The organism is Pseudomonas sp. Z1-14, assembly GCF_051132005.1.
In the GTDB taxonomy this organism is placed as follows: Bacteria; Pseudomonadota; Gammaproteobacteria; order Pseudomonadales; family Pseudomonadaceae; genus Aquipseudomonas.
In genome coordinates this window covers 2,210,430-2,325,772 of record NZ_CP071646.1, presented here as the reverse complement: position 1 = coordinate 2,325,772, position 115,343 = coordinate 2,210,430, and the positions used below count along the sequence as shown (strand labels likewise).

Genomic DNA, 115,343 nt, shown 5'->3' with positions numbered 1-115,343 from the left:
TATGAACAGCAAAGCCACCAGGCTCAGGAAAAACACCAATGACCCGCTTCACCGCCTATCTCCTCGTCTTGCTGCTCTGGGCTGCCGGGTCCCAGGCCGCGCAGCTGACTGCCAGCGTGGACCGCAGTCGCCTGAACTCCGGGGAGACCGTCGAGCTGACGCTGGAGTCCAACGATGCCACGCTGTTCGGCAAACCAGACCTGAGCCCGCTCCAGGCACTGTTTGATGTGCGCGGTACCCGCCAGGTCAACCAGTTGACCACCCTTGACGGCGAGAATCGCGCCACTACCCGCTGGATCGTCACGCTGCTGCCGCGTCAGAGCGGCACGGTGGTGATCCCGCCGCTGCAACTGGGCGAAGTCAGCAGCCAGCCGATCACTTTGCAGGTGATCGAAAGCGAAACCCGCAACGCCTCTGGCACCCTCGCGCCGGTGTTCATCGAAGCCAGCCTCGACCAGCGCGAGGTGTACGTGCAGGCCCAGGCCATCCTGACGCTGCGCATCTACCATTCGGTGTCGCTGTACGACGACAGCAGCCTGACACCGCTGCACATTCCCGATGCGCGCACCGAGCAACTGGGCGAATCGCGCACCTACGAAAAAGTCATCAACGATGTGCGCCACGGCGTCATCGAGTTGCGTTACGGCATCTACCCGCAGCGCAGCGGCGAACTGGCGATCCCGGCCCAGACCTTCAGCGCCACGCTGGTTGAACCCACGGCCCAGGGCACCGCAGCACCGGGCGCCAAACCCGGCCAGTTGATGCGCGTCAGTTCCACGCAACTGCAACTGACCGTCAAGCCCAAGCCCGCCAGTTACCCGGCCGACCTCCCCTGGCTGCCGGCGCGCAGCTTGTCCTTGAGCGAAAGCTGGAGCCCGGAACCGACTCACAGCCAGGTCGGCGATTCGCTCACCCGCAGCCTGACCCTGGAGGCGGAAGGCTTGACCAGCGCCCAGTTGCCGCCGCTTCCGCCTACCGAAATCAATGGCCTGCGGCGCTACCCCGACCAGCCGGTGCTGAGCAGCCGCAGCAGCGAGCGCGGCCTGGTTGGCAGCCGCGAGGACCGCGAAGCCCTGGTGCCCAATCGTAGCGGCACCATCGAGCTGCCGCCGGTGGAAGTGGTCTGGTGGAACACCCTGGAAGACCACCTGGACCGCACCAGCCTGCCGGCCCGGACCCTGCAAGTGGCGAACAACCCGAGCCTGATGGTCGACACACCGGCAGGCACCACTCAGATCGTCACCACTGTCGACAGCGAAACCCTCTGGTACTGGCAACTCAGTACGTTGATCCTGGCCTGCACGACGTTGCTCGGCTTCGGCCTGTGGTGGCGCGCGCGCTGGCAACCGGCGATCCTGCGCTCGGCCCAGGCCGGGCCGAGCCCACGCACACTGCTGGATGACCTCAAGCGCGCCTGCCTGGCCAACGACTCGCACGCCACCCGCCAGGCGCTGGATGCCTGGGCTCGACAGCAACCGGAAACCCTGGCCGACATGGCGGCGCGTTTCGTGCCACTGTCCGACGCCCTCGACGGCTTGAACGGCGCCCTCTACAGCGAAACCGGCCAGTATTGGCAAGGGGAAGACCTGTGGCGGGCGATCCGGACCATTCCGCCTCTGGAAGGAGCGCCGGACGCTGCCAGTGATTCGAGCCTGCCGCCGCTCTATCCCAAATAACCCCGTTTTTGTCGCAGGACTTTTGTGGCGAGGGAGCTTGCTCCCGCTCGGTTGCGCAGCGACCGCAAAAAGCTGAGGGCTGCTGCGCACTGGAGCGCAAGCCCGGCCCAGCGGGAGCAAGCTCCCTCGCCACAACAGCCGCGCCGGTGCATCCGACAAAGTTGGGCAGCCCCTCCCCCGCGTTTCCCAGTAAACTCTGCATTTTTGCGCCGCCTCTCCTCCCGCGGCCATCGTCTGTATTCTGGAGTCTGCCTTGCGTCTGTTTCACACCTCCGACTGGCACCTGGGGCAAAACCTCCACGGCCAGGATCGCGACTTCGAACACGCCTGTTTCCTCGACTGGCTGCTGCGTCAACTGGGCAGCGAAAAGCCCGATGTGCTGCTGATCGCTGGCGATATCTTCGACACCGTCAACCCGCCGGTCAAAGCCCAGGAGCGGCTGTACGACTTCATCGTCAGCGCCCACGAACAAAACGCCAACCTGACCATCGTCATGATCGCCGGCAACCACGACTCCGGCTCACGCATCGAACTGCCGGCGCCGTTGATGCGGCGCTTGCGCACCCATGCCCTGGGCCGGGTGCTGTGGCTGGATGATGGACAACTGGACGTCGAGCGCCTGTTGCTGCCATTGCCCGACGCCAAGGGTAAGGTCCGCGCCTGGTGCCTGGCGCTGCCGTTCCTGCGGCCGGCGGAAGTCACCGGCGCGCAGTTGGGGGATGATTACCTGCGCGGCATCGGCCAGGTCCATGAATGGCTGATCGCCGCTGCCAATGACAAACGCAAGAAAGGCCAGGCACTGATCGCCGTCAGCCATGCGCACATGGCCGGCGGCTCGGTATCGGAGGACTCCGAGCGCAGCCTGATCATCGGCAATGCCGAAGCGCTGCCCGCCAGCCTCTTCGGCCCGAGCATCAGCTACGTCGCCCTCGGCCACCTGCACAAGCCGCAGAAGGTCAACGGTGAAGAGCGCATCCGCTACAGCGGCTCGCCGATCCCGCTGTCGTTCTCCGAGATCGGCTATCAGCACCAGATCCTCGACGTCACCCTGGACGGCGAAACCCTGGTAAACGTCGAGCCCCGGCTGATTCCCCGCGCCGTCAACCTGCAGCGCCTGGGCCCGGCGCCGCTGGCCGATATCCTCCGGCAACTGAAGGACCTGCCGGACATCGACCTGCTGGCGGACGTGCAGCGCCAGCCCTGGCTGGAGGTTCGAGTGCGCCTCGACGAGCCGCAGCCCGACTTGCGCCATCAAGTGGAGACGGCGCTGCAAGGCAAAGCCGTGCGCCTGGTGCGCATCGCCGCCGAGTACGCCGGCACTGGCGGCTCCAGCGGTGTCGAGGATGGCACCGCGCTGGTCGAACTGGACCAGCTGAGCCCGCAGGAACTGTTCAGCCGTGCCTGGCAGGACACCTACGGCAACGAAGTGGACGAACAGACCCTCAAGGATTTTGCCGTGCTGTTGCAAGACGTGCAGATGGAGAGCGAGCAGCCATGAAGATCCTCGCGATCCGCCTGAAGAACCTCGCCTCCCTCGCCGGGCCGTTTGAAATCGATTTCACTGCCGAGCCGTTGGCCAGCGCCGGCCTGTTCGCCATCACCGGCCCCACCGGCGCCGGCAAGAGCACGCTGCTGGATGCCTTGTGCCTGGCGCTTTTTGGTGCGGTGCCGCGCCTGAACAACACCGGTCGTGACGCCAAGGTACCGGACGCCGACGGCGAGATCGCCACGGGCGATCCGCGCACGCTGCTGCGCCGTGGCACCGGTGACGGTTATGCCGAAGTGGATTTTCGCGGTATCGACGGGCGCCGCTACCGGGCTCGCTGGGAGGCCAATCGCGCCCGGGAAAAAGCCGGCGGCAAATTGCAGGCCAGCCGCCAGAGCCTGCGCGACCTGGACAATGACCAACTGCTGGCCAGCCAGAAAGGCGAATACAAGACCCAGCTCGAAGCCGCCTTGGGCCTGAATTTCGAGCAGTTCACCCGCGCCGTGCTGCTGGCCCAGAGCGAGTTCAGCGCCTTTCTCAAGGCCGACGACAACGACCGCAGCGAGTTGTTGGAAAAGCTCACCGACACGGCCCTGTATACGCGTCTGGGCCGCCGCGCCTTCGACAAGGCCAAGCAGGCCAGGGAAACCCACAAGCAGTTGCAAGACCAGGCCACCGGCGTCACGCCGCTGGCCGCCGAAGCCCGCGCCGAGCTGGACCAACGCTTCAACGACGCCCAGCAACTGCTCAAGACCCAGCAGGCACAGCTCAAGCAATTGGAACAGCAGCACACCTGGCTCAGGGACCTGCGCCAGTTGCAGGACGAACAGGCCAGCGCCGCTGAACAACTGCAACAGTCACAGGCCGATTGGGCTGCGCTGGCCGACGAACGCCTGAAACAGACACGCCTGGAACAACTGGCGCCTCAGCGGCATCAGTTCATCCGCCAGGCGGAATTGAACCGCCAGCTGGAGCCGCTGGCAGTCAGGATCCAGCAACTGACCCAGCAGCAAGTCGAATTGCATGAGCAACAGGCCGAACTGGAGAAAGGCCTGGGCGTGGCGCAATTGGCCTTGGCCGCCGCCCGCCAGCAGAGCGCCGACAACGCACCGCTGCTACGCCAGGCATTCGATGAACAGAGCAGCCTCGCCCGCCTGGCCAGGGAAACCGGCCAAGGTGCCGAACAGTTGCAACAGGTCCAACAGGCTTGCACCGACGGCCAGCGCAGCATCGACACCCTGCTCGAACAGCAACGGCAGGTTGATGAGCGCCTGCAAAGGATCGCCGGCGAACTGGAACAAAGTACCGATCTCGCACCGCTGGGCGATGCCTGGTCCGCCTACCGCGATCGCCTGCAACAGTTGATGCTGATCGGCAACCGGCTGAACAAGGGCCAGGACGAACTCGCGCTGCTGGAACAAAGCGCCACTCGCGCCGCCGATGACCTGGCAACCCGCCGGCAAAACCTCGAAGTGCTCTACAAGGAAGCCGGGGCCGAACCGCAAGCGGTGGCGGAACAGATCCAGTTGCTCGGCAACCTGCTGCAAGACAATCGCAAGCAACTGCGCGCATTCGAAGAACTGACCCGGCTTTGGGCCAGCCAGCAGGAGCTGGACAAACGCAGCGCAGAGCTGGAGCAACGCCAGCAGCAAGCCTTGCAGGAACGCGACCGGCTGGTGCGCGAAGGCGGCGAAGCCAAGGCCGAGCTGGCCATTGCCGAACAGACCCTGACTGTCACCCGTGAACTGCTGGAACGCCAGCGCCTGGCTCGCAGCGAAAGCGTCGAGCAACTGCGCGAACAGTTGCAGGACAACCAGCCGTGCCCGGTCTGCGGCAGCGTCGAACACCCGTACCATCAGCCCGAAGCGCTGCTGCAAAGCCTCGGCCGATTCGATGAAAGCGAAGAGGCCAATGCGCGCAGAGTCGTCGACCTGCTCAATGAAAAAGTCATTGATCTGCGAGCGCAATACAGTGGGGTCATTGCCCAGCTCAAGGAATTCAAACAGCAACAGGAACAACTCGCCGCCCAGCAACAAGGCCTCGCGCCAAGCCTCGAAGCCCATCCGTTGTCGGAACAGTTGCTGGCTCAGGATCCAGACCAGCGCGACGCCTGGCTGGCCCAGCAAAACAGCCAGTTGAACCTGCGCATCAGCCAGGACGAACAACGCCAGGCCGCCCTGCTCACCCTGCAACAGGACGCCACGCGCCTGGCGCAGCAACTGCGCGAAGCGGAAACCGCCAGCCAGCAGGCGTCACTGCACCTGGGCAACCAGCAACAGGAAATGGCCCGCGACCGCCAGCGCCTGGACGAAGAGCTCGGTCATTTCAGTGCGCTGCTGCCGGCCGATACCTTGCAGGCCCTGCGCAGCGATCCCGCCGCGACGTTCATGCGACTCGACCAGCGGATCACCCAGCGCCTGGCGCAACTGGAACAGCAACGCGAAGAACTCGGCGAACAACTTCAACGCCAGCAAGCCCTGGAGAAAGAGCAGGACCGCCAGCAGACCCGCGTGCAGCAACTCGAAGCGGCGCAGCAGCAATTCAACGCGCTGAATGAGCAACAGCAGACCTGCCAGCAAAAACTCACGCAACTGCTGGGCGAACATTCCAGTGCCGAACAATGGCAGCAACAACTCGACCAGGCCCTGGAACAGGCCCGCCATGCCGAGGCAGCGGCCGGTCAGCAGTTACAGGAGTTGCGCAATACCCTCGTGCAACTGGCTGCCGAGCTCCAGGCCCGGCATGAGCAGGCCCAGTCGCTTGAGGCCGAACAGCAGACGCTCGCCGCCGGCATCGCCCAATGGCGCGCTTCTCATCCGGAACTCGACGACGCCGCGCTCGATGCCTTGCTCGGCCTCGACGAGCAACAGGTCAGTCAACTGCGGCAACGCCTGCTCACCAGCGAAAAAGCCATCGAGCAGGCCCGCGTCCTGCTCACCGAACGCGAGCAGCGCCTGCACAACCACCAGGCCCAACACAACGGCAATTTGCCGCCTGAAGAACTGACCCAAGCCTTGGCGGTGCTGCAGGAGCAGTTTGCCGCCAGCGAACAGCGCTGCGCCGAGTTGCGTGCCGAACAGACTGAAGACCAGCGTCGGCAGCATGCCAACCAGGCCCTGGCCCGACAGATTGAGCAGGCCTATGCCGAATACCAGCGCTGGGCGCGCCTCGACGCCTTGATTGGCTCGGCCACCGGCGACCGCTTCCGCAAACTGGCCCAGGCGTACAACCTCGACTTGCTGGTCCACCATGCCAACGCCCAGTTGCGCCAACTGGTTCGCCGTTACCGGCTCAAGCGCGGCGGCAGCATGCTTGGCCTGCTGGTAATGGACACGGAAATGGGCGATGAACTGCGCTCGGTGCATTCGTTGTCCGGCGGCGAGACCTTCCTGGTCTCCCTTGCCCTGGCGCTGGGCCTGGCTTCGATGGCGTCCAGCACGCTGAGAATCGAATCGTTGTTCATCGACGAAGGCTTCGGCAGCCTCGACCCCGAATCGCTGCAACTGGCGATGGACGCCCTCGACGGCTTGCAGGCCCAGGGGCGCAAGGTCGCGGTCATCTCCCATGTGCAGGAAATGCACGAGCGGATCCCGGTGCAGATCCAGGTCCGCCGCCAGGGCAATGGGCTTAGCACGCTGGAGGTGAAATGAGCCGTGCCACGCTGTACTCCTTCCGTCGCTGCCCCTATGCCATGCGCGCACGCATGGCGTTGCGTTACAGCGCGGTCGAACTGACGATCGTCGAAGTCAGCCTGAAGGCCAAGCCCGCCGAGATGCTTGCACTCTCGAGCAAAGGCACGGTGCCGGTGTTGCAGGTCGATGGCCGGGTGATCGATGAAAGCCTGGAGATCATCAACTGGGCCTTGGCCCAACACGATCCGCAGGACTGGCAGCTACGGGACGATGCCAAGGCCCAGGCGTTGACGGCAGCGTTGATCGAGGAAAACGACCAGGTATTCAAGCTTCACCTGAACCGCTACAAATACCCGGAGCGACATCCCGAATACACGCAGGAACACTACCGCAGCGAAGGCGAAGTTTTTCTGCGCAAACTGGAAGGACTGCTTGAAACCCGGCCGTTCCTGACGGCGGAACATCAGAGCCTGGCCGACGTGGCGGTGATGCCCTTCATACGCCAGTTCGCCCATGTCGATCGCGACTGGTTTGCCCAGGCGCCCTATCCGCGGCTGCAAGGTTGGTTGCAGAAATTCCTGGACTCCGAGCTGTTCGTAGCGATCATGGCCAAGTAGAAAATATTCTTGCGACCGCGCTTCTTGTGGCGAGGGAGCTTGCTCCCGCTGGCCTGCGCAGCAGGCCCATTCGGTCTACACCCAAGGCGTCTGCTGCGCAGCCGAGCGGGAGCAAGCTCCCTCGCCACAAAAGCCCGTAGATCCCTTCAAGCGGCGACGCTGCACATGCGCACCACCGCGCAATCAACCTGAAACGGCCCAAACTCAGCCACCCTCGGCGCCGACGGCGGATTACCCACCAACACTCCCAATGCCCTGGCGGTGAGGATGTTATGGGCGATGTTGTGGTTGCACTCGATCGTCCGCGCCAAAGACCCCGCCGACGCCTGCCCCAACCCAAGCAACGAAAACCCGTTGGTGATAAACGCCAGGAAGGCGATCACCCAGAACCTGCATCTGCTCATGCGCCGACCGCCCCTTTGCCTGCGCCGCGTTCGGCGGCGACAGTGGCAACCGACGCATGCAGCGACGAATCAACGAAGCCTTGGTATTGGGCGCCGACGCTGACCACCAGCACCAATGCGACGTAAAGGCCGATGGCGATGTAGGCGCCGTGTCTGGCGGAAGAAAGGATTGCGCGGGCCATGGGGTTCTCCGTGGGCATGTTTCGATGCCCACAGAATCAATCAAATAAACCGTTATGAATAGCGACGACTATGCATAGTCACCATCAGGTTTATTGATTGATGAAACCCTGAAATCAGTCGTTGACCAAGCTCAACAATCGCTCGCGAGCCACTTCCAGCTCTCCAGGAATTGGCTGGGCCGCCGAGACAATCGGAGTGGAGTAGAGAAACAGCAGCATCACTGCCAGACGCATCGCCATGGTGTCGATCCTTATTGGTAAGGAGTCAATTAACTAGCGTCAAATTTAAACACATGGCTATGTGATATCACAACGGGATTTTCTGCCCACGCACGAAGCCTGCGATCTTTTCTCTCCGCTGGCATCCAGCAGGAAATGAAAGATCGCAGGCTTCAGGGGTCAGCGTGATTCAGTGTTGGGTCTTGTGATCCAGTGCGGCGTAGAAGTTGGCGCTCTGTTGCAGGTATTTCTCGGTGTAGCTCTGGGTGCGGTTTTTCTTGTCGCTGATTTCGATGCTGGCACTGGCTGGCAATGCCACGGTGGCAGAGATAGCGGAAGCGGCAATAACGGAGAAGAGATTCAGATTCATGGCGGTAGTCCTCGGATTCAGTTTGCTGATTTGCCCGGTGGGGCCGTGAAGCAAACTTACGCGCCGAGGCGTCTCGTCTTGAAATGCTTTGTAATACTAGCGACTATCAGTCTCGTTGATACAACGGCGAAGGCCCCGTGAATCGGGGCCTTCAGCTTATTGACGAACCATGAATTTCAAGTCGCTCGGCGCATCCATCGCCAGCTTCTGGACGGTTTTACCCAGCAGGCCGGTCTTCGGATCACGCTCGATGACGACGATCTGGTTGCTCTTCTGGTTGGCCACCAGGACAAATTTTTCACTCGGGTCGAGGCTGAATTCCCGAGGGTGGTCGCCCTCGACAGAGCGCCGCTGAAGCTCTTTCAGCGTGCCAGCCGCCGGGTCGATGGCAAATACCACCAGTTCGTTGGTGGTGCCCCGATTGCTGACGTACAGGAACTTGCCGTCCCTGGACGCATGCAGCGCTGCCGCCGCTTTACCCGGCTGGGGCTTGCCGACGGCGAGGTCGACCAGTTGACGCTGGGTAAGGCGACCATCCTGGTAATCGAACACCGCAACCTGGGCGGTCATCTCCATGGTCAGCCAGGCGTGCTTGCCATCGTTGCTGAACAGCAGGTGACGCGGCCCGCTGCCCGGCGGCAACTGCACGAATGCCGGATCGGCAGGCGTCAGCGGCAGCTCGGGGTTGGCTTTCGGGTCGTAGCGGTAGACGAATACCTTGTCCGCCCCCAGGTCGTTGGCAAACACATACTTGCCGTCCGGCGAAGGCACCGCCGAATGCACATGCCCCGACTTCTGCCGCTCAGGGTTGACCCGACTCGGCTGATGACTGCCCGACTGCACCACCGGCGCGAGCTTGCCGTCCGCCCCCACTGGCAGCACGACCAAGGTACCGCCCGGGTTCTCCAGAACGGAATAATTACTCACCAGCAGATGCTGGCCGTCATGGCTCAGGCTGGAATGAGTCGGCTCGTTGCCCAGGGACTGGACCTGATTGATCAGGCTCAGTTCATGGGTTTTGGGGTTAACGGCGTAACTGCTGACCTTGCCCACCGGGTCTTTCTGGCCCGGGCCGTTTTCGTTGACCACGAACAGCCGGCTCAGGTCCTTGGAAAGGGTCAACCAAGAGGGGTTGTCCGTCTTGATCACCTGCAGTGGCTTGGCGTCGAGCTGGCCGGTCCGGCTGTCGAACTGCATGCGGTAGATGCCCTGGCTCTGGTCCGCCGTGTAGGAGCCCACCAGCAATTGATAGTGCTCGGTGGTTTCTGCCTGGACGCCCATGGCGCCCACGCTGCCGGCCATCAGCAATGGCCAGAAACTACGCATCTTCATGCTCGGAGTCCTCGTCGTCGTGGCCGCTGGTCGCCTCCACGCATTCCAGATGGTGATCGCCCGAATCACTGGTGATGACCCAATGTTTCGAGGCTGTGTCGAAAGTCGCGGCCTGCATCTGTGCCGGCGTGAAACGCCAATGCTCGAGGGTGCGGCCGTTCATGCATTCGACGTGCAGTTGGTCCTGCTCGTCGAGGGAAAAATCGAAAGCGTGCAGCCCGTCGATGATCAGCATGTCGCAGTGTTCGAGGGCGTGCAGCAGAGTGTCGGTCGGGGCAGTCATAGCGATCAGTCAGTCATTGGGAAAAGCGGCATGATAACCCAATGTCAGAGTGGAGCTTGGGCCATAAGGTTCGAAAGCGGTGCTGGCCGACCTATCGCTTTCGCGAGCAGGCTCGCTCCCACAACGGATTCATACCCACCAGAAATCCCCTGTGGGAGCGAGCCTGCTCGCGAAAAGGCCGGCGCATTCAACATGAATGCAACGGCCTGTTCAGCTCCTCAGAGCGCCTCGCGCCCCGGCACGCCATCTACCAGCCGCAGGATCCCCAGCGGGTTGGCGTTCTTCAACGGCTCTGGCAACAGGTTGTCGGGGTAGTTCTGGAAGCACACCGGACGCAGGAACCGATCGATCGCCAGCGTGCCGACCGAAGTGCCACGCGCATCGGACGTCGCCGGGTAGGGCCCGCCATGGACCATCGAATCGCAGACCTCCACACCAGTTGGATAACCGTTGAGCAAGATGCGGCCGACCTTCTGCTCCAGCAGCGGCGTCAGTTCGCCGAACCGTTCGAAGTCTGCCGGTTCGCCAATGATCGTGGCGGTGAGCTGGCCGTGCAGGCCATGCAGCGCAGCGCTCAATTGCGCCTGGTCCGCCACTTCGACAAATACCGTGGTCGGGCCGAAGACCTCTTCCTGCAACGCCTCGTCACCGTTGATCAACAGGCTGGCGTCAGCCTTGAACAATTGCGGTTGCGCCTGGTTGCCTTGCTGCTCGCGACCGGCCAGGTGTTCGATGCCTGGGTGGGCCAGCAATTTTTGCAGGCCTTTGCCGTAGCTTTGCAGCGTGCCGGCATTGAGCATGGTTTGCGGCGCCTGGTCGCCGATCAGCGCAGCCACCTGCTGGGTGAAGGCAGTGAACTCAGGTGAGCGGATACCGATCACCAGGCCAGGGTTGGTGCAGAACTGACCGCAGCCTTGCACCACCGAGGCGGTCAGGTCGCGAGCGACACTTTCGGCGCGCGCTTGCAACGCTTGCGGGAGGACGATCACCGGGTTGATGCTCGACATCTCGGCGAAGACCGGAATCGGCTGGGGTCGCGCGGCCGCCATGTCGCACAGGGCACGCCCGCCTTTCAGGGAACCGGTGAAGCCGACGGCCTGGATCGCCGGATGCTTGACCAGCCATTCGCCGACGCCACCGCCGTAGATCATGTTGAACACACCGGCCGGCATCGAAGTCTTTTCAGCCGCGCGAATGATCGCATCGGCCACATGCTCGGCGGTGGCCATGTGGCCACTGTGGGCCTTGAATACCACCGGGCAACCGGCGGCCAGCGCGGCAGCGGTGTCACCGCCAGCGGTGGAGAATGCCAATGGGAAGTTGCTGGCGCCAAACACGGCCACCGGACCGAGACCAATGCGGTACTGGCGCAGGTCCGGGCGCGGCAGCGGCGTACGCTCCGGCAAGGCCCGGTCGATGCGCGCGCCGTAGAAATCGCCACGGCGCAAGACCTTGGCGAACAGGCGCATCTGCCCGCTGGTGCGGCCGCGCTCGCCCTGGATCCGTGCGGCTGGCAACGCGGTTTCGCGGCAGACCACGGCGACGAACTCATCACCCAAGGCGTCCAGCTCATCGGCGATGGCATCGAGAAATTCGGCCCGGCGCGCCGCGCTCAGGCTGCGGTAGGCTGGATAAGCCGCCGCGGCGGCCTTGGCGGCGGCGTCGACTTCTTCCGCCGTGGCCTGGACGAAATCATGCGGCAAGGCCTCGCCGGTGCTGGCGTCGAAACTTTGCAGGCGAGTCTGGCCGGCCGCGCTGCGTGCGCCGCCGATGTAGTTGTGGCCAAGGATCTGGTTCATCGCAAGTCTCCTTTTAAAGTGTGCCGATAGTACCTGGGTTGAACACCGCGTCTACCGGAGCAATGCCGTTGATCAGCGGTGCGCCGAATTCGGCCTGGCTGATTTCGAACACGTCCCCCGGCTGGGTGCGGATGCCGTCGGCGAACGACAGCGTCGCGGTGCCGAAGAAGTGAACGTGCACGTCCCCGGGGCGCAGGAACTGACTGTACTTGAAATGGTGGAACTCGAGGTTCTCGAGGCTGTGGCACATGTTCGCCTCGCCGCTGAGGAATTCGTTCTGCCACAGCACTTCGCCGTTGCGCAGGATACGACTGGTCCCGGACAGATGTTGAGGCAGTTCGCCCACGCGAAGTTCCGGGCCGAAGCTGCAACTGCGCAGTTTCGAATGGGCCAGGTACAGATAATTCTTGCGTTCCATGACGTGATCGGAGAATTCGTTGCCTACCGCAAAGCCCAGCCGATATGGCTTGCCGTCATGACCGATGACATACAGGCCGCTGATTTCCGGCTCCTCGCCAGCGTCTTCGGCAAAGGGCGGCAGCGGGAACGGATGGCCGGGACGGACGACGATGCTGCCGTCGCCCTTGTAGAACCATTCCGGCTGAACGCCAGCCTGCCCGGCGGCGGGTTTGCCGCCCTCCACGCCCCATTTGAAGATGCGCATGGTGTCGGTCATGGCGCTCTCGTCGCCAGCCTGTTGGTGCATCTTGTCCCGGGCCGAGGCGCTGCCCAGGTGAGTCAGGCCGGTACCGCTGACCAGCAGGTGAGCCGGGTCCGGGTGATCCAGCGGCGGCAGGATGCGCAATTCGCTCAGCAGTTGCGCATAGTCATGGCTCGCTCCCAGGCCCAGGCCGTCGACCTGTTGCTCAAGCTTGACGCCCGCCTCGATGGCGGCCAGCGCCAGGTCGCGCACCGTCGTGGCGCCCTGCACTTCGCGCACCTGCTCGCCGTCAACTACACCGACGCGGCGTTCGCCGTTACTCAATTCGAACTGAACTAAACGCATGGGTTTCTCCCTGTAAACAAAACTTGAATATGAACGCCGAATCGCTTTGCAGGCTTTTTGTGGCGAGGGAGCTTGCTCCCGCTGGGGGGCGAAGCCCCCCTACTTTCAGGCGCCGAGTTCATTCAGGCAAAACACATCGCCCATATTGCGACTGCTGCGCAGTCGAGCGGGAGCAAGCTCCCTCGCCACAAAAGCTGCAACAACTCAGCTACGCGTCGCCCCGCGGGCACTTGCCGCGAACTGGTCAGCCGGCAATACGTGCTTGCGTTCGAGCAAGCGATAGACCACCCCGGTCAACACCAGGCCGAACACCATCACGCACGACAGGAAGTACAGCCCGGACGCCAGGTTACCGGTGTATTCCTTCAAGGCGCCGATCACGAACGGGCCGATATAGCCGCCCAGGTTGCCTACCGAGTTGATCAAGGCAATGCCCGCCGCCGCGCTGGCACCGGCGAAGAACCGTCCCGGCAAGGTCCAGAACACCGCCGTGCAGGAAAACAGTGCAAACGCCACCAGGCACAACGCCGCCAGTTGCAGCACCGGCACGGTCAACCAGGCACTGAGGAACAGACCGATGGCGCCCAACACATACAGCACGGCCAGGTGACCGTAGCGGTCGTTCAGGCGGTCGGAGCTGCGAGGAATGATCAGCAGGCCAATGATGCCGAAGATATACGGCACGGAAGAGACAAAGCCGGTCACCAGGTCACTGCCGCCGAACTGCTTGATCAGCGTCGGCAGCCACAGCCCCAGGCCGTAGATGCTCAGGGTCACCGGCAGGTAGAACAGCGCCAGCAGCAGGACGCGCTTGTCCTTGAGCGCATGCAGCGGGTTGCCATGACGGGTCTGGCCGTATTCTTCCAGGTCCTTTTTCAGCTCACCGGTCAGCCAGTCCTTCTCGGACTGGTCCATCCATTTGACCTGTTGCGGGCCGTCCGGCAGATAACGCAGCACCGGCCAGGTCAACAGCACCGCCGGCAGGCCGATGACGATGAACAACCACTGCCAGCCGTGCAGGCCGAGGATGCCGTCCATGCCCAGCAAGCCACCGGAAACGGGACCGGTGATCATCATCGCAATGGGTTGGGAAAGAATGAACAGCCCGAGGATCTTGCCGCGATGGCGCACCGGGAACCACTGGGTGATGTAATACAGCACCCCCGGAAAGAACCCGGCTTCGGCCGCGCCCAGCAGAAAGCGCATCACGTAGAAACTATAGGGCCCCTGCACAAAAGCCATGCCGATGGTGATTGCGCCCCAGGTGATCATGATCCGGGCAAACCAGCGCCGCGCACCGAAGCGCTCCAGCATCAGGTTGCTGGGAATCTCCAGGAGGAAATAACCAATGAAGAACAGGCCCGCGCCGAGGCCGTAGGCGGCGTCGCCGATGCCGATGTCCGCGCCCATGTGCAGCTTGGCAAAGCCCACGGCGGAGCGATCCACGTACGCGATCAGGTAAAGCAGGATCAGGAAGGGAATCAGTTTGAGTGTAATGCGACGTATAAGCCGCAATTCCTGGCTCATGGGACCGGTCTCCGATTGTTGTTGTTATAGAACCTCGGGGGATTTCTCTCGCGAATGACCGCCAGGACAACCCCTCCGTTAAATCGGACTATATAGTAATACTATTTACCCAACAACACTTCCAAACGGCGTAAATTGCGCTTATGTTACGCTTCAGCTCGAACAATATAGTCATACAATAAGAGAATCGATCATGTCTGATAAGAAACCCTCCCTGCGCTCGGCCCAATGGTTTGGCACCGCCGACAAAAACGGCTTCATGTACCGCAGCTGGATGAAAAATCAGGGCATCGCCGACCACCAGTTCCATGGCAAGCCGATCATCGGTATCTGCAACACCTGGTCGGAGCTGACACCGTGCAACGCGCATTTCCGGCAGATCGCCGAGCACGTCAAGCGCGGCGTGATCGAGGCCGGGGGCTTTCCGGTGGAATTCCCGGTGTTCTCCAACGGCGAATCGAACCTGCGCCCCACCGCCATGCTGACCCGCAACCTGGCGAGCATGGACGTGGAAGAGGCGATTCGCGGCAACCCGATTGATGGCGTGGTATTGCTCACCGGTTGCGACAAGACCACTCCGGCCCTGCTGATGGGCGCCGCCAGTTGCGACGTGCCGGCCATCGTCGTCACCGGCGGGCCGATGCTCAACGGCAAGCACAAGGGCCAGGACATCGGCTCGGGCACCGTGGTCTGGCAGCTGAGCGAACAGGTCAAGGCCGGCACCATCACCATCGATGACTTCCTCGCGGCCGAGGGCGGCATGTCCCGCTCGGCCGGTACCTGCAACACCATGGGCACGGCGTCGACCATGGCCTGCATGGCCGAGGCGCTTGGCACTTCGCTGCCCCATAACGCGGCGATCCCGGCGGTGGATGCGCGCCGTTATGTGCTGGCCCACATGTCCGGCATGCGCGCCGTGGAAATGGTCCGCGAAGACCTGAAGCTGTCGAAGATCCTGACCAAGGAAGCTTTCGAAAACGCCATCCGCGTCAACGCCGCCATCGGCGGTTCGACCAACGCGGTGATTCACCTCAAGGCCATCGCCGGGCGCATCGGCGTGCAACTGGACCTGGACGACTGGACCCGCATCGGTCGCGGCATGCCGACCATCGTCGACCTGCAACCGTCCGGACGCTTCCTGATGGAGGAGTTCTACTACGCCGGCGGCCTGCCTGCCGTGCTCCGTCGTCTCGGCGAAGCCAACCTGATCCCCCACCCGAACGCACTGACGGTGAACGGCAAGAGCCTCGGCGAAAACACCAAGGACGCGCCGATCTATGGCCAGGACGAAGTCATTCGCACCCTGGACAACCCGATCCGCGCCGACGGCGGCATCTGCGTACTGCGCGGCAACCTGGCGCCATTGGGCGCAGTGCTCAAGCCGTCCGCGGCCACCGCCGAACTGATGCAGCATCGCGGTCGCGCGGTGGTGTTCGAGAACTTCGACGAGTACAAGGCGCGGATCAACGATCCGGAGCTCGACGTGGATGCCGACTCGATCCTGGTCATGAAGAACTGCGGGCCGAAGGGTTATCCGGGCATGGCCGAAGTCGGCAACATGGGCTTGCCAGCCAAACTGCTGGCCCAGGGCGTGACGGACATGGTGCGTATTTCCGACGCACGCATGAGCGGCACCGCCTACGGCACCGTGGTGCTGCATGTGGCACCGGAAGCGGCGGCCGGTGGGCCTTTGGCCGCGGTGAAAGAAGGTGACTGGATCGAACTCGATTGCGCCAGCGGCCGCCTGCACCTGGACATCCCCGACGCCGAACTTGCCGCGCGCCTGGCCGACCTGGCGCCACCGCAGCAATTGCTGGTCGGTGGCTACCGCCAGCTGTACATCGACCATGTGCTGCAAGCCGACCAGGGTTGCGACTTCGACTTCCTGGTGGGCTGCCGCGGCGCCGAGGTGCCGCGTCACTCCCATTGACGCCCCATCCCCCTGTGGGAGCGAGCCTGCTCGCGAAAGCGTTGGACCAGCGGCATTCATGTCGCCTGACCCACCGCCTGTGGCGAGGGAGCTTGCTCCCGCTCGGCCGGGCTCGCGCTCCAGTGCGCAGCGACCGCCCAGGGGCCTGCTTCGCAGTCCAGCGGGAGCAAGCTCCCTCGCCACAAGGTCGCTCAGGCCCAAGGGTTTGGCCTGATGAATATCCGCCGCGCCTGCTATCATGCGCAGCACCCCTCGCACACAGGATCGCGCCGCTCCCCATGGATTACCGCAAACCCTCCGATCGCAAGAGCATGCACGCGCGCATCGTCCAGGAACTGGGCATGCAGATCGTCTCTGGCCGCTTCAAGCCCGACGACAAACTGCCCGCCGAAGCCTTGCTGTGCGAAGAATATGCCGTCAGCCGCCCGGTGCTGCGCGAAGCCACGCGCGTGTTGGTCGCCAAGGGCCTGGTGTATTCGCGGCCGCGAGTGGGCACGGTGGTCAAGCCGCGTCGGGAATGGCATATGCTCGACCCCGATGTGCTGCACTGGCTGATGCAGAGCAGCCCGCAGAACGAGTTCTTCGGACTGCTCACCAGCGTGCGCAGCATCATCGAGCCGGCCGCCGCCGCCCTCGCCGCGCAATTCGCCACCGACGCCGACATCGCCGCCATTAGCGAAGCCTACCAGCGCATGGAAGCCGCCCCGACCCCGGAAGCCCTCCTGCAACCGGACCTGGACTTTCACAGCCGCATCGCCGACGCCACCCACAACGACCTGCTCGCCAACCTGTGCAACATGCTGTCGGTGGCCATCGCCGAAGCCCTCAAGCACTCCAACCAACGGCCCAACCTGCACGAGCTGGCGATGCCACGGCACAAGGCGATCCTCACCGCCATCGAGAACCGCGATGCCCTCGGCGCCCGCCATGCCACGCTGGTGCAACTGGATGACGCCCGCAGTGCGCTGAATGTCGTGCTGGGCAGCGATCCCGCCTGATTCACCGCCGATTTTACTGAAGCCCTTCACAAACCTGCACGCCTGGCGTTCAAGCGTGCGGTACCTATGTACCGCACACCTGGAACAGTCATGACGATACTGCGCGGGTCGTCATCCTGACGACCTTGGGTTTATGAAAAGGAACTTCACATGGCATCGCCTTCCCCGGCTGACAACGCCAACACACAGGCACAGAACGTCAGCCTGCAATTTGCCGGTCGCCCCACCTTCGAACAGGTTGTGCTAAGCGTGTTCGAGCATGCCATTAAAAGCGAATACGGCTGGCGAATGTTAAACCTCAACCTCTCCAAGGTTGTGTTGGCAACTCCAGACAAGACCTCTAACGGCTGGACGACCGCCCCCTTCATGACGCTCGTCCTCGATTACCTGGCTACCGGCACGCCCATCGACTTCAAGGAGTGGAGCGAGCGTGGCTGTTTCCTTTCCGAAACGATGCCGCACCGTCTCAAGCTGGACGCGCAGGACATGCTCACGCTGGAAAAGCTGCTACTTGAACTGCCTTGGACAGTACCGATCGGATTCGAGGATGCGCTGGTCCGCTACTGGAATGCCGACATTGATCCCCATCAAGGCACCAGCCGCTGGAACTGGCTCAGCGGTGCACTGCGAAACCTGTTGCAGACCCGTGGCTTGCAGCAACCAGGGCTCAGCGACCCGGCACGTGAGATGCTCGACCAGATCACCCGCCGGCCTGTCAGCAAGCAACACTTGCGCGCCGACGGTCAGGCCAGCGTCTACGCCTACAGCCTGGAAAGCACCCTCGTTAAAGGCGCTTCCCGTTCGGTCCTATACGGTAGCGAGATTCTACTGACCCGCACCACCGAAGGTGGGACCCTCCTGCTGCTGTGCAGCCCTGGCAGCGCCGTCAAACCCTTTGAATCGCTGGAAGACTTTCACCGTCACTGGAGTGAGCTCATCGCCAGCCGTTACCTTGTCGACACCGTCACTTGCACACGCACCGAGGTCGCTGGCAACGTGTTCGAGACCCAGGCAGCACTGATCCTGGAGCAAGAGCTGGCCGACCTCCGGGCGGTGGAATTGCCTTCCCGCGTCGGCTCACAGCACCTGCGTGCGCTGTATCACGAATTGAGCGACCCGGCCCGCTACCTGCTTGACACCCCATTCCCCTCTCCTCAGATGTCGAAGCTCATTGCACCGCTGGTGCCCGAATGGTTGAAGGAAGCGTCCGTTGTCGATCAGACCAGACACCAGCATTACTGCCTGACGTTGGCCAGCGCCAAAAAACGCAGCCCAGGCCAAACCTTCCTCAACGATATCAAGGATATCAAGACATTCACGTCCCAAGCCCTGCTTGAGCGCATGGGTCGAACAAACGATAGCTCGTCGACCAAGGCCCAACCCTCCCGCTACAATCCCGACGACGTGCTACTGACTTTCACCGTGGCGGCGGGCCTCCCCGGTACGATCGGGATTGTCGAGAAAAAATCGATGAAACTGAGCGAACTGGCCATCCGCAATCTCGTCGCCCGCCCCAGTGGAGACCCGATCCTCAGCCATCGCCTGGGCCTGACCCTGCCCGAATGGTTGACCCCGGACTACATTACCCGCCAGGGCGGGCTGATTGAACAGGTCGACATCGGCACCGCCTACCCCCGATATCTGCAGCAAAAGCTGTTTGACGATTTGCCTACCCTGCGTCAACAGAGATTCGCCGACCAGGTCCCGACAGAGCTGCTTCTCGAAGCGCTCAAGCAAAAGCTCGACCACCAGAACAGCATGACCCGTCAAGGCCTGGACCTTCTCGAAGCCGTCCTTCAAGCCGATGTCGAGGAACAACAGGTCGACGGTCGTCCGGTGATGATTCGTCCCCTGGCCTTTCTGCGTAAGCCGAAGGCGCGACCTGATGTTGTGACGAATATGTTCATCATCGAACCGCAAGCCGTCGAAACGGGACCACACCTGCTGTATCGCCCGCTTCACTCGCCCTCGTTGATTGAGTTCCCGACACGCCAGGCGCTTTTGACTGCCATTGGCCTGGACGGCGAACTGCAGACCAGCGTCTTGACCTGGTTATCGGATACCGCGCGTCCGGTGTACGCCAATGGGGGGTTCCTGGAGCCACACATCGTGCGCTTTCTTCCAGGCGATGAATTCGCCCCTTTCGAAAAGCCGACCCCGGCGACACTCGCAATCGGGGGTGACAACGACGAGTTGTTGCAATTCCTGCACAACGGCAAGCTGATGGAGTATCTGTACGGCAGTAACGCCCGAGCCCTGGTCGCGCAGGCCGACAGGGATTCGGTGTCCAACGCCGAGAGCCGCTGGGCTATCCTTCTCGAGGGAGGCGGGCTGCTGTTCAACACACTGTTGGTGCCTATCCTGCGCGGCCCATTGATAAGCGTCGCCTGGTTATGGAACGTGATCGCCGTCGCCGGGCAAGACATCCCGGCCATGCAGAGCGAAGATCCGACAACGCGGGAGCTCGCTACCGTCGACTTTCTCTTGAACTTCGCCATGCTCGGACATCAGGCGTTGTCCCTCGACGAGCCTGTTCGCAAGCCACTGCCCCACGAACTGGAAGACCAGGCGATGCGTGCGCCTGCGCCGCGCATCGTTCCCGAGCAATGGCCCAAGCCGGCCCTGCCAGACGTCATCGAAGGCCCCGTCTACCTGCCCGGGGAACACGCCCAAGCTGCTTTCGACCACCTCGACTTCAGTTTCGCCAGTGCCCGTCGGCGCCTGACGCCGGAGCAACGCACCCGCCTGCAGCGCCTGACAGTGCAGCGTCCCGCACTGATGCCCGCTGCCCTCCCCTCTGGCCCTTATACCGGCCTTTATCTGATCAATAAAAAATGGCATGCCGTGGTTGAGGGCGAGTTGTATCAAGTCGACACATGGGACAGCACCGTACAGATCGTCGACCCGCACGACCCGGCACGCAGGGGGCCGGCGCTAATATCGGACGGCCACGGCAGCTGGTCCTTGGACCTGGGCCTGGGCCTGCGTGGCGGGATGCCGCCCAAGCGCGTGGAGGAACAACGTCGCTTCAACGAAAAAAGAAAAGCGGAAATCGCGGCGGAAACCAGGGAGTTCTTCGAAAAAAGTGCCGAGCGGAAAAAGAAGCTGGATATCACCCACGACCTGCTGAGCTTATTGGAGATCGGTACGCCCCCTGATGAGAAGCGGATGGCCCCCATACGTAAAAGCTTTCATGAACAGTTAAAGGAGCAGGCCGAAGCCGATCTGAAGATACTGGGGAACGAGCTCGAATCCATCAAGCTGAATAGCCCAATTTCCCCCGGGAATATTTCCCAGATCACTGAATCGTTGATCGAATGTTGTCGTACAGCCATTGCCGTTGTCGTAAAGGATATACAAGCTCTGAATGCTGCCCATTCCTCATTCGTGGGACCGTCTGCGTCTGACATTCTGGAGGCAGTTGAACATGATCCGCAGGGCTATTTGAGGTTCGCCGCGCAGTTATTTGAGCTCAATGAGCGCTCGATCCATTGGCTGGAGCTTGAACACCGCACGCTTGATACGTTATTGAACCGGGGCAGCAAGGGCCGGGAAATGTTCGATCGCCTGACCCATGACCGACCGGTGGCGAAAACCGCTTCGTTGGCTGGCCAAGAGCTCCAGACGACGTTGGCCACAGTGCTCGCTTCGCGCGGCGAGAGCGAGTCGAGGGAGCACCTGCGAACCATCAGCAAGCCGCTAAAGGAACAAATACAGTCTCACGCTACGTTGTGGACGTACGACTTCTCGGAACGGCTCGAGGTATTGGAGAGCTTGTCCGAACACTATGGCAAGGCGCTGGATGCCCTACAGATCGTCAAAGTACTTCACGCCGATGAGATGGACCTGCCTTATTTCGACAAGCTGGTCACCTTGGTCGAAGAATTGTATGAGGAGGTCTCCCAGGAACTGGCCACGGAAATAAAACCCGAACCGAAACCGCGCGCGCGCGCTTCCAAACGCACCGGAACATCCGCCGGACGCCCTCAGAAAAAAGTGATCCGAACCCGCCACAATGGTGTATTGGTTGGCGACCTGAGACCTGCGGGTACAACCTTGGAGATTGATGTCGTCGAGCTGCGCTCCGAAAACGATAACCAGTTGCTAGGCACCTATTCCCGTCATGAAGACGCCTGGGACCTCGTCAAGGAAGAGCGACCGGCCGCGCCGCTGAAAACGAGACCTGTCAGTGAAATCAAAGGCGCCGCACGAAAACTGCTCGGGCAACTGGAAAGACTTCTGAAAAGGGCAAAAAGCTATAAAGCCCAGTGCCGTTACCCGCAGGAAATCGAGGAGGTCATGAACAACGAGGCGGATCGTTTTCGCAAAATTGCCGAGGAGCTTGAACAAGCCGTCAAGGCTTCCCCAACAGAGCCCGGCCCGCGAGACCAGACCTTAATCGAGGAACTGAAAAAGGCCGCCACCCGCCTTGCAGCACAGGGCGGCTACCTGCGCACCGAGCTGAGCCTGAAACTGCCACCCACCGACGGCAATCTCCGCTATCTGTTTGCAAAAGAATTAATCCAGGTCAGCAAGTACGGCGACCGCACAGCCATGAGCGGAGTCCGCAAGGACTTCATTCAGGAATATGCAATCAACGACCGTAACGGCTTCCCCCTCTGGTATGCCCATTTTCACTATGAAAAGGCCGACACCCCGAAAGCCGACTACAGCGTTGCACACGTGAAAACCAAGGAACAACGGAAGGAAAGCTACTATTCAATGCTGTCCAAAGCTGAAGGCCCCTACGCCGTCGTGAACGTGCATCGCGGCCAGATCGGCAAACCTCTGGCGCAACGCTGGTTCTTGCCCCTGGACCAATAATCGCTGAGCTATCGGCACGTTTGTCCGAAGCTGGATGCAAAAAGCCGCAACCTCAGGTTGCGGCTTTGTTGATCCAGCGTCCGGTCAGTGGGCAAACAACGAATTGCCCTTCTGCCCCGCCAGCTTTTCCGGCTTGATCAGGAAACGCGCCAGCGCGGGCAGCAGCCACAGCGCGCCGAACATGTTCCACAACAGCATGAACGTCAGCATCAGGCCCATGTCCGCCTGGAACTTGATCGCCGAGAAGATCCAGGTGCAGACGCCGATGGCCAGGCACAAGCCGGTAAACAGCACCGCCTTGCCAGTGGATTTCAGCGTCTGGTAATACGCCTCCTGCAACGGCAGGCCGGCGCGCAGGAAACTTTCCAGGCGGCTGTAGATGTAGATGCCGTAGTCCACGCCGATGCCCACGCCAAGGGCAACCACCGGCAGGGTCGCGACCTTCACGCCGATGCCCATGAACGCCATCAGCGCGTTGCCCAGCACCGAGGTCAGCACCAGTGGCAGCACGATGCACAGCGTCGCTGCCCAGGAACGGAAGGTGATCATGCACATCGTCGCCACGCAGATATACACGAGGATCAGGATGGTCAGTTCCGATTCCTTGATCACTTCGTTAGTGGCCGCCTCGATCCCGGCGTTACCGGCGGCGAGGATGAACTCCAGGCCATCGCGGTTGTGCTCCTTGGCGAAGTCCTGCACCGCCGTCACGGCGCGGTCGAGCGTCTCGGCCTTGTGGTCGTTGAGGAACACCAGCACCGGCGCCAGGGAACAGCTGTTGTTGTACAGGCCGTCGGCGCGGGCAATGGAGCTGTTCAGTACATCAGGGTTGCGCGACAGGGTTTCCCATTTCAGGTTGCCCTCGTTCATGCCCTTGATCATCTGCTTGGACACAGTCACCAGGGAAATCGCCGACTGCACGCCCTCGGTGTTCTGCATCTTCCACATCAGCTCGTCGATGGGCGCCATGGCTTCGTAGCGCGAACAGCCTTCGGCCTTGGTCTTGACCATCACCACCAGCACATCGGAACTGGTGGAGTAGTTGCTGATGATGAAATTGTTGTCCTGGTTGTAGCGCGAGTCCGGACGCAATTCCGGGGCACCCTGGTCAAGGTCGCCGATCTTCAGGTTCTGGCTATACCAGAGGCCGCCGCCAAAGGCGAGCACCGCCAGGGCAATCGATACCGGCGCGACCTTGGCGCTGGCAAAGTTCGACAACAGGCGCCAGAACGGATGTTCGCGGGTCGCGTCTTTCTTGCTGCGCTCGACCGCGCGCTTGCTGATACCGACGTAGGAAATCGCCACCGGCAGCAGGATCAGGTTGGTGAACACAATCACCGCCACGCCGATGGACGCGCCGATGGCCAGTTCGCGAATCACGCCGATGTCGATGATCAGCAAGGTGATGAAGCCGACGGCATCGGCCAGGATCGCGATCATCCCCGGCAGGAACAACTGGCGGAAGGTGCGCCGCGCCGCCGTCAAGGCGTTGTCCGCCTCGCTGGACTGCAAGGCGATGCCGTTGATTTTCTGTACGCCGTGGGAAATGCCGATGGCGAAGATCAGGAACGGCACCAGCATCGAATACGGATCCAGGCCGAAACCGGCCGCGTGCATCAACCCCAGCTGCCAGACCACCGCCACCAGGGTGGTGCTCAATACCGCAACGGTGCTGCGCATGCAGTTGGTGAACCAGTACAGCAGGATCAGGGTGATGACGAAGGCGACGCCGAAGAACAGCACCACCATGACCAGGCCATCGATCAGGTCGCCGACCTTCTTGGCGAAGCCGACGATGTGAATCTGCACATTCGGGTTCTGCGTTTCGAACTTGTTGCGGATCTTGTCTTCAAGTTCGTGGGAAAACTTTCGATAATCGAGGGCGAGCAATTTGCCTTGGTCTTGCGGGTCGGGATAGGACTCCAGCAGCGGGATATCGATGATGCTCGATTTGAAATCGTTCGCCACCAGGCGCCCGACCTGGCCGGACTTGAGCACGTTGTTGCGCAACAGGTCGAGGCTGTCGGCCGAACCGTTGTAACTCTGCGGGATCACCTCGCCACCGGCGAAGCCCTCCTCCGTCACTTCGGTCCAGCGCACGCTCGGGCTCCACAGCGACTTCAGGCCGGAGCGGTCGACGCCGGAGATGTAGAAGACCTCGTCGTGGATCTGGCGCAGGGTCTCCATGTACTCCTTGGAGAAAATATCGCCGTTGGTAGCTTCCACGGAAATCCGTACCGTGTTGCCCAGGTTCGCCAGGTCATTGCGGTGTTCGAGCATCTTCTCGATGAACGGGTGCTCGAGGGGAATCATTTTTTCGAAACTGGTGGACGGCCGGATCAGCGTGGCCTGCCAGAACAGGAAAATGCTGACCAGCAGGCAAATGATGATCACTGCCGGGCGGTTGTTGAAAATCAGGCGCTCGAGGAACGTCGCCTTGTCTTGGTGATGACTGCTCATGGGGTCCGCCTTCTTGTTATTGTGCCCGTCTGACAGGCCCGGCTCATTTGCTCAGTTCGGCGCCAGTGGGCGTGGTAGCGCGAACGCCGCCCTGTCCCGCCAGGATCAGGTTGCCGTTGCCCGCCGCCGTGACGGCCGCCACGGAAATGCGATCCGGACGGTTGAACACGCTGAAAGTCACGCCATCGTCGGTGCTGCGAATCACGCTGCCGCCGTTGCCGACGATCACGATCGAGCCATCCGGCAACAGCGTCGCCCCCGACAAGCCGAACTCCAGCGCGCCACGGGCCGCCTTCAGCTCGACCTGCTCCCAGCTGTCGCCGAAATCCGTGGAGCGATAGAGATTGCCGCGCAGGCCATAGGCCAACAGGGTCGAAGGCTGGGCGGTGCCGATGGCGCCGAACAGCGAGCCTTCGTACGGACCTTCGAGTTTTTCCCAGGTCTGCCCCCAGTCGGCGGAGCGGAACATGCTGCCGGCCTCGCCGACGATGAACAGCCCGGCGTCTTTTACCGCGGCGATAGCGTTGAGGTGATATTGGTCTTCATTCTCGAGGCGGTCGGCGGCCTGCTCCCAGTGCTTGCCGCCATCGGTGGTCGCGTACAGCGCACCGTAGGCGCCCACGGCCAGGCCATTGCTGGCGTCCTTGAACCAGACGTCGAGCAGCGGTGCTTCACGGGTGAGGTCTTCGAACTGCTTGGTCCAGGTGGTGCCGCCGTCCTCGCTGGCGAGGATCTGCGCGTCGTGCCCCACGGCCCAACCGTGCTTGTCATCGACAAAGAAGACCGCTGTGAGCAGTTGACGGGTCGGCACCTTGGCCTGGGTCCAGGATTTGCCCTGGTCATCGGAAAAGACGATATGCCCACGGTCGCCGACCGCCACCAGGCGCTGGCCGGCATGGACCACATCGAGCATGAGGGTTTTGCTGGCCTTGGCCGATTCGACGGAATAGATGACATCGGCCGTCGACGCTGCAACCGCCAGCACCGGCGCCGACAAAACGGCAGAGCCCAGCAGCGAGAGCGCCGAGACCAGCAGCGCAACTCTGCGCAGCACTGGCGGGCGGCAGCGGCCCACAGCCATCACAGGCTCACTCATAGACCTTTCCCCTATTTATTATTGTTATGGCTTGGTACGTTGCAGTCCTGAAGCATAGTCCTGAAACCTGCAATCTAGAGCCACTTCGCAAGCTGGACCTATCCTATCGGGCTTTCGAAAGGTCTGACAATCGACGCCACGTTATCTTTTGTTAACCGGGGGGATATCGGCCAAGGGTGAATCAGAAGACATTCGCGAGGGTGATGGATGTGGCGAGGGAGCTTGCTCCCGCTGGCCTGCGAAGCAGGCCTGATCTTGATTCGTTTCGCCAGTGAAGGCAGGTAAACCAAGAAAAGGGAGTCCTTCGGCCTCCAGCGGGAGCAAGCTCCCTCGCCACAAAAGGCAATGCGAAGCCTGGTCAAGCCAGGCTCTTGCTCACCACTTCAAACACATCGGCCGACAGCCCACCGGACGCCAGGATGCGCTCCAGCTCACCCTTCATCATAGCCTGGCGGGCGCTGTCGTATTTGCGCCAGCGGGTCAGTGGCGCCAGTTGCCGCGAGGCGATCTGCGGGTTGAAGGCGTTGAGCTGGATCACCAGGTCCGCCAGGAAGCGATAACCGGAACCGTCGGCGGCGTGGAAGTTGATCAGGTTCTGCCCGGCGAACGCGCCGACCAGTGCCCGCACCTTGTTCGGGTTCTTGATGTTGAACGCCGGGTGCTCCATCAACGCCTTGACCCGCGCCAGCCCGCCCGGCAGCGGGCTACCGGCCTGGACGCTGAACCATTGGTCCATGACCAGCGGGTTGCCCTTGAAGTTCTCCGCGAACACTTCCAGGGCCTTGGCCTTTTCGGTCTCGAACGGCGAGTTGACCAGCACCGCCAGCGCCGTGAGGCGCTCGGTCATGTTGTCGGCGGTGTCGAACTGCTCAAGGGTGGCGCTCAGCACTTCGGGTTTGTCGGTCAACATCAGGTAGGACAGCGCGATGTTCTGCAACGCACGCCGCGCGAAGTGCTCGGCCTCGGCCACGTACGGCGTGCGCCGGGACAGGTCGCGGTTGGCCTCGTAGCGCAGCCACAGGGCTTCGAACAGGTTTTCGGCCAACTGCCGGCGAGCGAATTCGCGGGCGGCGTGGATCGCCTCGACGTCCGCCACTTCGCTGATTTCGGTCAGGTAGGCTTCGCTTGGCAGCGAGAGCATTTCCGCGACCATCGCCTGATCCAGGGACTCATCCGACAGCACGCTGCGCAAGGCGCTGACCAGCCGAGGGTCGAGCACCAGGCTTTCGTCTTTCTGGTGCTGGCCGATCAATTCCTGCAAGACCTGCACCGACAATTGTTGGCCGGCGTCCCAACGGTTGAAGCCGTCGCTGTCGTGTTGCATGAGGAACATCAGTTGATCACGGTCGTACGGGAAGCTCAGCTTCACCGGCGCCGAGAAGCCGCGCAGCAACGAAGGCAGGGGCTTTTCAGCGATATCGACGAAGGTGAAGGTCTGCTCGGCCTCGGTCACCGAGATCACCCGGGTCGTGCCGCTCGCCGCCGCTTCGCCGCTCAGGCGCAGTGCAATTTCGGCGCCATTGCTGTCCAGCAGGCCCAACTCGACCGGAATCACGAAGGGCAGTTTCTCGGCCTTGTCCGGCGTCGGCGGGCAGCTCTGGCGGAACGTCAGGCTGTAAGTCTTCGCCGCGGCGTCGTAGGACTCGCTCACCGCCAGCCGTGGCGTACCGGCCTGGCTGTACCAGCGTTTGAACTGGCTCAGGTCGACGCCATTGGCATCCTCCATGGCCTTGATGAAATCGTCGCAGGTCACGGCCTGGCCATCGTGGCGCTCGAAGTACAGGTCGCTGCCCTTGCGGAAGCCTTCGGCGCCCAACAGGGTATGGATCATGCCGACCACTTCCGAGCCCTTTTCGTACACGGTCAGGGTGTAGAAGTTGGAAATCTCGATGAAGCTGTCCGGGCGCACCGGGTGAGCCATCGGGCCGGCGTCTTCAGCGAACTGGTGGGTACGCAGGTACGCCACGTCCTGGATGCGTTTGACCGTGGCCGAGTTCATGTCCGCCGAGAACCCGGCGTCGCGGAACACCGTGAAACCTTCCTTGAGCGACAGCTGGAACCAGTCGCGGCAGGTCACGCGGTTGCCCGACCAGTTATGGAAGTACTCGTGGGCGACGATCGCCTCGACCCGCTGGTGCGCGGCGTCGGTGGCGGTTTCGGCGCGGGCCAGTACGGCGCTGGAGTTGAAGATGTTGAGGCCCTTGTTCTCCATCGCGCCCATGTTGAAATCGTTGACCGCGACAATCATGAAGATGTCCAGGTCGTATTCGCGCCCGTACACCTCTTCATCCCAGCGCATCGACTTCTTCAGGCTGGTCATGGCGTGCTGGCACTTGTCGATGTTTTCCGGCTCGACGTAGATGCGCAGCGCCACGGTGCGCTCGGTCATGGTGGTGAAGGTGTCTTCGACGCACCAAAGGTCACCGGCCACCAGGGCGAACAGGTAGGCCGGCTTCTTGAACGGGTCTTCCCAGGTCGCCCAGTGCCGGCCGTCTTCCCCAGGGCCGCTGGCAATCGGGTTGCCGTTGGAGAGCAGCACCGGGTAGCTGTGCTGTTCGGCGACCACGGTGGTGGTGAACTTGCTCATCACGTCCGGGCGGTCGAGGTAATAGGTGATCTTGCGAAAGCCTTCGGCCTCGCACTGGGTGCAGAACATGCTGCCGGATTTGTACAGGCCTTCCAGGGCCGTGTTGGTTTCCGGATGGATGCGCACGGTGGTATCGACGGTGAACGCCTGGGCCTTGGGCTGCAAGGTCAGGTGGCTGTCATCCAGTTGGTAGTCGCCCTGCCCCAGGTCGGCGTCGTCGAGCTTGATCGAGAGCAATTCCAGCTGCTGGCCATCGAGCACCAGCGGCGGCAATCCGGCGCCGCGCTCGGGGTTGCGGCGCAGCACCAGTTGCGCATGGACCAGGCTGTGGTCCTCGAACAACTCGAAGGTCAGGTGCGTCTCGTCGATCAGGTATTCGGGCGCCTGATAGTCCTTCAGGTAGATCATCTTCGGTTGTTCGGTGCGCATGGGTCGAATCCTTCTACTGATGCACGGCGAGCTGGTAGGCCGTGTATTTACGAATATTGATCACGCCGGTGTCGAAAATCAGGTATTGGCCCTTGATTCCCAGCAGCGTACCTTCGGCGATCGGGTCCTTGTCCAGATTGAAGCTGACGATCTTCGCCGGGTACTGCTGCACCGGGTAACGGATCTCGATCGGTTCGACGTCCGCTATGGTCTGGATCGCCTGCAAGCCGAATCGTTCCTGCAAACCCTGCAGGCCCTGGGCGCAGCTTTCAAACAGTGAATCACGGATCTGCCGCAAGTCCACCGCCGCTGCGTCGCCCTTGAGCAAGGCGCGCCAGTTGGTCTTGTCCGCCACCTGGCTGCGGAACAGGTCTTCGACGAAACCCGACTGCTGTCGGGTGGCGACCCGCAGGATCGGCAGCGCCTGGCTTGCACCCTGGTCGAGCCAGCGGGTCGGCAGTTGCGTGGCGCGGGTGATGCCGACTTTCACGCCCGATGAGTTGGCCAGGTAGACCACATGATCGGTCATGCAGAACTGCTCGCCCCAGGCCGGGTCGCGACAGGTACCCGCCTCGAAATGGCAACGCTCGGGGCTCATGATGCAGAGGTCGCATTGGGCCAGTCTGGTCATGCAGGGGTAGCAATAACCCTGGCTGAAACTGGTCTTGGTTCGCCGTCCGCAATGGGTACAGTGGATCGCACCGAGGTATTCCAGGCGGATCCTGCTGCCGATCAACGGATTGACCGGCACCTCGACATCGCCCAGGCGAAAGGCGTATTGAACGGTCGGCCCGTCAAGGCGTGCCGACATCTTGCTGATTGCACCGCGGCCAATCTCGATCAATGGATGGCGTCCGACTTGAACAGGATATTCGGCACGACGGTGGCTTTCGACTGGCATTCCTGCGGGCCCATATAGCCGGTGCGCTCTTCTTCGGGCAGGTTCTGGATTTCCCAGGCGATCATCGCTTGCAGCGACAACTCGCGCTGCTCGGCGGTGAGCTTGTTGCCGTCGGCCCATTTACCGATTTCCACCGCCAGTTTCAGGCTGCGGTAGATGTCGGGGGTGATGTTGTTGATCATTTCGTTGAAGGAAGACATGGGTTCTCCGCGCAATTGCGCATTCTCAAAAGGCACAGGCGCCGATCAAAGGGCCATTTTACGGCGGCCGAACAGCCCGCCCAACAAGCCCGTGAAGCAGCCGACGAGCAGCCCGCCGACGTGGGCTGCGTTGGCGATCTCGCCGAAACCGATCAGCGAAACCAGCCCGGACAGGCACAGCAGCAACCACACCAGCATCATCACCAGCACCCCACGGGGCAAGTGATAGGCCGGGTTCGGCGCGAGCAGCTGGTAGATCCAGCAATGCCCCAGCAGGCCGTACAGCACTCCGGATAGCCCGCCGAACAGGGTCGCGCCGCTGAACAGGTACTGGGCGAAATTGGACACGAGGCTGAACAGCAGCGTCAGCCCCAGCAGGTTGATCCCGCCCTGGCGCGCTTCGATCCGGCGTCCCAGTTCCCAGTACCACATGCCATTCATGGCGATGTGCAGGAAGCCGAAATGAACCAGCATCGGCGTCACCAGCCGCCACCACTGTCCCGCCGCGAGGCTGTCGGCCAACGGCGTGAACTGGATGTAGTCGCCGACGACGCGAAACTCGAGGAAGGTCAACCAGCGCAGGGTTTGAAGATTTTCCCCCAGCAGGGTCACGGCACTGACGATCAGGCTCAGCAGCAATATCAGGGCCGTCACCGGACTGCGGGTCAGTTGCTGGACGAACCCTGCCCGCCGGGACGTGCTGCCGGTGTCAGGCAGTTCCAGCTGTTGCTCGGGATCGCCGGTGGGAAAACGCTCGTATAACGAACGCACGTTTTCGCTGATTTCATCCGGCACCCAGAGCACCTGCTCGCCCGCCTCTTCGCTGACGCGATGAGGCACCTGCATGCGCTGCAGCAGCTTGACGAAACCGCTCAGGTCCACTGCCAGGGGCAGGCGCAGGACGGCGACGACGCTCATCGCCCCATCTCCGGCCGCTCGACATCGACCCAGACGAACTTGTGCGGGTCCAGACGGGTTTCCTGGTCGAGTCGATAGGCGACCAGCTTGCCGTAGAGCACCGCGCTGTAGTCCAGGCAGGCCAGGTTCGGGCGGATCGGCGCCGGTTTGCCGCTGCGCCAATAGTGGCCGACGAACAACATCGGCTCATCGACGCCATACCGCAGCAGGTTGTTTTTTTCGTCCGGTGACAACGGTGTGCGGGCCACCGGCTCCGGCAATGCGTCGGGCTGGAAGACGATGTCGCCGTAGGTCTGCGGGTTGTCTTCCCAGAATTTGGTGCGGAAGAACGCGCGGGTCAGGCCGTCGCCGCCCGTCAGGGTCATGCCATGGGGCAGGCGCATGTCGGTGCCGCGCAACAGGCGATCGAACACTGTGCAGGCAAAACTGCCCGATTCGGCCGAAGCCTGGAGAAAATGCTCGTCGATGCAGCCTTCCGGGAACAAGCCGCGCAATGGCTCGATCAGGCCGGCGTCCCAGCAGGCGTGGACGACCCGGAAGCGCCCGGCGTCGACAAACAGCGGCAGCTCGTAGAACCACTTGAGAAAATCACGCCATTCACCCGGGTGCTGATCGAACTGGGTCAGGGTTTCGTTGAGCAAGCGGGCATGGCGCGGCGTGTGTTCGCGCACGTAGCGCTGGCCGCTGCCCGGCAATGCCGGGGTGCTCCAACCCAAGGCATTGAATTCGTGGTTGCCCATGATGCACAGCGCCTGGCCGGCCGCGACCATGTCGTGGACGATGTGCAGCGCCTCGCGAATCCGCGGGCCCCGGTCGATGATGTCGCCGAGGAACACCGCCATGCGCGAAGGATGTCGCCAGACCCCGGCCTGCTTGCGGTAACCGAGTCGGTCGAGCAGGTGTTCCAGGGTCAAGGCGCATCCGTGCACATCGCCGATCAGATCGTAACTGCGCGCGGGATCGAGCATCAGTCGCCTCCACCCCCCAAACGACTGCCCCAGCCGAGCTTGGTCCGGCAGACTTCGTAGTAGTTGTGATCCAGCGGATGGATCAGGCGCAGCTTTTGCGCCTTCTTGCTGACGGTGATGGTGTCACCCGGCGCGCAGGTGAAATGGTTCTGGCCGTCACAGGACACTTGCGGGTAGATCTGCATATCCTTGGACACGACGATTTTCAGCTCACTGTTGCCATCGACCACGATGGGTCGCCCAGACAAGGTATGGGGGTACATGGGCACAATCACAATAGCGTCGAGCTTGGGATGCATGATCGGGCCACCCGCCGACAGCGCGTAGGCCGTGGAACCGGTCGGGGTGGCGACGATCAGGCCGTCGGCCTTCTGGCTGCAGACGAACTGGCCGTCGATGTACAGCTCGAATTCGATCATGCGCGTGGATTTGCCAGGGTGCAGCACCACGTCGTTGAGCGCATCGCCCTGGCCGATGGCCTCGGCGTGACGGCGCACCTCGGCTTGCAGCAGGAAGCGGTTTTCCACCAGGTAATGGCCGTCCAGCACCTCGGCGACCTTGATCTCCAGCTCGTCAGGGCGGATATCGGTGAGGAAGCCCAGGCTGCCACGGTTGATCCCCAGCACCGGGATGTTGTGCCGCGCCAGGGCCCGGGCGGCGCCCAGCAGGCTGCCGTCGCCACCGACCACGATGACCATGTCGCAGACTTCGCCGAGCATCTTGCGTGACGACGTCTGCAGGCCGTGGCCCGGCAGCACTTCGGCGATGGTATCTTCGAGGATCACGTGCAGGTGCCGCTCCAGGAGGAAGCGCTTGAGACGGCGAACGGTGTCCAACACCTGGGAACTGCCCAGGCGACCGATGATGCCGATATTGCGAAATTGCTCCATGAGGCTCCTGCGAGGTCTGCGACGGGCGAAAAACCCGATTATGGGCGAAACCGCGCCGTAGACAAAATCCTTTAAGCCTTCAACGCAACGGCTATGCTCGCAACATGATCCTGTTTCCTGAATTGCTCGACCTGCCCCGCCGCCTGCGCCATCCCGAAGTACGGGACCTGGCGTGGGTGATCGTCGCCCCGCCGATGCTCATCGACACGCCCTGGCCCCAGCGCCATCCGCTGGCGGGCAGCGGCTGGGTGCAGCAGCCCCATCGCCTGGAACACTGGTTGCGCGAACTGGACCGCGACAGCTATCCGTTGTTGCAGTGCCTGTCCCAGGGGCGCACGCGGCGCCTGGGGCTGTATTACGAAAGGCTCTGGCAGTTTGCCGTGCAGCATGCGCCGGGCATCGAACTGATCGCGGCGAACCTGCCGATCCGGCGCGAGGGCCATACGCTGGGCGAATTGGACCTGCTGCTGCGCGATGATGAAGGTGTGCATCACCTGGAGCTGGCGATCAAGTTGTACCTGGGCCCGCAACAAGGCAACGGGCGAGATTCCGCGCAATGGCTTGGGCCCGGCTGCCATGACCGACTCGACCGCAAGCTGACGCATCTGCATGAGCACCAACTGCCGATCTCGGCACGCCCGGAAAGTCGCGAGGCCTTGGCGGCGCTGGGCATCGAGTCGTTTCGCTCGCACCTTTGGCTCGGCGGCTATCTGCTCTATCCCTGGCCGGACGAGGCCGAACCGCCGAGCGGTGCGCACCCCCGGCATTTGCGCGGCCGCTGGTTGCACCAGCGGGACTGGCCCGGATTCGTCACCCAGCGCCCGCCGGGGCGCTGGCAGCCCCTGCCCCGCGCGGCCTGGCTGGCCCCGGCCCATTACCCGGTTGACCAGGTCTGGACTGCGGGACAACTGGAGGCCTGGCGAACCGCCCTTGATCCCATGGCACCGGCGCAACTGATGGTGCGCCTGACCGAAAATGCCGAGGGTGAATGGGAAGAAGCCGAGCGGGCGTTCCTGGTGGCGGATCTTTGGCCGGATGTGCCGGGTAATGGTTGAGGTTTGGGGGGCTGTCAGGGCCCCTTCGCGAGCAGGCTCGCTCCCACATCTGGAATGCAGTGCCCTTGGAGGAATCAATTCCCCTGTGGGAGCGAGCCTGCTCGCGAAGGCGTCGCCACGGCCTAGAGCGACAACCGCACCGCCAGCGCCGCCAACGTCACCAGCAACACCGGCACCGTCAGCACAATCCCGACCTTGAAGTAATAACCCCAACCGATGCGGATATCCTTGCGCGCCAGCACATGCAGCCAAAGCAAGGTTGCCAGGCTGCCGATCGGCGTGATTTTCGGCCCGAGGTCACTGCCGATGACGTTGGCGTAGATCATCGCCTCCTTGACCACGCCAGTGGCCTGGCTGGCATCGATGGACAAAGCGCCGATCAGCACCGTCGGCAGAATGTTCATCACCGATGAAAGCAGCGCGGTCAACAGCCCGGTCCCCATGGCCGCGCCCCACACCCCATAACCGGCGAAGCCATCGAGCCAGGCGGCGAGGTAGCCGGTGAGGCCGGCGTTGCGCAGGCCATAGACCACCAGGTACATGCCGAGGGAAAAGATCACGATCTGCCAGGGCGCTTCTTTCATCGCCTTGCGCGTGGAGATCTTGTGCCCTCGAGCCGCCACCGCCAACAGCAGTGCAGCGCAGACCGCCGAAATCGCGCTGATGGGAATGCCCAGCGGCTCCAGGGCAAAGCAGCCCAGCAAAAGGATCGCCAACACCACCCAACCGGCATAAAAAGTTGCCGTATCGTGGATGGCGCTTGCCGGGTCGTCCAGCTGCTGCGGGTCATAGTCGCGCGGGATATCGCGACGAAACATCCACAGCAGTATCGCCAGGCTGGCCGCAACGCTGACCAGGTTCACCGGCACCATGACCGAAGCGTAGCGGTTGAAGCCGATGCCGAAGAAATCCGCGGAAACGATGTTCACCAGGTTCGATACCACCAGAGGCAGGCTGGCGGTATCGGCGATGAAACCGGCGCCCATCACGAACGCCAGGGTCGCCGCCGGCGAGAACCGCAGGGCCAGCAACATGGAAATCACGATAGGCGTCAGGATCAGCGCCGCTCCGTCGTTGGCGAACAATGCCGAGACCAGCGCCCCGAGCAACACCATGAACGCAAACAGCTTGCGGCCGCTGCCTCGCCCCCAACGGGCCACATGCAACGCGGCCCAGGCAAAGAACCCGGCCTCGTCCAGCAACAGGCTGATGATGATCAACGCGACGAACGTACCGGTGGCATTCCAGATGATCTGCCACACCAGGGCAATGTCCCCGACCTGTACCACGCCGCTCAGCAAGGCCAACAGTGCACCAAGGGTGGCACTCCAGCCGACGCCCAACCCCTTGGGCTGCCAGATCACCAGCGTTATGGTCAGCAGGAAAATCAATGACGCGATGAGCATGCGTTACAGCCTTGAAAGGAAAAGAAAAAACCAGCAGCAGGACGCCACGGCGCCAGCGAACGGCGAAGATAGGGAGTTTCGGATATTCGGTAAAGCAGGAATTGAACGGCTTATGCGGTCATGGATGCACTTGTGGCGAGGGAGCAAGCTCCCTGGCCACGGGTTTCACGGAGATATCAAACCTTCTTGTGCTGCTCCACCCACTTGCCATAGGCATCGATGAACTTCTGCAAAAACGGCCGCACCGATTCCGACAGGTTGCCCGCCTCGTCGAACGCCGTTCCCGCACCGCTCAGGTAGGCTTCCGGTTGTTGCATGCAAGGCACGTCGAGAAAAACCAGGGATTGGCGCAAATGGTGGTTGGCGCCAAAACCGCCGATGGCACCGGGTGAGGCGCTGATCACTGCGCCCGGCTTGCCGCTCAGGCAACTCTGACCGTAGGGGCGCGAGCCGACATCAATGGCATTCTTCAGCGGGGCCGGCACCGAGCGGTTGTATTCCGGTGTCACGAACAACAACGCATCCGCCGCGCCGACCTTCTGGCGAAACGCGGTATAGGCCGCCGGCGGCGAGACGTCGATGTCTTCGTTATAGAGTGGCAGCTCGCCGATCTCGACGATTTCCAGTTTCAGGTTGGACGGCGCCAGGTCCGCCAGGGCCAACGCGACCTTTCGGTTGATCGAGGCTTTGCGCAGGCTGCCCACTAAAACCGCCACTGTGTAGACATTACTCATGAGAGGCTTCTCGACTATCGGCTCAAAGGGAGCCTGTAGTTATAGATGATCGGCACCACAATTGGACCAGTGGATCACCTAAAACCTGCCAACCGGACTATTTTTTTACTGTAGGAAAACTTACCGCGCTTGACCAAGGTCTACAGAACCGCAAATCGAGTGATCTATTTTCAGAGGTTCCAAGCAATGGCAGCAGTACTTGTCGGACAATTTCATGCACGGGACGCCGAAGGTCGCGTCTATTCGGTGCATGAATTCCAAGAATCAGACCCGTCGCAGGACGGCATTGGCAAGGATGTCATCACTTATAAGCTGGCCATTGGAGATCGGGTCAACAAAGTCGACGAGGACACGTTCCTCCTGGTGCAATCCGGCATCCACCTGACCCGCGAACCTGAAACGCCACGGCAGCCTCAGGCGCAAGTCGAAACGCAGATCGCTCTATAACTGTTTGCATGAGCAGAAGTCGCACACGTAATTGGGTTAGGATTCAGCCACTCAATGGCTTACCTGCCTAATACGGACCTCTTGCATGCGTTTACGCCACATCGAAGTGATCCAGGCGCTGCTGCAGACTGGCCACCTGGGTACCGCGGCCGAATGGCTGCAATTGCCGGTGGCCGAAGTCGAGTCGATCCTGCGCGATGCGGAGGCCCAGCTCGGTTTCATGCTGTTCGCCAGCGTGCGCGGACGCTTGCAGGCGACGCGGGAAACCCTGGAATTACGCGAAGGCATCACGCGGCTGTACGACACCCTCGAACCGATACAGCGAATGGCCGCCAGCCTGAAGCATTATCAGGCGCCGCCCCTGCGCATTATCTGCACCCCACCACTGGCCCAACAGCTGTTACCCCTGAGCATTGCCGCCCTGCGTCGGCGCCATCCGGATGCGCCGTGCACCCTGCTCAGCCAGCCGACCCGGGAAATCGTCAAGAGCCTGCTGCTGCGTGAAAGCGATTTGGGCCTGAGCCTGCACGATCCCGAACACCCCGACATCGATTGCCAGATGATCGCCCAAGGCAAACTGCAGCTGCTGGCGCCCCATGGCTGGCTGCAACCACGACAGAAATACGTGTCGGTTCAGGATCTTGCGGGCCAGTCGCTGGTCGGGCTGGAGGGGCATGATCCGCTGAGCCCGGCGTTCGACCATAAGCTTGGAGCACTGCGCCCGGCGCCGGTGGTGCAGATACGCGTGCAGACTCATCAGATGATGCGGGCAATGGTCGAGGCCGGTGAAGGCCTGGCGATTGTCGACCCGTTTACCGCCGCGGGGGCCAGGGGCGGCGACCTGGACATCTGTCCGGTATCGCCGGCCGTGCCCATCTGCCTCTATGCATTGAGCCTGAACGGTGCCACGCCTTCACCGGCGGTCCAGTCGTTGCTGGAACGGATCACGGAACAAGCCGAGGCGTTGCTGAACCACTGACCGTCATGCCCAGCGGATCGTCAAACAACCGGTACCAGAACAGCGCCACCTCGGCGGTGTGCCGGTCAATGCCGCGATAGCGCAGGTGATCGATGCCGCCGAGCACATAGCCGCAGCGCTCGTAAAGCCGGCAGGCGCCCAGGTTGTTGTTCTGGGTTTCCAGCATGATGCCCGGCAGTTTTTTCTTGCGGCTCCAGAACTGGGCCACATCGAGCAAGGCCTTGGCCACCCCATGCCGGCGAGCCGGGGCATGCACCGCCAGCTCGTCGATATGGGCATACCCGTTCCAATTGGTGCTGACGACCAGATGGCCGACCGGTTGGTCGTCCAGGTAGGCCATGAAGATTTCGCTGTCCGGGGCATCGCGAAAACTGCCGAACTCTTCAGGGTCGATGCCGTAGCACTTGCGGTAGGGAACGATCGGCGTCACCGGCCACTGGCTCACCGGCCGGCCGATCTGCGCCGTGCCATAGACGCTGACTTCGAAACTGAAATCGCTGCCCCAGATATAAGCGGCGAAGCCGTCATCGGCGACGCGCACCGACAGGCCGGGGTGCTTGGGATTCATGACCGGTTGCATACTGGGGAAGGTCCTCATTCCTTGAGACAACCAACGGCGCGAAGCCATCCATTGCCCTTGCTTGTCGAATCTTCACACGTCACGCGGATAACCATGGCCTGCCTTTACTTCAAATTGGAAGGTATTGGCGATTGCGCCGAAAACTACATGAGGAAAGCTCTTGTGGGAGCGAGCCTGCTCGCGAAGGCGTAGGCACATTCGACAGTTGCCAATTGACCCAGCGCTTTCGCGAGCAGGCTCGCTCCCACAGATATCTCATCAACTCGCGGCAGCCTGCGCCTCGACCAATTGCGTCCACAATGCCGGGGCACCGGCGGACTTGGCGATGGCTTCCAGACGCGCGGCATGTTCGGCCAGGTCGCTTTCGCTGGCGCGGATGACCCGGGCCGGCTTGCGGTCTGCCGGCAAACGCCGGATCTCGCTCGCCTGGTTACCCGAACCTTCGCCGGTGCCATTGCCGTCAGACGCATTGCCGGCCAGGGACAGACTGGTCTGACCGCCAGTCATGGTCAGGTAGACGTCGGCGAGGATCTCGGAGTCGAGCAAGGCGCCGTGCAGCTCACGACCGGAGTTGTCGACCCCGTAGCGCTTGCACAAGGCATCAAGGCTGTTGCGCTGGCCCGGATGCCGCTCCCGCGCCATCATCAAGGTATCGAGGATAGTGCAATGCCGGGTGATGTCGGCCCGGTCGTGCTGGCCCATCAGGGCGAATTCGTTGTTGATGAACCCGACGTCGAACGCCGCGTTATGGATGATCAACTGCGCGCCCTGGATGAATTCGAAGAACTCATCGGCTACCTCGGCGAAACGCGGCTTGCCCACCAGGAATTCGTTGGTGATGCCGTGCACGCCAATGGCACCCTCGTCGCTTTCGCGGTCCGGTTGCAGGTAAACGTGGAAATGACGACCGGTCAGGCGTCGACCAATCAGCTCGACACAGCCGATTTCGATAATCCGGTGACCGTCGGTCACCGGCATGCCGGTGGTTTCGGTATCCAGTACTACAGATCTGTTGGCCATCAGTGTTCAGCTCTCAAACGGGCAGTCTTGCAAAAGCGCGGATGTTAGCACGCTATTCGGTGGGATAAGCCCGGGACCGCTTTTGGATCAAGCCTGCTTGTACCCCCTCACCTCATCCACCCCACGATTGGCCAACTGGTCGGCCCGCTCGTTGCCGTGGTGGCCGATGTGCCCGCGCACCCATTTCCAGGTGACGTTGTGGCGGTTGACCTGCTCGTCCAGCAGCTTCCAGAGATCAGCGTTCTTGACCGGCTCCTTCGCCGCCGTTTTCCAGCCGCGCTTCTTCCAGTTGGCCATCCACTCGTTGATGCCTTTCATTACATACTGCGAGTCGGTTACCAGCAGCACATCACATGGCCGCTTGAGTTCTTCCAGGCCGCGAATGGCGCCCATCAGTTCCATGCGATTGTTGGTGGTATTGGCTTCGCCGCCCCAGAGCTCCTTTTCCACGCCCTTGCACACCAGCAACGCACCCCAGCCACCCGGGCCCGGATTGCCCTTGCAGGCGCCATCAGTGAAAAGTTCTACGCTATCGCTCATGCCAATCTATCCAGAAAAAATGCAAGGCCCACCGGCCGGGAACGCTCGACGCCCGAAGCCGAATGCCGGCCAGAACCATTGGAAATAAAAGTTACGGCTCGATGTGACGCCGATTGACCTTGGCCATCGGCAAGGGAATCAGCTTGCCCACCGGCTCACGCCGCGCCTGGCGTACCGGGCGCAAGCCGACCACGATCTTGCGCGCCACCAACAGATAGAAGCCGCCGCCGGACAATTGCCAGTCACCGGCCTTGCGCTCCCAGCCGGCCAGACGGGCCTGCCACTTGGGCGACGCAAGCGGCGGACGATAGCACCCGAAGCGGCGTTTCTCCAGCGCGAAGCCCAGCAGGTTGAGCCAGTCGCCCACTCGCGAAGCCGAGATGCAACGGGCCTGGCGCAGCGCGTCGCCGGCGAATACATGACGCAGCCCCCAACTGCTCCAGGGGTTGATGCCGACAATCAACAAATGGCCACCGGGACGCACGCTGCTGGCGGCCTCGCGCAACAGGCCATGGGGCGACAGGCAGAAATCCAGGCCGTGCTGCATGACCACCACGTCGGCGGCATGCTCGCTCAACGGCCAGGCCTGCTCCTCGCAGACGATCTCTACGCCAGGCAACGGCGCGCCCAGGCGTACGTTGCGCTGCACCTGCGGCGCCGACGGTGGGGTCTGCGCCGAGGGGCCGTAATGCACCAGGTAGCCGCCGAAGAACCGGCCCAACTCGTCTTCGAGCATGCGCCGTTCTTCTTCCAGCAGGAATTGCCCGACAGGGCCGGACAGCCATTCACGGGCGGAACTGATCAATGCCAGCCATTCAGGATCAGCCTGAGCGAACGCTTCATCGGTCATTGCATTCTCCAACGCGCCAGGAAGTTCTAAGATGCGCCTTTGTTTTGAGCTTGGCGAATTCAGCGATGATACAGATCAGTGCCCTGCCCGCGTTTACCGATAACTACATCTGGTTGTTACAGGATCACTCGACCCAGCGCTGCGCCGTGGTCGACCCGGGCGACGCCGCCCCCGTACGGGCCTGGCTCGACGCCCATCCGGGCTGGGTCCTGAGCGACATCCTGGTCACTCATCACCACCATGACCATGTCGGCGGTGTCGCGGCGCTGAAAAGCGCGACGAACGCCACCGTCTACGGGCCGGCCAGCGAAAACATCCCGGCGCGGGACATCGCGCTGGAGGACAACGCCAAGGTCAACGTGCTGGGCCTGGACTTCGATATTCACGCCGTGCCCGGACACACCCTTGGGCATATCGCCTACTACCATCGCGGCCTGCTGTTCTGCGGCGACACGCTGTTCGCCGCCGGTTGCGGCCGGCTCTTCGAGGGCACGCCCGAACAGATGCACCACTCCTTGAGCCGCCTCGCCGCACTGCCCGACGATACGCTCGTCTACTGCACCCATGAATATACTCTGAGCAACCTGAAGTTTGCCGTCGCGGTCGAGCCGACCAACCCGGACATTGCCGCGCGCCTGGAGAAAGTCACCGAGCAGCGCAGCCAGGGTGTCATCACCCTGCCGTCGACCCTGGCCCTGGAAAAGCTCACCAACCCGTTTTTGCGCACCTCTGAAACATCCGTTAAAGAAAAAGCAGACGAACGGAACGGCCAGCGTAACCAGACGGCGAGTGAGGTTTTTGCGGCCTTGAGGGCCTGGAAAGATAAGTTCTAAGCCAGCTACCAATTGATACAAAAATTCTGAATGGTTGACCTGTTGGGGTGCGCTTCCTAGAATCGGCCGACATTTTTGCCCGGAACTTACTTCCAGCCAATGTCGTCATCTATTCGCAGGTCCGTCCAGTCAGACACATTGACCCGCTTGGCTCAAGCCATCGCGGTGGCTGTGTCCACCACGCTGGCCGGCTGCCAGAGCACCAGCCAGGTGCCGCAGGCCGATGTCGCGCATACGCCGAATATCGCCGCGCGAGCCAAGCAAAAACCCGTCTGGCTGACGGAAAAACCCAGCCCGCAAGTGCCCCAGGACGTCTGGGAACGCATGCGCCAGGGCTTCCAGCTGCAGGAAACCGCCGGGGTCAACCCGCGCATCGAGCAGCAGCGCCTGTGGTTCGCCAGCAATCCGTCCTTCCTGGAAAACGCCGGCGAGCGCGGCAGCCTGTACATCCACTACATCGTCGAGCGCCTGGAAGAGCGCAACATGCCGCTGGAGCTGGCGCTGTTGCCGGTGATCGAAAGCGCCTACAACCCGATGGCCTATTCCCGCGCCAACGCGGTGGGCCTGTGGCAGTTCATCCCCTCCACCGGGCGTTATTTCAACCTGCGCCAGACGCGTTTCTACGACGGACGTCGCGACATCACTGCGTCGACCACGGCCGCCATGGATTACCTGACGCGCCTGCATGACATGTTCAATGGCGACTGGCTGCTGGCGCTGGCGGCCTACAACGCCGGTGAAGGCACGGTCAGCCGGGCCATCGAGCGCAACGAAAAGCTCGGCCTGCCCACCGACTACTGGAACCTGCCTCTGCCCAGCGAAACCCAGGCCTACGTGCCGAAGCTGCTGGCGCTGTCCCAAGTGGTACTGGCCCCCGATGCCTACGGCGTGAACCTCAACCCGATCGCCAACGAACCCTATTTCCAGGTCGTCGAGATCAACCAGCGCATGGACCTCTCCAAGGTCGCAGCGGTGGCGAACATCGACGAAGACGAGCTGTTCCAGCTCAACCCGGCGTTCAAGCAGCGCACCACCATCGACGGCCCGCAACACTTGCTGGTCCCGACCTCCAAGGCACAGTTGCTGACCGCCAGCCTGTCGACCATGCGCCCGGAAGAACTGATCAGCCCGCGCTCACTCAAGCCGGTCTTCGAAAACGCCGATGACAGCGAAGTGGAAGGCGTACGGCGCAGCTACCGGGTCAAGCGCGGCGACAACCTGGCCCAGATCGCCAAGGCCAACAACGTCCAGACCAAGGACCTGCAACGCTGGAACAAGCTCAGCGGCAACAAGCTCAAGGTCGGCCAAACCCTGGTCATGCAAGACGTCAAGGCCACCAAGGCAACCAAGGCCAGCGGCAAACGCATCAACACTGTCGTAGCCGCCAAGAGCAACGAACAGAAGAAGCAGACCCAATACAAGGTCAAGCAAGGCGACTCGCTTTACGTCGTTGCCAAGCGCTTCAACGTCGAAATGCAGCACCTCAAGCGCTGGAACCCGCGCATGGGCAAGGCGCTCAAGCCTGGACAGATGCTGACGGTCTATTCCCCACACTGACACCGGGGCTCCCTGTAGCAAGGGAGCTTGTTGTGGCGAGGGGATTTATCCCCGCTGGGCTGCGAAGCAGCCCCCCTGGATCTATCTGATACACCGAGTTGTCAGGTTCCAGGGCCGCTTCGCGCCCCAGCGGGGATAAATCCCCTCGCCACAAGCCCCCGCCTTTTTCCTGCCGATACAAGCTGTTACTGTACAGGCCATAAAAGCCCAAGCCGCCTGGATCGGATCTCAGACTTGATACGTCCCCTCCTCCTGTTCCTGATCAGCCTGGCCTTGAGCTCTCCCGCCGGCGCCACCATCAGCGAAAGCCATGGCTATGCGCAGTTCGGCACGCTCAAGTACCCGGCCAGATTCACCCACTTCGACTGGGTCAACCCGCAAGCGCCCAAGGGCGGCACCTTGCGGGTCATGGCATTTGGCACCTTCGACACACTCAATCCGTATACCTTCAAGGGCAGCAGCCCGGTCTCCACGGCAAATTTCCTGCAATACGGCATCAATGAATTGAACGAGCCGTTGATGGTTGGCACCGGCCAGTATGCACCGTCCGGCGACGAACCGACGTCGAGCTACGGCTTGATCGCCCGATCCGTGGAATACAGCGAGGATCGTAGCTGGGTGGTGTTCAACCTGCGGCCGGAGGCGCGGTTCCATGACGGCGTGCCGATCACGGCTTATGACGTGGCGTTTTCCTACAGGACGCTGCTCAAGGAAGGTCATCCGCAATACCGCACCAACCTGCAGGAAGTGCTGCGGGTCGATATCCTCAATCCGCTGAAAATCCGCTTTGTCTTCAAGCGTGCGGGCAATCCCTTGCTGATCCTGCGCCTGGGGGAACTGCCGGTGCTGCCCCAGCACTACTGGAAAGACCGCGACTTCAAGGCGACCACCTTCGAGCCTCCCCTGGGCAGTGGCCCTTACCGCATCACCAAGGTGCAGCCCGGTCGCCAGCTGGTCTTCGAACGGGTCAAGGACTACTGGGGCAAGGACCTGCCGGTCAATCGCGGCAAATACAACTACGACCGCATGGTCGTCGAGTTCTACCGCGACAGCGAGGTGGCCTTCGAAGCGTTCAAGGCCGGTGAATTCGATATCTACATCGAACACCAGGCCAAGAACTGGGCCAACGGCTACAACTTCCCGGCGATCAACCGTGGCGATGTGATCAAGGCGCAGATTCCCCATCAGATTCCGACCCAGACCCAGGGCCTGTTCATGAACACCCGGCGCAGCACCTTCGCCGAGGTCAAGGTGCGCGAAGCCCTGGGATTGATGTTCGATTTCGAATGGACCAACCGCACGCTGTTCAGCAGTGCCTACAAACGCACACTCAGCTATTACCCCAACAGTGAATTTTCCGCCACGGGCCTGCCCGTGGGCCACGAATGGCTGCTGCTCAAGCCCTATCGCGAACAATTGCCGCCCCGGTTGCTGACCGAACCCTTCAGCCTGCCTCGCACCGACGGTCGCGGCGTTCCGCGCGAGACACTGCGCAAGGCCCTGGGCCTGTTGAAAGAAGCCGGATGGACCCTCCACGGCCAGCACTTGCTGAACGCCGACAAGCAGCCCTTGCGCTTCGAAATCCTGTTGGTGAACCCGAACCTGGAGCGCATCCTCCAGCCCTACGTCGAGAACCTCGCCAGCATCGGCGTCCAGGCCCGTCTGCGCACGGTGGACCGCGCCCAGTACAAGCAGCGCCTGGACCAGTTCGATTTCGACATGATCCTGCTGACCCTGAGCCAGACCCTCAGCCCAGGCCTTGAGCAATGGCAGTATTTCCACTCCAGCCAGGTCGGGATCAAGGGCAGTAAAAACTATGCGGGCATCGCCAACCCCGTGGTCGATCACCTGCTGGAGAAGCTGCTCGCCGCCCAGACTCGCGACGAACAGGTCGCCGCCGGCAAGGCCCTGGACCGCGTGCTGCTATGGCAGCATTACTGCATTCCCAACTGGTATCTCAATTATCATCGCCTGGCGTACCGCAACCGGTTCGCCTTTGTCACTACGCCGCCCTACACCCTGGGCCTGAGCGCATGGTGGCTGAAATCTTCGGAGAAAGATCAATGAAGCCTTTACGCGCCCTGCTCCTGCAGGCCAGCGGCCTGTTATTCGCCGGGCTGGCCTGTGCCGCGCCGCAACACGCCTTGACATTGTATAACGAGCCGCCGAAGTACCCGGCCGACTTCAAGCATTTCGACTACGTGAACCCGGATGCCCCCAAGGGCGGGATATTCCGTCAGGGCGGGTTTGGCGGCTTCGACAGCCTCAACCCGTTTATCAGCAAGGGCGTACCGGCCGAGGATATCGGCCTGATCTACGACACCCTGGCCAAGCAAGGCCTCGACGAGCCCTTTACCGAGTACGGCCTGATCGCAGAAAAGATCGAGAAGGCCCCGGACAATGGCTGGGTGCGCTTCTACCTGCGCCCCGAAGCCCGCTTCAACGACGGCCATCCGGTGCGCGCCGAAGACGTCGTGTTCAGCTTCGAGACCCTGACCAGGGACGGCGCACCGATGTTTCGCGGTTATTACAACGACGTCGCCGAAGTCGTCGCCGAGACGCCACTCAAGGTCCTGTTCAAGTTCAAGCACACCAATAACCGCGAACTGCCGTTGATCCTCGGCCAATTGCCGGTATTGCCCAAGCACTGGTGGGCCAACCGCGACTTCAACAAGGGCAACCTGGAGATTCCCCTCGGCAGCGGCCCCTACCGGGTCACCGAAGTGAAGGCGGGGCGTTCGATCCGCTACGAGCGCGTCAAGGACTACTGGGGCAAGGACCTGGCGGTCAACCGCGGCTTCTACAATTTCGACGTACTGACCACCGATTACTACCGCGACAACACCGTGGCCGTAGAGGCGTTGAAAGCCGGGCAATTCGATTTCTGGCTGGAGATGGCTGCCAAGAACTGGGCCAACGCCTACAACATTCCCGCCGTCAGCGAAGGCCGCCTGATCAAGGAACAGATCCCCAACGGCAACCCCACCGGCATGCAGGGTTTTGTCTACAACCTGCGCCGCCCGGTCTTCCAGGACGTGCGGGTGCGCCAGGCGTTGAGCCTGTTGCTGGACTTCGAATGGACCAACAAGCAGTTGTTCCACGGTGCCTACGCCCGCACCCGCAGCTATTTCGAGAACTCGGAAATGGCCGCGACCGGCCTGCCCGGCGAAGACGAATTGAAGATTCTCGAACCGCTGCGCGGCAAGATTCCGGAACAGGTTTTCAGCGAAACCTTCCAGCCGACGGTCTGCGACGGCAGCGGCATGATCCGCGACCAGCAGCGCAAGGCCTATCAATTGCTGCAAGAGGCCGGCTGGCGCATCGTCGACGACAAGATGGTCGACGCCCAAGGCAAACCGGTGGTGCTGGAATTCCTCCTGGCCCAGACCGAATTCGAGCGGGTGCTGCTGCCCTTCAAGCGCAACCTGAGCGACCTCGGCATCGAGCTGGTGATTCGCCGCGTCGACGTGTCCCAGTACATCAACCGCGTGCGCTCCCGGGACTTCGATCTGGTGGTGGGCAGCTTCCCGCAGTCCAGCTCGCCGGGTAACGAGCAGCGCGAGTTCTGGATGTCGGCTGCCGCGGACAAGCCTGGCAGCCGCAATACCATGGGCCTGAAGGACCCGGCCGTCGACCGGTTGGTGGAACAGTTGATCAACGCCGATTCGCGCAAAAGCCTGGTAGCCCATGCCCGGGCGCTGGACCGGGTGCTGCAGTGGGGCTACTACGTGATCCCCAACTGGCACATCAAGACCTGGCGCGTGGCCTACTGGAACCACATCGGTCACCCTGAAATCACGCCGACCTACGACATCGGCACTACCACGTGGTGGGTCAAACCGGACATCAAGCCGGCCGAAGAAGTGGAAAAACAAGTGATCGAGCAGCAAGTCGCCGCCCCTGTGAGCGTGGAGTAACCCGATGCTGGCTTATATTTTTCGGCGCCTGCTGCTCATCATCCCGACCCTGTTCGGCATCCTGCTGATCAACTTCGTGATCATCCAGGCCGCGCCCGGTGGGCCGGTGGAACAGATGATCGCCAAACTCGAAGGTTTCGAAGGCGCTACCAGCCGCATCGCCGGCGGCGGTGCCGAAGTGTCGGTGGCCGGCTCCTCCTACCGGGGCGCCCAAGGCCTGGATCCGGCACTGGTCAAGGAAATCGAGCGCATGTACGGGTTCGACAAGTCGGCCCCCGAACGCCTGTGGATCATGATCAAGAACTACGCCCGCCTGGACTTTGGCGACAGCTTTTTCCGCGACGCCAAGGTCATCGACCTGATCAAGGAAAAAATGCCGGTGTCGATCTCCCTCGGGCTGTGGAGCACGCTGATCATGTACCTGGTGTCGATCCCGCTGGGGATTGCCAAGGCCACGCGGCACGGCAGCCATTTCGACGTGTGGACCAGCTCGGCGATCATCGTCGGTTATGCGATCCCGTCGTTCCTGTTCGCCATCCTGCTGATCGTGGTGTTTGCTGGCGGCAGCTATTTCGACTGGTTTCCGTTAAGGGGCCTGACGTCGAACAATTTCGAGGAGCTGAGCCTGGGCGGCAAGATCCTCGATTACTTCTGGCACCTGGCCTTGCCTGTCACCGCCCTGGTGATCGGTAACTTCGCCACCATGACGCTGCTGACCAAGAACAGTTTCCTCGATGAAATCAACAAGCAGTACGTGGTCACCGCCAAGGCCAAGGGGCTGACGCGCAACCGGGTGCTCTACGGGCATGTATTTCGCAACGCCATGCTGCTGGTGATTGCCGGTTTCCCTTCGGCGTTCATCGGGATCTTCTTTACCGGCTCGCTGCTGGTGGAAGTGATCTTCTCCCTCGACGGCCTTGGCTTGATGAGCTTCGAAGCCGCCATCAACCGTGATTACCCGGTGGTCTTCGGCACACTGTTCATCTTTACCCTGCTGGGGCTGGTAGTGAAACTGATCGGCGACCTGACCTATACCTTCGTCGATCCGCGTATCGACTTCGAAAGCCGGGAGCATTGAGATGAACCTCTCCCCTCTCAATCGGCGCCGTTTCGAACTGTTCAAGGCCAACAAGCGTGGCTGGTGGTCGTTGTGGCTGTTTCTGTTCTTGTTCGTGCTCAGCCTGGGCGCCGAGCTTATTGCCAACGACAAGCCGCTGGTGGTGCACTACGACGGCGGCTGGTACTTCCCGGCCCTGAAGCGTTACCCGGAAACGACGTTCGGCGGCGAATTCCCGTTGGAGGCCAACTACAAGAGCCCGTATATCCGCGAGTTGCTCGCCGCCAAGGACGCCTGGGTCGTGTGGGCACCGATTCCATTCAGCTACCAGAGCATCAATTACGACTTGAAGGTCCCGGCCCCGGCACCGCCCTCGTCGGTGAACTGGCTGGGCACCGATGACCAGGGCCGCGACGTGCTGGCGCGGGTCATCTATGGCTTTCGCATCTCGGTGCTGTTCGCGCTCACGCTGACGGTGCTCAGCTCGATCATCGGGGTGATCGCCGGTGCGTTGCAGGGCTTCTATGGCGGCTGGGTAGACCTGGCCGGCCAGCGCTTCCTGGAAATCTGGTCCGGGCTGCCGGTACTCTACCTGCTGATCATCCTCGCCAGCTTCGTCCAGCCGAACTTCTGGTGGCTGCTGGGCATCATGCTGCTGTTTTCCTGGATGAGCCTGGTGGATGTGGTGCGCGCCGAGTTCCTGCGCGGGCGCAACCTCGAATACGTGCGCGCCGCGCGAGCGCTGGGCATGCAAAATGGCGCGATCATGTTCCGCCACATCCTGCCCAACGCCATGGTCTCGACCATGACCTTCATGCCGTTCATCCTCACCGGCGCCATCGGCACCCTCACCGCCCTGGATTTTCTCGGTTTCGGCCTGCCGGCCGGAGCACCATCCCTCGGCGAGCTGGTGGCCCAGGGCAAGTCCAATCTGCAGGCGCCCTGGCTGGGCATCAGCGCATTCGCCGTGCTGGCGATCATGCTGAGCCTGTTGGTGTTCATCGGCGAGTCCGCTCGCGATGCCTTCGATCCGAGGAAGTGAAATGAACCAGGACAATCTGATCGAAGTACGCGACCTGGCGGTGGAATTCATCGTTGGCGAACGCCGCCAGCGCGTGGTCGAGGGCGTCAGCTTCGACATCAAGCGCGGCGAAACCCTCGCGCTGGTGGGTGAAAGCGGCTCGGGCAAGTCGGTGACGGCCCATTCGATCCTGCGCTTGCTGCCCTACCCGCTGGCCCACCACCCGACCGGGACCATCCAGTACGCCGGCCAGAATCTGCTGGGCCTCAAGGAAAAGACCATCCGCCATATCCGTGGCAACCGGATCGCGATGATTTTCCAGGAGCCGATGACTTCCCTGAACCCGCTGCACTGCATTGAAAAACAGCTCAATGAAGTGCTCGGCATCCACAAGGGCCTGACCGGCAAGGTCGCCACCCGTCGCTCCCTTGAGCTGCTGGAACTGGTCGGCATCCCCGAACCGCACAAACGGCTCAAGGCGTTGCCCCACGAACTGTCCGGTGGCCAGCGTCAGCGGGTGATGATCGCGATGGCCCTGGCCAACGAGCCGGAACTGCTGATAGCCGACGAACCGACCACCGCGCTGGACGTCACCGTGCAGCTGAAAATCCTCGATCTGCTCAAGGATTTGCAGGCGCGCCTGGGCATGTCGCTGCTGCTGATCAGCCACGATTTGAACCTGGTGCGAAGAATTGCGCATCGCGTATGTGTCATGCAGCGCGGTTGCATCGTCGAACAGGCATCGTGCGCAGAGTTGTTCCGCGCGCCGCAACATCCGTACACTCGGGAATTGCTGGCCGCCGAGCCCAGCGGCAACCCGGCGACCAACGTGGTCGGCCCGCCGCTGCTGGAGGTCGAGGACCTGAAAGTCTGGTTCCCGATCAAGAAAGGCCTGTTCAAGCGCACGACGGATTACATCAAGGCGGTGGACGGAATCCGCTTCAGCCTGCCCCAGGGCCAGACCCTGGGCATCGTCGGCGAGAGCGGTTCCGGCAAGTCCACGCTGGGGCTGGCGATCTTGCGGTTGATCGGCAGCCAGGGCGGGATCCGCTTCGAGGGCAAGCAGCTCGATAGCCTGTCGCAACAGCAAGTCCGGCCGTTGCGCCGGGAGATGCAAGTGGTGTTTCAGGACCCGTTTGGCAGCCTGAGCCCGCGGATGTGTGTGAGCCAGATCGTCGGCGAAGGACTGCGGATTCACAAGATCGGCACCGAAGCCGAACAGGAACAAGCGATAATCGCGGCATTGAAGGAGGTAGGCCTGGACCCGGAAACCCGGAACCGCTACCCCCACGAATTTTCCGGAGGGCAACGGCAGCGCATCGCCATTGCCCGGGCCCTGGTGCTCAAGCCGGCGTTGATTCTGCTGGACGAACCAACGTCGGCCCTGGACCGTACCGTGCAACGCCAGGTGGTGGAGCTGTTGCGGTCATTGCAAACCAAGTACAACCTGACGTACCTGTTTATCAGCCATGACCTGGCTGTCGTCAAAGCGCTGAGCCACCAGTTGATGGTGGTCAAGCATGGCCAAGTGGTCGAACAAGGTGATGCCCGCAGCATATTCGCCGCGCCGCAACACCCCTATACACAGCAGTTGCTGGAGGCCGCTTTCCTGGCCCCGACAACTGCCGAATAACCTGAAAGAGGAGCAACACATGGGTTTTCTCGCCGGTAAGCGCGTACTGATCGTCGGTGTCGCCAGCAAGCTGTCCATCGCATCCGGCATCGCTGCCGCCATGCATCGCGAGGGCGCTGAGCTTGCCTTCACTTATCAGAACGACAAACTCAAGGGTCGTGTCGAAGAGTTCGCGCAAGGCTGGGGTTCGAGCCCTGAGCTGTGCTTCCCGTGCGACGTGGCCAGCGATGAAGAAATCGCCAAGGTCTTCGAAGAACTGAGCAAGAAGTGGGATGGCCTGGACTGCATCGTGCACTCCGTGGGCTTCGCCCCGGGCGACCAACTGGATGGCGATTTCACCGAAGCCACCACCCGTGAAGGTTTCCGCATTGCCCACGACATCAGCGCCTACAGCTTCGTGGCCCTGGCCAAGGCCGGTCGCGAGATGATGAAAGGCCGCAACGGCAGCCTGCTGACCCTGTCGTACCTGGGCGCCGAGCGCACCATGCCGAACTACAACGTCATGGGCATGGCCAAGGCCTCCCTGGAAGCTGGCGTTCGCTACCTGGCCGGCTCCCTGGGCCCGGACGGCACCCGCGTGAACTGCGTATCGGCCGGCCCGATCCGCACCCTCGCCGCTTCCGGCATCAAGAACTTCCGCAAGATGCTGGCCGCCAACGAAGCGCAAACCCCGCTGCGTCGCAACGTCACCATCGAAGAAGTCGGCAACGCCGGCGCCTTCCTGTGCTCGGACCTCGCGTCGGGCATCAGCGGTGAAATCATGTACGTGGATGGCGGCTTCAACACCACCGCCATGGGCAACATCGAAGAGTAAATCTTCACGTTGCAATAAAACGCCGCTTGCCCTGGAAAGGCCAAGCGGCGTTTTTTATTGCGGCTTTGGGGGGATGGCCAACAACACGAAGGCAAAGGCGAGCAGGAACAACAACGCCGCTATTAATCCGGACACGGCGTCATACAGGTAGGCCAAGGAGACCAACACCCCCAGGAGCGACGTTAAAACAAGGGGAATATTGGCAAGCGCATACACGCTGATACGCAGTCTGAAAGACCGGCGCCTGAGAAACCGCTGGGCGATACTGCCTATTCCGGTCAGGGCCAATGATGCCGAAGCCAATATGATCAGCAAGACCAGGTAGATCGAAACAGCGGGCACACCCCGTGTGTCGTTGAGATCTGCGGGATTCTCCACCACGCTGTCTGCGGGAAAGAAAAACAGCAGTGCACAGGCCGCCAATAGGCAAAGGATAGCGGCGCCCAGTCTTTTCTCGCTGCGTATCATGGTGGGTCACCTTGAAAAATTGATCGGAAGCTCGCCGGTAATTGCCTTGGCAGTCCCGGTAAACGCCAGGCTACCTGAAGTGTTACGGATTACCTGACCGGTTATTTGAAGCGTGATGTTTCTGCTCGTGATGCCGGTGTTTCAGTCGACAGAGATGCTGAATGGGCTGGCCTCTTCGCGAGCAAGCTCGCTCCCACAGTGGTTCTGCGCCATCCGGAGTGTCAGGCACAACTCGAGACCGTGTGGGAGCGAGCCTGCTCGCGATGGCGGTGTTTCCAGTCGACAGGGATGCTGAATGTACTGGCCTCTTCGCGAGCAGGCTCGCTCCCACAGTGGTTCTGCGCCATCCGGAGTGTCAGGCAAAACACAAAATCCTGTGGGAGCGAGCTTGCTCGCGAAGGCGGTGTTTCAGTCGACAGGGATGCTGAATGGGCTGGCCTCTTCGCGAGCAGGCTCGCTCCCACAGTGGGTCTGCGCCATCCTGAGTGTCAGGCACAACTCGAAACCGTGTGGGAGCGAGCTTGCTCGCGATAGCGGTGCATCAGTCGACGGGGATGCTGAATGGGCTGGCCTCTTCGCGAGCAAGCTCGCTCCCACAATGGAGCTGCGCCACTAGGAGCATCCAGGCACAACACAAAATCCTGTGGGAGTGGGCTTGCTCACGAAAGCGGTGGATCAGTCGACGGGGATGCTGGATGGGCTGGCCTCTTCGCGGGCAAGCCCGCTCCCACAGTGGTTCTGCGCCATCCGGAGTGTCAGGCACAACTCGAGACCGTGTGGGAGCGAGCTTGCTCGCGAAGACGGTGGGTCAGTTGAGGGTGATGTCGGGGGGCAGCTCAATCAGTTTGGGCTATTGCGCCGCCCCTGCTTCTGCGCATACATCGCCGCATCCGCCTCTGCCAGCAGGCTGTCGATCGACTCATGCCGCTCGGGGTCGTATTCGATCTGGCCCACGCTGAAATCGATGTCATAGCCGCGCTGCAACGTTATGTTGCGCTCGTCGAGCATTTCCCTGAGCCGTGCCATGATCGCCGTCGTCTCGACATGGGAGGCGCCGGTGAGCAAGGCGACGAACTCGTCTCCGCCCATGCGACCGATCACGTCGCTTTCACGAAAGGCAATGCGCAATACGTCGGCGAACGTCTTGAGCGCGCCGTCACCCTCGGCATGCCCGAAGCGATCGTTGATCGGCTTGAAGTCGTTGAGATCGAAAAACAGCAGTGTCGCCGGCCGCGAAAGACGGCTGCAGACACTCAGCGCGTGCTGGGCCAGCGTCATGAAGCCGCGCCGATTGGACAGCAGCGTCAGTTCATCCATGCTGGCCATCTGCACGGCGACCAGCTCCTGCTCGGCCATGCTCGCCAGATCGCGCAGCAGCTCGCGTTCTTCGTCGTTGAGGGTGCGCGGCCGGGTGTCCAACAAGCACAGGGTGCCCATCTTGCTGCCATCATCCAGCCCCAGCGGATGCCCGGCATAGAAGCGGATGCCAGGTTGGCCCTTGACCAACGGATTATCGTGGAACCGCACGTCCTGTTCCGCGTCGCAAATCTCCAGGATCTCGTCCTGCAAGATCGCATGCCCGCAGAAGGATACCTCGCGCGGGGTCTCACTGGCTTCCAGGCCGGCGCTTGACTTGAACCATTGCCGATTGGCGTCCACCAGCGACACCAGGGCGATCGGCACGTTGAACAGACGCCGGGCAAGACGGGTCAGGCGGTCAAACCGCTCCTCGGGTGGGGTATCGAGCAGCTTGAGCGACTGCAATTGTTTGAGGCGAACGGCTTCGTTGTCAGGTTTGCCTGGCGCAAGCATCGGTAACTCCGTTGGCGGAACTCATCAGAGTCTAGCCCAGACCGGAGCAAACTCGAACGGGCATTTTCCGGCACGGACGCATACACTCAGGCACAGCCAATAAAACAGGACATTGCCTGATGAAGCCCGCCAACCACGACGCCGCCCCACGCTTCTGGCGCGACGCGGCGCTGCCTTTCATCGAGGCCCGGGCCATCGCCGATGGCCGCAAGGTCTGTTATTCGCGGCATTCCCATGATCACTTTTCCATCGGCGCGATCACCGCCGGACGCAGCACCTACCTGCACGAACAATCGCGGTTCCAGGTCCAGAGCGGCACGGTAGTGCTGATGAATCCCGGCGACGTCCATGCTTGCAATCCGATCGACGATCAGCCCTGGTCTTATGTGATGCTGTATGTCGAGACCCAATGGCTGCGGGATCTGCAACGCCGTATCGGCTTTGACCCCTCGCTGGACTTCCAGGCATTCGGCACAACCCATAGCCGTGATGTCGCGCTTTTCTCCGGCCTGTGCGGGCTCTACGAAACGCTGGTGGCTGAACATATCGATACCAGTGGCAAGCAAGTCGCCGCCGAAGTGTTTTTCACCGATCTCCAGCATCGACTCAACCCGGCCGGACGCCCGGAGCGTGGCAGCCACCCGGCGCTGATGCGGGCGGCGCAGTTCATTCACGACCATTGCACCGAAGCCCTCAAGCTCGAGGATATCTGCGCCTTCGCGCAGCTTTCGCCATCCTATTTGAGCCGGGCTTTCAAGCGCCACTACGGCATGACACCGCATGCCTTCCTGATCAACCGGCGCATCCAGTTCGCCCGCCGTCAACTGCGCGAGGGCAAGCTGATTGCCGATGTGGCGCTGGACAGCGGGTTTGCCGATCAGGCGCACTTCCAACGGGCGTTCAAGCAACACCTGGCGGCTACCCCCGGGCAGTATCGCGGCTGATATAGCCACTTGACTCCGTGGCGAGGGAGCTTGCTCCCGCTGGGCTACGCAGTAGCCCCAAAACCTGGCGACTGCTGCGCAGTCGAGCGGGAGCAAGCTCCCTCGCCACAAAAGCTCTGCCAGTTGGACACCTCATCAGACTCAAGGCAACAACAGATACACCGCGCTCGCCACCAACAACGCCGCCATCAATCGATTGAACAGGCGCATGGTCGCCGGGTTACCCAGCCACGTGCGCAGAAAGCTGCCCGCATAGGCCCAGCAACCCACCGAGACGTAGCAGATGACCAGGTAGATCGCCGCAAACTGCCACACCAGCCGCGCCTCGCCGTCGGCCACGAAGGCGCCCATCCCCGCCACGCAAGCCAGCCACGCCTTGGGGTTGAGCCACTGCATCAACGCACCATGGAACATCGAAGGCGCGCGCCCCTCGTCCCGGTCACCCAGCTCGCCGTTGTCCACCGCCAGTTTCCAGGCCATGTACAACAGGAACGCCACGCCAGCCAGTTGCACCACACGCGTGAGCCCAGGCCAGCGCTGCAATACTTCATGCAACCCCAATCCCATCAAGACCAGCAGCAGGACGAACCCGAGGGTGGCGCCGGCGACATGGCGCAAGGTTGCGCGAAATCCATATCGGGCACCGGAGCTGAGGGCGACGATATTGACCGGGCCCGGAGTAATGGAAGCCACCAGGGCAAAGGTGGCCATGGAAAATATCAAGCTCATCACATATCTTCTTCAGTTCAGGAAAGAGGCCCCAAGGTAAAGGGGCCGCCTGCTCGGGTATTGAAGAAAACTGCCTTTGTCGTCGAGCACTTCCGCTTCATTTTTTTACGCAAATTTTACGCGGCAAGCGATTCACCAAATCGATACTGGGCAGCTCTTTGAATCAGGCGTCATCCATGTCTATAGCGGTTCTGCGTCTCATCGGTTTCATCCTCGGGATTTTCCTGATCACCCTTGCGATCAGCATGGCGATTCCGCTGTTTACGCTGATGTTCTACGAGCGCAACGATGACTTGTCGGCATTTCTATGGTCGAGCCTGATCACCTTCGTGTGCGGTGTGGCACTGGTGGCCCGTGGAAGGCCGGACCACGTCCAGATGCGCCCCAGGGAAATGTACCTGCTCACCACCGCCAGTTGGGTAATTGTCTGCGCATTCGCCGCCCTGCCGATGGTGTTCATCCAGCACATCAGCTACACCGATGCATTTTTCGAGACCATGTCAGGCATCACCACCACCGGCTCGACCATCCTGACCGGGTTGGATAGCGCATCGCCCGGCCTGTTGATCTGGCGGTCGATGCTGCACTGGCTCGGCGGAATCGGCTTTATCGGCATGGCCGTGGCGGTCCTGCCGCTGCTGCGGGTCGGCGGCATGCGGCTGTTCCAGACCGAATCTTCGGACTGGTCGGAGAAAGTCACGCCGCGCTCTCACGTCGCGGCCAATTACATCCTGTGGATCTACATCGGCTTGACCGCTCTCTCGACGTTGGGGCTGTGGCTTGCGGGGATGACGCCTTTCGAAGCGATCAACCATGCGATGTCGCTGATTTCCACCGGAGGCTTTTCCACCTCCGATGCGTCCCTGGCGCACTGGCCCCAACCGGCGGTTCATTGGGTGTCAGTGGTCGTCATGATGGCCGGATCGCTGCCCTTCACGCTGTATGTCGCGACATTGCGGGGCCATCGGCGCGCCCTGCTCAAGGACCAGCAAGTCAGGGGCTTCATCGGCTTCCTGGTCGTTACATGGCTGCTGGTGGGTACCTGGCTGAGCCTTAACAGCGATCACGCGTGGTGGGACGCGGTCCGCATCGTGGCGGTCAACGTTACCTCTGTCGTCACGACCACTGGCGTGGCGCTGGGTGACTACACGCTGTGGGGCAGCTTTGCCCTGTTGCTGTTCTTTTACCTGACGTTCGTCGGCGGCTGTTCGGGATCAACGGCCGGGGGCTTGAAGATTTTTCGCTTTCAAGTCGCCAGGGTGCTGCTGATGGGCAGTTTGAAGCAGCTGATCCATCCCCGGGCGGTGATCCAGAAGAAATACAACAACCATCCCATCGACGAGGAAATCGTTCGTTCGCTGCTGACGTTCTCGTTCTTCTTCACCATCACGATCGGCGCCATCGCCCTGGGTCTGGCCCTGATCGGCCTGGACTGGACGACCGCCTTGACCGGTGCCGCCACTGCCGTCTGCAACGTGGGTCCGGGCTTGGGCAACATCATCGGCCCGGCCGGCAACTTCTCGACCTTGCCGGATGCGGCAAAATGGCTGCTGACCATCGGCATGCTGCTGGGACGGCTGGAAATCCTGACGGTGCTGGTGCTGTTCACGCCGGTGTTCTGGAAGTACTGACTCGTCGAACAGGACTGAACGGCAGACGAAAAAAATCGCGAGGCCTGGAAACAGGCCTCGCGATTTCATTCAAGCAATCAGCGGTCGTTCTTCATCGATGAACGGGTCGCGTTGCTCAAGCCCTTGGTGTTATGGGTGCCCGGCGTAGCGGCGGAAATCGCCGAGGCCTTGGTCAAGCCGCGAGTATCACGGTCCTTGGCAATGGCGGACGTCGCCGACGCCTTGCTGGCGCGATCGGTGCGGGTGGTGCCGGTGTGCTTACCGCTCAGGCCATGATCGCGAGTCCGAGTACCGGCGTGATCACTGGCCAGTCCTTTGCCGTGGCCGCTGGAGTCGCTGGACTTGCCACCGTTGCCATTGCCTTGCCCGCCGCCCACGCCGCCACCGTGCCCGCCGCCATTTCCTCCGCCATTGCCGCCACCGCCCCCATTACCGCCGCCACCGCCGTTGCCACCGCCCGCGGCATAGCTCGAACCGATAGGTGACAGGTCGGCAGGCAACAAAGCCGAGGCGCCGAACGCCAAGGCACAGACAGCTACGGCGATGAGGGATTTCTTGTGTTTGGACATGATGTCTCCGAAAGACAAAAACAGCGGGTGAACCTCTAAGACTTGAAGGTTCAATTTTTGTTCGCGGGCATCCGACCAAATGATCATGAATTCATTGTCGATTTTTCGGTGGAGTCGTCCCGGCCACGGTTCTATGCTCTGCCCATGAACCTACATCACTTGCTGCTTCCGCCTCACGCCGAGATGGTCCGCGCCATGCTTGAACGAGACACCACCTACGAAGGGGTGTTCTTCACCGCGGTCAAGACCACCGGTATTTTCTGTCGCCCCAGCTGCACGGCACGCAAGCCAAAGCCGGAGAACGTCGAGTTCTTTGCCCACGCCGACGAGGCGATGTCCGCCGGTTATCGGGCCTGCCTGCGTTGCAAGCCGCTGGATGCCGCCGCCATTGCCCCGGACTGGATCCAGGCATTGCTCAAAGCCGTCGACGCCGAACCAGACCTGCGCTGGACCGACGCCCTGCTGCTGGAACAAGGCATCGAACCGCTGAAACTGCGCCGCTGGTTCAAACAGCATTTCGGCATGACCTTCCACGCCTACCTGCGCACGCGGCGCCTGGGCATCGCCCTGGGCGGAATCAAGGAAGGCGCCTCGATCGATAACGCCGCGTTCGACTCCGGCTATGAATCGCTGAGCGGGTTTCGTGATGCCTTCGTCAAATCCTTCCACATCACGCCGGGCCGCGCCGGCCTCAGCGAACCCTTGCTGTTTACTCGCCTGACCACGCCATTGGGGCCGATGCTGGCCATGGCCGAACGTCGCGGCCTGGTATTGCTGGAGTTTCTCGATCGCCCGGCCTTGACCAGGGAGCTGGAGGAACTGCAGCAACGCTACGGCTACACGGTTGCGCCGGGCCACAATGCGCATCTGCAACAGATCGAAAGCGAGCTGGCCGACTATTTCGCCGGCAAGCTCACGGTTTTCAACGTCCCGTTGCACATGCCTGGCAGCGCCTTCGCGGCCAGGGTCTGGGCCGAGCTGCAGAAAATCCCCTACGGCGAAACCCGCAGCTACGGCGCCGTCGCCAACATACTGGGCAGCCCTGGCGCCAGCCGCGCCGTGGGCCTGGCCAATGGACAGAACCGCCTGGCCATCGTCATCCCTTGTCACCGGGTGATTGGGGCGGATGGCTCCTTGACCGGCTATGGCGGCGGTCAGCCGCGCAAGGCGTTTCTATTACGGTTGGAGCGAGCCGCGGTGCAGGTTTCGTTGCCTTTGGCGTTTTGACTGATGGCGGCGCCTTATCAGCAAGCGAGCACTTTCCTGGCAGGCCTGGACGAAGACTGGCGGCGCCATATCGAGTCGATCGGTCCTTGCCTTCTGCAACCCAAACCGGCCCGGGATCCGTATGAGGCGCTGATGCGGGCGATTGCCTATCAGCAACTGCACGCCAAGGCCGGGGATGCGATCATTGGCCGGCTGCTCGGGCTGTACCCATCGAGGACGTTTCCCGGGCCTGAGCAGATACTGGCAACTGATGCAGCGCAATTGCGCGGTTGTGGATTTTCAGCCAGCAAGATCGCCACTCTCCAGGGTATCGCCCAGGCCACGCTGGACGGCATCGTGCCGGATTACGCCACGGCGCAGGCCATGGACGATGAAGCACTGATCAAGCGCCTGGTCACCCTGCGCGGCGTCGGACGCTGGACCGTGGAGATGCTGTTGATCTATAGCCTGGAACGGCTGGATATCCTGCCTGCGGATGATTTTGGGGTTCGCGAGGGTTATCGGCGGCTCAAAGTGCTGGAAACCCAACCGAGCTCCAGACAGATGAGCGAAATCGGCCGGGCCTGGAGCCCTTATCGGACGGTGGCGGCGTGGTACCTGTGGCGGGTGCCCAAGTAGTGCTGGCTGTACCAACGCCTTCGCGAGCAGGCTCGCTCCCACAGGGGATTTGTGGACTTCCCGATTCCAATGTGGGAGCGAGCCTGCTCACGAAGGCGTCCGCACATTCAACATAAATTCAACCGGCAAAAAACGCCGACCGTCTAGGCTGTACTGAACCATTTCCAATCCACCGGAGGTTCCCATGCACCTCGAAGGATCCTGCCACTGCGGCGCCGTATCGTTCAGCCTGGACAGCAGTCACCCCTACCCTTACCAACGTTGCTACTGCTCGATCTGCCGCAAGACCCAGGGCGGCGGCGGTTTTGCGATCAACCTGGGGGGAGACGCCACGAGCCTGAAGGTGCAGGGTCGCAAGCACATCTCGATCTACCATGCGCGGCTCAAGGACGAGGGCGACAAACGCGCCCATCGCAGCAGCGCCGAGCGGCATTTCTGCTCGCTGTGCGGCTCGGGATTATGGTTGTTCAGCCCTGAATGGCCGGAATTGATCCACCCTTTCGCCTCAGCCATCGACACGCCGCTGCCGGTGCCGCCAGAACGCACCCATCTGATGCTGGGCTCCAAGGCGCCATGGGTCGAGGTCGAGGCGCGCTCGGGCGACCAGCAGTTCGACGTGTATCCCGAAGAATCGATTGCCCGATGGCATGAACGCCTGGGTTTGACCCTTTGAGATGCAGCGCGGCTTTGGGCCCTATCGCGAGCAAGCTCGCTCCCACAGGGGATTCGGGATGGACTCAGGATTTGTGTTCAAAGAGAGTCCAATGTGGGAGCGAGCTTGCTCGCGATGGCGCCGTCATGAACACCACGGTTCCTAAAGCGCAGGCACACCACTATGAAACCGAAACTCCACGTCCACTGATTCGATCAACTCGCGCTCCGCCTCGCGGACCCTCTCAATGACCTGGGCAATATCCTTGGCGTCGCCATACTGGTAGGCCAGTTTCAGGTAACCCTGAAAATGTCGGGCCTCGCTTTTCAGCAGGCCGAAATAGAACTTGCCCAGCTCCTCGTCCAGATGCGGCACGAGGGCCTCGAAACGCTCACAACTGCGGGCTTCGATAAAAGCGCCGACCACCAGGGTGTCCACCAGTTTCACCGGTTCGTGGCTGCGCACCACTTTACGCAGGCCCGAAGCGTAGCGCCCGGCGGAGAGCTGGCGCAGGGCGACCTTGCGTTTTTTCATCAGGCGCATGACCTGCTCGTGATGCACCAGTTCTTCCCGGGCCAGGCGCGACATCATATTGATCAGGTCGACATGGGAGTGATATTTGGCGATCAGACTCAAGGCCGTGCTGGCGGCCTTGAATTCACAGTTCTTGTGGTCGATCAGCAACGTTTCCTGGTCGGCCAGCGCCGCCTGGACCCAGGCATCGGGGGTGCGGCAGCCGAGGAATTCGTGGATTTCGGGAAGGATCATGAGACTCACGGGCAAAGGTAGTCGAGCGAAGGGCGCCGATTATACCGGCCTGCCCCCAGACCACCAGCCACCGGCGTTGATATGCATCAAGTCGACGAGCCATCCAGAACAACTATAGTTGAGCAACGCCGTGCCTTTTCATTGCTGGAGACGCCGATCATGCAAGCCATTCGCAGCATCCTCGTGGTCATCGAACCCGAACATTCGGAAAGCCTGGCACTCAAGCGCGCCAAACTGATCGCCGGCGTGACCCAGGCCCATTTGCACTTGCTGGTCTGCGACAAACACCATGACCATGCCGGGATGCTCAGCGTCCTGAAGGCCGCACTGGCGGCCGACGGCTACAGCGTGACCACCGAGCAGGCGTGGAACGAAAGTCTCTACGAAACCATCATCGATGTGCAGCAGGCCGAAGGCTGTGGCTTGGTCATCAAGCAGCACTTCCCCGACAGCCCCTTGAAAAAAGCCCTGCTGACCCCGGCCGACTGGAAACTGCTGCGCCATTGCCCGACCCCGGTGCTGCTGGTCAAGACGTCGGGGTCCTGGAAAGACCGGGTGATCCTGGCCGCGGTCGACGTGGGCAATGCCGATGGCGAGCACCGCCACTTGCACTCGACGATTATCGACCATGGCTACGACATCGCCCTCCTCGCCAAGGCGCACCTGCATGTCATCAGCGCCCACCCGTCGCCGATGCTCTCGTCCGCCGACCCGACCTACCAGCTCAAGGAAACCATCGAGGCGCGCTACCGTGAGCAATGCCGGGCGTTCCAGGCCGAATTCGACATTGATGACGAGCACCTGCATATCCAGGAAGGCCCGGCGGATGTCTTGATTCCATACATGGCCCACAAGCTCCAGGCCGCTGTCACCGTGATCGGCACCGTGGCCCGCTCGGGTTTGTCAGGGGTGCTGATCGGCAACACCGCCGAAGCCGTGCTCGATACGCTGGAAAGCGATGTGCTGGTGCTCAAGCCGCAGGAGGTGGAGGACCATCTGGTGGAGATGGCGGCAAAAGAATAAACAAAGTCGTGGCGAGGGGATTTATCCCCGCTGGACTGCGAAGCAGGCCCAATAGCAGCGAAGGCATTCCACGTGATGGGCAGCGGAGCCTGTTTCAGGGCCGCTTCGCGCCCCAGCGGGGATAAATCCCCTCGCCACAAAAGCACCCGCCATTAGCCGCCGATCGCGTCCTTGAGAAACCCCGGCGCGATGTAGCGCTGGTAATGCGCTTCGGACAGGAGGAAAAATTCCCGATCAATGGCATCGCGCAGGTCGGGCAGTTCCCAGTCGCGAAATTCCGGCAGCAGCACCATGCCGTACGCTTCCAGGTTATTGATCACCCGTGCGCCCCGGGCGATCAACTGATAGGCCCAGCAATATTCCGACTGGTGCGGCACGAAGCGGATCTTGCGCGATTCCAGTTGCTGGCGCAGCAGCTGCGGGTCGAACACCTCCAGCTTGGCCACCATCACCTGCACCAGCAGCTGCTCGAGCCGCAACCACACCGCGCGCTTCTCCTCTTCGTTGTAGCCGTTCCAGTGAATCACTTCATGGTGGAACCGCTTGCAGCCACGGCACACCAGGTCACCGTAGACAGTGGAACAGAGGCCGACGCAGGGGGTCTTGATGAGCTGGTTGGGCATAAGGCAACGCACACGCAAAAACAGGACAGGCCGGCATGTTAGCCCTTTGTCTAAGATTGATCACCCCTCAAACTTCCAGGCTCAACTTACCTTTAATTTTTTTTTCCCGTAGAATCAGCCAGCCTTTTAAGGCGCCAATGTCCGTTAGAAGCTGTTTTCAAAGCGTCACGAGCACAGTCGTTCCTTCAGAGCGGTGTTGGCGAAGGGTCTTTCCAGCGGGGAAAGCCCAACGCCAACCCTCATCAGCTCCCGTTCTGCAGGCGTAAAACTTTGAAAGCAGCTTCTGTGAGGAACTCCGGCAATTCTGGCGTGGAGGCCCAAAAAGCCCCTGACGCGCATGAGTGCCGTGAGTTTCTGGATGAGCGTCCCGGACACCCATTTGGGACCACTGATGAGGGTAATAACTGTGCTTGAAGCCTACCGCAAACATATCGAAGAGCGCGCAGCACTGGGTATCGTTCCCCAGCCGCTTAACGCCGAACAAACCGCAGGCCTGATCGAGCTGCTGAAGAATCCCCCGGCTGGCGAAGAAGCTTTCCTCGTTGACCTGATCACCAATCGCGTTCCGCCTGGAGTCGACGAAGCCGCCTACGTCAAGGCCGGTTTCCTGTCCGCCCTGGCCAAGGGCGAAGCCCAATCCCCTCTGATCGACAAGAAGCGCGCTGTAGAACTGCTCGGCACCATGCAGGGCGGCTACAACATCGTGACCCTGGTAGACCTGCTGGACGACGCCGAACTGGCCCCGGTCGCCGCCGAAGAACTCAAGCACACGCTGCTGATGTTCGATGCCTTCCACGATGTGGCGGAAAAAGCCAAGAACGGCAACGTCCACGCCAAGGCCGTCCTGCAATCCTGGGCCGATGGCGAGTGGTTCAAGAACCGCCCGGTGCTGGCCGACAAGATCAGCCTGCGGGTCTTCAAGGTCACCGGCGAAACCAACACCGACGACCTGTCCCCTGCCCCTGACGCCTGGTCCCGCCCGGACATCCCGCTGCACGCCCTGGCCATGCTGAAAATGGCTCGCGACGGCATCGTGCCCGATGAGCAAGGCAAGACCGGCCCGATGAAGCAGATCGAAGAGATGCGTGGCCAAGGTTTCCCGATCGCCTACGTCGGTGACGTGGTCGGTACCGGCTCCTCGCGTAAATCCGCCACCAACTCGGTGCTGTGGTTCTTCGGCGACGACGTCCCGTATGTGCCGAACAAGCGCGCCGGTGGTTTCTGCTTCGGCAGCAAGATCGCGCCGATTTTCTACAACACCATGGAAGACGCCGGCGCCCTGCCGATCGAATTCGATGTGTCGAACATGCACATGGGCGACGTGATCGACCTGTACCCGCATGCCGGCAAAGTCTGCAAGCACGGCACCGATGAAGTCCTGACCACCTTCGAAATGAAGACGCCGGTCCTGCTTGACGAAGTCCGTGCCGGCGGTCGTATTCCGCTGATCATCGGCCGTGGCCTGACCGAAAAAGCCCGCGCCGAGCTGGGCCTGCCGCCTTCGGACCTGTTCAAGAAGCCTGAAGCGCCGGCCGAAAGCACCAAGGGCTTCACCCTGGCGCAGAAAATGGTTGGCAAGGCTTGCGGCGTGACCGGCGTTCGCCCGGGCACTTACTGCGAGCCGAAGATGACCACCGTAGGCTCCCAGGACACCACCGGTCCGATGACCCGTGACGAACTGAAAGACCTGGCGTGCCTGGGCTTCTCGACCGACCTGGTGATGCAGTCCTTCTGCCACACCGCGGCGTATCCGAAGCCGATCGACGTCACCACCCACCACACCCTGCCAGACTTCATCATGACCCGTGGCGGCGTGTCCCTGCGTCCGGGCGACGGCATCATCCACAGCTGGCTGAACCGCATGCTGCTGCCGGACACCGTCGGCACCGGTGGTGACTCCCACACCCGTTTCCCGATCGGCATCTCGTTCCCGGCCGGTTCCGGCCTGGTCGCCTTCGCCGCCGCCACCGGCGTGATGCCGCTGGACATGCCCGAGTCGATCCTGGTGCGTTTCAAGGGCAAGCTGCAACCGGGCGTCACCCTGCGTGACCTGGTCCATGCGATCCCTTACTACGCGATCCAGAAAGGCTTGTTGACTGTCGAGAAGAAAGGCAAGAAAAACGCCTTCTCCGGCCGCATCCTGGAAATCGAAGGCCTGGAAACCCTGACCGTCGAGCAGGCTTTCGAACTGTCCGATGCCTCGGCAGAACGTTCGGCCGCAGGTTGCACCATCAAGCTGTCCAAGGAATCGATTGCCGAGTACCTGAAGTCCAACATCACCCTGCTGCGCTGGATGATCGGCGAAGGCTACGGCGATGCCCGCACCCTGGAGCGTCGTGCCCAGGCGATGGAAGCCTGGCTGGCCAACCCGGAACTGCTGGAAGCCGACAAGGACGCCGAGTACGCGGAAATCATCGAAATCGACCTGGCCGACGTCAAGGAGCCTGTGCTCTGCGCGCCGAACGACCCGGACGATGCCCGCCTGCTCTCCAGCGTTGCTGGCGAGAAGATCGACGAAGTGTTCATCGGTTCCTGCATGACCAACATCGGTCACTTCCGCGCTGCCGGCAAGTTGCTCGACCAGGTCAAGGGTCAGCTGCCAACCCGTCTGTGGCTGTCGCCGCCGACCAAGATGGACGCTCACCAGCTCACCGAAGAAGGCTACTACGGCATCTACGGCAAGGCCGGTGCACGGATGGAAATGCCGGGCTGCTCGCTGTGCATGGGTAACCAGGCACGCGTGGAACCGAACTCCACCGTGGTCTCCACTTCGACCCGTAACTTCCCGAACCGTCTGGGTGACGGCGCGAATGTCTACCTGGCTTCGGCTGAGCTGGCATCCGTGGCGTCGATCCTGGGTCGCCTGCCGACCGTCGAGGAGTACATGGAATACGCCGGCAAGATCGACAGCATGGCAGCGGACGTATACCGCTACCTGAGCTTCGACCAGATCGCCGAGTTCCGTGAAGCGGCTGCCAACGCCAACATCCCGGTCGTTCAAGCGTAAAGCTTAAAACGCCCGACAAAAAACGCCGCCCTTCTTGCGAGGGGCGGCGTTTTTTTTATGCCTTGGGATTTGATGCAAGCTGACAGACCGCTTTCGCGAGCAGGCTCGCTCTCACATAAACGCAGGTCAGGCCATGAGGGAATAGACCAACGCAGTGATCGCCACCAAGCCCACCGACACCACAAAGACATTCGACGCCTGACCACGATAGCGGGCCATGGCCGGGACTTTGCGGATGGCGTACATCGGCATCAGGAACAGGATGGCCGCGATGACCGGACCGCCCAGGGTTTCGATCATGCCGAGGATGCTCGGGTTGAGGGTGGCGACGATCCAGCACACCACCAGCATGAACGCTGCGGTCAGCCGATCGAGGGTCTTGGGTGCCGGGCGGCGGCCGCTCTTGACGACCAGGCCCTTGAGGCCCTCGCTGGCGCCGATGTAGTGCCCCAGGAACGACTTGGAGATCGCCACGAAGGCAATCAGCGGTGCCGCGAAGGCGATGGTCGGGTTGCTGAAATGGTTCGCCAGGTACGACAGGATCGACAGGTTCTGCGCCTTGGCCTCGGCCAGTTGCGCCGGGGACAGGGTCAGCACGCAACTGAACACGAAGAACAGCACCATCACCACCATCAGCACATGGGCACGCGACAGGATCTGGGCACTGCGTTCCTCGGCGTTGGCACCGTAGCGACGCTTCTGGTCCACCGCGAATGCCGAGATGATCGGCGAATGGTTGAACGAGAAGACCATCACCGGAATCGCCAGCCACAAGGTGTGCAGCAGGGCCGAAGGTTCAGGCACCGTGGACGCCGTGGTGAGGATGCCGCCGTTCCAGTGCGGGATCAGGAACACCGCCAGGAACAGCAGCGCCACGATGAACGGGTAGACCATCAGGCTCATGGCCTTGACGATCGCTTGTTCGCCGCAGCGCACCACTGCCAGCAGACCGAGGATCAGCACCAGTGACAACACGGCCCGGGGCGGCGGCTGGATCTGCAACTGATGCTCCAGGAAACTGCCCACCGTATTGGTCAACGCCACGCTGTAGATCAGCAGGATCGGAAAAATGGCGAAGAAGTACAACAGCGTGATCAACGCGCCGGCCTTGATACCGAAATGCTCTTCCACGACCTCGGTAATGTCCGCGCCGTCACGGCCGGACAACACGAAGCGGGTCAGCCCACGATGGGCGTAGAAGGTCATGGGAAACGCCAGCACAGCCAGGATCAGCAGCGGCCAGAAACCACCGAGGCCGGCATTGATCGGCAGGAACAACGTGCCGGCACCGATGGCGGTGCCAAACAGGCCCAGCATCCAGGTCGTGTCATGGCGACTCCATTCGCCGAGGGTGGCGGGGGCTGTCGTTTCAAAGCGCTCTTCAACGCTGTTGGCCTGATCATTCATCCGGTCGGATCTCCGCATTCCGGTCATATGCACCCGGCCGGGACGAGTCGGAAAAATCCGACAGGCAGCGCCCCTGGCCGAAACAGGGGCGCGATTGTCCGGGATTCATGAACAGAAGCAAAGACTTAGCTGAGGAATGGTTATCCGGAGCAGATCATGGACAGAGAAATTGTCCCCCACGTTCCTTGTGGAAGCGAGCCTGCTCGCGAAGAGGCCCTTCCTGTAACTCCTCACTGCCTGAACCAGCGTCTTCGCGAGCAGGCTCGCTCCCACAGGGAAATGTGCCGGCCAAAAATGAAATACAAAAAGCCCAAGCTACACCTCCCTGCGGCCCCTACAATCAGGTTGAATATCAAAATCGCCCGCGCCCACAGGAGCACAGCATGACCGCAACCGTTCTGGTACTGGTTGAAACCGTCAACGAATACTTGCCGATTCTCGAACGCCAGGGCTATCACCTGGAACTCGCGCCCACGCCCGCCGAACGCAAGGCAGCGGTTTTCGAACACGGTGAACGGTTCAGCGCGGTGCTGACGCGCGGCCCCCTGGGTCTGACCGCCGAGGAAATCGACGCCCTGCCCAACCTGAGGATCATCTGCGTGATCGGCGCTGGTTACGAGCAAGTGGATCTGCAAGCCGCCCGCAACCGAGGCATCGTGGTCACCAACGGCGCCGGGGTGAATGCCTCCTCGGTGGCCGACCATGCCATGGCCCTGCTGCTGGCGCTGGTGCGGGACGTGCCTCGGTCCGACGCCGCCCTGCGCCGTGGCGAGTGGCCGCGCCAGATGCGTCCCTCCCTGGCGGGCAAGCACCTGGGCGTGCTGGGACTCGGCGCCGTGGGCATGGCGATCGCCAAGCGTGCCGCCCTGGGTTTCGACATGAGCATCAGCTACCACAATCGGCGGGTTCGCAGCGATGTCCCGTATACCTTTTGCGCCACGCCAACGGAATTGGCCCGGGTCTCGGACTTCCTCATCGTGGCCACGCCTGGCGGCCTGGACACCCGGCAATTGATCACCCGACAAGTCCTGGATGCCCTCGGTCCCAATGGCTATCTGGTCAACATCGCCCGGGCCAGCGTAGTCGCCACCGCCGATCTCGTCAGCGCCCTTGAACAGCGGCGAATTGCCGGGGCGGCACTCGATGTGTTCGACCACGAACCGGAGGTGCCCGATGCCTTGAAAAGCCTGCCAAACGTGGTCCTGACGCCGCATGTGGCCGGGTTGTCGCCGGAAGCGAACCGGGCGATGGTGGAGCTGGTGGGCCAGAACCTGACCGCGTTTTTTGCCGGCGAACCGGTATTGACCCCGGTGCCACTGCCTGACAGGCAACGTTGACTCGACCGATACGAACCCCGCATCCACGGTGGCAGCTCATCAGGTCCGCTGATTACCCAGCAACACGCTAACCTATAAGACCCCGGCGTGCTTGTGACGCCTCCCACGCGCCATTAGATTAGCCAATGATCAATGGCCTCCAAAATAAGCAGAAGGGATAAGCATGGCAGTGACTGATCAGTCCACCCGCGTGCGCGACGGTGAAGAACTCGATGCCAACCTGATCGACCCGTACCTCAAGGCCCACATTCCTGGCTTGACCGGCACGCCGGTGATCAGCCAGTTTCCCGGTGGCGCGTCGAACCTGACGTACCTGCTGGAATATCCCGAGCAGGAGTTCGTCCTGCGGCGTCCGCCGTTCGGCCACAAGGCCAAGTCGGCCCACGACATGGGCCGTGAGTTCCGCATCCTCAATCAGTTGCGCGAAGGTTTCCCGTACTGCCCCAAAGCCTACGTCCACTGCACTGACGAATCGGTGATGGGCGCCGAGTTCTACGTGATGGAACGAGTCGAGGGCATCATCCTGCGCTCCGAATTGCCGCCGGAACTGGGTTTCGATGCAGCCCGCACCGAAGCCCTGTGCAAGAGTTTCATCGACCGGCTCGTCGAACTGCACCGTGTTGACTACACCGCCTGCGGCCTGGCCGACCTGGGCAAGCCCGAAGGCTACGTGGCCCGGCAGATCCGTGGCTGGAGCGAGCGCTACGAAAAAGCCCTGACTCCGGATGCGCCCAAGTGGGAGACGGTCAAGGCATGGCTCAACGACAAGATGCCTGCCGACCATCCAACGTCGAGCATCGTCCACAACGACTACCGCTTCGACAACGTGATCCTCGACCCAGACAACCCGATGCAGATCATCGGGGTGCTGGACTGGGAGCTGACCACCCTTGGCGACCCGTTGATGGACTTGGGCAACAGCCTCGCCTACTGGATCGAGGCCGGCGATCCGGCACCGGTGCAATTGATGCGCCGTCAGCCAAGCCACGCGCCGGGCATGCTGACTCGCCGCGAATTCGTCGATTACTACGCCGAGCGCGCCGGGATCCGCATCGACAACTTCGACTTCTACTACACCTACGGGCTGTTCCGCCTGGCCGGCATTGTCCAGCAGATCTACTACCGCTTCTTCCATGGCCAGACCCAGGACAAACGCTTCGCGCAGTTCGTTCAGATGAACAAACTGCTGGAGCAGATGAGCCTGCAGGTCATCAGCAAATCCACGCTCTGAGCGCACCTATAACAAGGAAACAGCATGTCCAAGACCCAGTTGTTCGACCTCGACGGCAAGATCGCTTTCGTTTCCGGCGCCAGCCGCGGCATCGGCGAAGCCATCGCTAAACTGCTGGCCCAGCAAGGCGCCCACGTGATCGTTTCGAGCCGCAAGCTCGACGGCTGCCAGCATGTCGCCGATGCGATCATCGCCGCTGGCGGCAAGGCCACCGCGATCGCTTGCCACATCGGCGAAATGGAGCAGATCAGCCAGGTGTTCGCCGGGATTCGCGAGCAATTCGGGCGCCTGGACATCCTGGTGAACAACGCCGCCACCAACCCGCAATTCTGCAACGTGCTGGACACCGACCTGGGCGCGTTCCAGAAAACCGTCGATGTGAACATCCGCGGCTATTTCTTCATGTCGGTGGAAGCCGGCAAGCTGATGCGCGAGAACGGCGGCGGCAGCATCATCAATGTCGCGTCGATCAATGGCATCTCGCCGGGCATTTTCCAGGGCATCTATTCGGTGACCAAGGCTGCGGTGATCAACATGACCAAGGTCTTCGCCAAGGAGTGCGCGCAGTTCGGCATCCGTTGCAATGCCCTGCTGCCGGGCCTGACCGATACCAAGTTCGCCTCGGCGCTGGTCAAGAACGACGCCATCCTGAAGACCGCCCTGGCGCAGATCCCCCTCAAGCGCGTGGCCGACCCGAGCGAAATGGCCGGTGCGGTGTTGTACTTGGCCAGCGATGCGTCGAGCTACACCACGGGCGTGGCGTTGAATGTGGATGGTGGGTTCTTGTCCTGAGGATATTTCCCTTGTGGGAGCGAGCCTGCTCGCGAAGGCGTCAGGTCAGTCGACCTCAATGTTGACTGAACTATCGTCTTCGCGAGCAGGCTCGCTCCCACAGGGAATTCTCAAGGGCAGGGTAATGAATATTTATTCCACTATTTGCAATTAGAGAATATTTATTCCATAAAGAGCCTTCTGAAAATAACAATTCAAAGGGCTCTTTCTCATGCGCGAACTCGGCATCGGTCTGATTGGCACCGGCTTCATGGGCCGTGCCCATGCTTTGGCATTCCATAACGCCAAGGCGGTGTTCGACCTTCCCCTGAACTTGAAACTGGCGGCCCTGGCCGACGCCGATCCGCTACGTGCGCGCCAATGTGCACAGAGTTGGGGCTTCGAGACGGCTCACAGCGACTGGCAACAACTGATCGGCGACCCGAACGTCCAGTTGATCGCCATTACCACGCCCAACCATCTGCACTTTCCGATGGCCATGGCCGCGTTGGCGGCGGGCAAACCGGTCTATTGCGAAAAACCGCTGGCGGTCTCCCTGGAACAGGCCGAGCGGATGCGCCAGGCCGCCAAAGCGGCCGGGGTGGTGACACGCGTCGGCTACAACTATCAACACAACCCGATCATCCGGTTGGCGCGGGAAATGATCCAGCGCGGCGAGCTGGGGCAGATCGTCAGCTTCCAGGGGGAATTCAGCGAGGACTTCATGGCCGACCCGACCTCGCCATGGTCCTGGCGCTGCGAAGCCGAGCACGCCGGCGGCGCCCTGGCCGACCTGGGCAGTCATTTGCTAGCCATGGCTCGTTACCTGCTGGGCGCTGTCGATTCGGTGTGTGCCGACAGCCAGACCGTCCACAACCGGCGTCCGGCCAGCGCCGGCGCGATCGAACAACGGGTCATTGCGGTTGACGATCAGGTCCAGGCGCTGCTGCGCTTTACCAGCGGCGCCCGGGGCACGGTGAGCAGCAGTTGGCTCAAGCACGGCTACAAGAACCACTTGAGCTTCGAGATCAGCGGCACCCTCGGGACGCTGGCCTTCGATCAGGAACGACTGAACGAATTGCACCTGTGCCGCGCCGGCCAGGCAGGTTTCCAGCGACTATTGGCCGGCCCCGACCTGCCGGGCTACGCCGCCTTCAGCCCGGCGGCCGGGCACCAGCTGGGGTACAACGAATTGAAGACACTGGAAGTCCAGGAGCTGGTCATGGCCCTCGCGGGCGATGGCGGCAACGGGACGGATTTCGAAGAAGCCTGGGAAGTCGAGCGCCTGGCGGCAGCGATCCGCGTGGCGGCGCGGGAGGAGCGTTGGGTACAAGTGCAGTCGCAATGAAACTCGCTTCTGTGGCGAGGGAGCTTGCTCCCGCTGGGTTGCGCAGCAACCCCAGAGAATTGGGAGGTAGTTGACCTGACACACCGAGGTGAACGGTTTTAGGGCTACTTCGTAGCCCAGCGGGAGCAAGCTCCCTCGCCACGGTGCTCAGTTTTGAGCTTTTAGTTCAACCAACCGCCCCGCCAGCGCCTTGGCCTGGCTCGCGACATCCGTCACGGCGGTGCTTTCCCACCACACCCCGCGCAATGGCGGGCCCATGGCGAACAGGCGACCGGCCGGCTCGCCATGGGCGTCCAGCACCGCGCCATCGGCACGCGCGGCGATGCCCAGCGCCAAGGGGCCGGGCTGGACCAGACCTCGGGCCAGCAACTGTTGCGGCAGGGCGAGCGCGACACGGCGCCAGTCATATTCGATGCCGCTGGAGTTGATCAATGCGGCGCCTTGCACCACCGTAAGCCCGGCTTCGCCGCGTCGGCGGATGCTGATGCCTACCGATCCTCCGGAAGCCGGAACAAGCCCCTTGAACGACGCAGCCTGGATTCGCAACCGCCCTTCCCCATGCAGACGCGCCACCAGTTCCGCGCTCAACGGTGGCGAACGATGGTGGTGGCTTTCCCACCACGGCCGCACATGCCGGACGAACTGTCGACGTTGCACGTCGCTGGCCTGGTTCCACAAACGCCCGATGTGCGCGCGCACGGTATCCAGCGGCGCCTGCCAATCGATCCCCTCGGCCTCGGCTTTACGGCACTGCTCGCGCAGCGCACGCATCAACTGCAATGGCGAACGCAAGTTGTGATCTTCGGCGAGGAAATCCACCCAGGCCGGTGGCTGGCGACGCACGTGAGGCAACAGGCCATGGCGGGAAAACACTTCGATCGGCCCACGGTGCCCAGCCTGCTCCAAAGACACCACGGCATCGACCATGGTCAGTCCCGAGCCAATGATCAGTACCGTGGACTGCGGATCAAGATGGCGCATCGCGGCCACATCCCAAGGATCGAGGGCTGCGGCGTTCAAGCCGCTGGATTCGGTCTGCGGGGTGCGCGCCGCCGGGAACATGCCGGTGGCCAGCACCGCAAAACGGCCATGCAAGACCCGACCGTCGCCCAGCGTCACCATCACGCCACCGTCGGCAAGCCGCAGGTCCACGGCTTCCCCGCGCACATGCTCGGCGGTCGAACCGTTCTGTGCGCCCGACTCGCGAGCTTCGGCCAGACGTTGCTGTACGTAGAGGCCAAACATTCCTCGGGGCGGAAACAGCTCGCTGATCGGCACGTGTTGCTGATCCGACTCGGGCCAGCCGCCGGCTTCGATGAACGTGGTGAGCCATTGAGTCAAATCGTCGGCGTTGTCCGGGTCGACACTCATGCGCGCCGCGTTACCGTTCAAGGTGTGGCCCAGCTCCACCGCGCTGTAGGCCTCGCCCCGGCCCAACTCGCTGCGCGGCTCGACAATCAACACCTCGCGTTGGCCTGGCAGGCGCAGCAGTTGCGCCGCCAACATGGCACCGCTCAGGCCACCGCCGATGATCAGGACATCGGCGGAACGGGGAATCGAGGTTGGCACGTCAGTCATCGAACGCTTCCGTCATGAAAACAGCGGTTATCGTTCGCAGCTAAAGGCCCTGACGGGGCGCCGAAGCAACGGAACGACGAGATGCTACCTTACTGCCATCGCCTGATGCTCCGGAAGCGTTCTTTGGTAGCACTCGCGGTGCAATGGAAGTTCAGATCACCACATTGCGCACGAACCGCGCCGCCACCAAATCGTCGTTGCGATAGGCATGGGGCTGGTTGCTGGCAAACATGAAAAATTCACCGGCCTCGATTCGACGCTCCTCGCTGCCCAGCAGTAGCGTCAAACACCCTTCGAATACATAAAGCTGCTCGCTCCAGCCGTCCGCGTCAGGCTCCGAGACATAATGCTCGCCGGGCTCCAGGCGCCATTCCCAAAGTTCCACTTCGCGGTTGGCGGTGGCCTTGGCCAACAATACGGCTTTGCTGCCTGGAATCACGCCGGCCCAGGCCAGCTCATTGATACGGCTCGGGTCGCGGGCATCCGGAGCCTGGATCAAATCGCTGAAGGCCACATCCAACGCTTCGGCGACACGGTCCAGGGTGGTCAGGCTGACATTTTTTTCGCCAGCTTCGATGGCGACCAGCATCCGTCGACTGACCCCGGACAGCTCGGCCAGCGCCGTCTGGCTGAGCTGCGCCGCATGCCTCAGACGGCGGACGTTCTGGCTGACATGTTGCAGGACGGAGGCCCGCTGGCTGTTTTCTTTGTGCACTATATTGCTCATCTGCCGGGGTTGCGCATTATACTGCCCAACTTCGGGCGCATTGTGCGTCCGCCTCAAGTAGCGCGCAAGGTCATGGCATCGTTGAACTCCCCGCAAGCGTCCACCCGTATCCCAAAATTCAGCAAGGCCGAGTGCGTGCTGGTGCTGATCACCATGATCTGGGGCGGAACGTTCCTTTTGGTGCAGCACGCCATGACCGTCAGCGGACCGATGTTCTTCGTAGGCTTGCGCTTCGCCGCGGCGGCCGCGTTTGTCGCATTGTTCTCCTGGCGGCACCTGCGGGACCTGACGCTGTTTGAGCTCAAGGCCGGCTGCTTCATCGGCGTGGCAATCATGCTCGGCTATGGCCTGCAAACCGTCGGCCTCCAAACCATTCCCAGCAGCCAGTCGGCCTTCATCACCGCCCTCTACGTACCCTTCGTGCCGTTATTGCAATGGCTGGTGCTGGGCCGCCGGCCAGGGTTGATGCCGAGCATCGGGATCATGCTCGCGTTCACCGGGCTGATGCTGGTGTCCGGCCCGGCCGGCGCGTCACTGAATTTCAGTCCGGGAGAAATCGCCACCCTGATCAGCGCCATCGCGATCGCCGCCGAGATCATCCTGATCAGCGCTTATGCCGGCCAGGTGGATGTGCGCCGGGTAACGGTCGTGCAACTGGCCAGTACTGCCGTGCTGGCGTTCCTGATGGTGGTGCCGACCCGGGAAGTGGTCCCCGGTTTTTCCTGGCTGCTGCTGATCAGTGCAGTAGGCCTGGGCGCCGCCAGCGCGGCGATCCAGGTGGCGATGAACTGGGCCCAGAAAAGCGTCTCGCCGACCCGCGCCACGCTGATCTATGCCGGCGAACCGGTGTGGGCCGGTATTGCCGGGCGCCTGGCCGGGGAGCGGTTGCCGGCGATTGCCCTGGTGGGCGCCGGGTTGATTGTGGCGGCGGTGATCGTCAGTGAGCTGAAGACTCGAAGCAAAGCCGTTGTCGAAGTGGACAAGGTGTTTGAGCGCGAGCAATAGGCGTTCCTCACAACCGACTGATGCAGATCGACCAAAATCCCGTGGCGAGGGAGCTTGCTCCCGCTGGGCTGCGCAGCAGCCCCAAAGATTCAGCTGAAACAACGCAAAACAGGATACTTCCACCTACCTTGTAGGATTCTGCGACACCCTGGCGGTTGGTGATCCGGAATACGCCACGTATGATCCCGGACAACCTTTGCCGAATAGAAGCCTATGTCACTGATAGTTCTATTGCTTTTGCCCTTCATCGGCAGCTGCGTGGCAGCCCTGTTGCCGCACAACGCGCGCAACGCCGAGTCTCTGCTGGCGGGCCTTTTGGCGCTGGTCGGCACCGTTCAGGTCGCCTTGCTCTATCCACAGATCGCCGACGGCGGCGTGATCCACGAGCAATACGCGTGGTTGCCCAGCCTCGGCCTGAATTTCGTGCTGCGCCTGGATGGCTTCGCCTGGCTGTTTTCGTTATTGGTGCTGGGCATCGGCACGCTGGTGTCGTTGTATGCCCGCTATTACATGTCGCCGGACGATCCGGTGCCGCGTTTCTTCGCGTTTTTCCTGGCGTTCATGGGCGCGATGCTCGGGCTGGTGATCTCCGGCAACCTGATCCAGATGGTGTTCTTCTGGGAACTGACCAGCCTGTTCTCGTTCTTGCTGATCGGCTATTGGCATCATCGCGCCGACGCCCGACGCGGCGCCTACATGGCGTTGATGGTGACCGGTGCCGGCGGGCTGTGCCTGTTGGCCGGGGTGATGCTGCTCGGCCATGTGGTGGGCAGCTATGACCTGGACAGGGTCCTGGCCGCCGGCAACCTGATTCGTGACCACGCCCTCTACCCCGTCCTGCTGCCGCTGATCCTGATCGGCGCCTTGAGCAAAAGTGCTCAGTTCCCCTTCCACTTCTGGCTTCCCCACGCCATGGCCGCACCCACACCGGTGTCGGCGTACCTGCACTCGGCAACCATGGTCAAGGCCGGTGTCTTCCTGTTGGCGCGGCTGTGGCCGTCATTGTCGGGCAGCGAGCAATGGTTCTATATCGTCGGCGGCGCGGGGGCCTGCACCCTGGTGCTGGGCGCCTACTGCGCGATGTTCCAGAACGACCTCAAGGGCCTGCTCGCCTATTCGACCATCAGCCACCTCGGGCTGATCACCCTGCTGCTGGGTCTCAACAGTCCGCTGGCGGCGGTGGCGGCGGTGTTTCATATCCTCAACCACGCCACGTTCAAGGCCTCGCTGTTCATGGCCGCCGGAATCATCGACCACGAAAGTGGCACGCGGGATATCCGCAGGCTCAGCGGCCTGGTGCGACTGATTCCGTTCACCGCCACCCTGGCGATGGTCGCCAGCGCGGCGATGGCCGGGGTGCCGTTGCTCAATGGTTTCCTGTCCAAGGAGATGTTCTTCGCCGAGACGGTGTTTATCTCGGCCACCGCCTGGGTCGAACTGGCGTTGCCGATCATCGCCACCATTGCCGGCACCTTCAGCGTCGCCTACTCCCTGCGCTTCACCGTGGACGTGTTCTTCGGCCCCACCGCCACCGACCTGCCTCACACGCCCCATGAACCGCCACGCTGGATGCGCGCGCCGGTCGAGCTGCTGGTATTCACCTGCCTGCTGGTGGGGATTTTCCCGGCCCAGGTGGTCGGCTCGTTGCTGGCCGCCGCCGCACTCCCCGTGGTGGGCGGCCCGCTGCCCGAATACAGCCTGGCAATCTGGCACGGGCTGAACGCGCCCATGCTCATGAGCCTGGTGGCGATGGCCGCGGGCATCGTCCTGTACTTGCTGCTGCGCAAGCAATTCAAGCAAGGCCAAATCAAGCATCCGCCGCTGATCGGCCGCCTCAGCGGCAAGCGCCTGTTCGAACGCTGCCTGGTGCTGATGATGCGCCACGGCCGCCGGCTGGAGCGCAAGATCAGCACTCGGCGCCTGCAGGCGCAACTGTTCCTGCTGGTGCTGGCGGCGCTCCTGGCCGGGTTGATCCCGATGCTGCACAGCACGCTGGTCTGGGGCGACCGGCCGAAGATTCCCGGCTCCGTGGTGTTCGTCACCCTGTGGGTACTGGCAATCGCCTGCGCCCTGGGCGCGGCCTGGCAAGCCAAGTATCACCGTCTCGCGGCGCTGACGATGGTCAGCGTCTGCGGCCTGATGACCTGCGTGACCTTCGTCTGGTTCTCGGCACCGGACCTGGCCTTGACGCAACTGGTGGTGGAGGTGGTCACCACGGTGCTGATCCTGCTGGGGCTGCGCTGGTTGCCCCGACGGATCGAGGACGTATCGCCCCGGCCCAACAGCGAACGGCGCGCGCGCATCCGGCGCCTGCGGGACCTGCTGCTGTCCGGCGCGGTGGGCGGCGGCATGGCGCTGCTGTCCTATGCCATGCTGACGCGCCAGACCCCCAACGACATTTCCTCGTTCTACCTCAGCCGCGCGCTGCCTGAGGGCGGCGGCAGCAACGTGGTGAACGTCATGCTGGTGGACTTCCGCGGCTTCGACACCCTGGGGGAAATCACCGTGCTGGCGGCGGTGGCGCTGGCGGTGTTCGCCCTGCTGCGGCGCTTCCGTCCACCGAAGGAAAGCATGCAACTGCCGGCGCAACAACGCCTGCTGGCGCCGGACGTGGTTACCGACCTGGTCAACCCGCGCCACGCCAGCGATACCGCGCTGGGCTTCATGATGGTGCCGTCGGTGCTGGTTCGCCTGTTGCTGCCGATTGCCCTGGTGGTGTCGTTCTATCTGTTCATGCGCGGCCACAATCAACCCGGCGGCGGCTTCGTGGCCGGGCTGGTGATGTCGGTGGCGTTCATCCTGCAATACATGGTCGCTGGCACCCAGTGGGTCGAGGCGCAGATGAGCCTGCGACCGCTGCGCTGGATGGGCGCCGGGCTGCTGTTCGCCAGCGCCACGGGGTTGGGCGCGCTGGCGGTGGGTTATCCGTTCCTGACCACGCACACCTGGCATTTCGAATTGCCGCTGCTGGGGGATATTCACCTGGCCAGCGCGCTGTTCTTCGACATCGGCGTCTATGCCGTGGTGGTCGGTTCGACCCTGCTGATTCTCACTGCCCTGGCCCACCAGTCAGTGCGCGCCCACAAGCCGGGCCTGCACGGCAAACCCGTCGCCCCTCTCAAAGGAGCCAACGCCTGATGGAAGAAGTCATCGCAATCGCAATCGGCGTATTGGCCGCCTCCGGGGTCTGGCTGGTGCTACGGCCGCGGACCTTTCAGGTGGTCATGGGCCTGTGCCTGCTGTCGTATGGCGTCAACCTGTTCATCTTCAGCATGGGCAGCCTGTTCATCGGCAAGGAGCCGATCATCAAGGATGGCGTGCCCCAGGACCTGCTGCACTACACCGATCCGTTGCCCCAGGCCCTGGTGCTGACCGCCATCGTGATCAGCTTCGCCATGACTGCCTTGTTCCTGGTAGTCCTGCTCGCGTCCCGGGGCCTGACCGGCACCGACCATGTGGACGGCCGGGAGCCGAAGGAATGACGTTGACGCCACACTTGATCGCCGCGCCCATCCTGCTTCCGTTGCTGACCGCCGCGGTGATGCTGATGCTCGGCGAGAAGCACCGCCCGCTCAAGGCGCGGATCAATCTGTTCTCCAGCCTGCTGGGCCTGGGCATCGCCGTGCTGTTGTTGCGCTGGACCCAGGAGCAGGCGCTGCCCGCGTCCATTGGCGTCTATCTGCCCGGTAACTGGCAGGCGCCGTTCGGCATCGTGCTGGTGGTCGATCGCCTGTCGGCGCTGATGCTGGTGCTGACCGGGATCATCGGCGTCTGCGCGCTGCTGTTCGCCATGGCCCGTTGGGACCGGGCCGGGGCGAGTTTCCATGCGTTGTTCCAGATCCAGTTGATGGGGCTTTATGGGGCCTTCCTCACGGCGGACCTGTTCAACCTGTTCGTATTCTTCGAGGTGCTGCTGGCGGCGTCCTACGGCTTGATGCTGCATGGATCGGGCCGGGCGCGGGTGTCGTCGGGGCTGCACTACATTTCCATCAACCTGCTGGCCTCGTCGCTGTTCCTGATTGGCGCAGCCCTCATCTATGGCGTCACCGGGACCTTGAACATGGCCGACCTGGCCCTGAAGGTGCCCCTGGTGCCGGAAGCCGACCGCGGCCTGCTGCACGCCGGCGCGGCGATCCTGGCGGTGGCGTTCCTGGCCAAGGCCGGCATGTGGCCGCTGAATTTCTGGCTGGTGCCGGCCTACAGTGCAGCCAGTGCGCCGGTGGCGGCACTGTTTGCGATCATGACCAAGGTCGGCGTCTACACCATCCTGCGGCTGTGGACCTTGCTGTTTTCCGGTCAGGCCGGCGCCTCGGCCTATTTTGGCGCTGACTGGCTGGTCTACGGCGGCCTGGCGACTATCGCCTGCGCGGCCATCGCCATCCTCGCCGCCCAACGCCTGGAGCGCATGGCCAGCCTGAGTATCCTGGTCTCGGCCGGCATCCTGCTGTCTGCCATCGGTTTTGCCCAGCCAAACCTGGTGGGGGCTGCGCTGTTCTATCTGGTGAGCTCGACCCTGGCGCTGTGCGCGCTGTTCTTGCTGGCCGAGTTGATCGAGCGTTCACGCTCGGCCAATGATCTGCCGCTGGAAGACGATCTCGACAGCCTGCCGCGCCCACTGGAATCGCTGCAACCGCCCAAAGGCATCAACCTCGACGACGAACAGAAAGCCGTAGTCGGCCAAGTGATCCCCTGGACCATGGCCTTCCTCGGCCTGAGCTTCATCGCCTGTGCGCTGCTGATTATCGGCATGCCACCGCTTTCGGGCTTCATCGCAAAACTCGGGCTGCTCAACGCGTTGCTCAACCCCCAAGGACTCGGAGCAAGTACCGACACGCCCCTCTCTGCCGCCGCCTGGGGCCTGTTGGCGCTCTTGATTCTGTCCGGGCTCGCCGCGCTGATCGCCTTCTCGCGCCTGGGCATCCAGCGCTTCTGGACGCCACAAGAGCGGCCGTCGCCACTGTTGCGGCCGTTCGAATGCGTGCCGATCATAGCGCTGCTCGGCCTCGGAATCGCCCTGACCTTCAAGGCCGAGCCGGTGCTGCGCTACACCCAGTCCGCCGCCGATGCGCTGAACACACCTGAACATTATGTGATGGCGGTGCTTGCCACCCGCGCCGTCCCCAACCCACAAGCCGACACCGAAGTGCAGGCGGTGCAACCATGAAGCGCCTGTTTCCCGCACCCTGGTTGTCGCTGGCGTTGTGGCTGCTCTGGCTGCTGTTGAACCTGTCCGTCAGCGCCGGCCATCTGCTGCTGGGCGCGGCGCTGGGCTTCCTGGCGCCATTGATGATGCGTCCACTGCGGCCGCGGCCCATTCGCATCCGCCGGCCCTGGGTCATGCTGCGGCTGTTCCTGCTGGTGGGGCGCGATGTGCTGGTATCCAACCTGGCCGTCGCCTGGGGCGTACTGAATGCCGGACGCCGCCCGCCTCGCTCGCTTTTCGTCAAGGTGCCGCTGGACCTGCACGATGCCAATGGCCTGGCGGTGCTGTCTATGATCACCACGGTGATTCCCGGGACGGTCTGGTCGGAGCTGGCGCTGGACCGCAGCATCCTGTTGATGCACGTATTCGATCTGGAGGACGAAGGCGCATTCATAGCGCACTTCAAGGCCACCTACGAGCGCCCGTTGATGGAGATTTTCGAATGAGCCCGTTGCTGTCCAATGCCATCCTGCTGAGCCTGTTCCTGTTCTCCCTGACCATGGTCCTGACGCTGGTGCGCCTGTTCAAAGGCCCCTCGGCACAGGACCGGGTCCTGGCCCTCGACTACCTGTACATCGTCGCGATGCTGATGATGCTGGTGCTGGGCATCCGTTATGCCAGCGACACCTACTTCGAGGCCGCGCTGCTGATCGCCCTGTTCGGTTTTGTCGGCTCGTTTGCCCTGGCCAAGTTCCTCTTGCGTGGCGAGGTGATCGAATGAACGTCGAGCTGTCGATGTGGGTGGAAATCTCAGTGGCGATCTTGCTGGTGGCCAGCAGCCTGTTCGCCCTGCTCGGGGCAATCGGGCTCGTACGGTTGAAGGATTATTTCCAGCGCATGCACCCCCCTGCCCTGGCGTCGACGCTGGGCGCCTGGTGCGTTGCCCTTGCCTCGATCATCTACTTTTCCGCGATCAAGTCCGGGCCGGTGTTGCATGCGTGGTTGATACCGATCCTGCTGTCCATCACGGTGCCGGTGACCACCCTGCTGCTGGCCCGGGCGGCATTGTTCCGCAAGCGTATGGCCGGCGATGACGTGCCGGCGGAGGTAAGTAGCCGCAAGAACGACTGACAAACCGGCCTTTTTGTGGCGAGGGAGCTTGCTCCCGCTGGGGTGCGCAGCAGCCCCTGGATCTGTCACTTCGGTGAGTCAGGCTGACTGGTGTTCAGTCTTTTTTGGGGCTGCTGCGCAGCCCAGCGGGAGCAAGCTCCCTCGCCACATGGGTTGTGGTTGTATTCAAGCCCACGCCACCGTCAGCAACCCCGCCCCCAGCACGACACACAACGGCGAATAGACCCAGGTGTCGAGCCGGGCAAACGTCGAGCCCTTGACCTCCTTGAAGAAGCCCACCAGGTTCGACTCGCCAATGGCCCGGGCGAACATCAGCAAGGCAATCGCACTGATCAGCCATTGCAAGGCGCGATGAGTGACGGGCGGCGAAATCAGCCCGACCCGCAGGCACACCAGCAGCGCAATCATCAACAGCGCCAGGGCCACCAGCAGCGTCAGCCATCCCGACGGGTTGAACGCCGGTCGCAGCGTGTCGCCCTGCTTCACCGGAACCTGCGGTACCACCGCCAGGGCTGCCCAGCGCCCACCCAGGGCCCAATACAAATGAAACAAGCTGATAGTCGCAAACACTGCGACCAGCGACCGAGCCAATAAAAGCGTCATTCGCCAGCCTCCTGAAAAAGGTTGAACAATCATCCTAGCTTGAATCTGACATTTCGCTGGACGGGCACAGGTTGCCAGGTTCCAGCGAATGGCGATTTGCCCGGGATCAACTGTTCAACAGGCTGGCATCACCAAGTTTTACAGCCCCGCCGCGACTTTGTCGGCGACGTCCTTGGGCAACCAGGCCTGCCAGACCTGTGGGTGGGCCTTGAGGAACGCCTCGGCGGCTTCGCGGGGCGGCGTGCGTTTCTCGCTCATGTCGGCCAGGGCCTTGTTCAGCGGCTCGATGGGCAGGTCGACCTTGCTGAAGAACTCGGCGATGTCCGGATGCTGCTTCTGGAACGGCACGGACACACCGATCGACAGCTTCGAGGCCAGGGAGCGAGTCGGTTTCGGATTCGGATTGTCGGCGTCGGTCAAGGTCTTCCAGGCCTCGGCATCGAATGGCGGTTCTTGCAGTTGCACCAGTTTGAAACGCCCCAGCAACGGCGTGGGCGACCAGTAGTAAAACAGGATCGGCTTGCCACGGCGGATCGAAGAAGTAATTTCCGCATCAAGCGCGGCCCCGGAACCGCTGCGGAAATTCACGTAGCTGTCGGAAAGACCATAAGCCTTGAGTTTCTGCTTGTTGACGACTTCGGATGTCCAGCCGATGGGGCTGTTGAGGAAGCGCCCCTTGTCGGGGCTTTCAGGATCCTTGAACACATGTTTGTAGCGCGCCAGGTCCTCGACGCTGCGCAGGTCCGGCGCGAGCGGCTTGATCCCCTTGGCCGGGTCGCCCTTGATGACGTATTCCGGCACCCACCAACCTTCGGTCGCGCCCTTGACCGTATCGCCCAGGGCAACCACCTTGCCCTCGGCCTCGGCCTTGACCCACACCGGGCTGCGCCCCGCCCACTCTTCACCGATCACCTGGATATCGTTGTTGGCCAGGGCGGTTTCCAGGGTAATGGTGGTGCCCGGTAACGTGTCGGTCGATAACCCGTAGCCTTTTTCGACGATGATCCGCAGGATGTCGGTGATCAGGCTGCCACTTTCCCAGTTCAGGTCGGCAAAGTGGATCGGCGCCGAAGCAGCAGCGGATGCCGGAAGTGGCGAAACCAACACAGCGAGGGTAGTGGCGCAGGCCGCCAGCCACTGTCGAACTCGTTTCATGCTTGATACCTCATGCCGGACACAGCAATAACCGAACGGCGTTGCGAAGCGAACGCAAGCCTGTGAATAGTTCAGTCATTTGACTGTAGCCAAGGTTCCAGCAACAGCCTTTTAAAAAACTGTTAAAGGTATGAGGAGGCCGAAAAAGATTCAGAGCCATGCGCCATTTCCCAATGGGCGCGGACTGACTATTCGCTGGCCTTGAACGTCACGAGTTCGCCCTTGCGCCATTTAGCGGCCTTGGCGGTGACCGCTTTCAGCGTCTTGGTCAAACCTTCCTGCAACTGTTCGTGGGCCGCGAAGACGGTCAACACGCTGTGGCCTTCCTTGAACAGAATTGCATGGCCATCGGCAGTCGTGACGAAGGCATAGTCACCGAGGCCATAGACCGTCAACTTGATTTCACGAAAACGGATTTCAAACTTGCCACCCTCGCGACTTGGCAATACCGCCGCGCGAAAATGATCACCGACCTTGAGTTCAAGCCGAGGTTTGTCATCAACCACCAGCGCCGATTCCGTATCGAGTTCGGCAACATAGATGCCTTCGGCGGTTTGTTCGGTGATATAGACAAAACGTGACTGGAATTGCTTGACCAGCTTTGCCCGAAGGTCACCCAGTACAAATAACGCGTGCATGTCGAGATTACTTACTGCCAAGGAAACATCCCCATCTTTGAATGACCCGCCCTGAAAGACGGACCACGAGAACCCGCAAGGTCGCAATGACCTGTAGTTGAATTCGAATTGAACGACGCGCCCAGACCCGAGCGAGAGAAGACTAATGGATTGCCACTCTCGCTGCCTTTCCCCGCGATCGTCAGAGGCTGAAGGAAAACGCCACTCTGCGCATCGGAAAAGGTGGGACTACTAACTTTAGGGAAATTTCTCAGTTAAAAAAGCATTTTTCTGACATCGAGGGCAAAAAAAATTGCTTTAGATAGGCACAGCCGTCCACACGGCGCCGTCGATTCTAGAGCAGCCGATGGCGCGCAGACTACTCGAAACAACCGGCAATTCGTCGGTAAACCATGAAAAGGAATTCCCATGGGTACTTCCCCAACGTTGCTCCGCCCCCTTGATTCGCGTATTGCCCAAGCATATGAGCGCCCTGGTGCCGAGAACCACCTCGCAACGGCCCTGATCCTGCCGCGATACCGAGTCGTCCTGGCCGGGACGTGTTTTTTCCATATCGAAGAAACGGCGACTGGACGTGTAAGAGGTTTCCGCGCCGATCATAACGAAGCCTGTTACCTGGCCAGGCGCCTCGAACAGAGCGCTTGCGTTTTATCCGCACCCCGTCCATGACTTAACTCAGCCGCCGACCGGCAACTGCTGCCATACTGGCCGCCCAGCGCAGGCCGCCATCGATTGGCGGCCTGCGCACAATAAAATGACTTTGAAGGGAAGGCGCGACGTGACGGAATTGGATATCGGCGAATTTTTCATCCGGGGCGAAGCCAGAGAGGTCGAAGGCGAGTTCCAGGCCGTCATTGTGATGCGCGCCAAATCACCTTCCAACGCTGTCACTTACCACCAGGTGGAGAAGGATCGCTGGTTCAAGACTACGGAGATTGCTGCCGAAGCCGCCAGGGATGCGGCAAAGGCATTGAAGCTCGCCGTGGATGAAGGTGCGTTGAAAGCTTGAAATCGATCGAACTCCTGACGACTGCCTGGCCTCAGATAAGGGAAGCAACCGAGGCGCCATGACGGCGGCAGTCCAGAGGAGTCCTGCAACATGGAACAACCATCACACGAGCTCAAAACCCTGTTTGATCAATTGGGCCTGCCTTCGGAAGGCAGTGCCATCGACGACTTCATCATGGCACACCCGCTGGATCCGAACACCAAATTGGTCGATGCGCCTTTCTGGTCGGACCAGCAAAGAGACCTGCTGCGCGAATGGCTACTCGCCGACGGTGAGGAAGCAGTGCTGGTGGATCAACTGAATGTGCGCTTGCACGACGGCAAGTAACCTCAAGACCACCGCTAACTGCTCTCGTGGCGAGGGAGCTTGCTCCCGCTGGCCTGCGCAGCAGGCCCATGATTTGCGACTGCTGCGCAGCCGAGCGGGAGCAAGCTCCCTCGCCACAAGAGCTCTTCGCACCGTTGCGCTGAGATTCAGCGCGGCTTCTCGGGTTTGTAACCCAACCGCAATCCTCCCCAGTGACGCCCCTTGAGCATGATCGGCACCGACAGGTCATGCATCAGTTCCCCGGTGTCACGCGTATAGGTTTGCAGCAACACCTGCTGTTGGTGGCTGCCGCAGCGAATCCCGGTTCGATCGGAAAACTTGCGCTTGGTGCGGTTGCTCAGCGTGTCCACCTGAGGATTGCCGGTCAGCGGCTGGCAGAAGGCGTTGTTGTGGGTCGGCACATAGCCTTGCTGGGTACAGGCAATCGCAAACACCAGGCCTTCATGCCGGGCGAGTAGCGGTTCCTGGATGGCCGGCAGTACCTGATCGGTGTAGCGGTCAAAACGGGTCTGGAACTTGGCCGGGTGGGTATTGGGGATGGGCTGGTAGTTGCGGTCGAACAGGTCTTCGAGGCTGATACGGCCCTGATCAACATCCGCTTCGAACTGCGCGGCAATCCGGCTAGCGCCTTCGCGGGCCAGGTCATAGACCCGCTGGTGGTAATCATCGAGGCCCACCTCGGCCAAACGCTCGCTGATGGTTTCGGCCTGGCCTTCCATCTGTACGGCCGCCTCGGCCAGGCGCTGGGTCTGTTGATCGCTGATTGCCAGGTCGCTGCGCATCTGCTCGATGGCATGGAACAGACTGTCGAGCTGCTCGCGGTTGGTATCGGTGCCTTGGGCGATGGCGCTGACCTGGGTTTCGACACCCGCGGCGAGCCGGGCAATGTTCTCCAGGTGTTGGCCGGTGTGCTCGACTTGCTGCACGCCGCTGTCCAGGTCGCCAGCCAGTTGCCGGATCTGTTCAACCACCTGCGCAGTGCGCTGCTGGATGTCCGCCACCATCACCCCGACCTCGCCGGTTGCCGCGGCGGTGCGCCCGGCCAGGCCGCGAACCTCGTCGGCCACCACCGCGAACCCGCGGCCATGCTCACCGGCCCGGGCCGCTTCGATGGCGGCATTGAGCGCCAACAGGTTGGTCTGGCTGGCGATCGATTGAATCACCAGGCTCACGCGCTGGATTTCGTCGCTGCGCACGCTCAGCGCTTCGATCAACTCACGGCTGTCATTGGCGCGTTGGCTGAGCTGATGCATGCGGCTGATGGATTCCACCAGTTCGCTGCGCCCGGCGACACTGCTGCGATGGGCCTCGCTGGCCGCGCCCAGCGCCTGCTGGCTGAGCTGCGAGGTGGCCTGCTCGGTCGCGATCATCGCCTCGGCATTGCTGACGATCTGCGCCGCGGCGCCCAGCTGCGACTGGACCTTGCCGGCCAATTGCTTGACCGAATAGGCCACCCCCGCCGCCGACAGAGCGTTATGGCTGGTGGTGTAGGAGAGATCGCGGGTCAGCTCGGCCAGGCTGTCGCTCGCCGCTGGCGCGGGAGTACTGGCCAGGCGTGAGCGCAGACGTGGCAACCAGACGATGAGCAGCGCCAGCGGCAGGCCCAGATACAACGACCAACCGCCCAATGTCATGCCGCAAAGCAGCAAAACCAGCGCGACGCTTTGCAAAGTCGGCGCAACCCAGCGCGCCGTGCCACCCGCCGCGGGCACCGAGGCCGACGCTGCCGCCGCCAGAGATCCGTCTGTCGCCATGTTTGTCACCCACATTTCTCATTGTTATGCACGCATTAAACGCCACTACAAGGCCATTATCCATGGTCCATTAGTCGTGTTTTTTGCATCAGCTCAATGAGCATAGGCGAACAGGCGAAAGCAAAAAGATCGCAGCCTCCGAAAGAAGGCTGCGATCTTTTTCTGGAACGGAATCAGGCCTGACGCTGGTGCTTGTCGATCTGTTCGTGACGTTCCTGGGCTTCGATGCAGTACTTGGTGGTCGGGCTGATCAGCAGGCGCTTGAGGCCGATCGGCTCGCCGCTGTCGTCGCACCAGCCGAAGCTTTGGTCGTTGATGCGGTCCAGGGCCTGCTCCAGTTGCGGCAGCATGCGTTGGTCGCGATCGATGGCGTTGACCAGCCAGGTGCGCTCTTCTTCCACGGAAGCGGCGTCCGCCGGGTCGGCCGGGGTGTCCAGGCTCTCAATGGCGATTCGGTTCTGTTCGATGCGCTCGTGGGTTTCGACCTTCATGTTCTGCAACAGCTTGGTGAAGTAAGCCAGTTGCTCGGCATTCATGTAGTCATCCGCCGGCATGGCCAGCAACTTTTCCTTTGTCATTGATATCTCTATAAAAAAACGTGCATTAAGGCGAATTATGGAGCGTCCCGCACCGGACTTGGTACGAAAGGCGCCTGCGTGACTTCTCGTACCCGTCCTGAGCCGCCACGCTCATCGGGAAGGCGCCGTTTATTCCAAGCGCCACCCGGCACTCAATTTACGAGGGGCGGCAGTCTAAGGCCGAGTTGGGGTGTCAGCAACCGAAAACATGGGGAAAATGTCCGACAACCGCTTCAAATGCTGCCTCGACAGGCTTCTACCGGCCATCGGAGTGCGTTTATAACAAGAAATTCGCTGCAATGGCTGTATTTAGAAGACAAATGGCAACGCCACGCGGGTCAGGCGTGGCGCTTTGTCGCATCGGCAGTGACCTAGCGCTTGAGTTTGCGCTTGTTGCGGTATTGGTCGATGACCACCGCGACCACGATGATCAGCCCCTTGATGATGTCCTGGATATAGGCGTCGACACCGACAAAGGTAAAGCCGCTAGCCATCACCCCGAGGATCAGCGCGCCGATCACCGTCCCGGTGATGCGCCCCACCCCGCCGGCCAGGCTGGTGCCGCCGATCACCGCCGCGGCAATCGCGTCCAGCTCATAGGACATGCCCATGCCCGCCTGCCCGGTCGCCGCACGCGCCGAAGCCACCACGCCGGCGAGTCCCGCCAGCAGTCCGGCGATGCTGTAGACGATCACCAGATGACGCTTGACGTTGATGCCCGAGGTCCGCGCCGCCTGCATGTTGCCGCCGATGGCGTAGGTGTATTTGCCGTACTTGGTGTAGCGCAAGGCAATGTGAAAGATCACCGCCACCACCAGGAAGATGATCACCGGCATCGCGCCATGACCGATGGCCGTATAGGAATCAGACAGCATGCTCACCGGCTGGCCTTCGGTGTAGTACCGCGCCAGGCCTCGCGCCGAGACCATCATGCCGAGGGTGGCGATGAACGGCGGGATGCCGGTAAGGGCGATGATGCTGCCGTTGATTGCGCCGGCCAGCAAACCGACCCCCAGCCCCGCCACCACCGGGATCCACACCGGCAAGTCGGTCAGCGAGGGAAATACCGCCCGGGCGAAATCCGAGGTCTGGGCCAGGCTGGCGGCAATCATCGCCGACAGCGCCAGAACCGAGCCGGATGACAGGTCGATGCCGGTGGTGATGATCACCTGGGTCACGCCGATGGCCAGCAGGCCGATGATCGACACCTGCAGGATCATCAGCACCAGGCGCTGCGAATTCATCAGGAAACTCTGGTCGCGCATGATCCAGCCGAACATCTCGAACACCAGCCCGATGCCGATCAGCACCAGGAAAATGCTCAGTTCCGTCGGCAACCGTCGACGCGTCCTGGCCGGTGCGGCCGCGGGTTTGTTTTCCAATATCGCGTTCATAGCCATTTACCTTTGTTATCTGGGCAGACGGGCAATCAGGACAGGCCCGACGCCAGTTGCATGACTCGTTCCTGGGTCGCTTCGCTACGGTCGAGGGTGCCCATCAGGTCACCTTCGTGCATCACCATGACCCGGTCGCTCATGCCCAGCACTTCGGGCAGTTCCGAGGAAATCATGATGACCGCCATGCCTTCGCTGGCGAGGTAGGAAATGAGTCGGTAGATTTCCGCCTTGGCGCCAACATCGATACCGCGGGTCGGCTCGTCGAGGATCAGGATGCGCGGGTTGGTCATCAGCCAGCGGGCCAGCAACGCTTTCTGCTGGTTGCCGCCGGACAAGGTGTCGATGCACTGCTCGAGGGACGGCGTCTTGACCCGCAGTTTCTTGCACATTTCTTCGCACAGCGCGCGCAGGGCTTTTTGCTGGATGAAGCCGTTGCCGACGTAATGGGGCAACACCGCCATCTCCATGTTTTCCAGCACCGACAGGCAGGGAAACAGGCCGCTGAGCTTGCGGTCTTCGGTCAACAGGGCGAAGCCCTTCTCGATCGCCATGTGCGGATCGGTGATGCGCACCGGCTCGCCGTCCAGCAGGATCTCGCCGCCGGTGGCCGGGGTCACGCCAAAGATCGCCTCGGCGACATTGGTCCGGCCCGAGCCCATCAACCCGGCGATGCCGAGGATCTCGCCAGCATGCAGGTCGAACGACACGCCTTTGAAGATACCGTCCAGGCTCAGGTCGCGTACCGACAGCACCTGATCGCCGATGGGCTTGTCCCGCTCGGGAAACAACTGGCTCAACTCGCGCCCGACCATCATCGAGATCAGGCTGTCGCCGTCCATGCTGTCGGCCCGTTGCAGACCGATGTAGGCACCGTCACGGAACACCGCCACCTCATCGGCGATGGCGAACACTTCATTCATCTTGTGGGTGATATAGATGATGCCCTTACCCTGGGCCTTGAGGTCGGCGATGATGGAAAACAGATGCGCGACTTCCGTCTCGGTGATGGCCGAGGTCGGTTCGTCCATGATCAGGATGTCCGAGTCATACGAAACGGCCTTGGCGATCTCCACCATCTGCCGCTCGGCGATGCTCAGGTTGCCCACCTGCTCCTCGGGGTCGAGCTTGATTCGCAGGCGCTCCAGCAAGCGCGCGGTGCAGCGGTGCATCTCACCGTGGTCGATCATGTGCAGGCCGTTGAGCTGCTCACGGCCGATCCAGATGTTCTCGGCGATGCTCATGTGCGGCATCAGGTTCAGTTCCTGGTGGATCATCGCGATCCCGGCCTGCAAGGCCGCCAGCGGGGTGTCGAACGTGATCGGCTTGCCGCGCAGGCGCAGCTCACCGGCATCCGGCTGGTAGATGCCAGCGATGATTTTCATCAGCGTGGATTTGCCTGCGCCGTTTTCACCCATCAAGGCCAGCACCGAGCCGGGGCGCACCCGCAGTTGCACGTCGGACAGGGCCACCACGCCGGGAAAACCCTTGCTGACGTTGACGACTTCCAACAGGTACGGTTCGTCAGGTAATGCGCCCGGCTGGAAAGTCGCCGCCGGGGCGCTCGTAGCAGTCGCTGATGCGAACATGGTCAGGTACTCCCTCGGCAAGATCGGCGCGGCGACCTTGCCTGTTTATTGTTGTGATGGAACGGGTGGGACGTCACTTGAACTGATCGACGTTCTCCGGCGTGATCAGGCGATACGGCACCACGACGGATTGCATCTTCTCGCCCTTGGCCATTTTCACCGCCGTGTCGATGGAGCCATCGGCCTGGCCCTTGGCGTCCTGGAACACCGAGACCGCCATCTCGCCTTTCTTGATGGCGTTCAAGCCATCCGGCGTGCCATCGACCCCGGCAATCAGGACGCTGCCCTTCTCTTTGCCAGCGCCCTTGAGCGCCATGGCGGCGCCGATGGCCATCTCGTCGTTGTTGGACACCACGGCCTGGAAGTCGCGGCCCTGGGTCAGCCAGTCATTGACCAGGGTCATGCCCTTGTCCCGCGACCAGGTGCCGGTCTGTTCCTGTTCGATCTTGATGCCCGGGTACTTGGCCAGCACTTCCTTGACGCCCTTGGTGCGGTTGGTGGTGGAGTTGTTGGCCAGGTCGCCCAGCAAGATCACGATGTCGCCCTTGCCGCCCATCTTGTCGGCCAGGTATTGCATCTGCATGCGCCCGGCTTCCAGGTCATCGGAGGCCACGGTGACTACCCCTTCCGGCAACTTCAGATCGTCCGGGCGGCGGTTGACGTACACCAGCGGGATGCCCGCGGCCACCGCGGCCTTGGTGATGCGCTGGGTCGCGGCGGTGTCCACGGGGTTGACGATGAGCGCATCGACCTTCTGGCTGATGAAGCTTTCCACCTGGCTGAGCTGCTTGACCACGTCACTGCGCGCATCTTCGAATTGCAGGGTGACGCCGTCCGGCAGGGACTTGGCTTTCTTGTCCATGGATTCGCGCAGGTAGGTCAACCAGGTGTCATCGAACTGGGACATGCTGACGCCGATCTTCAGGTCCGCCAGGGCAACGCCGCTGGCGAACATCAACGACAGGGCCAGCGAGGCAATACGGGTCTTGGTCTTCATGAACGGTCTTTCTCCACATTTTTGTTGGTCTTATGGATAAGGCGTGACGGACTTCAGGAACGCGGCAAACGCACGATCGGTGCGCCGGGCATGCAGCACACCACGGCGCCCTTGCGCTGGATGCACAGGGATTCGAAAAAAGGAAGGATTGCGGACAGGCGCAAGGGCAGTGGCAGGTGAAACGCAGAGCGGTTGAAGGTTTTCATCGACGGTACCTGGCTGTGTTTCTTGTTTTTGTTTAGTTCGTCGTTCATTCAAGCCGAGCCTGGATAAACACGAACAGGGTTGTCGGTCACCTGGAATCGACTTTATTGGAAAATATTTTCCATATCAACTGATTTTAGAATTTTATTCGTTTTTTGTTCCGTGACCAACGGGCGTGGATAAATACACCACGTTGCCCTGCTCCGCGCTTTGCCTTGCAGCGTCCAGGACACGGGTCGTGGCCAGGGCGTCGCGAGCGGCGACCGGCAGCGGCCCGTCGCCCTGCAAGGCGGCCTGGAGACGCTGGTAGAACGCCAGCCAGCAACCGCGTTCCGAGGCCACGCGCTCGCGCTCGGCACCGTGTTCGAACCAGCCCCAGCGCCGGTGCTCCTCGGCGCCCCAGCGCTCGCCTGCGATGGCCGGGCTCAATCCCGCCAACGCCTGGGCTTCCTGCCCATCGAGGCCTTCGACGGTATAGCAGCCTTCGCTGCCACTGACCCGAAAGCGTGGGCGCGGCGCGTCCTGCAGGCAACTGCCGCGCAAGTGCGACACGACGCCGTTGGCGTGGGCCAGCGACATGAAGAAGCCGTTGTCGTAGGCCTGGTCTGGCTGTCGATAATCCAGCTCGGCGTAAACCCGCAGCACCGGGCCAAACAATTGCAGTGCCTGGTCCACCAGATGGCTGCCCAGGTCCCGCAGGAATCCGCCGCCGCTGCCCTTGCCAACCGAGCTCGGTGAGTAACGTTCGACGCTGGACTCGAAGCGAATCACCTGCCCCAGTGCGCCGGATCCGAGCAACTTGCGCACGGTCAGGAAATCCGAATCCCAGCGCCGGTTCTGGTAGACGCTCAACGGCACGTTGCGGCGTTCGGCGGCCAGCACCATTGCTTCGGCCTGGGTGGCATCAAGGGCGAAAGGCTTGTCGCTGACCACCGCCACGCCGTGCTCGATGGCTTCCAGCACCAGCGCCGGGCGCGCTTCCAGCGGCGCGGACACCACCACCGCATCGACGCCGGCCGCCACCAGTTGCACAAGGCTGTCGAACGCTTGGGCCTGTGGATGCTCGCTTGCCAATTGCTGGCGCCGCTCGGTGGAGCGGGTTACCACGCCGACGAAAGTAGCCCCCGGCAGGCTGCTGATCAGCGGCGCATGGAAAAAAACGCCCGCCCTTGCCGTAGCCTACTAATCCGATTCGCATGAAAGCCCCTTATGTAGATGCAACTCCTGTGGGAGCGAGCCTGCTCGCGAAAGCGTCAGGCCCGCCAGCATTAATATCGCCTGACCCACCGCCTTCGCGAGCAAGCTCGCTCCCACAATTTGACCGAGTACCTTTGGGGGTAGCGCGGTCGACTGTATGTAGGGCTTGACCGCGAAACCGCAGTATCCAAAGCCCCTTGTGGGAGCGAGCCTGCTCGCGAAAGCGGTGGATCAGTCACATCAATGCTGGCAGACACACCGCCTTCGCGAGCAGGCTCGCTCCCACAGTTTGACTGCATGCCCAAAGGGCATGTGCTCAGCCGTAGAACCGTGGCCGTTCGGGCAGTTCGACCTTGACGATCTGCCCGCTCTGCTGCGCTTCGATACACGCGTCCGCCGCCACCGCCGCGGCAAAGCCATCCCAGGCCGAGGGGCCGCCCACCTGGCCGGCGCGCACGCCGTCGATGAAGGCCTGCAGTTCGACGTCGTAAGCGCCGATGAACCGATCTTTCCAGTCCATCAGGATCGCATTGGAAAGCTTGGCGCCGCTGCGCAGTTGCACCTGGGACGGTTCTGGCAGCCTGGCGATGCCGGTCTCCCCCACCACTTCGCACTGGATGTCGTAGCCATACTGGCAATTGACGAACACTTCGACGTCGATGCGCGTGCCCTTGGCGGTTTCCAGCAGGACGATCTGTGGATCGCGCAAGTGCGCCAGGGCCTTGCTGGTCTTGCGTGGAAACACCACCTGCACCGAGACGTAGTCGTCGGCCAACAGCCAGCGCAACACGTCCAGCTCGTGAATCAAGGTGTCGGTGATGGCCATGTCGGTCTTGTAGTTTTCGCCCACGCTGGGGTTGCGGTGGGCACAGTGCAGCATCAACGGCTCGCCGATCTGTCCGCTGTCGATCACCGACTTGAGCGCCCGATAACCTTCATCGTAGGGGCGCATGAACCCGACCTGTACCAGGCGCTTGCCGTGGGCCACTTCGGCTTCGACGATCCGGCGGCAACCTTCGGCGGTAACGGCCAACGGCTTCTCACAGAACACCGGCTTGCCGGCCGCGATGGCCGCCAGCACGAATTCTTCATGACTCGGGCCCCAGGACGTGACGAGGATCGCCTCGACGTCCGGCGCCTTGATCAGTGCATGGCCGTCGGGATAGACCTCGGCGGCCAACTTCAGGTATGCCACCACTTTCGCCGCTTGCACCAGGTTGATGTCTGTCACCGCGACGACCTGGCTGTTGAGCAACGTCTGGCTGCAACGACGGATATGGTCCTGGCCGATGGCCCCGGTGCCGATGACGCCCAGCTTCAAAGACATGTGGAACTCCTTTCGTAGGGTTGGGGCAATCAGTATTGACGGGCCTTGGCCAGTCGTTCGTTGAGGGTCTTGGCGACGGCATCGGTACGGGCGCTGGTAGAGACTTGCGCCACGCCGACCCGCCACCACGACAGGTACTTGTGGATCATGGTCTTGGGCAGGACCTTGATGTCGATCAGCGTCGAGACCGTCTGGAGTCGGGCGTCGGCCAGCGCGGCGTGCAGTTCCTCCAGTGTCTTGACCTTATAGGTCTTGCAACCGTAGGCCGCCGCGCTCATGGCGAAATCCACCGGCACGAAGGCGCCGTCGAGCTTGCCCGTCTCGGGGTTGCGAAAGCGGAACTCGGTGCCGAAGCTGTCCATGCCGTGTTCCATCTGCAGGTTGTTGATGCATCCGAACGTCATGTTGTCCAGCAGCACCACATTGATCTTGCGGCGCTCCTGGATCGAGGTGGCAAGTTCGGAGTGCAGCATCATGTAGGAGCCATCGCCCACCAGCGCGTAGACCTCCTTGTCCGGCTCGGCGAGCTTCACGCCCAGGGCGGCATTGACCTCGTAGCCCATGCACGAATAGCCATATTCGACGTGGTAGGTATTCACGCCCTTGCTGCGCCAGCTGCGCTGCAAATCACCCGGCAGGCTGCCGGCGGCGGCGACGATGACGGCATCATCGGCCAGGGTTTCGTTGAGGGTGCCGAGCACGCGGCTCTGGGTCAGGCAGGATCCGGTGAGCTCGATGAACTCGCGAAACACCGCCGGGTCCATGTGGTCGTTGATCTCGGGAACGAAGTCATCAGCCTGGAAATCGGCCTGGTAGACCCGGTCCACTTCCGCCTGCAACTGCGCCTTGGCATCGGCGATCTGCCCGCCCCATTCGGCGCGATAGGCGCCCATCGCGGCGGACAAAGCCTCAAGCCCCGAACGCGCATCGGCGAGCAGTTGCACACCGTCGAGCTTCAAGGCATCGCACGGGCTGATGTTGAGGTTGAGAAACTGCACCTCGGGATGCTGGAACAGCCATTTCGACGCCGTGGTGAAATCACTGTAGCGGGTGCCAACGCCGATGATCAGGTCCGCTTCCTTGGCCAGGAGGTTCGCCGCCAGGCAACCGGTTTCGCCGACGCCGCCGACGTTCAATGGATGACTGGAGACCACGGCGCTTTTGCCCGCCTGGGTTTCGGCGAAGGGGATGTCGAAACGCTCGGCAAAGGCCTGCAACGCGGCGTTGGCCCCGGAATACCTGACGCCACCACCGCAGATGATCAACGGCCGGCGCTTGCCCTTGAGCAGCGCCAAGGCATCGCCGAGCATCGCCTCGGTGGCCGGGCGACGGTCGATGCGGTGCACACGTTTTTGCAGGAAATAATCCGGGTAGTCGTAGGCCTCGGCCTGTACATCCTGGGGCAGCGCCAGCGTCACCGCGCCGGTTTCGGCCGGGTCGGTGAGCACGCGCATCGCCTGGATCGCGGCGGTCATCAGCTGCTCGGGGCGGTTGATCCGATCCCAGTACTTGCTCACGGCCTTGAACGCATCGTTGGTGCTGATGCTCAGGTCATGGAACTGCTCGATCTGCTGCAGCACCGGGTCGGGTTGGCGGCTGGCGTAGACATCGCCGGGCAACAGCAGCAACGGAATGCGGTTGGCCGTCGCGGTGGCGGCGGCGGTCAGCATGTTCGCCGCACCGGGGCCGACCGACGAGCTACAGGCGTAGATCCTGCGCCGCAGGTGCTGCTTGGCAAAGCCGATGGCGGCATGGGCCATTCCCTGCTCGTTGCGGCCCTGATGGACCACCAGGTCGCCGCTGTCCTGCTCCAGTGCCTGGCCGAGGCCCAGCACGTTGCCGTGGCCGAAAATGGTAAACACCCCGGCGACGAACTTGCTCTGGACGCCATCGACCTCGATGTACTGGTTATCGAGGAATTTCACCAGGGCCTGGGCCATGGTCAGTCGTGTTGTGGTCATGCTTGCACCCTTTTCAAACGCAACTCGGTCAAGTGTGGGAGCGAGCTTGCTCGCGATAGCGGTGTATCAGGCAACTGATGTGTTGAATGGGCTACCGTCATCGCGAGCAAGCTCGCTCCCACAGGGGTTCTCCATCGTTTTGAGATCAGGTCAGGCCTGCGAGCTTTGCAGGTGGCTCATACTCGCCCCCAGCGCCTGGCGGATATCGGCCAGGTCATGGACGCTTTGTGCAAACGGCTCGAAGGACAGGTAACCCTCGTAGCCACCGGCCCGTAGCGCCTCGATCTGCGCGGCATTGCCAAGGATGTCGGCGTCGCCCACCAGCACCCGGTGGCCGTCGCGAATGCTCGCCAACGGAGCCTGCGCATCCTCGACGCCGGAGATGTGCACCAGCCCGGTCAGCTCGGGAAAAAATTCCTCCTCGCCGGCCAGGTGATGGTGAAAGGTGTCATGCACCAGGCGGAACACATCCAGCCCGCCGATGGCCTTGATCGCCTCCACCGCCGCGCGTTTGCGCCGCAACGAGCACTCCTCGAACCCCAGGGGTTCGATAAAACCGTAGATGCCGAAGGCGCGCAGGATCGGCGCCAGCTCACTGAGCGCGGTGCGTAGCCCCGCCGCGCGTTCGGCGGCGTTGCGCGGGTCGGCGCGGTCGTTGAGCGGGCACATCACCAGCCCCTCGGCGCCACACTCGCGGGCGTAATCGGCCAAGCGCACGGCCTGGGCGCGGCGCTCTTCATTCCATACGTCGAACGGGTACAGGGCGTTGATCGACAGTACCTTGACGCCGCGTTCGTCGCACAGCTCACGGACCCGGGCGGGCGGCATGCCGTCTTCGATTTCGACGCCCTTGAGGTCATTGCGGATTTCGATGGCATCGGTTTTCAACGCCAGCGCAAGATCGATGAAAGCGGGCAGCGACAGGCGTGGGGCAACCATTCGGTTCAAGGCAAAACGCAGGGGCTTGTTCATTGTTGTTCTCCCTCCGGCATTCATGGAAATGGGTTATTGAGCAGTGGGCATGCTGAATTCGGGACCCTTGGCGATGCTGTCCGGCCAGCGCTGCATCACGCTCTTGTAGCGACTGTAGAAGCGCAGGCCTTCCTCGCCATAAGCGTGGTGGTCACCGAACAGCGAGCGCTTCCAGCCGCCAAAGGAGTGCCAGGCCATGGGCACCGGAATCGGTACGTTGATACCGACCATGCCGACCTTGATGCTGCGGGCGAATGCCCGGGCGATGCCGCCGTCACGGGTAAAACACGACACGCCGTTGCCGAATTCATGGGCGTTGATCAGCGCGACCGCCGTGGCGAAATCCGGCACACGAACGATCCCCAGCACCGGGCCGAAAATCTCCTGCTGGTAGATACTCATCTCGGCAGTGACCTGGTCGAACAGCGTCGCCCCGACAAAGAACCCCTGCTCGGCCCCGGGCACCTTGAAGCCCCTCCCGTCGACGATCAGCCGCGCGCCCTCGGCTACGCCGGAATCGATGAAACCTTCAACCTTGGCCTTGTGCTCGGCAGTCACCAGCGGCCCCATGTCGGTGCCGGGCTGCTGGCCATTGCCGACCTTCAACTGGTCGATGCGTGGCAACAATCGCGCGATCAGGTCATCGCCGACGTCACCCACCGCCACGGCGATGGAGATCGCCATGCAGCGCTCACCGGCCGAGCCGTAGGCCGCTCCGATCAGCGCATCCGCCGCCTGGTCGAGGTCGGCGTCGGGCATGACGATCATGTGGTTTTTCGCCCCGCCCAGGGCCTGCACGCGCTTGCCGTTCGCGGTGCCCTGCTGGTGGATGTATTCGGCGATGGGCGTGGAGCCGACGAAGGAAATCGCCTCGATGTCCGGGTGCTGCAACAGCGCATCCACCGCCGTCTTGTCGCCCTGGACCACGTTGAACACGCCATCCGGCAGCCCAGCCTCGGTCAATAACCGAGCCATCAGCAGACTGGCGGACGGGTCGCGCTCCGAAGGCTTGAGGATGAAGCAGTTGCCCGCCACCAGCGCCAGAGGAATCATCCACAGCGGCACCATCACCGGGAAGTTGAATGGCGTGACCCCGGCACAGACGCCCAGGGGCTGGCGCAGGTTCCAGTTGTCGATACCGCCGCCGATGTTGTCGCTGAAATCGGTCTTGAGCAGGCTCGGCGCACCGCAGGCGTACTCGACGATCTCGATGCCCCGGGTGACTTCGCCATGGGCATCGGAGAGTACCTTGCCGTGCTCGCGGCTGATGATCTGCGCCAACTCGTCGTGGTGGCGGTCAAGCAGTTCCTTGAACTTGAACATCACCCGGGAACGGCGCAACGACGACTGCTCGGACCAGCCGGGAAAGGCCGCCAGCGCCGAAGCCACCGCTGCCTCGACGGTACCCGGTTCGGCCAGCGCCACCCGGGCCTGTACCGTGCCGGTAGCGGGATTGAAGACGTTGCTGAACCGCGCGGAGTCGTTGCTGTGCACCTGACCGTTGATGTAATGGCCTATTACCGGGGTGTCGCTCATTGTCCTGGTCTCCGTTGGAATGTTCGAATTCAGAGGTCGAGCAGCCAGCTATGCTGCGGATCGTTATGGAATTGCCAGACCCGCTTCGGACCGGCCATGACGTTCAGGTAATACGACTCGTACCCGTAGGGCACGCTGACCGGGTGGTAACCCTTGGGCACCACGACCAGATCGCTGTTTTCCACGGCCATGGCCTGGTCGATGCTGCGATCGTCGGTGTAGACCCGCTGGAACACGAAGCCCTGGGAGGGGTTGACCTGGTGGTAATAGGTCTCTTCGAGAAAGCTCTGGTGCGGCAAATCGTCGGTGTCGTGCTTGTGCGGCGGATAACTGGACGAATGCCCCGACGGCGTGCGCACTTCTACCACCAGCAGCGAATGGGCCGGCTCGCTGTCCGGCAGGATGTCGCAGACGTAGCGGGTATTGGCGCCCTTGCCGCGCACGCTGCGCTTCATGCTCTCGGGACGGATCAGCCGTGGGCCGTACGCATTCGGCGCGCCGCCCGGCGCGGCGCACACCGCCACTTGCACATCGCTCAACGCGGTGATCTGGGCCTGGCTGCCGGGCGGCAGGTAAGCGGCATAAGGTGATTTGTCCTCGAACACCGACTGGCGATCGCCGAGGTTGTCCCAATCGAAGGCGCCCTGCCCCGATGCTTCGCCCTTGAGGTTGATGCGGCCGCTGAGCAGTACCACGCACAATTCCCGGTCTGCGGCGGCCACCGGCAGGCTTTCGCCAAGGCTCAAGCGGTAGGCGGCAAAACCGACGTATTCCAGGGCGTCGCGTGGCAGTTCAACCATGGTCCGGTCGCTGGGATTGCTCTTTATCAGCAGACTCATGGCGCAGTTCTCTCCTGCAACAGGGCACGCAGGGTGTCGTAGCCTTTCTTGGCATAGATATAACTCGGCGCCACCGCCGGGTCCTGCTCGGCTTCCACCACCAGCCAGCCCTGATAATCGGCAGCCAGCAGGACATCAAGCAACGCGGCGAAGTCGATATCTCCATCTCCGGGCACGGTGAACGTGCCGTTGATGATGCAGTCGGGAAAGCTCCAGAGGTTGTTGCGCGCCAACTGCACCACGGGTTTGCGCACGTCCTTGAAGTGCACATGGCAGATGCGCTCGATGTGTTTGCGCAGCACCTGAAGCGGTTCGCCGCCGCCCATGTAGCAATGGCCCGAATCGAACAACAGGCCGACCTCGCTGCCGGTCAGCGCCATCAGCTTGTCGATGTCCGAAGGCGATTCAACGTAGGCGCCCATGTGGTGGTGGTAGGCCAGGCGCACGCCTTGGGACAAGGTGAAGCGGGCCAGCTCGGTGAGCTTGTCGGCATAGGCCTGCCAGGCCTCGTCAGTGTGAAAGCGTGGCCGCTCGATCAACGGAATGCGCTGGCCCTGGATCGAATCGGCCACTTCGCCATAGACCAGCACCGTTGCGCCGTTCTGCGCCAGCAGCTCGACATGGCTGGCGATGGCGTCGATTTCCTCCGCCGCCGAACGCCGCGCCAAGCGACTGGAATACCAGCCGGAGACCAGCGCCAGGTCGTAAGGGCGCAACACGTCGCCGACGCCCTTGGCGTCCTTGGGAAACTTCCCATTGAGCTCGAAACCTTCATAGCCGATTTCCTTGCCTTCGCTCAACGCCGTGCTCAACGGCGTCTCGCCGCCCAACGATGGCAAGTCGTCGTTGCTCCAGGAAATCGGGTTGATGCCAATTCGAATAGCGGGCATGGCTGCACCTTTTGTTGTTTTCTCTAATGTCCAACCGATCACCTGTGGCGAGGGAGCTTGCTCCCGCTCGGCTGCGAAGCAGACGCAAAAACCAGTAGCTACGGTTTACCTGTCGCATCGGGGTAGCTGACTTCGGGACTGCTTCGCAGTCCAGCGGGAGCAAGCTCCCTCGCCACAAAAGCCCTGTATCTCAGGCACGCGCAGCGCGCCAGGCCTCGATCAATTCCACAAACCGGCCCTGCACATCCCGGATCAGCGTTTCATCATCGATCTCCCCGGCCAGCCAGGCGCGGCTCGGTTCCTGAAAGATCGTCCGGCCCACGGCAAACCCTCTGCAAGTGCTGCTCTGGCTGGCCTGGCGAAAGCCTTCGGCCAACGCGGCCGCAGGGGCATTGAGGCCCAGCAGCACCACGCCACGGCAATACGGATCGCGCTGCTGGATCAGCTCATCAAGTTGTTTCCACTCATCGCGGGTCTGCGCCTCGATTTTCCACCACGCCGGGAAAATACCCAGGTTGTAGAGCCGCTTGAGCGCCCGATACAGCACGTCCGGATGGGCCGATGGATGATCCTTGGGCGGAATGACCTCCAGCAGCAATTCATGACCGCTGACCTGGGACGCCTTGTACAAGCCCAACAACTGCGCTTCCTGCTCCAGGCGCAGCAGCGGCTCATCGTCAGGATGAAATTGCACCAGGCATTTGATGATCTGCTCTTGTGGCCAGGCAATCAGGTTGCTGCCGATGGAACGGCCGTGTTCGAACGCCAGCGGCCGCGAGCCCTGCACTTCCACCGGCCGCGCGACCCACCAGCCGCGCCCGGTGGCCGCATTCAGGGAATCCTGGCCGAAACGCTGGTCGGCCAGCAGACCGACATCCGCCTCGATGCCCTGGCGTTGCAGGTCAGCCTCGACCCGCTCCACGGCCTGGATGAACAGTTGCTTGAGCTCGCCGATGCTGTCGAGGCCACGACCACCCCGCTGGGCCAGTTCCACCAACTGCCAGCGATGGTCAAAGGCAAAGATGAACAGCTGTTTCCAGACCCTGCGCGGCACGCTGACCTGATGCAGCCGTTGCAGCACGACATCCTGGTCAGGGCGGGTGATCGGCACCGGGCTGGCAAACAGGTAATCGAGCTCGGCCCGGGTCGGCATCGCCGGGGCGCAGGCATGACGCGACACCACCAACCCGCCACAGGCGTTGGCCAACTGGCAGCAGCGTTCATCACTGGCGTCTTCCAGCCAACCGGCGAGGAAACCCGACATGAACGCGTCGCCCGCGCCCAGCACATTCAACACCTCGACCCGCACGCCGGGGTAAATGGCGCCGTCTTCCAGGCGGTTCGGGATATCGCCGTGGATCACCGTGCAACCTTGCGGGCCAAGCTTCACCACCAGGGTCGCCGCCGTCAGCGAGCGCACGGTACGCAGCGCGGCCAGCAGATCTTCGCTGCCACCGGCGATCAAAAACTCTTCTTCGGTGCCGACGATCAGGTCGAAACGCGCCAGGATGCCTTGCACGTGCTGGCTGACCTTGCGGTCGGCGACAAAACGGGTTTCGCCATCGGCCTTGGGCGCCAGGCCCCAGAGTACCGGGCGGTAGTCGATATCGAGGATACGTTTGAGCTGGTGCGTCTGCGCATAGTCCAGCGCCTGGATGCTGGCCTGGTAGACGCTGTCGGTGGAGAAGTGCGTGCCGGTGATCAACAGCGCCTTGCTCGAGGCGATGAAAGCTTCGTCGATGTCCTCGGCCCGTAGCGCCATGTCCGCGCAATTTTCACGGTAGAACACCAGGGGAAAGGTCTCGCGGTCCTTGATGCCGAGCAACACCATGGCCGTCAGGCGTTCAGGGTCGACCTTGATGCCGCTGACGTCGCAACCTTCGCGCATCAGGGACTCCACCAGAAAGCGCCCCATATGATCATCGCCCACCCGGCTCAGCATCGCCGACCGAAGCCCGAGACGGGCCGTGCCAAAGGCGATGTTGGCAGATGAGCCACCCAGGTACTTGGCGAAGCTCGAGACATCCTCAAGCCGCGCACCGACTTGCTGCGCGTAGAGATCGACGCCCAGGCGCCCCAGGCAGATCACATCCAATTGACGTCCACTGGCAAAACGAGTCTGGCCCATGCTGGCTCCTGTTATTTTTATCAGCCTGCGCTTGACGCCGGAACCGACGCCAACGCTTTGGTGAATGCAGACTAAAACGAGCGAACGGCAATAATCAATATTTTTTCCATAAATTTTTATAGTGGAATATTTTTTCCAATAGACTGTTACTTGGCCGGACCAGACGCGGTGCATCGTTTCAGCACGGCTCACAACTGCGCGCGCTCATGATTTTCCCCGCGGCTACGCTGTAGACTGCGACCAGCCAACCTATTGTCGAGGACCAACCCGTTTCCCAGGGCGTCCTATAAGAACAAGCCAGAAGGATTTTCTATGACCCGCCCCGATCTGCCGGTGCCGTCCGAGAGCGCGTCCGAACCCGCCCTCCCCAGCCCACCGATCAACGCCGAGCGGCTGCTGCAATTGATCACCGAGGAGTACGAAGGCCTGCCGCGCCAGCTCAAACGCATCGCCAGCTACATGAGCCAGCAAAGCGACCGGATCATGGTCGATCGCATCAGCGACATCGCCCGGGAGTGCGAAGTGCACCCCTCGGCCATCGTGCGTTTTTCCCAGCGCTTCGGCTTCAGCGGGTTCAGCGAAATGCAGGCGCTGTTTCGCGAGGCGTACACCCACAAGACCACGCCGGTGCAGAACTACCAGCAACGCATTCGCAGCATGATCGCCAACAAGTCGCAGAAGGCCAGCGCCGGCGATCTCGCGCGCGAATGCGTCAACGCCACCCTGTCGGGCATCGAGCGCCTGGGGTTGGAACTCGACGACGAGGCGTTCGAAAAAGCCGTCGACCTGGTGGTCAACGCCGATAACATCTACGTCGTTGGTGTGCGGCGCTCGTTCGCGGTGGCCGATTACCTGGTCTATAACCTTCAGCACACCAACAAGCGCATTCACCTTGTGTCGGGCCTGGGCGGCAGTTATCGCGAGCAGATGCGCAGCGTCCGGGCCAATGATCTGGTCATCGCCATCAGCTTTACCCCGTACGGCAAGGAAACCCAGCACTGCCTGCGCATCGCCCAGCATCACCAGGCCAAGACGCTGATCATCACCGACAGCAACCTGTCGCCCCTGGCCAAGCGGGCCAATGCGGTGCTGCTGGTGAACGAAGGCAGCTCGTTCGCCTTTCGCTCGTTGAGCGCCACCCTGTGCCTGTGCCAGGCGCTGTTCATCGCCGTGGCCTATCGGCTTGAACTCAAGGTTGATGAAATCCATGAACAGGTCGGATTCGAAGATTGAGCCCGACCTGAAATAAACCGCTGAAGGAGAAGCCATGAAGCTGATCGGCATGCTGGACTCGCCCTATGTGCGACGCGTCGCCATTTCCGCGAAACGCCTGGGGATCGCCCTGGAACATCAATCGGTTTCGGTGTTCAGGCATTTCGAGCAATTCCAGCGCATCAACCCGGTGGTCAAGGCCCCGACCCTGGTGCTGGATGATGGCTCGGTGTTGATGGACTCGACCTTGATCATCGATTACCTGGAAACCTTGGCCGGGCCCGGGAAGAGCCTGATGCCGAGCGATCCGGGGCAACGGTTGCAATCGTTGCAACTGATCGGGTTGGCATTGGCGGCGTGCGAAAAATCGGTGCAGATCTATTACGAACGCACTTTGCGCCCAACGGAAATCCAGCATGAGCCGTGGCTCGCGCGGGTGTCGGGCCAGTTGCTGGCGGCATATGGCGAGTTGGAAAAGGCATTGGTGAAACAACCATTACCCACCGATGGCTCGCTCGACCAGGCCGGCATCAGCGTCGCGGTGGCATGGACCTTCACCAACCTGTTGGTGGCCGACCAGGTGCAAGGCAAGGCCTTCCCACAGATCAGCGCGTTTACCGCTTATGCCGAAGGCCTGGAAGCGTTTGTCAGTACACCGGTGGAATAACCTTCCACAGTACAAAACCTGTGGGAGCGAGCTTGCTCGCGAAGGCGCCAGTGCATCGACATTGGCGTTGACTGGCACGCCGCTTTCGCGAGCAGGCTCGCTCCCACACAGGAACCGTGCTTGACGAAAAACCTGCGACCGACCAAAAAACAATGTGGGTTCGCCCCGGCTCTCAGGCCGGTTGCATTTTCCTCGGTTCTGCAACCGCCGCCACTTCAAACCGGTCCGCCAGGAACGGTGTGATGTCCAGCGGCAACGGCTCGTCGTTCACCAGTTTGTCCAGCAGCACCCCGGTGATGGCCGAGGTCAGGATGCCGGTGCGAAAATGCCCGCAGGCGTTGAGGTAGCCCTCCACGCCGCGCATCGGCCCGAGGATCGGCAATTCATCCGGTGAGCCGGGACGCAGGCCGGCCCAGGTGCGTTTCAGGTTGATGTCGGCCAGTTGCGGGATACACCGCACCGCGCCTTGCACCAACCCCTCGATTTCAGGGTAGGTGGTGGTCACGTCGAACCCTTTGTCTTCCGTGGTGCTGCCGATCAGGATCTCGCCGTTGTCCTTCTGCGCCACATAACAATCGCTGGTGGTCAGGCATCCGCTGAGGATTTTCGGCATGCGCTCGGTCAGCAGGATCTGCCCCTTGACCGGCTTGACCGGAATCCGCACGCCCGTCGCCTGCTCGCTCAAGTCCGCCGCCCAGGCGCCGGCAGCATTGATCAACGTCCGGCAGTTGAACGTGCCGGCTTCGGCGGTTTTCACCCCTGTCACCCGACTGCCGTCACGTAATACGTCAGTCACGTTGGTATTGAAAAACAGATCAACGCCATTTTGCCGCGCTCCCTCGGTGTAGGCGTCGGCCAGGCGGAACGGGCTGACCTGGTGGTCGCAGAGAAACTCCAGCGCACCCAAGGCCTCATGGCTGACACTCGGCTCGGCCTCGCGCAACGCCGCCTGGTCGAGCCAGCGCACCTGATCAGCCAGGTGCGGAATGCAGGCGACAATGTGTTCGGCGTAGGAGCGGTCCTCATCGTCATAGATCACGAACTTGAGCCCGGTCTCTTCAAACTTGAAATCCATGCCGTGACGCTCGATCAGTTCCCTGTGCAACTGCGGATACATCGCGTTGGACTGCAAGGCGAAATCGAAAAACGAGTCGGGCAGGATATGCGGCGTGCTGGCATCCACCGCCACGGCGGCGCCTTGGGCCTGGCGCTTGCGGTTGGCCGACATCATGCGGAAAAAAATCACCCCACAGCCCAGCCCCACCGATTCGCCGATGGCCCACAGGCCGCCGGCCGACGCGCGGGTGGCGTTGCCTGGACGCTTGGCATCGATCAGGGCGATCTTCAGGTGCTTGCGCTTGGACAGTTGATAGGCGCACGACGCTCCGATCACCCCTCCACCGGCGATCACTACGTCATAGTGCCTGATCATGGGATACCGCCTCCGGGTCGTCGTTCTGGAACGCAGAGAAAGGAATCGGATCGATCGGAAAACGTGGCCGTAGCCAGCCCACATCGGTCCGTCCGGTAGCTTCGCGCAGGCGGTCGCTGCAGTAGCCGACACACAGGCGACCCTGGCAATCGCCCATGCTCACCCGGGTGCGCATTTTCAGGCTGGCCATGTCTTGCACGCCCTGTTCAAGGGCGCGGTCGATGTCCGCGCGGGTGGCGTGTTCGCAACGGCAGATCACCGTATCGGCGGCTGGCAGCGCGGTTTGCCCGGCGCCGCGCCGGGTGTAGCGATCAACGGCGGCGCGAAAACGAATGATCCGCTCCAATTGGGCCTGATAGCGCCTGCGGCGCTCCAGCGCCGTCGTCTCATCCAGGACATTACGCTGCAGCAGGACCGACAACGCCGCGATGCGCCCGCTCAACATGGCCGCTTCACCGCCGCGGATCCCGCCCATATCGCCCGCCAGGTGGATATGCGCTTCGCTGCTGCGCTGCCAGGCATCGGACACGGCGCGCAGGTAGCCGTCTTCGCTGAAGCCATGGTCAAGCCCCATCTGCTGGCTCAACTGCGTGCGCGGGATAAACCCGTAGCCGACCGCCAGCGTCTCGGCCGGCAGCTGTTCGGCCTGTCCAAGGTCCGGTTTCCAGTCGGCGGAGTAAGGCGCAACGGTCACGCTGCTCAGTTCACCCTCGCCCTCGGCGCGCACCACGCCCCAACCATAGCGCACCCGGATGCGGTGCCGCTTGAGGTACGCCAGCATGCCCAGGCCATCGAGAAACAATTGCGGTTTGTTCAATAACGCCAGGCTTTCCTTGGCGATCCTGCCGAAGGCACAGGCTTCGTAGACACCCGCCACGGTGACGCCCGAGGCGTGCAGCTGGCAGGCCACCAAGGGCAGCAACGGGCCGGTGCCGGCAATCACCACCGGGCTCGGCGGCTTGACCACGCCACTCTTGATCTGCAATTGCAGGCCACCGAGCATCATCACCCCCGGCAGTGTCCAGCCGGGGAACGGCACACTGCGTTCATGACAACCGGCTGCCAGGATCAACTGGGAATAGGCCACTTCCCGCAAGCGCTCGTCGCCGTCCAGCAGCATCAGGGCCCGGAACCCCTCGGCACCGATGACCCGACTGCCCAGTCGCACATCAATCAGGCCGGCGTTGCGCTGGAATTCCCCATGGAGCTTTGCCAGGGCCTCACTGTAGCGCGCCCCCAGGTAGTCCAGGCTCACGCCATCGCGCAACGGCCCGCGGTACACCACGCCGCCCAGGCGTGGCGCTTCTTCGAGCAGCGTGCAACGCAGACCATTGGCGGCCAGCTCGATGGCCGCCGCCATACCCGCCGGCCCGCCGCCGACAATCACCGGATCGAGGTTCATGGCGCCTCCGTTGCGGCGATGCGATTGGCCCGGGTTTCGATCTGCATGCCCGGTCGCACCAGCGTCTGGCAGGCCCGTCGCTTGTGGCGGCCATCGATCCTGACGAGGCAGCATTGGCAAATGCCCATGCCGCAGTAGGCACCGCTGACCTGGCCGTGGTCGTTGCGGGCCACCTGGCGTTGGCCCATGGCCTGGATGACGGTGAGTACGGTCTCACCCTCGGCGGCGTCGACAGTCTGGCCGTCCAGGCGAACGCTCATGTCGGCCCGTTTCAGCGGTTGAATATCGAATTTACGGCGTAGAACATTCTGGGAGTTGATCATGCGACTCATCCTTAAGGTTCAGTAGGTCTCGGCTCCTTGCGCCACTTGCCACCAGCTTCTCGTCAGTGCCCGCCAGCGACAGCGCGGCGGAACACAGCGAGGGACGCAGCATGATGGGGCGTGCCGGAATATGTTAGGGATTATTTGTGACGAAGTATTGATCCAGGCCAGGGAATGCATTTGCCGGCGCCCATGAACTTTTTTTCAGAAAGCCGACAGGTAATCTTTGGCAGAATGCTGCGCAATAGCTCCACTTCCCAACCGGTAACGCCCATGAACCGTATCCTGACCATCGAAGACGACGCCGTGACCGCCCGTGAAATCGTCGCCGAACTGACCCGCAACGGCCTGGACGTCGACTGGGTCGACAACGGCCGCGAGGGCCTGGAACGGGCTGTCAGCGGTGACTATGACCTGATCACTCTCGACCGCATGCTGCCTGAACTCGACGGCCTGGTGATCGTCACCCAGCTGCGCAGCATGGGCGTGGCCACGCCGATCCTGATGATCAGCGCCCTCTCCGATGTCGACGAGCGGGTGCGTGGCTTGCGGGCCGGTGGCGACGATTACCTGACCAAGCCGTTCGCCACCGACGAAATGGCCGCCCGGGTCGAAGTGCTGCTGCGCCGCAACAACGGCGCCCGCGAGCCGGAAACCGTGCTGCGGGTGGCGGACCTGGAGCTGAATCTGATCAGCCGCGAGGCCAGCCGCAACGGCCAATTACTGAGCCTGCTGCCCACCGAATACAAGTTGCTGGAATTTCTGATGCGCAACAGTGGCCAGATCCTCTCGCGCATGATGATTTTCGAAGAAGTCTGGGGTTATCACTTCGATCCGGGCACCAACCTGATCGACGTCCACATCGGTCGCCTGCGCAAGAAGATCGATCCGCCGGGCCTGGAACCGCTGATTCGCACGGTACGAGGCTCCGGCTATGTCATTGCTGAACCCCGCTAAGGGCTGGCGCTCCTCCAGCAGCCGCCTGCTGGCGCTGTACAGTTCGCTGTTCGTGATCTGGAGCGCGATCCTGATGGGGGTCATGTATTACGAGGTGTTCGGCTACCTCGACAGCCTCGCCAAGCATTCCCTGATGCAGCGCCAGCACCTGTTCGCGCGTATCCATGGCGAACAGCTGGAAGACGCGCTCATGGCCAGCCTGTCGCTGGATGAACGCGGCGTCGACGCCTACGGCCTGTTCGACCCGCAGCTGCGCCATCTGAGCGGGCCGATCCAGCGCATCCCCGCCGACCTGCCGTTGGACGGCAAGATCCATATGCTCGGTGGCTGCGTCGACTCCGACGACCCGATGATCCCCTCCGACAGTTGCGACGCGGTCGCGACCCGGACCCAGGACGGCCGCTGGCTGGTATTGGCGCGGGACAACGGCTCGCTGTTCGCCGTGACCCGCATCATCCTGCACGCGCTGCTTTGGGGGGTCTCGTTGACTATCCTGCCGGGCATCGCCGGCTGGCACCTGTTGCGACGTCGACCGCTGCGGCGTATCCGCGCCTTGCAGGCCAGCGCGGAAGCCATCGTCGCCGGCGACCTGACCCATCGCCTGCCGCTGTCGAGCCGTCGCGATGAACTGGACATGCTGGCAGCCATCGTCAATGCCATGCTCGATCGCATCGAACGGCTGATGAATGAGGTCAAGGGCGTCTGCGACAACATTGCCCATGACTTGCGCACCCCGCTGACGCGCCTGCGTGCCCAGCTTTATCGCATCCAGCAAGAGGCCGCGGACGGCTCCCCGGAAGCGTTGCAGATGGATCAGGTGATCGCCGAGACCGATACGCTGATGGCGCGGTTTCGCGGTCTGTTGCGGATTTCGGAACTGGAGGACCAGCAGCGCCGCTCCGGTTTCGTGCGTCTGGATCCGTTGCAGTTGTTGCAGGAACTGCATGACTTCTATCTGCCGCTGGCCGAAGAACGCGAGCTGGTGTTCAAGCTGGAAGTGCCCGACACCCTGCCCTTGCTCAACGGTGACCGGGCATTGTTGTTCGAGGCGGTGTCGAACCTATTGAGCAACTCGATCAAATTCACCCCATCGGGCGGCGAGGTGATCCTGCGGGGCGTCGACCAGGGCGACAGCAGCCGCATCGAAGTGCTCGACTCAGGCCCTGGCATTCCCGAGGCGGAACGCAAGGCGGTGTTCCGGCGCTTCTACCGCGCCGAGGGCAGCAGCCAGCACCTCGGCTTCGGCCTGGGCCTGTCGATCGTCGCGGCGATTGTCACGCTGCACGGGTTTACGCTGGAGGTGGATCGCAGTGAGCTGGGCGGGGCGCGGTTGGCGCTGGATTGTCGGGCGACGTTGCTCTGATTACGCAGTCCCATTGATGACGCGGTCTCCGTGGCGAGGGAGCTTGCTCCCGCTCGGCTGCGCAGCAGCCGCAAGCTGTTAAACGCGATGTGCCTGGGGACTGCCGATTCGACAGGTTTGGGATCGCTGCGCGATCCAGCGGGAGCAAGCTCCCTCGCCACGGGGGATCGCGTCGGGCTTAAGAATCAGGCCGGATCGCTGCGATGCAGCGGCGTGTTGTACAGCTCATAGCGCAGTTCATCGATCAGCTTGTTCAAGCCTTCTTCGGAGCGGATGCTGTCGACGCTCATGCCGCTCACCACCAGGTCGACCTCGCCGCTTTCCTGGCGGTACAGGCGAATGGTCAGGGTGCCGTCGCCGTTGAGGCTGCATTCACAGGCCAGTGGCGCAAAGCTTTGCTCGAGACGGGTACGTAAAGGAGCCAGATGGGTCATCTATGCACCTCAGCTTCGAAGGCGCAAATGACCGGTGGCCGGCCTCCTGGCTCCCATAGACGTCCTGTCGATCTCACACTTGAAGGGTTTGCTGCACATCGGGGCGTATTCCTTGACTGTTTCGTGGGGACGCGGCGTTCAACAGCAATGCCGCACCCCTCCAGCCTAAGGAGGTTATAGCCTGCGCAGAACCTGAATTTGCACCAGAATACCAGGTGCATTTGCACTGGCTATCATGGTGCCTTTATCCGCCATTCGTTCGCGAACAAGCCCCGCTCCCGCGCCCAGACAATCGCCTCGCTACGACTATGGACGTCGAGTTTCGAATACAGCGTCGCCACGTGATTGCGCACGGTGTTGGGGGCGAGTTTCAAGCGCGCGGCGATCTCCTTGTCCGCCAGGCCCTCGCAAATCAGCCCCAGTACGTCACGTTCGCGGGCGGTCAGCTCGGTGAAAGAAGTCGTCGGGGTCTGCGCATTGATGCTCTTCACATTGGCCAGCTTTTCGATCAGGGTGCGGCTGAACCACGACGCGTCCTTCATCACCTCTTCGATGGCTGCCACCAGTTCCAGCTCCGAGCGCTTGCGTTCGGTGATATTCATCAGCACCAGCAGGAAACATGGCTTGTCCTGGATGATGACGGTATCGGCCGCCACTTCGCAGTCGATCTGCTCCCCGCCTTTCTTGTGCACCTTGACGTCGACCCTGGACACGGTGGCAGTCTTTTCCAGGCGCCCGAACAACGTCGCCGCCGCTTCCTTCTCGAGGAAGCCGATCTCCTCCACGGTCTTGCCCAACAGCTCTTCGCTGGCATAACCCGTCGCCTGGAGGAAGGCCTCGTTGATTTCCGCCAGTTGCAGCTCGGCGCTACAGATCAGCGTCGGCACCGGTGACAGCCGGAACGACTTGGCAAAACGCTCCTCGCTCTGGCGCAGCGCCGTTTCGGCCTTGCGCCGCGGCTCCATGTCCATGAACGAAAACAGCATGCAGTCTTCATCGTGCAGGTCCAGCGGCTGGCCAGCGACGATCACCTGTTTGTTGGTGCCATCGGGCAAGCGCAGTTCGGCCTGCATCTGCGGGATGGTCGCGCCCTGCCCCAGGCGCTCGACGGCCAGGTCGCGCTTTTCGGCAGCCTCGAGCACATCCAGTTCATACACCGAACGCCCGATCACCTCTTCGCGGCTGTAGCCGGTCATTTCCAGGAAACCCGCGTTGACCTTGATATAGCGCAAGTCGCTGAGACGGCAGATCACCGCTGGTGCCGGGTTGGCGCCAAAGGTTTTCTCGAAGCGCTGTTCGGCGCTGGCCCATTCCGTGGCATCGCTGAGAATCAGCACCAGGTATTCCGGCTCGCCGTTGCGGTCGGTCAGCACCATGCTGCGGATGCGGTGCACCCAGGTGCGGTCCGGATCGGCCACCGGCGTCACCTCCACCAGCACATCGCTGAATTCGTCGCCGCGGGCCACGCGGGCGATGGGATAGTTGTCTTCGGGGAGCGAATGGTTGTTGCGATAACGCAAATTGAAACGCCGGGCGTACTCCTTGGCGTTGGTGCCCAACTCGCCAAGCTCCTCGACTCCGTGCATGGTCATGGCCGCTTCGTTGGCCCAGGCAATCGTCTGGTCGACTTCGATCAGCATCACGCCATCCGATAGCCCGGCGATGATCTGCAGCAGTTGGCGGCGATTGGTATCGGTGCTCGGGACTTCCAGATTCATTGGATCTCCGTGGGGGTCAGAAACGCATGGAGGTTACGACTCCTGCACGAGTGACGCGTTCCCTGTGCAGGAGACGGCTTTCTTCTGCGGGTCATTGCTGTTCGGCGGCCGTGTCGATGCTCACCACCACCGACATCCCTGGCCGCAGGCGTTCACTTTCGGGCTGGTCCGGATCCACGGTGATGCGAACCGGAACGCGCTGGGCAATCTTGACGAAATTGCCGGTGGCGTTGTCAGCCTGCAGCAGGCTGAACTCGGAACCGGTGGCCGGGGAAATGCGTTCGACATGCCCCTGGAAGCGGCGATGGCCGAGGGCATCCACGGTAAAGCTTGCCGGCTGACCGACCCGTACCTTGTCCATCTGGGTTTCCTTGAGGTTGGCGATCACCCACTTCTGGTTCGGCACCAGCGCCATCAACTGCGCTCCGGAATTGACGTAGGCGCCCAGACGCACGCCTATCTGCCCCAGCTGACCGTCCCGTGGCGCCAACACGCGCGTGTTGGACAGGTCGATGCGCGCCAGTTGCACCGCCGCCTCGGCGCTGGCGACAGCGGCTTCCAGGGAGCCGCGGTTGACGATGACGGTTTGCCGGTCCTGACGGGCAATTTCCAGGCTGGCCTGGGCCTGGGCGACGGCTGCGGTGGCTTGGGCGCTGGCGGCGCGACTGATATCCAGTTCACGCCTGGACACCGAACCGTCCTTTATCAACGCCTCGTTGCGGCGCAGGTCGGCGGCGGCTTTGTGGGCCTGGGCCTGGCTGTCGGCCAACGCGGCCTGGCGCAGCTTGATGCTCGCCTCGGCGCTGTTGCGCTGCTGTACGACGTTGGCCAGGGCCGCCTGTTGCACCGCCAGTTGCGCCAGCGCCTGGTCGAGCCGTTGCCGGTAGATGCGGTCATCCAGGCGCACCAGCAGATCGCCGGCCTTGACGAACTGGAAGTCCTGCACCGGGACTTCATGGACATAACCACTGAGCTGCGGCCCGATGATCGTCACCTGCCCGCGCACCAAGGCATTCTCGGTGGTTTCCACGGCGCTGCTGAACGGCGGCAATTGCCAGGCATAAAGCACCACCAGCACGCCGACGATCGCCACTGCGGCGAATCCGAGGGATGAAAGCATCCGTACTCGCAGAGAGCGCGGTTTTGTCGCCGGAGCGGCAGGAGGCGCCTGGTCTTCCGGCGTATCGGCGATGGCATTGGTGGTCGTGGTGGTCGGCTCGGTCATGAAGAGGTGGCACCGCTGGGTTGTGTCGAAGGGGCAGGCGCTGCGGCGGCGGGCTGGGTAGTGCTCATCAGCCACAGGGCACGAATGGAAATCCAGATCATGGTCAGCACGGCGATCACCGCGATCAGCATGAACACGTCGTTATAGGCGAGTATGTTGGCTTCGCGGGTAGCGGCCGTGGCGAGGCTGCGAAGGCCTTGCAGGTGACGCAGGCCCGGATCGGCGATCAGCGAACCCACCGCCGAGCCGCCGCTGTCCACCCGCGCGGCGACGCGAGGATCGAACGGACTCAGGTTCTCCACCAGATGGCTGGAATGAAATTTCTCGCGCACCACCTGGAACGTGCCGAGCACCGCGGCCCCTACCAGGCCGCCGAGGCTCTGGCAGATCCCGAACAGCACGGAAAAACTCACCAGGTTTCGCGGGTTGGTCAGCACATTGCGCACGCCCAGGATCATCGTCGGCCCGAGGAAGAACGTGCTGCCGAATGCCAGCAGGAACTGGCTGAAATACATGTTTTGCGGACGGCTCAGGTTGTTCGAATAACTGTCCATCACCGATCCCGTGGCCATCAACGCCAGGGAAATGATCAGCGGCATGAACAAGTGCGCCGGGTTGATGGTCAGCGCGCTGGTCACCAGCCCGGCGATACTGCCGATCAGCATCACCACGTAAAGGCTGTGCATCTGCTGGCTGCTCATGTTCAGCGCTTGCAGGAAACCCACCGCCCCAGTGGACTGTTCCGAGGTCACCATGCGGATCAGAATCACCGCCAGGGCCAGACGGATCATTACCCCGCTGCCGAGCCAACGCGTCATCAGCATCGGATTGCTGCGGTTATGTTCAATCGCCAGGCCCGCCATGATCAGTACGATTGAAGCCGCCGAGGCCACGCCGATCCATGGCGCTTCCAACCACCAGTCGATGCGCCCCAGCGACAACACCGCGCACAGCAAGGCGACGCCGCTGGCGAGCACGGTGAAAGTCAGGAAGTCGAGTTTTTCAAAGGTCTTGAAGCGATCGCCCGGCGGCAACTTGAGCAGCAGCACGCAGCCCAGCGACAGCAGCGCCATGCCCAGTTCGAACAGGTACAAGCCGCGCCATTCGGCGATTTGCAGCAGGTCTTCGGAGAACAGCCGGGCCATTGGCAAGGCCAGTTGCGAAGTGCCCAGGCCCAACACCAGCGCCTTGAGCCGCCACTTGGCCGGGAAAGCCTGGACCATATAATACAGGCCCAGGGAGCTGAGGGCCGCACCCACCATGCCATGGGCCGCACGCACGGCGACCGCCGAGTTCAGGTCGTTGACGAACAGATGGCCGAAGGTCACCAGCGCATAGAGCGCCAGGAACACTTCGGTGAACGCGCGCAAGCCGAACTGCTGGCGAAATTTCACCAGCAGCAGGTTCATCGAGACGTTGGTCATGACGTAGGCCGCGGGCAACCAGGCCATCTCCGCCGTGGTGGCGCCCAGGGACCCTTGCAGATAGGGCAGATTGGCGATCACCAGCGAATTGCCCAAACCCCCGGTCAACGCCACCAGCACGCCAACCAGCGCGTAGGCAAGCCGCTTGGGCGTGGGATGCAACGGCGTCGAGGGCGAACCGGGCAGCGTCGGCCGTTCGTGCGGCTGCCAGGCGCGCGGGGTGTAGTGATCCATTCAAAAACCTTGCGGGAACATAGCGACAATTGGTCGCTGGAAACTTTCCAGATGCCTGTTCGACGACAAGGAACGCCAAGAAGTGCCGCAGACACTTTCGTGGCGAGGGAGCTTGCTCCCGCTGGGCTGCGCAGCAGCCCCATCACTGAGAACTCGGTGCCGCTGATGCGGAATCTTCAAGAGGGGCTGCTACGCAGCCAGCGGGAGCAAGCTCCCTCGCCACGGATCGAGATGGTTCAGGCGTCGCTGCCAGAGCCTGCCGCTTTCGAGCGGGCGCGATCCTTGGCGGCCTTGGCCTCGGCGGCCAGGCACTCCAGGCAGAACTGCTCGGCGTAAGACATGAGAATTTCGGTGGTGTCGCCCTTGATCGTACGCGAGCCCGCAAGAATGTAGCGCATGCGTTTTTCAGTGACGCCGATGCGCAAGGCAATCCAGGCCGGCGTCTGGCCGATGCGGTCGACCAGTTTGTTGGCGTACTCGGTGGAGTGGTTGTAGCGCTCGGCATTGGGGAACATAGGGGGTCCATGGAAGGAAATAAAGTCAGTGCGGCAGATTACTCTTTTTTGCGCTGGGGATTGTTTTTTCACAGCCTTGTGACCGCGAGCGCCACAAGACTGGAATGCCTGAATGCAGAAAGCAATTGAAGGTTAAACTGTTATGGACCAATAAATCTTTCGCCAATCTCTCCCTTGTGTCCGGCGCCACTAACTTGGAAGACGTGGATGACATACCCCTGGCCTGGCGTCAAACCTTTGAATATGACTCCCATCCCGGTAATTAAAACCGACTTCATTTCTATGGCCGGGCCAATAGTTTTTCTTCCGGCGTCAGCTTTATAAATAACGGCTTCATACCTCACACCGAAAGGTAATGTTTTCATCCACCCGACAATAATACTGTCCCCCTCGCTGCCGAGTTCGCGCGAATG

At 62.1% G+C, this 115,343-nt stretch carries 100 protein-coding genes and 1 pseudogene (2 of these 101 cut by a window edge); 43 read left to right on the top strand and 58 right to left on the bottom strand.

Annotation, left to right across the window (positions count from 1 at the left end):
• The 5 genes from J3P89_RS10700 to J3P89_RS10680 all read left to right on the top strand — a co-directional run.
• Positions 1 to 42, top strand: the end of a protein-coding gene (locus J3P89_RS10700) for a tetratricopeptide repeat protein (RefSeq protein ID WP_434697489.1). It extends 1,692 nt beyond the left edge of the window; 42 of the gene's 1,734 nt are visible here — the last part of the coding sequence; its start codon lies off the left edge, out of view; it ends in the stop codon at positions 40 to 42.
• A complete protein-coding gene (locus tag J3P89_RS10695; RefSeq protein WP_434697488.1) occupies positions 39 to 1,676 on the top strand; it encodes a BatD family protein in 1,638 nt (545 codons plus the stop codon). The genes J3P89_RS10700 and J3P89_RS10695 overlap by 4 nt, the downstream gene beginning before the upstream one ends.
• A 253-nt stretch (positions 1,677 to 1,929) precedes the next feature.
• Positions 1,930 to 3,174, top strand: a complete 1,245-nt coding sequence (locus J3P89_RS10690; RefSeq protein ID WP_434697487.1) for an exonuclease SbcCD subunit D C-terminal domain-containing protein — start codon at positions 1,930 to 1,932, stop codon at positions 3,172 to 3,174.
• On the top strand, positions 3,171 to 6,812 hold the full coding sequence (locus J3P89_RS10685; protein ID WP_434697486.1) for an AAA family ATPase: 3,642 nt from the start codon (positions 3,171 to 3,173) through the stop codon (positions 6,810 to 6,812). Before J3P89_RS10690 ends, J3P89_RS10685 begins: the two co-directional genes overlap by 4 nt.
• Positions 6,809 to 7,411: a glutathione S-transferase gene (locus J3P89_RS10680; RefSeq protein ID WP_434697485.1), complete on the top strand. Its 603-nt coding sequence runs from the start codon at positions 6,809 to 6,811 to the stop codon at positions 7,409 to 7,411. The genes J3P89_RS10685 and J3P89_RS10680 overlap by 4 nt, the downstream gene beginning before the upstream one ends.
• A 146-nt stretch (positions 7,412 to 7,557) precedes the next feature.
• Here J3P89_RS10680 and J3P89_RS10675 read toward each other — a convergent pair whose 3' ends face one another.
• From J3P89_RS10675 to J3P89_RS10635, 9 genes are all read right to left on the bottom strand, one after another.
• Positions 7,558 to 7,815, bottom strand: a complete 258-nt coding sequence (locus J3P89_RS10675) for a hypothetical protein (protein ID WP_305500471.1) — start codon at positions 7,813 to 7,815, stop codon at positions 7,558 to 7,560.
• Positions 7,812 to 7,997, bottom strand: a complete 186-nt coding sequence (locus tag J3P89_RS10670; protein WP_434573635.1) for a hypothetical protein — start codon at positions 7,995 to 7,997, stop codon at positions 7,812 to 7,814. Before J3P89_RS10670 ends, J3P89_RS10675 begins: the two co-directional genes overlap by 4 nt.
• Before the next feature lie 114 nt (positions 7,998 to 8,111).
• Entirely contained in the window at positions 8,112 to 8,237 is a 126-nt protein-coding gene (locus J3P89_RS10665; RefSeq protein ID WP_305500469.1) for a hypothetical protein, read from the bottom strand.
• 169 nt (positions 8,238 to 8,406) lie between these two features.
• The gene (locus tag J3P89_RS10660) at positions 8,407 to 8,586 is read right to left on the bottom strand and encodes a hypothetical protein (protein ID WP_018611529.1); all 180 of its coding nucleotides are present in this window, start codon (positions 8,584 to 8,586) and stop codon (positions 8,407 to 8,409) included.
• A gap of 156 nt (positions 8,587 to 8,742) precedes the next feature.
• Positions 8,743 to 9,918 carry a lactonase family protein gene (locus J3P89_RS10655; RefSeq protein WP_434657178.1) on the bottom strand — a complete coding sequence of 392 codons (1,176 nt, stop codon included), beginning with the start codon at positions 9,916 to 9,918 and terminating at the stop codon, positions 8,743 to 8,745.
• Entirely contained in the window at positions 9,905 to 10,201 is a 297-nt protein-coding gene (locus tag J3P89_RS10650; protein WP_305500466.1) for a DUF5629 family protein, read from the bottom strand. Before J3P89_RS10650 ends, J3P89_RS10655 begins: the two co-directional genes overlap by 14 nt.
• A gap of 218 nt (positions 10,202 to 10,419) precedes the next feature.
• Positions 10,420 to 12,000 (bottom strand): aldehyde dehydrogenase (NADP(+)), encoded by a 1,581-nt coding sequence (locus J3P89_RS10645; RefSeq protein WP_434657176.1) that lies wholly within the window; start codon positions 11,998 to 12,000, stop codon positions 10,420 to 10,422.
• 13 nt (positions 12,001 to 12,013) lie between these two features.
• The gene (gene araD1, locus J3P89_RS10640; RefSeq protein ID WP_434630327.1) at positions 12,014 to 13,006 is read right to left on the bottom strand and encodes an AraD1 family protein; all 993 of its coding nucleotides are present in this window, start codon (positions 13,004 to 13,006) and stop codon (positions 12,014 to 12,016) included.
• A gap of 204 nt (positions 13,007 to 13,210) precedes the next feature.
• On the bottom strand, positions 13,211 to 14,533 hold the full coding sequence (locus J3P89_RS10635; RefSeq protein ID WP_434573625.1) for an MFS transporter: 1,323 nt from the start codon (positions 14,531 to 14,533) through the stop codon (positions 13,211 to 13,213).
• Positions 14,534 to 14,726: 193 nt separating this feature from the next.
• On the opposite strand from J3P89_RS10635, the gene J3P89_RS10630 reads away from it, so the two are divergent.
• From J3P89_RS10630 to J3P89_RS10620, 3 genes are all read left to right on the top strand, one after another.
• Entirely contained in the window at positions 14,727 to 16,463 is a 1,737-nt protein-coding gene (locus J3P89_RS10630; RefSeq protein WP_181290491.1) for an IlvD/Edd family dehydratase, read from the top strand.
• Between the two features lie 278 nt (positions 16,464 to 16,741).
• Complete coding sequence (locus tag J3P89_RS10625; RefSeq protein ID WP_434573623.1) at positions 16,742 to 17,461, top strand: FadR/GntR family transcriptional regulator; 720 nt, start codon at positions 16,742 to 16,744, stop codon at positions 17,459 to 17,461.
• Between the two features lie 150 nt (positions 17,462 to 17,611).
• The gene (locus J3P89_RS10620) at positions 17,612 to 22,285 is read left to right on the top strand and encodes a dermonecrotic toxin domain-containing protein (protein ID WP_434697484.1); all 4,674 of its coding nucleotides are present in this window, start codon (positions 17,612 to 17,614) and stop codon (positions 22,283 to 22,285) included.
• Positions 22,286 to 22,369: 84 nt separating this feature from the next.
• Here the strand turns inward: J3P89_RS10620 and J3P89_RS10615 are convergent, their stop codons facing one another.
• The 8 genes from J3P89_RS10615 to J3P89_RS10580 all read right to left on the bottom strand — a co-directional run bounded on the left by J3P89_RS10615 (position 22,370) and on the right by J3P89_RS10580 (position 32,734).
• Positions 22,370 to 24,745, bottom strand: coding sequence for an efflux RND transporter permease subunit (locus J3P89_RS10615; RefSeq protein WP_434697483.1), 2,376 nt, complete (start codon positions 24,743 to 24,745; stop codon positions 22,370 to 22,372).
• A 43-nt stretch (positions 24,746 to 24,788) separates the two neighbouring features.
• Positions 24,789 to 25,841, bottom strand: coding sequence for a WD40/YVTN/BNR-like repeat-containing protein (locus J3P89_RS10610; RefSeq protein WP_434697482.1), 1,053 nt, complete (start codon positions 25,839 to 25,841; stop codon positions 24,789 to 24,791).
• 358 nt (positions 25,842 to 26,199) lie between these two features.
• Complete coding sequence (gene pepN / locus J3P89_RS10605) at positions 26,200 to 28,857, bottom strand: aminopeptidase N (RefSeq protein ID WP_434697481.1); 2,658 nt, start codon at positions 28,855 to 28,857, stop codon at positions 26,200 to 26,202.
• 13 nt (positions 28,858 to 28,870) lie between these two features.
• Entirely contained in the window at positions 28,871 to 29,701 is an 831-nt protein-coding gene (locus J3P89_RS10600) for a DUF2797 domain-containing protein (RefSeq protein ID WP_434601088.1), read from the bottom strand.
• Complete coding sequence (locus J3P89_RS10595; RefSeq protein WP_305500450.1) at positions 29,698 to 29,958, bottom strand: YeaC family protein; 261 nt, start codon at positions 29,956 to 29,958, stop codon at positions 29,698 to 29,700. The genes J3P89_RS10600 and J3P89_RS10595 overlap by 4 nt, the downstream gene beginning before the upstream one ends.
• A 45-nt stretch (positions 29,959 to 30,003) precedes the next feature.
• Positions 30,004 to 30,876: a rhomboid family intramembrane serine protease gene (locus tag J3P89_RS10590; protein WP_434697480.1), complete on the bottom strand. Its 873-nt coding sequence runs from the start codon at positions 30,874 to 30,876 to the stop codon at positions 30,004 to 30,006.
• Positions 30,873 to 31,847 carry a metallophosphoesterase gene (locus J3P89_RS10585; RefSeq protein WP_434697973.1) on the bottom strand — a complete coding sequence of 325 codons (975 nt, stop codon included), beginning with the start codon at positions 31,845 to 31,847 and terminating at the stop codon, positions 30,873 to 30,875. The genes J3P89_RS10590 and J3P89_RS10585 overlap by 4 nt, the downstream gene beginning before the upstream one ends.
• On the bottom strand, positions 31,844 to 32,734 hold the full coding sequence (locus J3P89_RS10580) for an NAD(+) kinase (protein WP_003180647.1): 891 nt from the start codon (positions 32,732 to 32,734) through the stop codon (positions 31,844 to 31,846). Before J3P89_RS10580 ends, J3P89_RS10585 begins: the two co-directional genes overlap by 4 nt.
• A gap of 104 nt (positions 32,735 to 32,838) precedes the next feature.
• Here J3P89_RS10580 and J3P89_RS10575 point away from each other — a divergent pair, with 104 nt between their 5' ends.
• Positions 32,839 to 33,789: a DUF1853 family protein gene (locus tag J3P89_RS10575; protein ID WP_434697479.1), complete on the top strand. Its 951-nt coding sequence runs from the start codon at positions 32,839 to 32,841 to the stop codon at positions 33,787 to 33,789.
• Positions 33,790 to 33,911: 122 nt separating this feature from the next.
• Here the strand turns inward: J3P89_RS10575 and J3P89_RS10570 are convergent, their stop codons facing one another.
• Positions 33,912 to 35,195: an arsenic transporter gene (locus J3P89_RS10570; protein ID WP_434697478.1), complete on the bottom strand. Its 1,284-nt coding sequence runs from the start codon at positions 35,193 to 35,195 to the stop codon at positions 33,912 to 33,914.
• Between the two features lie 176 nt (positions 35,196 to 35,371).
• Entirely contained in the window at positions 35,372 to 35,929 is a 558-nt protein-coding gene (locus J3P89_RS10565; RefSeq protein WP_305500446.1) for an NADPH-dependent FMN reductase, read from the bottom strand.
• Positions 35,930 to 36,115: 186 nt separating this feature from the next.
• Here J3P89_RS10565 and J3P89_RS10560 point away from each other — a divergent pair, with 186 nt between their 5' ends.
• Both J3P89_RS10560 and J3P89_RS10555 read left to right on the top strand, forming a co-directional pair.
• The gene (locus tag J3P89_RS10560; protein WP_434657161.1) at positions 36,116 to 36,376 is read left to right on the top strand and encodes a hypothetical protein; all 261 of its coding nucleotides are present in this window, start codon (positions 36,116 to 36,118) and stop codon (positions 36,374 to 36,376) included.
• Positions 36,377 to 36,461: 85 nt separating this feature from the next.
• Complete coding sequence (locus J3P89_RS10555) at positions 36,462 to 37,355, top strand: LysR substrate-binding domain-containing protein (RefSeq protein WP_434697477.1); 894 nt, start codon at positions 36,462 to 36,464, stop codon at positions 37,353 to 37,355.
• Here the strand turns inward: J3P89_RS10555 and J3P89_RS10550 are convergent.
• The 4 genes from J3P89_RS10550 to J3P89_RS10535 form a co-directional block, all read right to left on the bottom strand.
• Positions 37,321 to 37,935 carry a GNAT family N-acetyltransferase gene (locus tag J3P89_RS10550; protein WP_434573605.1) on the bottom strand — a complete coding sequence of 205 codons (615 nt, stop codon included), beginning with the start codon at positions 37,933 to 37,935 and terminating at the stop codon, positions 37,321 to 37,323. The genes J3P89_RS10555 and J3P89_RS10550 overlap by 35 nt on opposite strands.
• A 258-nt stretch (positions 37,936 to 38,193) precedes the next feature.
• Complete coding sequence (gene dnaQ / locus J3P89_RS10545) at positions 38,194 to 38,955, bottom strand: DNA polymerase III subunit epsilon (protein WP_434697475.1); 762 nt, start codon at positions 38,953 to 38,955, stop codon at positions 38,194 to 38,196.
• A gap of 87 nt (positions 38,956 to 39,042) precedes the next feature.
• Entirely contained in the window at positions 39,043 to 39,495 is a 453-nt protein-coding gene (gene rnhA / locus J3P89_RS10540) for a ribonuclease HI (protein ID WP_030142629.1), read from the bottom strand.
• Positions 39,496 to 39,586: 91 nt separating this feature from the next.
• Positions 39,587 to 40,345, bottom strand: a complete 759-nt coding sequence (locus J3P89_RS10535) for a class I SAM-dependent methyltransferase (RefSeq protein WP_434630306.1) — start codon at positions 40,343 to 40,345, stop codon at positions 39,587 to 39,589.
• Between the two features lie 65 nt (positions 40,346 to 40,410).
• On the opposite strand from J3P89_RS10535, the gene gloB reads away from it, so the two are divergent.
• The 8 genes from gloB (at position 40,411) to fabI (ending at position 51,177) form a co-directional block, all read left to right on the top strand.
• Positions 40,411 to 41,178 (top strand): hydroxyacylglutathione hydrolase, encoded by a 768-nt coding sequence (gene gloB / locus J3P89_RS10530; protein ID WP_434657153.1) that lies wholly within the window; start codon positions 40,411 to 40,413, stop codon positions 41,176 to 41,178.
• Positions 41,179 to 41,277: 99 nt separating this feature from the next.
• Entirely contained in the window at positions 41,278 to 42,735 is a 1,458-nt protein-coding gene (locus tag J3P89_RS10525; protein ID WP_434697474.1) for a transglycosylase SLT domain-containing protein, read from the top strand.
• Between the two features lie 234 nt (positions 42,736 to 42,969).
• Entirely contained in the window at positions 42,970 to 44,802 is a 1,833-nt protein-coding gene (locus tag J3P89_RS10520; protein ID WP_434697473.1) for an extracellular solute-binding protein, read from the top strand.
• Complete coding sequence (locus tag J3P89_RS10515; RefSeq protein ID WP_434697472.1) at positions 44,799 to 46,652, top strand: extracellular solute-binding protein; 1,854 nt, start codon at positions 44,799 to 44,801, stop codon at positions 46,650 to 46,652. Before J3P89_RS10520 ends, J3P89_RS10515 begins: the two co-directional genes overlap by 4 nt.
• A gap of 4 nt (positions 46,653 to 46,656) precedes the next feature.
• Complete coding sequence (locus J3P89_RS10510; protein WP_434573593.1) at positions 46,657 to 47,730, top strand: microcin C ABC transporter permease YejB; 1,074 nt, start codon at positions 46,657 to 46,659, stop codon at positions 47,728 to 47,730.
• A 1-nt stretch (position 47,731) separates the two neighbouring features.
• A complete protein-coding gene (locus J3P89_RS10505; RefSeq protein WP_434630298.1) occupies positions 47,732 to 48,751 on the top strand; it encodes an ABC transporter permease in 1,020 nt (339 codons plus the stop codon).
• Position 48,752: 1 nt separating this feature from the next.
• Positions 48,753 to 50,363 carry an ABC transporter ATP-binding protein gene (locus tag J3P89_RS10500; RefSeq protein WP_434630296.1) on the top strand — a complete coding sequence of 537 codons (1,611 nt, stop codon included), beginning with the start codon at positions 48,753 to 48,755 and terminating at the stop codon, positions 50,361 to 50,363.
• A gap of 19 nt (positions 50,364 to 50,382) precedes the next feature.
• A complete protein-coding gene (gene fabI, locus J3P89_RS10495) occupies positions 50,383 to 51,177 on the top strand; it encodes an enoyl-ACP reductase FabI (RefSeq protein ID WP_003202751.1) in 795 nt (264 codons plus the stop codon).
• A gap of 54 nt (positions 51,178 to 51,231) precedes the next feature.
• Here the strand turns inward: fabI and J3P89_RS10490 are convergent, their stop codons facing one another.
• A complete protein-coding gene (locus J3P89_RS10490) occupies positions 51,232 to 51,645 on the bottom strand; it encodes a hypothetical protein (protein ID WP_434697471.1) in 414 nt (137 codons plus the stop codon).
• Positions 51,646 to 52,485: 840 nt separating this feature from the next.
• Positions 52,486 to 53,457, bottom strand: a complete 972-nt coding sequence (locus J3P89_RS10485) for a sensor domain-containing diguanylate cyclase (protein WP_434697470.1) — start codon at positions 53,455 to 53,457, stop codon at positions 52,486 to 52,488.
• 119 nt (positions 53,458 to 53,576) lie between these two features.
• Between J3P89_RS10485 and J3P89_RS10480 the strand changes: the two genes are divergently transcribed.
• The gene (locus tag J3P89_RS10480; protein WP_434697469.1) at positions 53,577 to 54,401 is read left to right on the top strand and encodes an AraC family transcriptional regulator; all 825 of its coding nucleotides are present in this window, start codon (positions 53,577 to 53,579) and stop codon (positions 54,399 to 54,401) included.
• 141 nt (positions 54,402 to 54,542) lie between these two features.
• Here the strand turns inward: J3P89_RS10480 and J3P89_RS10475 are convergent, their stop codons facing one another.
• Positions 54,543 to 55,130, bottom strand: a complete 588-nt coding sequence (locus J3P89_RS10475; protein ID WP_434601113.1) for a LysE family translocator — start codon at positions 55,128 to 55,130, stop codon at positions 54,543 to 54,545.
• A gap of 176 nt (positions 55,131 to 55,306) precedes the next feature.
• Between J3P89_RS10475 and J3P89_RS10470 the strand changes: the two genes are divergently transcribed.
• Complete coding sequence (locus tag J3P89_RS10470; protein WP_434630291.1) at positions 55,307 to 56,761, top strand: TrkH family potassium uptake protein; 1,455 nt, start codon at positions 55,307 to 55,309, stop codon at positions 56,759 to 56,761.
• A gap of 77 nt (positions 56,762 to 56,838) precedes the next feature.
• Here the strand turns inward: J3P89_RS10470 and J3P89_RS10465 are convergent, their stop codons facing one another.
• Positions 56,839 to 57,330, bottom strand: coding sequence for a hypothetical protein (locus tag J3P89_RS10465; RefSeq protein WP_434697468.1), 492 nt, complete (start codon positions 57,328 to 57,330; stop codon positions 56,839 to 56,841).
• 144 nt (positions 57,331 to 57,474) lie between these two features.
• On the opposite strand from J3P89_RS10465, the gene J3P89_RS10460 reads away from it, so the two are divergent.
• The 3 genes from J3P89_RS10460 to J3P89_RS10450 all read left to right on the top strand — a co-directional run bounded on the left by J3P89_RS10460 (position 57,475) and on the right by J3P89_RS10450 (position 59,848).
• The gene (locus J3P89_RS10460) at positions 57,475 to 58,557 is read left to right on the top strand and encodes a bifunctional transcriptional activator/DNA repair enzyme AdaA (RefSeq protein ID WP_434697467.1); all 1,083 of its coding nucleotides are present in this window, start codon (positions 57,475 to 57,477) and stop codon (positions 58,555 to 58,557) included.
• 3 nt (positions 58,558 to 58,560) lie between these two features.
• A complete protein-coding gene (locus tag J3P89_RS10455) occupies positions 58,561 to 59,175 on the top strand; it encodes a DNA-3-methyladenine glycosylase family protein (RefSeq protein ID WP_434697466.1) in 615 nt (204 codons plus the stop codon).
• Between the two features lie 184 nt (positions 59,176 to 59,359).
• Complete coding sequence (locus tag J3P89_RS10450; RefSeq protein WP_434697465.1) at positions 59,360 to 59,848, top strand: GFA family protein; 489 nt, start codon at positions 59,360 to 59,362, stop codon at positions 59,846 to 59,848.
• A 141-nt stretch (positions 59,849 to 59,989) separates the two neighbouring features.
• Here the strand turns inward: J3P89_RS10450 and J3P89_RS10445 are convergent, their stop codons facing one another.
• Complete coding sequence (locus J3P89_RS10445) at positions 59,990 to 60,595, bottom strand: tRNA-(ms[2]io[6]A)-hydroxylase (protein ID WP_434601118.1); 606 nt, start codon at positions 60,593 to 60,595, stop codon at positions 59,990 to 59,992.
• 159 nt (positions 60,596 to 60,754) lie between these two features.
• On the opposite strand from J3P89_RS10445, the gene J3P89_RS10440 reads away from it, so the two are divergent.
• Positions 60,755 to 61,618, top strand: coding sequence for a universal stress protein (locus J3P89_RS10440; protein WP_434573569.1), 864 nt, complete (start codon positions 60,755 to 60,757; stop codon positions 61,616 to 61,618).
• 152 nt (positions 61,619 to 61,770) lie between these two features.
• On the opposite strand, the gene J3P89_RS10435 is transcribed toward J3P89_RS10440, so the two are convergent.
• Entirely contained in the window at positions 61,771 to 62,241 is a 471-nt protein-coding gene (locus J3P89_RS10435) for a DUF1289 domain-containing protein (protein ID WP_434573568.1), read from the bottom strand.
• 406 nt (positions 62,242 to 62,647) lie between these two features.
• Here J3P89_RS10435 and acnB point away from each other — a divergent pair, with 406 nt between their 5' ends.
• Positions 62,648 to 65,248 (top strand): bifunctional aconitate hydratase 2/2-methylisocitrate dehydratase, encoded by a 2,601-nt coding sequence (acnB, locus tag J3P89_RS10430; RefSeq protein WP_305501222.1) that lies wholly within the window; start codon positions 62,648 to 62,650, stop codon positions 65,246 to 65,248.
• Between the two features lie 126 nt (positions 65,249 to 65,374).
• Here the strand turns inward: acnB and J3P89_RS10425 are convergent, their stop codons facing one another.
• The gene (locus J3P89_RS10425) at positions 65,375 to 66,655 is read right to left on the bottom strand and encodes a serine/threonine transporter (RefSeq protein ID WP_434697464.1); all 1,281 of its coding nucleotides are present in this window, start codon (positions 66,653 to 66,655) and stop codon (positions 65,375 to 65,377) included.
• A gap of 383 nt (positions 66,656 to 67,038) precedes the next feature.
• On the opposite strand from J3P89_RS10425, the gene J3P89_RS10420 reads away from it, so the two are divergent.
• From J3P89_RS10420 to J3P89_RS10405, 4 genes are all read left to right on the top strand, one after another.
• On the top strand, positions 67,039 to 67,992 hold the full coding sequence (locus J3P89_RS10420; RefSeq protein WP_434697463.1) for a 2-hydroxyacid dehydrogenase: 954 nt from the start codon (positions 67,039 to 67,041) through the stop codon (positions 67,990 to 67,992).
• Between the two features lie 163 nt (positions 67,993 to 68,155).
• On the top strand, positions 68,156 to 69,223 hold the full coding sequence (locus J3P89_RS10415; protein ID WP_434697462.1) for a phosphotransferase family protein: 1,068 nt from the start codon (positions 68,156 to 68,158) through the stop codon (positions 69,221 to 69,223).
• A 24-nt stretch (positions 69,224 to 69,247) separates the two neighbouring features.
• Positions 69,248 to 70,015 carry an SDR family oxidoreductase gene (locus J3P89_RS10410; RefSeq protein ID WP_003180553.1) on the top strand — a complete coding sequence of 256 codons (768 nt, stop codon included), beginning with the start codon at positions 69,248 to 69,250 and terminating at the stop codon, positions 70,013 to 70,015.
• A 211-nt stretch (positions 70,016 to 70,226) separates the two neighbouring features.
• A complete protein-coding gene (locus tag J3P89_RS10405) occupies positions 70,227 to 71,342 on the top strand; it encodes a Gfo/Idh/MocA family protein (protein ID WP_434697461.1) in 1,116 nt (371 codons plus the stop codon).
• 147 nt (positions 71,343 to 71,489) lie between these two features.
• Here the strand turns inward: J3P89_RS10405 and J3P89_RS10400 are convergent, their stop codons facing one another.
• Entirely contained in the window at positions 71,490 to 72,920 is a 1,431-nt protein-coding gene (locus tag J3P89_RS10400) for an FAD/NAD(P)-binding protein (protein ID WP_434697460.1), read from the bottom strand.
• A gap of 151 nt (positions 72,921 to 73,071) precedes the next feature.
• Positions 73,072 to 73,635, bottom strand: coding sequence for a helix-turn-helix domain-containing protein (locus J3P89_RS10395; RefSeq protein WP_434697459.1), 564 nt, complete (start codon positions 73,633 to 73,635; stop codon positions 73,072 to 73,074).
• Here J3P89_RS10395 and J3P89_RS10390 point away from each other — a divergent pair.
• The 7 genes from J3P89_RS10390 to J3P89_RS10360 all read left to right on the top strand — a co-directional run bounded on the left by J3P89_RS10390 (position 73,630) and on the right by J3P89_RS10360 (position 80,926).
• On the top strand, positions 73,630 to 74,652 hold the full coding sequence (locus tag J3P89_RS10390) for a DMT family transporter (protein ID WP_434697972.1): 1,023 nt from the start codon (positions 73,630 to 73,632) through the stop codon (positions 74,650 to 74,652). The genes J3P89_RS10395 and J3P89_RS10390 overlap by 6 nt on opposite strands.
• Positions 74,653 to 74,865: 213 nt before the next feature.
• Positions 74,866 to 77,790 carry a monovalent cation/H+ antiporter subunit A gene (locus tag J3P89_RS10385; RefSeq protein ID WP_434697458.1) on the top strand — a complete coding sequence of 975 codons (2,925 nt, stop codon included), beginning with the start codon at positions 74,866 to 74,868 and terminating at the stop codon, positions 77,788 to 77,790.
• Positions 77,790 to 78,134 carry a Na+/H+ antiporter subunit C gene (locus tag J3P89_RS10380; protein WP_003202835.1) on the top strand — a complete coding sequence of 115 codons (345 nt, stop codon included), beginning with the start codon at positions 77,790 to 77,792 and terminating at the stop codon, positions 78,132 to 78,134. Before J3P89_RS10385 ends, J3P89_RS10380 begins: the two co-directional genes overlap by 1 nt.
• Complete coding sequence (locus J3P89_RS10375) at positions 78,131 to 79,816, top strand: monovalent cation/H+ antiporter subunit D (RefSeq protein ID WP_434697457.1); 1,686 nt, start codon at positions 78,131 to 78,133, stop codon at positions 79,814 to 79,816. The genes J3P89_RS10380 and J3P89_RS10375 overlap by 4 nt, the downstream gene beginning before the upstream one ends.
• Complete coding sequence (locus J3P89_RS10370; protein ID WP_434697456.1) at positions 79,813 to 80,301, top strand: Na+/H+ antiporter subunit E; 489 nt, start codon at positions 79,813 to 79,815, stop codon at positions 80,299 to 80,301. Before J3P89_RS10375 ends, J3P89_RS10370 begins: the two co-directional genes overlap by 4 nt.
• The gene (locus tag J3P89_RS10365) at positions 80,298 to 80,576 is read left to right on the top strand and encodes a K+/H+ antiporter subunit F (protein ID WP_186615355.1); all 279 of its coding nucleotides are present in this window, start codon (positions 80,298 to 80,300) and stop codon (positions 80,574 to 80,576) included. The genes J3P89_RS10370 and J3P89_RS10365 overlap by 4 nt, the downstream gene beginning before the upstream one ends.
• Positions 80,573 to 80,926, top strand: a complete 354-nt coding sequence (locus J3P89_RS10360) for a Na+/H+ antiporter subunit G (RefSeq protein WP_305500390.1) — start codon at positions 80,573 to 80,575, stop codon at positions 80,924 to 80,926. Before J3P89_RS10365 ends, J3P89_RS10360 begins: the two co-directional genes overlap by 4 nt.
• 165 nt (positions 80,927 to 81,091) lie before the next feature.
• Here the strand turns inward: J3P89_RS10360 and J3P89_RS10355 are convergent, their stop codons facing one another.
• The 3 genes from J3P89_RS10355 to J3P89_RS10345 form a co-directional block, all read right to left on the bottom strand.
• Positions 81,092 to 81,529, bottom strand: a complete 438-nt coding sequence (locus tag J3P89_RS10355; RefSeq protein WP_305500389.1) for a DUF3995 domain-containing protein — start codon at positions 81,527 to 81,529, stop codon at positions 81,092 to 81,094.
• 138 nt (positions 81,530 to 81,667) lie between these two features.
• Complete coding sequence (locus J3P89_RS10350; protein WP_305500387.1) at positions 81,668 to 82,684, bottom strand: ABC transporter substrate-binding protein; 1,017 nt, start codon at positions 82,682 to 82,684, stop codon at positions 81,668 to 81,670.
• A gap of 188 nt (positions 82,685 to 82,872) precedes the next feature.
• Positions 82,873 to 83,322, bottom strand: coding sequence for a hypothetical protein (locus tag J3P89_RS10345; RefSeq protein ID WP_305500385.1), 450 nt, complete (start codon positions 83,320 to 83,322; stop codon positions 82,873 to 82,875).
• Between the two features lie 778 nt (positions 83,323 to 84,100).
• On the opposite strand from J3P89_RS10345, the gene J3P89_RS10340 reads away from it, so the two are divergent.
• Positions 84,101 to 84,331 (top strand): hypothetical protein, encoded by a 231-nt coding sequence (locus J3P89_RS10340; protein WP_434630225.1) that lies wholly within the window; start codon positions 84,101 to 84,103, stop codon positions 84,329 to 84,331.
• 90 nt (positions 84,332 to 84,421) lie between these two features.
• A complete protein-coding gene (locus tag J3P89_RS10335) occupies positions 84,422 to 84,658 on the top strand; it encodes a DUF2789 family protein (RefSeq protein WP_434573505.1) in 237 nt (78 codons plus the stop codon).
• A gap of 146 nt (positions 84,659 to 84,804) precedes the next feature.
• On the opposite strand, the gene J3P89_RS10330 is transcribed toward J3P89_RS10335, so the two are convergent.
• The 14 genes and pseudogenes from J3P89_RS10330 to J3P89_RS10265 form a co-directional block, all read right to left on the bottom strand.
• Positions 84,805 to 86,412: a methyl-accepting chemotaxis protein gene (locus J3P89_RS10330; protein ID WP_434697455.1), complete on the bottom strand. Its 1,608-nt coding sequence runs from the start codon at positions 86,410 to 86,412 to the stop codon at positions 84,805 to 84,807.
• 173 nt (positions 86,413 to 86,585) lie between these two features.
• A complete protein-coding gene (locus J3P89_RS10325; protein ID WP_434557518.1) occupies positions 86,586 to 86,990 on the bottom strand; it encodes a TraR/DksA family transcriptional regulator in 405 nt (134 codons plus the stop codon).
• 371 nt (positions 86,991 to 87,361) lie between these two features.
• On the bottom strand, positions 87,362 to 88,384 hold the full coding sequence (locus tag J3P89_RS10320; protein WP_003180516.1) for an ABC transporter permease: 1,023 nt from the start codon (positions 88,382 to 88,384) through the stop codon (positions 87,362 to 87,364).
• A 35-nt stretch (positions 88,385 to 88,419) separates the two neighbouring features.
• A complete protein-coding gene (locus J3P89_RS10315; protein ID WP_434630219.1) occupies positions 88,420 to 89,973 on the bottom strand; it encodes a sugar ABC transporter ATP-binding protein in 1,554 nt (517 codons plus the stop codon).
• A 73-nt stretch (positions 89,974 to 90,046) separates the two neighbouring features.
• Positions 90,047 to 90,970 carry a sugar ABC transporter substrate-binding protein gene (locus J3P89_RS10310; protein WP_434573498.1) on the bottom strand — a complete coding sequence of 308 codons (924 nt, stop codon included), beginning with the start codon at positions 90,968 to 90,970 and terminating at the stop codon, positions 90,047 to 90,049.
• A 53-nt stretch (positions 90,971 to 91,023) separates the two neighbouring features.
• The gene (locus tag J3P89_RS10305) at positions 91,024 to 91,224 is read right to left on the bottom strand and encodes a hypothetical protein (protein ID WP_434573496.1); all 201 of its coding nucleotides are present in this window, start codon (positions 91,222 to 91,224) and stop codon (positions 91,024 to 91,026) included.
• Positions 91,225 to 91,318: 94 nt separating this feature from the next.
• Positions 91,319 to 92,372, bottom strand: a pseudogene (locus J3P89_RS10300) (Gfo/Idh/MocA family protein).
• Between the two features lie 315 nt (positions 92,373 to 92,687).
• Positions 92,688 to 93,698: a Gfo/Idh/MocA family protein gene (locus J3P89_RS10295; RefSeq protein WP_434697454.1), complete on the bottom strand. Its 1,011-nt coding sequence runs from the start codon at positions 93,696 to 93,698 to the stop codon at positions 92,688 to 92,690.
• A 29-nt stretch (positions 93,699 to 93,727) separates the two neighbouring features.
• On the bottom strand, positions 93,728 to 95,659 hold the full coding sequence (gene iolD / locus J3P89_RS10290) for a 3D-(3,5/4)-trihydroxycyclohexane-1,2-dione acylhydrolase (decyclizing) (RefSeq protein WP_434697453.1): 1,932 nt from the start codon (positions 95,657 to 95,659) through the stop codon (positions 93,728 to 93,730).
• Between the two features lie 150 nt (positions 95,660 to 95,809).
• Positions 95,810 to 96,631 (bottom strand): TIM barrel protein, encoded by an 822-nt coding sequence (locus tag J3P89_RS10285; protein WP_434697452.1) that lies wholly within the window; start codon positions 96,629 to 96,631, stop codon positions 95,810 to 95,812.
• A gap of 33 nt (positions 96,632 to 96,664) precedes the next feature.
• Entirely contained in the window at positions 96,665 to 98,167 is a 1,503-nt protein-coding gene (locus tag J3P89_RS10280) for a CoA-acylating methylmalonate-semialdehyde dehydrogenase (protein ID WP_434697451.1), read from the bottom strand.
• A 29-nt stretch (positions 98,168 to 98,196) separates the two neighbouring features.
• Positions 98,197 to 99,006 carry a 5-deoxy-glucuronate isomerase gene (gene iolB, locus J3P89_RS10275; protein WP_434697450.1) on the bottom strand — a complete coding sequence of 270 codons (810 nt, stop codon included), beginning with the start codon at positions 99,004 to 99,006 and terminating at the stop codon, positions 98,197 to 98,199.
• A complete protein-coding gene (iolE, locus tag J3P89_RS10270) occupies positions 99,003 to 99,896 on the bottom strand; it encodes a myo-inosose-2 dehydratase (protein ID WP_434601148.1) in 894 nt (297 codons plus the stop codon). The genes iolB and iolE overlap by 4 nt, the downstream gene beginning before the upstream one ends.
• A gap of 190 nt (positions 99,897 to 100,086) precedes the next feature.
• A complete protein-coding gene (locus J3P89_RS10265; RefSeq protein ID WP_434697449.1) occupies positions 100,087 to 102,024 on the bottom strand; it encodes a bifunctional 5-dehydro-2-deoxygluconokinase/5-dehydro-2-deoxyphosphogluconate aldolase in 1,938 nt (645 codons plus the stop codon).
• A gap of 312 nt (positions 102,025 to 102,336) precedes the next feature.
• Here J3P89_RS10265 and J3P89_RS10260 point away from each other — a divergent pair, with 312 nt between their 5' ends.
• The gene (locus tag J3P89_RS10260) at positions 102,337 to 103,257 is read left to right on the top strand and encodes a MurR/RpiR family transcriptional regulator (protein ID WP_305500359.1); all 921 of its coding nucleotides are present in this window, start codon (positions 102,337 to 102,339) and stop codon (positions 103,255 to 103,257) included.
• A gap of 34 nt (positions 103,258 to 103,291) precedes the next feature.
• On the top strand, positions 103,292 to 103,903 hold the full coding sequence (locus J3P89_RS10255) for a glutathione S-transferase N-terminal domain-containing protein (protein ID WP_434697448.1): 612 nt from the start codon (positions 103,292 to 103,294) through the stop codon (positions 103,901 to 103,903).
• Between the two features lie 172 nt (positions 103,904 to 104,075).
• Here J3P89_RS10255 and hcnC read toward each other — a convergent pair whose 3' ends face one another.
• Genes hcnC through hcnA form a run of 3 tightly spaced genes read right to left on the bottom strand, consistent with a single transcriptional unit; the run spans position 104,076 to position 107,060 of the window.
• Positions 104,076 to 105,335, bottom strand: coding sequence for a cyanide-forming glycine dehydrogenase subunit HcnC (gene hcnC / locus J3P89_RS10250; protein ID WP_434697447.1), 1,260 nt, complete (start codon positions 105,333 to 105,335; stop codon positions 104,076 to 104,078).
• Entirely contained in the window at positions 105,319 to 106,737 is a 1,419-nt protein-coding gene (gene hcnB, locus J3P89_RS10245) for a cyanide-forming glycine dehydrogenase subunit HcnB (protein ID WP_434697446.1), read from the bottom strand. The genes hcnC and hcnB overlap by 17 nt, the downstream gene beginning before the upstream one ends.
• Positions 106,734 to 107,060 carry a cyanide-forming glycine dehydrogenase subunit HcnA gene (gene hcnA, locus J3P89_RS10240; protein ID WP_434630195.1) on the bottom strand — a complete coding sequence of 109 codons (327 nt, stop codon included), beginning with the start codon at positions 107,058 to 107,060 and terminating at the stop codon, positions 106,734 to 106,736. The genes hcnB and hcnA overlap by 4 nt, the downstream gene beginning before the upstream one ends.
• A gap of 273 nt (positions 107,061 to 107,333) precedes the next feature.
• On the opposite strand from hcnA, the gene J3P89_RS10235 reads away from it, so the two are divergent.
• Complete coding sequence (locus tag J3P89_RS10235) at positions 107,334 to 108,017, top strand: response regulator transcription factor (RefSeq protein WP_305500352.1); 684 nt, start codon at positions 107,334 to 107,336, stop codon at positions 108,015 to 108,017.
• On the top strand, positions 107,995 to 109,380 hold the full coding sequence (locus J3P89_RS10230) for a sensor histidine kinase (protein WP_434697445.1): 1,386 nt from the start codon (positions 107,995 to 107,997) through the stop codon (positions 109,378 to 109,380). The genes J3P89_RS10235 and J3P89_RS10230 overlap by 23 nt, the downstream gene beginning before the upstream one ends.
• Positions 109,381 to 109,565: 185 nt before the next feature.
• Here J3P89_RS10230 and J3P89_RS10225 read toward each other — a convergent pair whose 3' ends face one another.
• The 6 genes from J3P89_RS10225 to J3P89_RS10200 form a co-directional block, all read right to left on the bottom strand.
• Positions 109,566 to 109,814: a DUF1652 domain-containing protein gene (locus J3P89_RS10225; protein WP_305500349.1), complete on the bottom strand. Its 249-nt coding sequence runs from the start codon at positions 109,812 to 109,814 to the stop codon at positions 109,566 to 109,568.
• Positions 109,815 to 110,047: 233 nt separating this feature from the next.
• Positions 110,048 to 111,532, bottom strand: a complete 1,485-nt coding sequence (locus J3P89_RS10220; protein WP_434697444.1) for a PAS domain S-box protein — start codon at positions 111,530 to 111,532, stop codon at positions 110,048 to 110,050.
• A 91-nt stretch (positions 111,533 to 111,623) separates the two neighbouring features.
• Positions 111,624 to 112,757, bottom strand: a complete 1,134-nt coding sequence (locus J3P89_RS10215; RefSeq protein ID WP_434630188.1) for an HlyD family secretion protein — start codon at positions 112,755 to 112,757, stop codon at positions 111,624 to 111,626.
• Positions 112,754 to 114,415: an MFS transporter gene (locus tag J3P89_RS10210; RefSeq protein WP_434697443.1), complete on the bottom strand. Its 1,662-nt coding sequence runs from the start codon at positions 114,413 to 114,415 to the stop codon at positions 112,754 to 112,756. The genes J3P89_RS10215 and J3P89_RS10210 overlap by 4 nt, the downstream gene beginning before the upstream one ends.
• Before the next feature lie 236 nt (positions 114,416 to 114,651).
• Complete coding sequence (locus tag J3P89_RS10205) at positions 114,652 to 114,930, bottom strand: hypothetical protein (protein WP_434697442.1); 279 nt, start codon at positions 114,928 to 114,930, stop codon at positions 114,652 to 114,654.
• 140 nt (positions 114,931 to 115,070) lie between these two features.
• A protein-coding gene (locus tag J3P89_RS10200) for a hypothetical protein (RefSeq protein ID WP_434697441.1) crosses the window boundary here: on the bottom strand, positions 115,071 to 115,343 show its 3' end. The gene runs 1,149 nt beyond the window's last position; only the last 273 of its 1,422 coding nucleotides appear in the window; its start codon lies beyond the right edge, outside the window — the gene reads right to left on this strand; the stop codon is at positions 115,071 to 115,073.

Coding starts and splice junctions, on each gene's coding strand:
- J3P89_RS10420 (WP_434697463.1), top strand. CDS start 67,039: ATGACCGCAACCGTTCTGGTACTGGTTGAAACCGTCAACGAATACTTG.
- J3P89_RS10235 (WP_305500352.1), top strand. CDS start 107,334: ATGAACCGTATCCTGACCATCGAAGACGACGCCGTGACCGCCCGTGAA.
- J3P89_RS10365 (WP_186615355.1), top strand. CDS start 80,298: ATGAGCCCGTTGCTGTCCAATGCCATCCTGCTGAGCCTGTTCCTGTTC.
- J3P89_RS10555 (WP_434697477.1), top strand. CDS start 36,462: ATGCGTTTACGCCACATCGAAGTGATCCAGGCGCTGCTGCAGACTGGC.
- J3P89_RS10505 (WP_434630298.1), top strand. CDS start 47,732: ATGAACCTCTCCCCTCTCAATCGGCGCCGTTTCGAACTGTTCAAGGCC.
- J3P89_RS10285 (WP_434697452.1), bottom strand. CDS start 96,631: ATGAACAAGCCCCTGCGTTTTGCCTTGAACCGAATGGTTGCCCCACGC.
- J3P89_RS10515 (WP_434697472.1), top strand. CDS start 44,799: ATGAAGCCTTTACGCGCCCTGCTCCTGCAGGCCAGCGGCCTGTTATTC.
- J3P89_RS10380 (WP_003202835.1), top strand. CDS start 77,790: ATGGAAGAAGTCATCGCAATCGCAATCGGCGTATTGGCCGCCTCCGGG.
- J3P89_RS10620 (WP_434697484.1), top strand. CDS start 17,612: ATGGCATCGCCTTCCCCGGCTGACAACGCCAACACACAGGCACAGAAC.
- J3P89_RS10310 (WP_434573498.1), bottom strand. CDS start 90,970: ATGAAGACCAAGACCCGTATTGCCTCGCTGGCCCTGTCGTTGATGTTC.
- J3P89_RS10450 (WP_434697465.1), top strand. CDS start 59,360: ATGCACCTCGAAGGATCCTGCCACTGCGGCGCCGTATCGTTCAGCCTG.
- J3P89_RS10575 (WP_434697479.1), top strand. CDS start 32,839: ATGATCCTGTTTCCTGAATTGCTCGACCTGCCCCGCCGCCTGCGCCAT.
- J3P89_RS10570 (WP_434697478.1), bottom strand. CDS start 35,195: ATGCTCATCGCGTCATTGATTTTCCTGCTGACCATAACGCTGGTGATC.
- J3P89_RS10220 (WP_434697444.1), bottom strand. CDS start 111,532: ATGAATCTGGAAGTCCCGAGCACCGATACCAATCGCCGCCAACTGCTG.
- J3P89_RS10550 (WP_434573605.1), bottom strand. CDS start 37,935: ATGCAACCGGTCATGAATCCCAAGCACCCCGGCCTGTCGGTGCGCGTC.
- J3P89_RS10405 (WP_434697461.1), top strand. CDS start 70,227: ATGCGCGAACTCGGCATCGGTCTGATTGGCACCGGCTTCATGGGCCGT.
- J3P89_RS10645 (WP_434657176.1), bottom strand. CDS start 12,000: ATGAACCAGATCCTTGGCCACAACTACATCGGCGGCGCACGCAGCGCG.
- J3P89_RS10445 (WP_434601118.1), bottom strand. CDS start 60,595: ATGATCCTTCCCGAAATCCACGAATTCCTCGGCTGCCGCACCCCCGAT.
- J3P89_RS10480 (WP_434697469.1), top strand. CDS start 53,577: ATGAAGCCCGCCAACCACGACGCCGCCCCACGCTTCTGGCGCGACGCG.
- J3P89_RS10465 (WP_434697468.1), bottom strand. CDS start 57,330: ATGTCCAAACACAAGAAATCCCTCATCGCCGTAGCTGTCTGTGCCTTG.
- hcnC (WP_434697447.1), bottom strand. CDS start 105,335: ATGATCAGGCACTATGACGTAGTGATCGCCGGTGGAGGGGTGATCGGA.
- J3P89_RS10580 (WP_003180647.1), bottom strand. CDS start 32,734: ATGGAGCAATTTCGCAATATCGGCATCATCGGTCGCCTGGGCAGTTCC.
- J3P89_RS10660 (WP_018611529.1), bottom strand. CDS start 8,586: ATGAATCTGAATCTCTTCTCCGTTATTGCCGCTTCCGCTATCTCTGCC.
- pepN (WP_434697481.1), bottom strand. CDS start 28,857: ATGCGCACCGAACAACCGAAGATGATCTACCTGAAGGACTATCAGGCG.
- J3P89_RS10665 (WP_305500469.1), bottom strand. CDS start 8,237: ATGGCGATGCGTCTGGCAGTGATGCTGCTGTTTCTCTACTCCACTCCG.
- J3P89_RS10335 (WP_434573505.1), top strand. CDS start 84,422: ATGGAACAACCATCACACGAGCTCAAAACCCTGTTTGATCAATTGGGC.
- J3P89_RS10635 (WP_434573625.1), bottom strand. CDS start 14,533: ATGAGCCAGGAATTGCGGCTTATACGTCGCATTACACTCAAACTGATT.
- J3P89_RS10355 (WP_305500389.1), bottom strand. CDS start 81,529: ATGACGCTTTTATTGGCTCGGTCGCTGGTCGCAGTGTTTGCGACTATC.
- J3P89_RS10455 (WP_434697466.1), top strand. CDS start 58,561: ATGGCGGCGCCTTATCAGCAAGCGAGCACTTTCCTGGCAGGCCTGGAC.
- J3P89_RS10280 (WP_434697451.1), bottom strand. CDS start 98,167: ATGAGCGACACCCCGGTAATAGGCCATTACATCAACGGTCAGGTGCAC.
- J3P89_RS10295 (WP_434697454.1), bottom strand. CDS start 93,698: ATGTCTTTGAAGCTGGGCGTCATCGGCACCGGGGCCATCGGCCAGGAC.
- J3P89_RS10210 (WP_434697443.1), bottom strand. CDS start 114,415: ATGGATCACTACACCCCGCGCGCCTGGCAGCCGCACGAACGGCCGACG.
- araD1 (WP_434630327.1), bottom strand. CDS start 13,006: ATGCGTTTAGTTCAGTTCGAATTGAGTAACGGCGAACGCCGCGTCGGT.
- J3P89_RS10695 (WP_434697488.1), top strand. CDS start 39: ATGACCCGCTTCACCGCCTATCTCCTCGTCTTGCTGCTCTGGGCTGCC.
- J3P89_RS10655 (WP_434657178.1), bottom strand. CDS start 9,918: ATGAAGATGCGTAGTTTCTGGCCATTGCTGATGGCCGGCAGCGTGGGC.
- J3P89_RS10350 (WP_305500387.1), bottom strand. CDS start 82,684: ATGAAACGAGTTCGACAGTGGCTGGCGGCCTGCGCCACTACCCTCGCT.
- J3P89_RS10255 (WP_434697448.1), top strand. CDS start 103,292: ATGAAGCTGATCGGCATGCTGGACTCGCCCTATGTGCGACGCGTCGCC.
- gloB (WP_434657153.1), top strand. CDS start 40,411: ATGATACAGATCAGTGCCCTGCCCGCGTTTACCGATAACTACATCTGG.
- iolE (WP_434601148.1), bottom strand. CDS start 99,896: ATGCCCGCTATTCGAATTGGCATCAACCCGATTTCCTGGAGCAACGAC.
- J3P89_RS10685 (WP_434697486.1), top strand. CDS start 3,171: ATGAAGATCCTCGCGATCCGCCTGAAGAACCTCGCCTCCCTCGCCGGG.
- rnhA (WP_030142629.1), bottom strand. CDS start 39,495: ATGAGCGATAGCGTAGAACTTTTCACTGATGGCGCCTGCAAGGGCAAT.
- J3P89_RS10265 (WP_434697449.1), bottom strand. CDS start 102,024: ATGGGCCAGACTCGTTTTGCCAGTGGACGTCAATTGGATGTGATCTGC.
- J3P89_RS10225 (WP_305500349.1), bottom strand. CDS start 109,814: ATGACCCATCTGGCTCCTTTACGTACCCGTCTCGAGCAAAGCTTTGCG.
- J3P89_RS10670 (WP_434573635.1), bottom strand. CDS start 7,997: ATGGCCCGCGCAATCCTTTCTTCCGCCAGACACGGCGCCTACATCGCC.
- dnaQ (WP_434697475.1), bottom strand. CDS start 38,955: ATGGCCAACAGATCTGTAGTACTGGATACCGAAACCACCGGCATGCCG.
- J3P89_RS10630 (WP_181290491.1), top strand. CDS start 14,727: ATGTCTGATAAGAAACCCTCCCTGCGCTCGGCCCAATGGTTTGGCACC.
- J3P89_RS10370 (WP_434697456.1), top strand. CDS start 79,813: ATGAAGCGCCTGTTTCCCGCACCCTGGTTGTCGCTGGCGTTGTGGCTG.
- J3P89_RS10615 (WP_434697483.1), bottom strand. CDS start 24,745: ATGAGCAGTCATCACCAAGACAAGGCGACGTTCCTCGAGCGCCTGATT.
- J3P89_RS10205 (WP_434697442.1), bottom strand. CDS start 114,930: ATGTTCCCCAATGCCGAGCGCTACAACCACTCCACCGAGTACGCCAAC.
- J3P89_RS10410 (WP_003180553.1), top strand. CDS start 69,248: ATGTCCAAGACCCAGTTGTTCGACCTCGACGGCAAGATCGCTTTCGTT.
- J3P89_RS10305 (WP_434573496.1), bottom strand. CDS start 91,224: ATGAACGACGAACTAAACAAAAACAAGAAACACAGCCAGGTACCGTCG.
- J3P89_RS10500 (WP_434630296.1), top strand. CDS start 48,753: ATGAACCAGGACAATCTGATCGAAGTACGCGACCTGGCGGTGGAATTC.
- J3P89_RS10675 (WP_305500471.1), bottom strand. CDS start 7,815: ATGAGCAGATGCAGGTTCTGGGTGATCGCCTTCCTGGCGTTTATCACC.
- J3P89_RS10325 (WP_434557518.1), bottom strand. CDS start 86,990: ATGACAAAGGAAAAGTTGCTGGCCATGCCGGCGGATGACTACATGAAT.
- J3P89_RS10485 (WP_434697470.1), bottom strand. CDS start 53,457: ATGCTTGCGCCAGGCAAACCTGACAACGAAGCCGTTCGCCTCAAACAA.
- J3P89_RS10595 (WP_305500450.1), bottom strand. CDS start 29,958: ATGTCTTCCTTCAACGAAATGATCAACAACATCACCCCCGACATCTAC.
- J3P89_RS10435 (WP_434573568.1), bottom strand. CDS start 62,241: ATGCCCAACCAGCTCATCAAGACCCCCTGCGTCGGCCTCTGTTCCACT.
- J3P89_RS10460 (WP_434697467.1), top strand. CDS start 57,475: ATGAACCTACATCACTTGCTGCTTCCGCCTCACGCCGAGATGGTCCGC.
- J3P89_RS10475 (WP_434601113.1), bottom strand. CDS start 55,130: ATGAGCTTGATATTTTCCATGGCCACCTTTGCCCTGGTGGCTTCCATT.
- J3P89_RS10525 (WP_434697474.1), top strand. CDS start 41,278: ATGTCGTCATCTATTCGCAGGTCCGTCCAGTCAGACACATTGACCCGC.
- hcnB (WP_434697446.1), bottom strand. CDS start 106,737: ATGAACCTCGATCCGGTGATTGTCGGCGGCGGGCCGGCGGGTATGGCG.
- iolD (WP_434697453.1), bottom strand. CDS start 95,659: ATGACCACAACACGACTGACCATGGCCCAGGCCCTGGTGAAATTCCTC.
- J3P89_RS10315 (WP_434630219.1), bottom strand. CDS start 89,973: ATGTTCGCATCAGCGACTGCTACGAGCGCCCCGGCGGCGACTTTCCAG.
- J3P89_RS10345 (WP_305500385.1), bottom strand. CDS start 83,322: ATGCACGCGTTATTTGTACTGGGTGACCTTCGGGCAAAGCTGGTCAAG.
- J3P89_RS10320 (WP_003180516.1), bottom strand. CDS start 88,384: ATGAACGCGATATTGGAAAACAAACCCGCGGCCGCACCGGCCAGGACG.
- fabI (WP_003202751.1), top strand. CDS start 50,383: ATGGGTTTTCTCGCCGGTAAGCGCGTACTGATCGTCGGTGTCGCCAGC.
- J3P89_RS10215 (WP_434630188.1), bottom strand. CDS start 112,757: ATGACCGAGCCGACCACCACGACCACCAATGCCATCGCCGATACGCCG.
- hcnA (WP_434630195.1), bottom strand. CDS start 107,060: ATGATCAACTCCCAGAATGTTCTACGCCGTAAATTCGATATTCAACCG.
- J3P89_RS10440 (WP_434573569.1), top strand. CDS start 60,755: ATGCAAGCCATTCGCAGCATCCTCGTGGTCATCGAACCCGAACATTCG.
- J3P89_RS10680 (WP_434697485.1), top strand. CDS start 6,809: ATGAGCCGTGCCACGCTGTACTCCTTCCGTCGCTGCCCCTATGCCATG.
- J3P89_RS10560 (WP_434657161.1), top strand. CDS start 36,116: ATGGCAGCAGTACTTGTCGGACAATTTCATGCACGGGACGCCGAAGGT.
- J3P89_RS10510 (WP_434573593.1), top strand. CDS start 46,657: ATGCTGGCTTATATTTTTCGGCGCCTGCTGCTCATCATCCCGACCCTG.
- J3P89_RS10375 (WP_434697457.1), top strand. CDS start 78,131: ATGACGTTGACGCCACACTTGATCGCCGCGCCCATCCTGCTTCCGTTG.
- J3P89_RS10535 (WP_434630306.1), bottom strand. CDS start 40,345: ATGACCGATGAAGCGTTCGCTCAGGCTGATCCTGAATGGCTGGCATTG.
- J3P89_RS10625 (WP_434573623.1), top strand. CDS start 16,742: ATGGATTACCGCAAACCCTCCGATCGCAAGAGCATGCACGCGCGCATC.
- iolB (WP_434697450.1), bottom strand. CDS start 99,006: ATGAGTCTGCTGATAAAGAGCAATCCCAGCGACCGGACCATGGTTGAA.
- J3P89_RS10230 (WP_434697445.1), top strand. CDS start 107,995: ATGTCATTGCTGAACCCCGCTAAGGGCTGGCGCTCCTCCAGCAGCCGC.
- J3P89_RS10400 (WP_434697460.1), bottom strand. CDS start 72,920: ATGACTGACGTGCCAACCTCGATTCCCCGTTCCGCCGATGTCCTGATC.
- J3P89_RS10385 (WP_434697458.1), top strand. CDS start 74,866: ATGTCACTGATAGTTCTATTGCTTTTGCCCTTCATCGGCAGCTGCGTG.
- J3P89_RS10610 (WP_434697482.1), bottom strand. CDS start 25,841: ATGAGTGAGCCTGTGATGGCTGTGGGCCGCTGCCGCCCGCCAGTGCTG.
- J3P89_RS10425 (WP_434697464.1), bottom strand. CDS start 66,655: ATGAATGATCAGGCCAACAGCGTTGAAGAGCGCTTTGAAACGACAGCC.
- J3P89_RS10490 (WP_434697471.1), bottom strand. CDS start 51,645: ATGATACGCAGCGAGAAAAGACTGGGCGCCGCTATCCTTTGCCTATTG.
- J3P89_RS10470 (WP_434630291.1), top strand. CDS start 55,307: ATGTCTATAGCGGTTCTGCGTCTCATCGGTTTCATCCTCGGGATTTTC.
- J3P89_RS10590 (WP_434697480.1), bottom strand. CDS start 30,876: ATGAGCGTCGTCGCCGTCCTGCGCCTGCCCCTGGCAGTGGACCTGAGC.
- J3P89_RS10565 (WP_305500446.1), bottom strand. CDS start 35,929: ATGAGTAATGTCTACACAGTGGCGGTTTTAGTGGGCAGCCTGCGCAAA.
- J3P89_RS10330 (WP_434697455.1), bottom strand. CDS start 86,412: ATGGCGACAGACGGATCTCTGGCGGCGGCAGCGTCGGCCTCGGTGCCC.
- J3P89_RS10650 (WP_305500466.1), bottom strand. CDS start 10,201: ATGACTGCCCCGACCGACACTCTGCTGCACGCCCTCGAACACTGCGAC.
- J3P89_RS10415 (WP_434697462.1), top strand. CDS start 68,156: ATGGCAGTGACTGATCAGTCCACCCGCGTGCGCGACGGTGAAGAACTC.
- J3P89_RS10260 (WP_305500359.1), top strand. CDS start 102,337: ATGACCCGCCCCGATCTGCCGGTGCCGTCCGAGAGCGCGTCCGAACCC.
- J3P89_RS10360 (WP_305500390.1), top strand. CDS start 80,573: ATGAACGTCGAGCTGTCGATGTGGGTGGAAATCTCAGTGGCGATCTTG.